Source organism: Endozoicomonas sp. ALD068, assembly GCF_049310145.1.
In the GTDB taxonomy this organism is placed as follows: Bacteria; Pseudomonadota; Gammaproteobacteria; order Pseudomonadales; family Endozoicomonadaceae; genus Endozoicomonas_A.
On sequence record NZ_JBLYNU010000004.1, the window covers coordinates 403,700 to 519,042 of the forward strand.

General features: G+C 48.0%; 30 protein-coding genes and 2 pseudogenes (2 of these 32 running past the window's edge). 8 read left to right on the forward strand and 24 right to left on the reverse strand.

Going from position 1 to position 115,343, the window contains the following annotated elements:
- The 18 genes from ACO6V5_RS01585 to ACO6V5_RS01670 all read right to left on the reverse strand — a co-directional run.
- A protein-coding gene (locus ACO6V5_RS01585) for a hypothetical protein (protein WP_422441932.1) crosses the window boundary here: on the reverse strand, window positions 1-3,013 show its 5' portion. It extends 3,197 nt beyond the left edge of the window; the window shows 3,013 of its 6,210 coding nt (coding positions 1-3,013); its start codon is at window positions 3,011-3,013; its stop codon lies off the left edge, out of view.
- Window positions 3,014-3,222: 209 nt separating this feature from the next.
- Window positions 3,223-9,450, reverse strand: coding sequence for a hypothetical protein (locus ACO6V5_RS01590; protein ID WP_422441931.1), 6,228 nt, complete (start codon window positions 9,448-9,450; stop codon window positions 3,223-3,225).
- A 209-nt stretch (window positions 9,451-9,659) separates the two neighbouring features.
- A complete protein-coding gene (locus ACO6V5_RS01595; RefSeq protein WP_422441929.1) occupies window positions 9,660-15,041 on the reverse strand; it encodes a hypothetical protein in 5,382 nt (1,793 codons plus the stop codon).
- On the reverse strand, window positions 15,038-20,632 hold the full coding sequence (locus ACO6V5_RS01600; protein WP_422412633.1) for a hypothetical protein: 5,595 nt from the start codon (window positions 20,630-20,632) through the stop codon (window positions 15,038-15,040). The genes ACO6V5_RS01595 and ACO6V5_RS01600 overlap by 4 nt, the downstream gene beginning before the upstream one ends.
- A 523-nt stretch (window positions 20,633-21,155) precedes the next feature.
- Window positions 21,156-22,139 (reverse strand): transposase, encoded by a 984-nt coding sequence (locus tag ACO6V5_RS01605; RefSeq protein WP_422134666.1) that lies wholly within the window; start codon window positions 22,137-22,139, stop codon window positions 21,156-21,158.
- Window positions 22,140-22,269: 130 nt separating this feature from the next.
- Window positions 22,270-27,471: a hypothetical protein gene (locus ACO6V5_RS01610; protein ID WP_422412631.1), complete on the reverse strand. Its 5,202-nt coding sequence runs from the start codon at window positions 27,469-27,471 to the stop codon at window positions 22,270-22,272.
- 214 nt (window positions 27,472-27,685) lie between these two features.
- A complete protein-coding gene (locus tag ACO6V5_RS01615; protein ID WP_422441927.1) occupies window positions 27,686-31,339 on the reverse strand; it encodes a hypothetical protein in 3,654 nt (1,217 codons plus the stop codon).
- Between the two features lie 86 nt (window positions 31,340-31,425).
- The gene (locus ACO6V5_RS01620; protein WP_422413265.1) at window positions 31,426-36,636 is read right to left on the reverse strand and encodes a hypothetical protein; all 5,211 of its coding nucleotides are present in this window, start codon (window positions 36,634-36,636) and stop codon (window positions 31,426-31,428) included.
- A 143-nt stretch (window positions 36,637-36,779) separates the two neighbouring features.
- Window positions 36,780-41,768, reverse strand: coding sequence for a hypothetical protein (locus ACO6V5_RS01625; protein ID WP_422413267.1), 4,989 nt, complete (start codon window positions 41,766-41,768; stop codon window positions 36,780-36,782).
- Window positions 41,769-41,796: 28 nt separating this feature from the next.
- Window positions 41,797-48,786, reverse strand: coding sequence for a hypothetical protein (locus ACO6V5_RS01630; protein WP_422492049.1), 6,990 nt, complete (start codon window positions 48,784-48,786; stop codon window positions 41,797-41,799).
- 234 nt (window positions 48,787-49,020) lie between these two features.
- Window positions 49,021-53,715: a hypothetical protein gene (locus tag ACO6V5_RS01635; protein ID WP_422412574.1), complete on the reverse strand. Its 4,695-nt coding sequence runs from the start codon at window positions 53,713-53,715 to the stop codon at window positions 49,021-49,023.
- 117 nt (window positions 53,716-53,832) lie between these two features.
- Window positions 53,833-60,159, reverse strand: coding sequence for a hypothetical protein (locus ACO6V5_RS01640; protein ID WP_422412576.1), 6,327 nt, complete (start codon window positions 60,157-60,159; stop codon window positions 53,833-53,835).
- A 191-nt stretch (window positions 60,160-60,350) separates the two neighbouring features.
- Entirely contained in the window at window positions 60,351-65,030 is a 4,680-nt protein-coding gene (locus ACO6V5_RS01645) for a hypothetical protein (protein WP_422441925.1), read from the reverse strand.
- A 633-nt stretch (window positions 65,031-65,663) separates the two neighbouring features.
- Window positions 65,664-76,142: a hypothetical protein gene (locus ACO6V5_RS01650; RefSeq protein WP_422413171.1), complete on the reverse strand. Its 10,479-nt coding sequence runs from the start codon at window positions 76,140-76,142 to the stop codon at window positions 65,664-65,666.
- A gap of 270 nt (window positions 76,143-76,412) precedes the next feature.
- The gene (locus ACO6V5_RS01655) at window positions 76,413-76,592 is read right to left on the reverse strand and encodes a hypothetical protein (RefSeq protein ID WP_422134656.1); all 180 of its coding nucleotides are present in this window, start codon (window positions 76,590-76,592) and stop codon (window positions 76,413-76,415) included.
- Window positions 76,589-81,370 carry a hypothetical protein gene (locus ACO6V5_RS01660; RefSeq protein WP_422441923.1) on the reverse strand — a complete coding sequence of 1,594 codons (4,782 nt, stop codon included), beginning with the start codon at window positions 81,368-81,370 and terminating at the stop codon, window positions 76,589-76,591. Before ACO6V5_RS01660 ends, ACO6V5_RS01655 begins: the two co-directional genes overlap by 4 nt.
- A 254-nt stretch (window positions 81,371-81,624) precedes the next feature.
- A complete protein-coding gene (locus tag ACO6V5_RS01665) occupies window positions 81,625-81,846 on the reverse strand; it encodes a hypothetical protein (protein WP_422441921.1) in 222 nt (73 codons plus the stop codon).
- Window positions 81,843-87,779 (reverse strand): hypothetical protein, encoded by a 5,937-nt coding sequence (locus tag ACO6V5_RS01670; protein WP_422413292.1) that lies wholly within the window; start codon window positions 87,777-87,779, stop codon window positions 81,843-81,845. Before ACO6V5_RS01670 ends, ACO6V5_RS01665 begins: the two co-directional genes overlap by 4 nt.
- Before the next feature lie 474 nt (window positions 87,780-88,253).
- On the opposite strand from ACO6V5_RS01670, the gene ACO6V5_RS01675 reads away from it, so the two are divergent.
- The 5 genes from ACO6V5_RS01675 (at window position 88,254) to ACO6V5_RS01695 (ending at window position 92,092) form a co-directional block, all read left to right on the forward strand.
- Window positions 88,254-88,379 carry a hypothetical protein gene (locus tag ACO6V5_RS01675; protein WP_422134652.1) on the forward strand — a complete coding sequence of 42 codons (126 nt, stop codon included), beginning with the start codon at window positions 88,254-88,256 and terminating at the stop codon, window positions 88,377-88,379.
- Window positions 88,376-89,560 carry an AAA family ATPase gene (locus ACO6V5_RS01680; RefSeq protein ID WP_422134651.1) on the forward strand — a complete coding sequence of 395 codons (1,185 nt, stop codon included), beginning with the start codon at window positions 88,376-88,378 and terminating at the stop codon, window positions 89,558-89,560. Before ACO6V5_RS01675 ends, ACO6V5_RS01680 begins: the two co-directional genes overlap by 4 nt.
- A complete protein-coding gene (locus tag ACO6V5_RS01685) occupies window positions 89,560-90,126 on the forward strand; it encodes a DUF4276 family protein (RefSeq protein WP_422138570.1) in 567 nt (188 codons plus the stop codon). Before ACO6V5_RS01680 ends, ACO6V5_RS01685 begins: the two co-directional genes overlap by 1 nt.
- A gap of 549 nt (window positions 90,127-90,675) precedes the next feature.
- Window positions 90,676-91,200 (forward strand): type IV toxin-antitoxin system AbiEi family antitoxin, encoded by a 525-nt coding sequence (gene abiEi / locus ACO6V5_RS01690; protein ID WP_422134649.1) that lies wholly within the window; start codon window positions 90,676-90,678, stop codon window positions 91,198-91,200.
- A 1-nt stretch (window position 91,201) separates the two neighbouring features.
- Window positions 91,202-92,092: a nucleotidyl transferase AbiEii/AbiGii toxin family protein gene (locus tag ACO6V5_RS01695; protein WP_422413905.1), complete on the forward strand. Its 891-nt coding sequence runs from the start codon at window positions 91,202-91,204 to the stop codon at window positions 92,090-92,092.
- A 130-nt stretch (window positions 92,093-92,222) separates the two neighbouring features.
- On the opposite strand, the pseudogene ACO6V5_RS01700 reads toward ACO6V5_RS01695, so the two are convergent.
- Window positions 92,223-92,486 (reverse strand): annotated as a pseudogene (locus ACO6V5_RS01700) (IS1634 family transposase); the annotation flags it as partial.
- A gap of 163 nt (window positions 92,487-92,649) precedes the next feature.
- Here ACO6V5_RS01700 and ACO6V5_RS01705 point away from each other — a divergent pair.
- The 3 genes and pseudogenes from ACO6V5_RS01705 to ACO6V5_RS01715 form a co-directional block, all read left to right on the forward strand.
- Entirely contained in the window at window positions 92,650-93,657 is a 1,008-nt protein-coding gene (locus tag ACO6V5_RS01705; protein ID WP_422134647.1) for an AAA family ATPase, read from the forward strand.
- A gap of 2 nt (window positions 93,658-93,659) precedes the next feature.
- A complete protein-coding gene (locus tag ACO6V5_RS01710) occupies window positions 93,660-94,166 on the forward strand; it encodes a hypothetical protein (RefSeq protein WP_422134646.1) in 507 nt (168 codons plus the stop codon).
- Between the two features lie 685 nt (window positions 94,167-94,851).
- Window positions 94,852-95,010 (forward strand): annotated as a pseudogene (locus tag ACO6V5_RS01715) (transposase family protein); the annotation flags it as partial.
- A gap of 10 nt (window positions 95,011-95,020) precedes the next feature.
- Here the strand turns inward: ACO6V5_RS01715 and ACO6V5_RS01720 are convergent.
- The 5 genes from ACO6V5_RS01720 to ACO6V5_RS01740 all read right to left on the reverse strand — a co-directional run.
- Window positions 95,021-96,331, reverse strand: coding sequence for a hypothetical protein (locus ACO6V5_RS01720; protein WP_422492050.1), 1,311 nt, complete (start codon window positions 96,329-96,331; stop codon window positions 95,021-95,023).
- A 36-nt stretch (window positions 96,332-96,367) separates the two neighbouring features.
- A complete protein-coding gene (locus ACO6V5_RS01725; RefSeq protein ID WP_422411844.1) occupies window positions 96,368-102,037 on the reverse strand; it encodes a hypothetical protein in 5,670 nt (1,889 codons plus the stop codon).
- A 97-nt stretch (window positions 102,038-102,134) separates the two neighbouring features.
- A complete protein-coding gene (locus ACO6V5_RS01730) occupies window positions 102,135-107,963 on the reverse strand; it encodes a hypothetical protein (protein WP_422411846.1) in 5,829 nt (1,942 codons plus the stop codon).
- The gene (locus ACO6V5_RS01735) at window positions 107,960-112,855 is read right to left on the reverse strand and encodes a hypothetical protein (protein ID WP_422411848.1); all 4,896 of its coding nucleotides are present in this window, start codon (window positions 112,853-112,855) and stop codon (window positions 107,960-107,962) included. Before ACO6V5_RS01735 ends, ACO6V5_RS01730 begins: the two co-directional genes overlap by 4 nt.
- Before the next feature lie 272 nt (window positions 112,856-113,127).
- Window positions 113,128-115,343, reverse strand: the 3' portion of a protein-coding gene (locus ACO6V5_RS01740) for a hypothetical protein (protein WP_422411850.1). 2,182 nt of this gene lie beyond the right edge of the window; 2,216 of the gene's 4,398 nt are visible here — the last part of the coding sequence; the start codon falls outside the window, past its right edge; it ends in the stop codon at window positions 113,128-113,130.

Below are 115,343 nucleotides of genomic sequence, written 5' to 3' on the forward strand. Positions count from 1 at the left end.
CTCTGGACCTTAGGGCTTGCACCTGTTTTTTTCGGCTGACATCTTTTTTTAATTCTACTTTCAGATCATCGGCCAGTTTAGCAATTAAAGCCTTGTCCCTTTTCCTGAGAGCAGCGCTTTCATAAGCGGAGATGCCCAGAATGCGCTCTAAAGCCATGAGCATCTCACTCTGCCGTCCTTTGGCTAGCTGATCTGCATCTTCGACATAAAAGGTAAGATGGGCATCAAGCAGGAGCTTCTCATGTTTACCTTTCCTTTTTTTGTAATCAGCAGGTTTGGTATCGTCTCCCCAGAGGGCATAATACTGCTGCTCGGTTATTTTTTTGATGACATTATTGTCATGAAGTTTTTTACGAACCCTGTCAAGTCGTTCCAGTTTGTTATCACCTTCACTGACCTGGATCCCGAGTATTTCTTCTGCGGTTTTCAGTGTATCCAGCGCCCCTTCCTCTGCCCGCTGCATAGCCTCGTTAAAGTATGTCTGAATTTTCTCAGAAATGGCGTTCCGACGATCATACACATCGCCCTCGCTATCGATGTCGACCATCTTCAGGGTTTTTTCCACAGCAGTGAGTTTCTGAAGTAGTTCAGGGCTGGGTTTGAGGCGGTCTGGCGTTCTGATCTCTTTCAGTTTTTTTTCCAGGCGTGCAAGATTGTGGACCACCCTGAATACCGCTTTTTCCAGGACGTCCTGATTCTTTTCTACGCTGTTTTTACTCAGTTTAATACCAAGAATTTCTGCCAGAGCATTTTGTTTGGCCTCGGTGTAAGAATTATCTTGGCCATGCAGTGTCTCAATTCTATGAAGCAGGACATCTTGTTGAATATCCATTGTCTTGATTTTCTGAAGCATGAGTTGTTTGTGAGCATTCATTTCCTCGATTTTTTGAAGCAGGTGTTCTTGCTGAGCGTCTACATCTGCATTGCTATCAAAATCCTGAATGTTTAAATGTGCGGCAATGGTTGCATAGCGGGCTTTGATTGCGGCTGCTTTTCCAGCTTCTATAATGGTTCTCGGAAGAAGGTGTCGCTGGACCAGAGCTTCTTGCTGTTCAAGGAACTGCAGAATGGCCTGCTGACGGGTTTCCGGGGTATCTTTGTCGTCAGAGATCAGGCCGAGATTACTTTCAAGGTTTGTCAGTCTCTGCAGAGCCTCATCGTCGGTCAGGTCTGTCTTATGTTGTATATGCTGCCGAACAGACTGAAAGCGGGCAACAAGATCGTTTTTATTGTTCGGGGTCATACCGAACTGATCTTCAACGGCTGTCAGTATTGTGATTATAATTTCATAGTCAGGCTGTTCTACTGCAGCAAAGGTTGTGACCAACTCCTGGGTGATTTCATGAATTTTATTTCTGAGAAGTCTGGCTTGTTCTTCTGGTGTCTGGGTATTATCCCAATTATAAATACCAAGTTCTGCTGCCGTTTCACGAAATATTTTTTCGTTTAGCTTGCCCAGTTTGGCATATTCTATCCGCAGCTCCTCCAGGTTGTTGTGTAACTCAAACAGCTGTCTCGCCATGTCGGTCATGACTCTGAAAGTAAACTCTTCGTCTTTGTCAGGATCGATCTGTGCTTCTTTGATATAGCCGACAACGGGTAACACTTTGCGAATATGCTGAAAAAAGTGCGGGTTCATCAGAAGATTTTTAAGTACGGGTTTGAAGCCAAAGTGTCCTAAGAGTTGCCTGTACATCCGGGTTGGCGTGATGACTAATGAAGCGACTTTGATGTGTTCTGGTGTGAACTCAAATTCATCTGATCCATATGCCTCATCTGGAGAAGCCAGCGCCAATGCCTGCAGGAGGGATTCGTAATATACAAGCGAACGCACCGCCAGTTTATCCTCGTTTGAAAGCACCGTCAGTTGATCTTTGTCAACGTCGGCATCGTGCCGTGCAACTAACTCCTCCAGCACCGCCATCTGCCTGCTTCGAATCACGAACCGGTAGTTTTTGAGCTTGCGTTTGTTAGGCTCTGCTTTTACTGCAGGGACGGGACTATTACCGTCGGCTTCTATCCAGAATTTATAGAGGTTTTCTACGAAAGCGACATCATCCGGATTCTGCATCAGACCATGAAAAACAATATTCTCCCCCGGAGCTTCTGCTATTTCCAACTTTGGATAACCCGCAGGCACATGATAAACCCGTTTGGCATCCTCAGCGTCTACTATGTAGCCGACAGGTTTGTTGTGTGCCAGTAGTTCGTTCAGAGCCTCCTGTTGTAAATCCTCTTCCAGGACATGAACCTGAATATAGGCAGAGGCGGCAGCTGCCAGGAGAGCCTCATCATTGACAAAGAGTGATTGACCCAGACGGTGCAGTTCAGGGGGTTGATCGCCCGCAGCGATAAGGCGCATGAAGGTACGCCCATTCACTTCAACTTTTTCAACTTCAATGGTGGCAAGGCCAACATAGTGATCATTTGAGCCGAGGTTTCCTGCTCTTTCTGCAGCGGCTCTCAAAACTTTAGCCAGTTGCAGGTGGTTGGCGATTTTCGTTAACGGTTGTAATGATGAACTCCAAACTAATTGATCACGAGCAACCTCCACGGAATCCTGATCGGTCATTCCGCCTCTGACTTCAATGACCAGTTCCTTTTCTTCAAGGTTGTGGGTGAACCTGAAGACTCCCTCATCGCCTACTTTGAGAACTTTGATATATTTCTGAGCAACGTCATTTTCGCCTGTTTCAAACTGATCAACACTGGAAACACCATCACCAATACCATAAAGAATTTCTGTAAAACTCATAGTAGTAGAGATAAAGCCCTGACCTTCTGAAGGCTCATAAGGGTACGTGGTGGTAAAAGATTTGGGTATTGGCTGCTGGTCATCACCTAAAGTTGGCTGAACCATGACCTCACTACGAAGTTTCACAACATTTCCGCTGCCCAAAATATAGGCTTTCGTCTGCAGTTTGCGAGCAGCCAGTGCCTCTGTATTAATGATGGAAGAGCTGATCGCAATGGCCACTGCAAGGCTTAATGCATTGTGGCGGGTATTTGTCATTCTGCTACCTCAGAGCTGAGTACTTTTGTTATCTTGAAAAGTGATTGCCATACCTGGAGAGGAAGCACATTACAGCGGTTCATGACCGTCAATCGCTCATGGTTGTTCCGGCAAGCTGTTGAGTGAATTTAGTTCAAAGTGAGGAATCCGCCAGAAGCGAATTCAGTTCGCAGTGGTAAAGCTCAATGCCCGTATAATTGAGTGGTTTTTCAGGGAAGGAATGCATTCATGGCTGTAGAGGCTTCCTCAGGCGCTTCAGTCCCTGACTCGAATAAAGCACCCAGAGTGCAGGAGTAAGGAATACTTTCTGCGTGGGAAAACGACCATTTGGGCACATTCTCCCTGAAGTATTTTTCCCAGCTATTCTCGAACATCTTCATGGTGCGATCACGGCGGTCACGGAACTGCAGATAATTTTCATGTCGAGTCCAGCCATGCATCCTGTTGCCTGCTTTAACACGGTTTGTATAGGCTTCATCAGTTTCATTGAAGCGTTGAGGCGAGGCAATAGCGGTACGTTTCACAAATTCATCTTGCGTTTCCCCCATGCCTTTCCAGCGATTTATCTTGTCAAGACTGCGGCCCAGGGGTCCACCCAGCCACTGAGTGAGCATCTTGTTGTCGTTCATAAAGAAGTCGAAAGTGAGACTCGATGCCAGAGCGAATCCGAAGGTTTGAGCATAAGTGAATCCAGATATAAGGCCATGGGCGTATGCTCCGACAGTGGCTACCGGACCCAGCACCAGACCGGCTGTGACCGAGGCCAGAGTTTTTACTTTTTGCGGTGTCGCTCTGTGCAGCAAGGGTACCTGAACCCCTTGCCCGGAACCCATGGATTTCACTATTTCGGGCGTCAGACGTGAAATGCTGCGATAGCTGTGCGGGTTGGCGTTGTGCTGTCTGGCAAATAGCATAGCGCCGGTTTGCAGCAGAATGACTGATGACGCGGCCTTGCCCAACGGCATGACCATCCCGCCTACCTCAGAGACTTGTTCAATTCCACTGTGGTAGGCATATTGCCCGGTTCGGTCAAGATCAACACCATAGCGTTCCAGCCAGTGCTGGAAGGGTATGAGCATCCGGTGCAGGTAATCACCCCTGTTGGTCAGATCCAGAAGGTAGAGGAATGCCATGTTTGACAGCGACAGATCGTTAGCCTGCCAGACGGTATGGGTCGCCAGCAGGGGTTTGTAACTGGTGTAGTACCAGGTGACAGCCTGTACCAGAAAAGCTGAAGGTTTGACCCAGTAATCATTGAGCTGCCACTCAACTGCTGCGACATGAGCCTGCATCAATGTGTTATGGATTGCCTTGATCAGGTCTGATTCAGACAGGCCAGCAACATTGGCATAAGGTGTCAGGGTATCCTGAAGATTGCACAGGAAGGCTGCCGTCCTGCGGCCATTTTCAAAGGCAATATCGTCAAGCACGTAGTTGGCGATAATCGCAGCTGCGTACTCTTTCATGCCGATAACAGACTCTTTCATACCCGCCGGGTGAGAGGCCGCCACGGTCACAGGATTAAAGGCAGTCTGCATGAATTCGTCAGCTCCCTTATCAGACAGTATCCCGACAACAACCTTGAAGCGAGGCACGTCGACACCCTGTTTGTAGCCAAGGAAGTGTTCAAATTCGGCCACTGTCTGATAACCATCAACACCTCTGACGGCCTTTATATAGTTCTCAAGTTCAACTTTACTGATCAAGCCTTCCCGCAGCAGAGTGATGATCTTGTTAGCACTGGCAGAATGGGCAGCGAAGTATTCCGAGAAGCTTTTCAAGTCTTCCGGTTCATGCCCAACGGAGTCTACGGCTGTTTTGCCAATGTCGCGAATTTCGTCTTGGAATTGCTGAGACCCTATTTCCATCTCATACATGGCGTTGAGCACCATAATCTCGATTTCTTCCAGCACGTCTTCGGGCCGATTTTCCGGGGAGGCGACGGGGGATTTCGGAAAGCTGGTCTTCAGGCTTTTAAAAACTTCCACAATCCGACTGGCCTGTTTAAACGTCAGTTTGTCTCCGGCCATTGCCTGCACGCGAATGGGGGCAAATTCATCGTCAAAATTGAAAACCGAAAGAAATGGTATTGTCTTATCGCTCTGCATTGCTGCTTCGTTCAGGCCAATTGCGGCTTGCAGAGCTTGTTTTTTGAGAGGGTGCCGCTGCATGAAGTCGTTCATATCGGTCAGCAGTTTTGCCTGTTTCTCTGAGTACTGGATGAGACTGCGGTCATTCCTGGCGGCTTCTTCGGCAACCTTCAGGACTTTTTCCATTCTCACAACGTCTGCTTTCCTGGCTTCAAGTTCAGCTTCCAGACGCATCTGACGGGACGGTTCCTCAATCAGTTGCTGGATCTTGCCGCCAGTACCATCATCACCGCCCAGTTCTAACTGTTTGTTTCTCAGGGCATTAATCCGTTGTTCATTGGTGTCAGAAGTGTCAGGTTCAAGACCCACGGCTGCTTCGGTGGCTTCAAGAAACGCGTCATGATCCGCCAGGTCCTGTTTTGCACTTAATGCAGCTTGATATTTATGATGCAGGGCTGAATCCAGCCGATCCAGATCGATTTTATCTGAGCTTGATGGGTGTCCATTGATGTATTCATAGTCGAACATTTGCTGTTCTTTGCGAACCAGATTTTCTCGTGCAGCAACTTCTTCAGCCATTGCATTGGCTAAATCCATACTTTTCCTGTCGTGCTCATGCAGAAACTCCGTGACCTGAGCGTACATTTTTCTGGTTAAAGGCAGTTCACCCCGTACTCCATCGATTTCATCGGCTGCGGCATGAAACGGAGTGTATGTATAGCCATTAACATGAAAAACGTAGTCAGCTTCTTGCAGCGAAGTGGGGTCGAAATGTATCCGGACGTACTGATTTGTTTTGGCTTTCAGTTTCTCAACGATTTTATCTCGTACGTCTACACTGTACCCCAGCAGGAAATTTATGATCTCCTCTGCTCGCTCTTTATTGGTTTGTTCGTCACCTGCAGACAGGCCCAGCTCGGTCTGAAGTTGTTTCATTCCCTGATTGAGAGCGATATTACCCCGGTTATGTTGGAGAAAAATATCCATGTTGCGGTCAGCCATTTCCAGCTCATTTTCAGCTTCTCTTACTGCTCGCCTGGCTCTGGCTACCTCACGATCAAGTAAGTATCGGGGTTTTGGCCCCAGCCGGGCCATATGCCTGTCAAGCTCATTCTCAATGACTGCGATGCGCTCAGTAAAGGTAGGCCGAAACACTTTGTAAATTTCTTTGGTCATTTTACAGAGTGTTTCTTCAATGAGATTGATCTGATCATTCACACAGGCATTATTTTTATAGTCTTCAATGTTGAGTTGATGAGCAATTTCATTGTTAATGTTTCTTGATAAACCTTCATCTTCATAGCGGTGGAATACTTTTAACCTTAATTCCGAAATTCTGGACTTTATGGTTTGCACCTGTTTTTGTCGGCCGACATCTTTTTTTAATTCTACTTTCAGATCATCGGCCAGTTTAGCAATTAAAGCCTTGTCCCTTTTCCTGGCAGCAGCGTTTTCATTCGGGTCGATGCCCAGATCGTACTCTAAATCTTGAAGCATCACCTTCTGTCGTCCTTTGGCTAGCTGATCTGCATATTCGACATAAAGGGCAATATGGGAATAAAGCAGGAGCTTCTCATGTTTACCTTTCCTTTTTTTGTAATCAGCAGGTTTGGTATCTTCTCTCCAGAGGGCATAATACTGCTGCTCGGTTATTTTTTTGATGACATCATTGTCATCAAGTTTTTTACGAACCCTGTCAAGTCGTTCCAGTTTGTTATCACCTTCACTGACCTGAATCCCGAGTATTTCTTCTGTGGTTTTCAGCGTATCCAGCGCCTCTTCCTCTGCCCGCTGCTCAGCCTCGTTAAAGTATGTCTGAATTTTCTCAGAAATGGCGTTCCGACGATCATACACATCGCCCTCGCTATCGATGTCGACCATCTTCAGGGTTTTTTCCACAGCAGTGAGTTTCTGAAGTAGTTCAGGGCCGGGTTTGAGGCGTTCTGGCGTTCTGATCTCTTTCAGTTCTTTTTCCAGGCGTGCAAGATTGTGGACCACCCTGAATACCGCTTTTTCCAGGACGCCCTGATTCTTTTCTACGTTGTCTTTACTCAGTTTAATACCAAGAATTTCTGCCAGAGCATTTTGTTTGGCCTCGGTGTAAGAATTATCTTGGCCATGCAGTGTCTCAATTCTATGAAGCAGGACATCTTGTTGAATATCCATTGTCTTGATTTTCTGAAGCATGAGTTGTTTGTGAGCATTCATTTCCTCGATTTTTTGAAGCAGGTGTTCTTGCTGAGCGTCAACATCTGCATTGCTATCAAAATCCTGAATGTTTAAATGTGCGGCAATGGTTGCATAGCGGGCTTTGATTGCGGCTGCTTTTCCAGCTTCTATAATGGTTCTCGGAAGAAGATATCGCCGGACCAAAGCTTCCTGCTGTTCAAGGAGCTGCAGAATGGCCTGCTGACGGGTTTCCGGGGTATCTCTGTCGTTAGAGGTCAGGCCGAGATTACTTTCAAGGTTTGTCAGTCTCTGCGGAGCCTCATCGTCGGTCGGGTCTGTCTTATGTTGTATATGCTGCCGAACAGACTGAAAGCGGGCAACAAGATCGTTTTTATTGTTCGGGGTCATACCGAACTGATCTTCAACGGCTGTCAGTATTGTAATTATAATTTCATAGTCAGGCTGTTCTACTGCAGCAAAGGTTGTGACCAACTCCTGGGTGGTTTCATGAATTTTATTTCTGAGAAGTCTGGCTTGTTCTTCTGGTGTCTGGGTATTATCCCAATTATAAATACCAAGTTCTGCTGCCGTTTCACGAAATATTTTTTCGTTTAGCTTGCCCAGTTTGGCATATTCTATCCGCAGCTCCTCCAGGTTGTTGTGTAACTCAAACAACTGTCTCGCCATGTCGGTCATGACTCTGAAAGTAAACTCTTCGTCTTTGTCAGGATCGATCTGTGCTTCTTTGATATAGCCGACAACGGGTAACACTTTGCGAATATGCTGAAAAAAGTGCGGGTTCATCAGAAGATTTTTAAGTACGGGTTTGAAGCCAAAGTGTCCTAAGAGTTGCCTGTACATCCGGGTTGGCGTGATGACTAATGAAGCGACTTTGATGTGTTCTGGTGTGAACTCAAATTCATCTGATCCATATGCCTCATCTGGAGAAGCCAGCGCCAATGCCTGCAGGAGGGATTCGTAATATACAAGCGAACGCACCGCCAGTTTATCTTCGTTTGAAAGTGTCGTTAGTTGATCTTTGTCAATGACTGCATCGTGCCGTGCAACTAACTCCTCCAGCACCGCCATCTGCCTGCTTCGAATGACGAACGGGTAGTTTTTGAGCTTGCGTTTGATAAGCTCTGCTTTTACTGCAGGGGCGGGATTATTACCCTCAGCTTCTATCCAGAATTTATAGAGGTTTTCTACGAAAGCGACATCGTCCGGATTCTGCATCAGACCATGAAAAACAATATTCTCCCCCGGAGCTTCTGCTATTTCCAACTTTGGATAACCCGCAGGCACATGATAAACCCGTTTGGCATCCTCAGCGTCTACTATGTAGCCAACAGGTTTGTTGTGTGCCAGTAGTTCGTTCAGAGCCTCCTGTTGTAAATTCTCTTCCAGTACATGAACCTGGATATAGGCAGAGGCGGCAGCTGCCAGGAGAGCCTCATCATTGACAAAGAGTGATTGACCCAGACGGTGCAGTTCAGGGGGCTGATCGCCCGCAGCGATAAGGCGCATGAAGGTACGCCCATTCACTTCAACTTTTTCAACTTCAATGGTGGCAAGGCCAACATAGTGATCATTTGAGCCGAGGTTTCCTGCTCTTTCTGCAGCGGCTTTCAAAACTTTAGCCAGTTGCAGGTGGTTGGCGATTTTCGTTAACGGTTGTAATGATGAACTCCAAACTAATTGATCACGAGCAACCTCCACGGAATCCTGATCGGTCATTCCGCCTCTGACTTCAATGACCAGTTCCTTTTCTTCAAGGTTGTGGGTGAACCTGAAGACTCCCTCATCGCCTACTTTGAGAACTTTGATATATTTCTGAGCAACATCATTTTCGCCTGTTTCAAACTGATCAACACTGGAAACACCATCACCAATACCATAAAGAATTTCTGTAAAACTCATAGTAGTAGAGACAAAGCCCTGACCTTCTGAAGGCTCATAAGGGTACGTGGTGGTAAAAGATTTGGGTATTGGCTGCTGGTCATCACCTAAAGTTGGCTGAACCATGACCTCACTACGAAGTTTCACAACATTTCCGCTGCCCAAAATATAGGCTTTCGTCTGCAGTTTGCGAGCAGCCAGTGCCTCTGTATTAATGATGGAAGAGCTGATCGCAATGGCCACTGCAAGGCTTAATGCATTGTGGCGGGTATTTGTCATTCTGCTACCTCAGAGCTGAGTACTTTTGTTATCTTGAAAAGTGATTGCCATACCTGGAGAGGAAGCACATTACAGCGGTTCATGACCGTCAATCGCTCATGGTTGTTCCGGCAAGCTGTTGAGTGAATTTAGTTCAAAGTGAGGAATCCGCCAGAAGCGAATTCAGTTCGCAGTGGTAAAGCTCAATGCCCGTATAATTGAGTGGTTTTTCAGGGAAGGAATGCATTCATGGCTGTAGAGGCTTCCTCAGGCGCTTCAGTCCCTGACTCGAATAAAGCACCCAGAGTGCAGGAGTAAGGAATACTTTCTGCGTGGGAAAACGACCATTTGGGCACATTCTCCCTGAAGTATTTTTCCCAGCTATTCTCGAACATCTTCATGGTGCGATCACGGCGGTCACGGAACTGCAGATAATTTTCATGTCGAGTCCAGCCATGCATCCTGTTGCCTGCTTTAACACGGTTTGTATAGGCTTCATCAGTTTCATTGAAGCGTTGAGGCGAGGCAATAGCGGTACGTTTCACAAATTCATCTTGCGTTTCCCCCATGCCTTTCCAGCGATTTATCTTGTCAAGACTGCGGCCCAGGGGTCCACCCAGCCACTGAGTGAGCATCTTGTTGTCGTTCATAAAGAAGTCGAAAGTGAGACTCGATGCCAGAGCGAATCCGAAGGTTTGAGCATAAGTGAATCCAGATATAAGGCCATGGGCGTATGCTCCGACAGTGGCTACCGGACCCAGCACCAGACCGGCTGTGACCGAGGCCAGAGTTTTTACTTTTTGCGGTGTCGCTCTGTGCAGCAAGGGTACCTGAACCCCTTGCCCGGAACCCATGGATTTCACTATTTCGGGCGTCAGACGTGAAATGCTGCGATAGCTGTGCGGGTTGGCGTTGTGCTGTCTGGCAAATAGCATAGCGCCGGTTTGCAGCAGAATGACTGATGACGCGGCCTTGCCCAACGGCATGACCATCCCGCCTACCTCAGAGACTTGTTCAATTCCACTGTGGTAGGCATATTGCCCGGTTCGGTCAAGATCAACACCATAGCGTTCCAGCCAGTGCTGGAAGGGTATGAGCATCCGGTGCAGGTAATCACCCCTGTTGGTCAGATCCAGAAGGTAGAGGAATGCCATGTTTGACAGCGACAGATCGTTAGCCTGCCAGACGGTATGGGTCGCCAGCAGGGGTTTGTAACTGGTGTAGTACCAGGTGACAGCCTGTACCAGAAAAGCTGAAGGTTTGACCCAGTAATCATTGAGCTGCCACTCAACTGCTGCGACATGAGCCTGCATCAATGTGTTATGGATTGCCTTGATCAGGTCTGATTCAGACAGGCCAGCAACATTGGCATAAGGTGTCAGGGTATCCTGAAGATTGCACAGGAAGGCTGCCGTCCTGCGGCCATTTTCAAAGGCAATATCGTCAAGAACGTAGTTGGCGATGACCGCAGCTGCGTACTCTTTCATGCCGATAACAGACTCTTTCATACCCGCCGGGTGAGAGGCCGCCACGGTCACAGGATTAAAGGCAGTCTGCATGAATTCGTCAGCTCCCTTATCAGACAGTATCCCGACAACAACCTTGAAGCGAGGCACGTCGACACCGTGTTTGTAGCCAAGGAAGTGTTCAAATTCGGCCACTGTCTGATAACCATCGACACCTCTGACGGCCTTTATATAGTTGTCAAGTTCAACCTTGCTGATTGAGCCTTCCTGCAGCAGAGTAGTGATCTTGTTAGCACAGGCAGAATGGGTAGCGAAGTATTCCGAGAAGCTTTTCAGCTCCTCTGGTGAGTACTGGAAGGGACCACCGTCATTTTCGTCGGCTTCCTCTGCAGCTCTCAGGGCTTCCCTTAATATCTCTAATTCCGCTTTTTTGCCCTCTGCTGCTCTTTTCAGATTCTGCTGTTTCCGTGTCAGTTGCAGAATCTTGCCGCCAAAACCATCATCCCCACCCAGTTCCAGCTGTTTGTTTCTCAGGGCATCAATACGGGCGTCATGGGTAGCAGTGGAGTCTGGCTTAAGACCCAGATTATTTTCAATGACTTTAAGACTTGCTTCATGATCCTCCAGAGTTTCCAGTGCTTTTGATATTTTTACTATTTTGTCCATTATTTCTTTATTGTGCTCAAGTTTGGTTTTAGTTTTCGGATCTATGTCTTTGGAGTTGTCAATCGCCTGATTTTCAGTATCCAGAGGCGCTTGTGATTGCTTTTCTTCATCCTTGGCACTGGCCAACTCCATTTCTCTAAAATCGTGCTCATGCAGGAACTGTGTAACCTGAGTGTACTTTCTCCTGGTTTCTGGCAGTTCGCCCTCTGCGTGATTGACTTTATCCTTACCATGAGACGCTTGACAGTCTCTAATGGCATTAATGTAATTAGATCCTTCTAAATAATTATCATGGTCAAACTCAAAAGGGATTTTCAGGGCTCTAATGTTAGTGTTCAGCTGATGAATGAGGCCAACCCGTTTTTCTGCATAGTATTCGCTTTCCTGAAGAAAGCGTTCGATGTCGTTTAATAGGTCTTCAGGGGTTTGATTATCATTCTGAGTCAGGCCAAACCTGGCATGAATGCGTTTCAGTGATTTATGGAGAGCCGTAATGTATTTATCTCTGTCGGTGGGGACGTCAGTAGAATCTGTGAATACCACCTGTTTACGATCAACAGCATCCAGTTTGCGATGAAGTTCCTCCAGCTCAGTTTCAGCTTCTTCTATGCTTACTTTCGCTCTGGCCAGCTCTCGATCAAGAACGTATCGGGGCTTAGGTCCCAGGCGAGCCATTTGCCTGTCAAGCTCATTCTCAATGGCTGCAACGTGCTCATTAACATCGGGCTGACCCGCATTGAAAACTTCTTCATCCAGCCGCGCGAGTGTCGCTGTAATCAGACGGTTCTGGTCTTTGAGAGGAGCATCTTCTTTATAATTTTCAATGTTGAGTTGAAGAGCTATTTCATTGTTTCTGTCTCTTTTGACACTTTCATGGTTATAGAGTTCGTCTACTTCATCCGTTAATAACCAAATTTTGGTACTTAGAGCATCCTTTTTTTCATCCAGGCTGGCATCTTTTCTAAATTTTACTTTCAGGACATCGGCCAGTGTAGCAATGAAATGCTGGCCTCTTTCTTCAGCCGCAGAGTTTTCGCTAATGTCGATGTTCAGCTTTTCCTCTACAACTTTAAGCAGCACTATCTGTTGTTTTGTGATTAACTCATCAGCGTCTTCGACAAGAAAGTTAAGACGCCCTTGCAGCCTCGCAAGTTTTAATTTCCCTGTTTCGTACGTCGGTGCGATGTTTTTTTTCCGGACCCTGTAATCTATATCAGCCAGCATTTTTTCGGTGACATCATCGCTCTCAAGTTTGCTACGAACCCTGTTAAGTCTTTCTGCATTGCCATCATCTTCATTGACTTTGATCCCGACGATTTCTTCTATGATTTTCAGTATACGCTGCGCCTCTTCCTCTGCATTCTGTCTGACATCAGTGATGTATGTCTGAATTTCCTCAGAAATGGCGTGACGACGGTCATAGACATCGTCTTTTCTATCGAGGTCATCCATCTTCAGGGCTTTTTCCACAGCCGTCAGTTTCTCTACTACTTCAGGCATGGCTTTGGTATGGTCTGGTGTTCTGATGTCTTCCAGTTCTTCTTTCGAATCTGTAAGAATATGAACTCTGTTGTGTATTGGCTGTATCAGTGCCGACAGGTGCTGTTGAATGGACTGAAAGCGGGCACCCAGGTCGTTTTCATTATCGGGAGTAATACCGAGTTGGCCTTCAATAGCGGCCAGATTTGTTTTTACAGTGTCTTTGTCATTAAGTCTCTCTCTGATGCGTATGGCTTGCTCTTCGGGTGACTGGGTATCATCCCAGTGATCAATACCAAGGGCTTCTGCCAGCTCAATGTTGCGAATTTTTATGGCTTTTTCTCTGGCATTACGAACTTCCTGTTTTAGTGCCGGAATTTCCGCGACTTCCTGCTGAAGTTTCTGTAACTGGTTTTGCAGTCCTTCCTGCAATGAAAGAGACCGCGCAAGGTCATGCTCAGCTTTAACTTCAATTTTTTGCCTGAGTTTAAGTGCCAGGATTTTTTCCCTCTGAATCAGCTGTCTGGCCATGTCGGCACTGACTTTGGCCGCAAACGGATCGTCCTGGTAAGCCACATCGGCCCGTAATTCGGCGGCAACGGGGCTCAGAATACTCTGAACAAAATCCTGGTTCGTCAGAAGATCTCCAAGCACGGATTTGAAGCTGAAGTATTTTGCGAATTGCATCTGCAGCCAGGTTGGCGTGATGGCTAACGAAGCGACTCTGATGTGTTCTGTTGTGAGCTCAAATTCAGCAGCTGGAGATGCCAGAGTTGGAGTAGCACTGACCAATGCCTGCTGGAGAAATTCGTAGCATGCAAGTGTATTCAATGCCCGTTTATCTTCGTTTGTAAGCGTCGTTGGCTCTTCAGCGCCGTGCCGCGCAACAATCTCCTCCAGCACTGCCATCTGCCTGCTTCGAATCACGTACAGGTAGGTTTCGACCTTACCTTTTTTAACTTTTGTTGCCGCTGACGGGATGGTGTAGTCAGCCTCCGCTTCTTTCCAGAGGTTATAGATGTTTTCTACAAAAGTGAGATCATGCGGATTCGGCTTCTGACCATGGAAGACGATAACCTCCCCCGGAGCTTCTGCTACTTCCAGTTTTGGGTAACCCGAGGGCACAGGACAAAGCTGTTTGTCACCCTCGACGTGGACAACATATCCGACGGGTTTGTTGTGCGCTAACAGTTCATTAAGAGCTTTCTGTTGTAAACCTATTTTCAGAACGTGAACCTGGATGTAGGCAGAGGCGGCGGCTGCCAGAAGAACATCATCATTGACAAAGAGTGATTGACCCAGACGTTGCAGCTCAGGAGGCTGATCGCCCGCAGCGATAAGACGCATGAAGGTACGCCCATTCACTGCAACTTTTTCTACTTCAATGGTGGCAAGTTCGACATAGTGATCACTTGCGCCAAGGTCTCCTGCTTTGTCATCAGCTGCTCCCAGCACAGCATGCAGCAGTTGGGGGTGGGCGATTTTCGTTAATGGTTCTAATAATTTAATGCCAACTAATCGACGACGGACAGCCCAGACTGAATCCTCGTCGGTCATTCTGCCTCTGACTTCAATGACCAGTTTCTCTTCTCCAAGGTTATGAGTGAACCTGAAGATTCCTTTATTATCCACCTTCAGAATTTTGGTGTATTTCTGAGCAACGTCGTTCTCGCCTGTTTCAAACTGATCAACAGTGGAAACGCCACCATAGATATTATAAAGAATGTCTGTAAAGCTTACAGAGTGAATACTGTAGCTCGTTCTGTCATGATTCTGATCAATGTAGAGGGTGTTAATGGATTTGGGTATTGACTGCTGGTCATCCCCTACAGCTGGCATAACAGTGACTTCACTCTGGGTAAACTCCGCATGTCTATAGCTCAGAAAATGGACAGATTTCGTCTGCAGCCTGCGACCGGCCAGTGCCGGTGTAGCTATCATGGAAGCACTGACGGCAACGGCCACTGCAAGGCTTAATACACCAGGGCGGAGATATGTCATTTTACTGCCTCGAAGAAGGCACCCAGAGTGTGGGAGTAAGGAATACTTTCTGCGTGGGAAAACGACCATTTGGGCACATTTTCCCTGAAGTATTTCTCCCAGCCATTCTCAAATAGTTTCATGGTGTGATCGCGGCGTTCACGGAATTGCAGGTAATTTTCGTGTCGAGTCCAGCCATGTATCATGTCATTTGCTTCAACACGGTCTGTATAGGCTGCATCGGTTTCACCGAAGCGTTGAGGCGAAGCAGTATCGGTGCGCATCACATATTCATCGTCCGTTTCACCTGCGCCTCGCCAGCGATTTATCCTGTCAAGAGTGCGGCCCAGAGGTCCACCCAGCCATTGAGTGAGCATCTTGTTGTCGTTCATAAAGAAGTCGAAAGTGAGACCCGATGCCAGAGCAAATCCGAACGTTTGAGCACAGGTAAATCCGGCTATGAGACCGTGGGCGTATGCTCCGACGGTGGAAACTGGGCCCAGCACCAGACCAGCTGTGGCGGAGGCCAGGGTTTTCACTGTTTGTGGTGTTACCCTGTGCAGCAGGGGTATCTGAATCCCTTGTCCGGAACCCATTGATTTCACTATTTCGGGCAGCAGACGGAAAATGCTGCGATACATTTGCGGGTTGGCGTTGTACTGTCTGGCAAACAACATGGAGCCGGTTCTCAACAGAATCACTGCAGAAGCGGCCTTGCCCAATGGCATGGCCAGTCCGCCCAGTTCAGAAACTTTTTCAATTCCTTTGTGTTGGGCATATTGTGCGGTTCGGTCAAGATCAACACCATAGCGTTCCAGCCAGTGCTGAAAAGGTATGAGCATCCGGTGCAGGTAATCACCCCTGTTGGTCAGATCCAGAAGATAGAGGAATGCCATGTTCGACAGGGACAGATCGGCAGCCTGCCAGACGGTATGGGTCGCCAGCAGGGGTTTGTAACTGGTGTAGTACCAGGTGACAGCCTGTACCAGAAAAGCTGATGGTTTGACCCAGTAATCCTTGAGCTGCCACTCAACCGCTGCGGCATGAGCCAGCATCAATGTGTTATGGATTGCCTTGATCAGGTCTGATTCAGACAGGCCAGCAACATTGGTATAAGCTGTCAGGGTATCCTGAACATTGCTCAGGAAGGCTGCTGTCCTGCGGCCATTGTCAAAGGCAATATCGTCAAGAACATAGTTGGCGATGACCGCAGCTGCATACTCTTTCATGCCGACAACAGACTCTTTCATACCCGCCGGGTGAGTGGCCGTCACGGTCACAGGATTAAAGGCAGTCTGCATGAATTCATCAGCTCCCTCATCAGACAGTGTCCTGACAACGACTTTGAAGCGAGGCACATCGACGCCCTGTTTGTAGCCAAGCAAGTGTTCAAATTCGGCCACTGTCTGATAACCATCAACACCTCTGACGGCCTTTATATAGTTCTCAAGTTCAAGCTTGCTGATCAAGCCTTCCCGCAGCAGAGTAACGATCTTGTTAGCACTGGCAGAATGGGCAGCAAAGTATTCCGGGAAGCTTTCCAGATCTTCAGGTTCATGCTCGACGAAGTGAATGTCTGTTTTGCCCATGGCGCGAATTTCGTCCTTGAATTGTTGAGACCCTATTTCCATCTGAGACATGGCCTTGAGCACCAGAATATCAACTTCATCCAGCGCATCCCTGGGCTGGCCGTACAGGGGCTGGACAGTGTATTTCGGAAAGCTGGTCTTCAGGCTCTTAAAAACTTCCACAATCCGACTGGCCTGTTTAAATGTCAGTGTGTCTCCAGCCAATGCCTTTACGCGAATGGATGCGAATTCATCGTCAAAATTGAAAACCGGAAGAAATGGCATTGCTTTATCGCTCTCCATTGTTGCCAGGTGCAGGCCAATTGCGGCTTGCAGAGCTTGTTTTTTGAGAGGGTGCTGCTGCATGAAGTCGTTCATATCGGTCAGCAGTTTTGCATGTCTCTCTGTGTACTGGATGGGACTGCGGTCATTCTTGACGGCTTCTTCGGCAACCTTCAGGACATTTTTCATTCTCACAACGTCTGCTTTACTGGCTTCAAGTTCAGCTTCCAGACGTATATAAAGGGACGGTTCCTCAATCAGTTGCTGGATCTTGCCGCCAGTACCATCGTCACCACCCAGTTCTACCTGTTTGTTTCTCAGGGCATTAATCCGTTGTTCATTAGTGTCAGAAGCGTCTGGTTTAAGACCCACAGCTGCTTCAGTGGCTTCAAGAAGCGCGTCATGATCCGCCAGGTCCTGTTTTGCAATCAATGCAGCTTGATATTTATGAGTCAGGGCTGAATTCAGCCGATCCCGATCGATTTTATCGGAGCTTGATGGGTTCCTATTGATGTTTTCATAGTCGAACATCTGCTGTTCTTTGCGAACCAGATTTTCTCGTGCAGCAACTTCTTCAGCCATTGCGTTGGCTAAATCGATACTTTTCCTGTCGTGCTCACGCAGGAATTCCGTGACTTGAGTGTACTTTTTTCTGGTTAAAGGCAGTTCATTCCACAATCTTTCCATTTCACCGGTTGTTTCCCGACCCGGAGTATATGAATAACCATTAAAAGTAAGAACGTAATCATCAGCTTCTTCCAGCGAAGCGGGGTCGCCTTTTATCCAGACGCGCAGATTGGTTTTGGCTTTCAGCTCCTCAATGATTTTATCTCGTATGTCTACTCTGTATCCCAGCAGGTAATATATGATGTCCTCTGCCCGCTCTTCGTTGGTTTGCTCGTCACCTGCAGGCAGACCCAGCTGGGTCTGATACTGTTTCATTGCCTGATTGATAGCAATGTCTTCCGGGGTACGTTGGAGCAAAACATCCATATTGTAGTTTGCTTTTTCCAGCTCATTTTCAGCTTCTTTTACTGCTCGCCTGGCTCTGGCTACTTCGTGATCAAGAACGTATCGGGGTTTTGGTCCCAGCAGAGCCATTTGCCTGTCAAGCTCATTCTCAATGACTGCGATATGTTCATTAATGGTAGGCTCAACGACGTTGAAAACGTCTCTAATCATTTTTGAGAATGTTTTATCAACGAGACTGATCCGGTCATTCTGACAGGCATTGTTTTTATCTCCTGAGACAGGTTCATCTTTACAGCGCCTGATTGCGTCAAACTTTAATTCTGAAAGGCTTTTTAACATAGCAATCATATGTTCACGCATACTGGCATCTTTCTTTAATTCTACTTCCAGGCCGTCGGCCATTTTAGCAATGAAAGCCATGCCTCTTTCTTTAGCAGGAGCGTTTTCGTTCTTGTCGATGCCCAGCCTGTTCTCTACAGCTTCAAGCATCCTTATCTGTCGTCTTGTGGCTAGCTCATCCGTTTCAACATAAGAGGTAATACGCACGCAAAGCTGGAGCTTCTCAAGTTTACCTTTCCTTCTTTCGTAATCAGGTTTGGGATCTTCTCTCCAGAGGGCTTGAAATTGATACTCCGTCATTTTTTCGATGACATCATCCTCCAGAAGCTTATCACGAACCCTTTCAAGTCGTTCCAGGTTGTTATCACCTTCACTGACTTGGATCTCGAGTATTTCTTCTGCAGTTTTCAGCACATCCAGCGCCTCTTCTTCTGTCCGCCGTTTGGCCTCCTTGAGGTATGTCTGAATTTTCTCAGAAATGGCGTTCCGGCGATCATAGACATCCCCCTCGCTATTGAGGTCGACCATGTTCAGTGCTTTTTCTACAGCAGTCAGTTTCCGAAGTACTTCAGGGCGGTGGCTTGGCGTTCCAGCTTCTGTTGCAGCAAGCCTTGTGGCAACTGATTGGTGGATTTCATGAATTTTTCTGCTGATAATTCTGGACTGTTCTTCGGGGGGTTGAGTGACATCCCAGTCATCAATGCCAAGCTCTTCTGCCAGTTGCGCGTTGTGAGCTTTTGCGGCATCATTGCGCACATGTTTTTTTAGCAGTTGAATTTGATCGTCTTCCCATCGAAGTGTCTTTATCTGGTTTTCCTGCTCTTCTACTCTGGCACGAAGCTGTTCAAGCTTATCCTCATAGTAATGTATTAGTTCTGTTAATTCGTCTTGATCGCTGAGTTCGGCCTCTTTTACCCTCAGCTTTTCCAGCTCGTTTTCCATTTCAATCAGCTGCATGGCAAATTTGCGCTTGACTTTGGAAGCAAAGCCTTCCTGTTCGCTGGAAGGATCGTCAAAATAATCGTCAGAAAATACGGTGGTATCGGATTTAATTATTTGATGAATATTCTGAATGAAATACCGGTTATTCAGAAGGTTTCCAAGTACGGGTTTGAAGCTGAAGCGTTTGACAAGTTCGACATGCATCCAGGTCGGCGTGATGAACGACGAAACAAATCTGACCTGTGGTATTGTTAATTTAAATTCATCGGCTCGATCTGAACTGGCACAGGTCAATGCCTGCTGGAGATATTCATAGTATGCAAGTGTCACCACGTTGCCAAAGTATAAAAAAGACGTACCTGTTGTACTGACAATGCCCTTCTCGTGCTCTGCAGCTAACTCCTCGAGCACTGCCATCTGCCTGCTTCTAATGTTGTACTGGTAGCTTTTGAGCCGGTCTTTTTTAATCTGTATCGTTTCTCGAGGGCGAGGACTGTTGCGGAACTCTTCCATCCAGACGTCATAGATAGCTTCCATAAAAGCGATATCCGTCGGATTCTGCTTCTGACCACGGAAAACAATAATCTCCCCCGGAGTCTCAGTCACTTCCAGTTTTGGAAAGCCTGCAGGCACAGGGAGAGCCTGCGTGTTATCCTCAGCGTAGATAACATAGCCAACGGGTTTCTGGCAGGACAAGAGTTTATTCAGAGTTTCCTGTTGTAAATCTTCTCTCAGAACATGAACCTGGGCATAGGCAGAGGTGGCTGCTGCTAAAAGCACCTCATCATTGACAAAGAGCGATTGACCCAGACGTTGCAGTTCTGGTGGCTCATCGCCTGCAGCGATCAGTCGCATAAAGGTGCGCCCTTTCACTTCAACCTGGTCTACTTCAATAGTGGCAAGGGCAACATAGTTATCAATTTCGCCAAGACTTCCTGCTCTTTCATTCGCACCTTTCAGCACGCCGACCAGATGTTCAGGGTCGGCGACTTTCGTAAACGGTTCCAGTGGTTGGATATCACTTGATTGAGCACGAACAGCCGAAATTGAATTCTGATCGGTCATTCCTTTTCTAACTTCAATGACCAGTTTCTTTTCCGCAAGATTATGGGTGAATTTGAAGATCCCCTCATCACCGACCTTGAGGACTTTGGTGTATTTCTGAGCAACGTCATTATCGTCCGTTACAAACAGATCAACACTGGAAACGCCACCTTCGATGCCGGAAAGAACGTCTGTGAAGCCTTCAGAAGGAGCCTCGTAGCCTGCTACGGCTTCAGTCTGATCTGGGTAGGTGGTTGTAAAAGATTTGGGTATGGGTTGCTGGTCATGACCTAAAGTTGGCTGAACTATGACCTCACTCTGGATAAACTCCACAGATTCATTGTCCAGAATGTCAAAAGATTTTGTCTGCAGTCTGCGATCGGCCAGTGCCTGTGTACTGATGATGGAAGAGCTGATTGCAATGGCCACTGCAAGGCTTAATGCAGTGGGGTGAATAGTTGTCATTCTGCGATCTCACTGCTTTTGTTATCGTGAAAAGTGATTGTTGCACCAGACGAGGAAGCAACTTTCAAAATCACCCATGGTTGTTAATTGCTCATGGTTGATACGGTAAGCCGAAGTGTTCACCTGTTTCATGGTGAATTGCTGAGGTTGCTGGTGGAAAGCTTGATTGAGAGGTGTTTCTCTTATCATCACCGTGTACTTACAGTTCATCATCCTTTTGCAATTTATTGAAGGCTTCAAGAGTGTAGAAGTAAGGAATGTTTTCTGCAGAAAAAAAATAAGACACCCATGGAAGAAAAAAATAAGACACCCATAAAAATTAATAAAAAAATAAGACACTCAAAAACCGTATTCCCAAAAAGTATCAGAAAATCTATCCTCAAGTAGCGTATCAACGAGCCACAAAGAGAGCCATTAAACGCACAGAGTCTTTCAAGCCATAACTCAGGCAGTACAAATCCATTCCGACATAAGTCGAAGAGAGATAAAGAGAGGGTCTTTGACGTCTTAACTGACTTCTACGCTAACCTGTCAGGTACAAACGACTGCAGGCGTTTAAACCTCGAAGCCACTTCTGTCCGGCTTCAAGTGCATAAGCCTTCATCGCCTTCAGACGGCCAACTGCCCGATAAAAACGATTATTCCATTGCATGGTTTTCAGCCACTCATCCGGATCAATTTCCAATCTTTCAAGAATAGGAGGGGTACACGACGGAATGGAACCTTTCTTGTCTGTCCTGACAACGCGGCCACTCCAGTCAACCAGTTCCAGATAGTCGTGAAGAAGGTAGGGAAGGGCAACGTCCTTATTCTGGCCCTGCAAACAAAAAGGTTTCAGGGTCAGCGGCTGATTTTTAGTCTCAGAATGTGTAAATTGATCCACTCGTTCCTGAATCGACGTGTAGTCTGATGCTTCCGGTGTTTCTACCTTACCAGCCCGAATCGGATTCAAGTCAACGTAGGTCATGCAGGTCAGTAAAGCTGCCTCGTCCAGCAATGCCTGGCTTTTAAAGCGACCTTCCCAGAAGCGTCCTTTACACTGGTCTTCTTTATTGGCCTCACGAGCAAGGTATTCATTCAGGCAGCGCATAAACCAGCTGATATCCATTAAACGACGCCGGTATTCCTCAGCATATTCATCAATACGGGCCAACTCAGCGCTGCCCAGTTTGTCAGCGGCCAGATACCTTTGCACCAGAAGCGGACCTCTGAACAAGGTTGTCCAACGATGAAGCACTTCATTCCGTGACCAGCCTCTGGCAGATGACTGATTGATGTGCAAAACCACATGATAATGGTTTGACATGACTGCGTAAGCGCAGACTTCGATAGCAAAGACTGAAACCAGTTCCCGGAGTTTATCCACCACCCACTGGCGGCGATGCTCGTAGTTCTTGCCAGTCAGGTGGTTCTCTCCACAGAGGTAAGCCTGACGAACACATCTTGCCATGCAGTGGTAATAGGGCGTTGAGCTGGGGTCAATCAGTGTATTGCGGGCCTGAGCCATGGACTCACCTGTTTGGGTAAAAAATCAGTGATGGGTGAAAAAGTAGACCAGATGGGTGGTAAAGCAAATTTATGGGTGTCTTTTTTTTTCTTTTTCCTTTTCTAAAGGGGTCATTCACTGGTTTCTGATATCAAAGTTCGTCATAGGTATTCTTGCCTTCCAGATCGGACTTCTTAACCTCAAGACCAGCCAGCGCTGCTTTCTCGGCTGTGGGGATGGTGGTTGATTTGGTTTGAGGGTTATTTATCTGATCATCACTCTTTTGCCAATCATTGAAGTTTCCCAGAGTGTAGGAGTAAGGAATACTTTCTGCGTGGGAGAATGACCATTTAGGCACATTGTCCCTGAAGTATTTCTCCCAGCCATTCTCAAACAACTTCATGGTACGATCACGGCGGTCACGGAATTGCAGATAATTTTCGTGTCGCGTCCAGCCATACATTTTTTTGCCTGCTTTAACACGCTTTGCATAGGCTTCATCGGTTTCATTAAAGCGTTGAGGCGAAGCAATAGCCGTACGTTTCACATATTTATCCCGGTTTTCCCCCAGGCCGAGCCAGCGATTAATCCTGTCAAGGCTTCGACCCAGAGGTCCACCCAGCCATTGCGTGAGCATCTTGTTGTCGTTCATAAAAAAGTCGAAGGTGAGACTCGACGCCAGAGCAAATCCAAAGGTTTGAGCATAAGTGAATCCAGATATAAGGCCATGAGCGTATGCTCCGACAGTGGCTACCGGACCCAGCACCAGACCGGCTGTGGCCGAGGCCAGGGTTTTTACTTTTTGTGGTGTCGTCCGGTGCAGCAGTGGTACCTGAAGCCCTTGTCCGGAACCCATGGACTTCACTATTTCGGGTGCCAGACGAAAAATACTGTGGTACATATGCGGGTTGGCGTTGTACTGCCTGGCAAACAACATGGAGCCGGTTCTCAGTAAAATGACTGAGGAAGCGGCTCTACCCATTGGCATGGCCAGTCCGCTCACTTCAGTGACTTGTTCAATTCCACTGCGGTCGGCATATTCGTCAGTTCGGTCAAGATCAACACCGAAGCGTTCCAACCAGTGCTGGAAAGGTGTGAGCATCCGGTGCAGGTAATCACCCCTGTTGGTCAGATCCAGAAGATAGAGGAATGACATGTTCAAGAAGGATAGCTCGGTAGCCTGCCAGGTGGTGTGGGTCGCCAGCAAGGGGGCGTAACTGGAGAAGTACCAGGTGACAGCCTGTACCAGAAAGGCTGATGGTTTGAGCCAGTACTCATTCAGCTGGTGCTCAACCGCTGCGGCATGAGCCTGCATCAAGGTGCTATTGATAGCCTTGATCAGGTCTGACTCAGACAGGCCGGCAGCATTGGCATAAGGCGTCAGGGTATCCTGAACATTGGTCAGAAAGGCTGCCGTCCTGCGGCCATTTTCAAAGGCAATATCGTCAAGAATATAGTTGGCGATGATCGCGGCAGAGTACTCTTTCATACCGGCAACCGACTCTTTCATTCCTGCCGGTTCAGTAGCAGTAACGGCCACAGGAGTAAAGGCACTCTGTATGAACTCATCAACTCCTGCATCGGACAGCATCTGGACAACGGCTTTGAAGCGGAGCACATTGATGCCATGTTTGTTGCCCAGGAAGTGTTCAAATTCAGCCGCTGTCAGATAACCACCGACATCTTTGGCAGCTTTCATGTAGTTTTCAAGCTCAATCTTGCTGATCAGTCCTTCACGCAGCAGAGCTATAATTTTGTTACCACTGGCAGAATGAGTAGCGAAGTATTCCGAGAAGTCTGTCAGGTCTCCTGATTCATGTTCGACGAAGTGAATGGCTGTTTCGCCCATGCCGTTAATGACCTCGTCGTATTGTTGAGCCCCACTTCCTATCTCACTCCTGACCCTGTGCGCCAGACTCTCGACTTGTTCCATGATATCTGGCTCAGAGGGGGAGAGCGGGAAGCTTCTTTTCAGGCTTTTGAAAACTCCCACAATCCGACTGGCCTGATTAAACGTCAGGTCTTTTCCGACCAGCGCCTGCAAGCGAATGGGGGCAAACTCATCGTCAAAATCGAAAGTGGTAAGAAAGGGTATGACCTTACCACTGTTTACCGCAGAGGCTGCCAGACCTGTTGCGGCTTCCAGAGCTTGTTTCTTGAGAGAGTGCTGCTTTATGAAGTCGTGCATCTCGGCCAGAACTTTTACCTGTCCCGGGGTATACCGGAAGGGACCGCCGTCATTTTTGACGGCTTTGCCTGCCGCTCTCAGCACTTCCTTCATTCTCTCAATATCTGCTTCTCTGGCTTCAATCTCACTTTCCAGACGGTCCTGTTCCTGAATCAGTTGCTGAATCCTGCCGCCATTGCCATCATTCCCACCCAGTTCCAGTTTTTTGTTTCTCAGGGCATTAACCCGGTCATCATAGTTAGCAGTAGAATCTGGTTTAACGCCCACAGTTTCTTCAATGGCTTTAAGACTCGCTTTATGATCCTCCAGAGCTTTTTGTGCTTCTGACTTCAGCGTTTTTTTCTGTTCCAGGACTAAATCCAGCTCAGCTCTCTCGTCCTCAAGTGAGGTTTTAGTTTGTGGATCAATGTCTTTGGAATGGTTAATGTCCTGATTTTTTCTATTCAGAGCCTCTTGTGCTTGTTTTTCTCGAAATTGTGCATGAGCCAATTCCATTTCTCTAAATTCGTGCTCATGCAGGTATTTCGTAACCTGAGTGTACTTTCTTCTGGTTTCAGGCAGTTCGCCTATTGCGAAATCGACTTCATCCCGACCATAAGCGGCTACATAGTTTCTGACAGCATTCATGTAATCCTCTTCTGACATGTTATCAGGGTCACTCTCAAAAGGGGGTCTGAGATCTTTGATGGCAGCACCCAGTTTCTTAAAGGTTTCAACTCGTCTATCTGTCTCGTCCCTGTTTCTTTTCAGAAAACGTTTAATGCCGTCTATCAGGTCTTCAGGGGTTTGATTATCATCCTGAGTCAGACCCAACCCGGTCTGAATTTGTTTCATTGCCTGATTGAGAGCAGTGGTATCTCTGACCGTGTCAGGGCGGACGTCAGTAGAATGTGCAAATAGCACTTGTTTACCATGAACAGCATCCAGTTTGCGATGAAGTTCCTCCAGCGCACTTTCAGCTTCTTCTATGTCGCCTTTGACTACCTCTGAATCAGGAACGTATCCTGGTTGAGATCCCGGACGAGCCATTTGCCTGACAAGCCTGGTTCGAACCCTCTCAAGCCTTGCTGTCATGTCATCTCCTTCATTGACTTTGATCTTGAGTAGTTTTTCTACGGATTCCAGTACATTCAGTGCCTGACGGTCTTGTAATTTACTGTCTTCATTCAGTTCAGGATCAGGAACCTCAGCCAGAGCATCTTGTCTGAGTTTGACGAAAGTTGCTTCTTTAGTGGCTTGAGTATTCAGTGTCGTCTTTTCAGGTTCTTCCTGAGGCTGTCCTGCTGAGGCAGCCGCTCTGTGCATACCATTAATTTTCTCCAGGAGGCGTCTGGCATGCTCATCCAGTGACCGGGTATCACTCCAGTCATCCTTGCCAAGTGCTACTGCCAGTTCAGCGTTGTAAAGACTTCTGGCAAAAAGAACTTCCTGTTCCAGCTCAGGAATTCGCCCGATTTTCTGAATAATTGTATTTTGCAGGCTTTGCTGATCTTCCAGCTGCACAAGAAGCTTTGCAACTTTACCCTTAATGATCTGAAGGAGTTGTTGCACTTCCAGTTTTATCTCATCGCCGGTATCGGCTATTTCCGGTGCCCGCTGCAACCTGTATTCAAGCTGCAAGAGTTCGACTGCCTCTTTCTGAAGAAGCTCTTGCAGGTCGCTGTCCCGTTCAGCCAGCTGTCTGGCCAGGTTTTTCCTGAATTTGACATAAAACTGTTTGTCGTCGTGTAAGTCGTCGGTCTCTAATTTAACGACAGTGGATATATGATTAAGAATATTCTCAACAGCATGCTGGCTAGTCAGAAGGTCTCTGAGTACAGGGTTGAAGCTGAAGCGTTTTAAGAGTTGGGCCTGCATCCAGATTGGCGTGATGAGTGACGAAGCAGCTCTGATGTGGTCTGCTGTGAACGCAAACCGAAATGTTTCATCTTGGTCAGCAATGCTCAGCGCCTGCTGCAGAGATTCATATTTTGCCAGTGCAAGCGCCGTCTCTTTATCTTCGTGTGCAAGCGTCGTTTGATCTTCGTTCACTCCAGTATTGTGCCGCGCAACAAACTCCTCCAGCAGCGCCAGCTGCCTGCTTCGAATGAACCGCAGGTACCTTTTGACATTAGATTTTAAAACAAGAACTGATACTGGATTAGCGGAGTTGTGAGCCTCAGCTTCTTTGAGGTTAAGAAGGTTTTCTACAAAAGCGACATCGGCTGGATTCGGATTATGGCCACGGAAAATAATGATATCCTCAGCAGTCTGAGTCACTTCAAGTTTTGGATAACCCGAAGGCACAGGATAAACCAGCGTGTCATCATCGGCGTGTACAACATAGCCAACGGGTTTGTTGTGTTCCAACAGTTCATTGAGAGCCCTCTGTTGTATATCTCCTCCCAGGACGTGAACCTGAATATAGGCAGAAGTGGCAGCCGTCAGCAGAGCCCCATCATTAACAAAGAGCGATTGGCCCAGGCGCTTTAGCCCGGGAGGCTGAGCACCCCCTGAGATAAGGCGCATGAATGTACGCCCATTCACTGCAACCTGTTTTACTTTAATGGTGGCAAGGGCGACATAGTGATCGCCTGAACCCAGGCTTCCTGCCCTGTCATCGGCACACAACAGCATTGAATACAGTTCTTCGGTGCTGGCTAGTTTCGTTGACGGTTCTAATGGTTGGCCGCCAGATAATCCAGCACGAACAGAGTTAACTGAATCCTCATCGGTCATTCCTGCCCTGACTTCAATCAACAGTTCCTCTGCGTCAAGGCTATGGGTAAACCTGAAGACTCCCTCATCGCCCAACTTCAGGACTTTGGTGTATTTCTGAGCAACGTCATTCTCGCCTGTCTCAAACTGATCGACAATGGAAACGCCTCTATCGAAATAAAAACAAAGGCCGACAAATGAGCTTTTTGAAGGACAAATATGGCCCTCCCTGAACTCAACCTGAGGAGTGTAGGTGGTTGTAAAGGATTTGGGTATTGGCTGCTGGTCAAGACCTAAAGTTGGCCGAACCTCCACCTCACTCTGGATAAACTCCGCATGTTCATTGTCTTGAATGTCGACAGGTTTTATCTGCAGCCTGCGACCGGCCAGTGCCTCTGTGGCAATGATGGAAGAGCTGATTGCAAAGGCCACAGCAAGGCTCAATACTTTGGGGCGAGCATTTGTCATTCTACTACCTCAGAGCTGAGTACTTTTTATTACCGCGAAAAGTGATGACCACACCAGGCGAGGAAGCAACTTGTGATCGCTCATGGCTGACATTCGCTCATGGCTGTCATTTGCTTGTGTGTTTGCTTGTGTGAGTAGCTTCAGGCTCTTTCAGCAGAGAAACCTCTGTGGACTGGAGGAGGAAACGCTCACACCTGCAGCCATCACCTGTATTTCATCGTTCAGTGGTGTAACTGGTTGCTGGTTGCATGACGCATTCAGCGGGGTTCTGTCTCTTATCATGAACAGAAGCTTTCTTGTTATTGCCATGTCGCCATTCGAAGAAAGCTCCCAAAGTGTAGGAGTAAGGAAAGCTTTCTGCATGGGAGAATGACCATTCAGGTATATTTTCCCTGAAGTATTTCTCCCAGCCATTCTCAAACAGTTTCATGGTGCGATCACGGCGTTCGCGGAACTGTAGATAATTTTCGTGTCGAGTCCAGCCATACATGCTGTTGCTGGCTTTAGCCCGGTTTGTATAGGCTTCATCGGTTTCATTGAGGCGTTGAGGCGAGGCAATAGCGTTACGTTGCTCATATTCATCCTGCGTTTCCCCCAAGCCTATCCAGCGATTCATCTTGTCAAGAGTGCGGCCCAGAGGACCACCCAGCCATTGAGTGAGCAGCTTGTTGTCGTTCATAAAGAAGTCGAACGCGAGACTCGACGCCAGAGCGAATCCGAAGGTTTGAGCATAGGTGAGCCCTGATACAAGACTATAGACGCATGCTCCGACAGTGGCTACCGGACCCAGCACCAGACCGGTGGTTGCAGAGGCCAGGCTTTTCACTTTTTGTGGCGTCACCCTCTGCAGCAGTGGTACCTGAACCCCTTGTCCGGAGCTCATGGATTTCACCATTTCAGGCAGCAGACGGAAAATGTTGCGATACATTTGGGGGTTGGCGTTGTGCTGTCTGGCAAATAACATGGAGCCGGTTCTCAGCAGAATGACTGAGGAAGCGGCCTTGCCCAATGGCATGGCCAGCCCGCCTGCTTCAGAGATTTGTTCAATTCCACTGTGATAGACATATTGGCCGGTTCGGTCAGGATCAACACCGAAGCCTTTCAACCAGTGCTGGAAAGGTATGAGCACCCGGTGCAGGTAATCACCCCTGTTGGTCAGGTCCAGAAGATAGAGGAATGACATGTTCGAGAGGGATAGCCCGGCAGCCTGCCAGGTGGCGCGGGTCGCCAGCAGGGGTTTGTAGCTGGAGAAGTACCAGGTGACAGCCTGTACCAGAGAGGCTGAAGGTTTGATCCAGTAGTTATTTAGCCCCTGCTCAACCGCAGTGGCATGAGCCTGCATCAAGGTGTCATGAATAGCCTTGATCAGGTCTGATTCAGACAGGTCGGCAGCATTGGCGTAAGGCGTCAGGGTATCCTGAACATTGGTCAGAAAGGCTGCCGTCCTGCGGCCATTTTCAAAGGCAATATCGTCAAGAATATAGTTGGCGATGACTGCGGCTGCGAACTCTTTCATGCCGTCAACAGATTCTTTCATACCTGCCGGGTCACTGACAGTTGAGATCACAGGAGTAAAGGCACTCTGTATGAATTCATCGACCCCCTCATCGGACAGTATCTGTACAACGGCTTTGAAACGAGGCAGGTTAATGCCGTGTTTGTTGCCAAGGAAGTGTTCAAATTCATCCACTGTCTGATAACCATCAACACCTCTGACAGCCTTCATGTAGTTCTCAAGTTCTATCTTGCTGATCAGACCTTCACGCAGCAAAGCAATGATCTTGCTACCACTGACAGAGTGGGTAGCGAAGTATTTCGAGAAGTCTTTCAGGTCCTCTGGTTCATGCTCGACGAAGTGAATGGCTCTTTTAGCCATGCCATGAACTTCCACAATACGACTGGCCTCATTAAACGTCAGATCATCCCCGACCAGCGCCTGCAAGTGAATCGGTGCAAATTCATCGTTAAAATCGAAAGTCGTGAGGCAGGGTATTGTTTTAGCACTGTTGATTGCTGATTCTGCCAAACCCAGCGCAGCATTGAGAGCCTGTTGCCTGAGAGGGTGCTGCTGTGTGAAGGAGTCCATATCGGCCAGAACTTTTTCTGCTTTTGTGCTGGTGCTCTGTTGCTGAATGGTCCCTTGAGCTTCCGATTCACCTGTTTCATCGGGAGCCAGTCCGGGTCGATCTTCGGTGATACTCAGTCTCTGAAGCTGTAGATAGTCATCCTCAGCCTGTTGCCTGAGTTGAAGTGCTCTGAGTTTTTTCTTTTCACCGGGAGTGGCTTTCTTGAATATGAGCCCTAACTGGTATGTAACCCGGGTGAGTTTACTTTTTGTTGTTGACAGCTGCTTTTCCAGCTTGCTTTCCCTCTCAATCAGCTGCCTGATCATGTCGGCCGTGACTTTGGTAGCAAACTGTTTGTTGTCGTGCAAAATATCGGTTTCTGAATCGACGGCAACGGGTTTAATGTTCAGAATATTCTGAAGAAAGTACTGGTTAGTCAGAAGGTCTCTGAATACCGGTTTGAAACTGAACTCTTTTGCCAGTTGAATCTGTATCCAGGTTGGCGTGATGGCTGACGAAGCGACTCTGATGTGTTCCGGTGTGAGTTCAAATTCAGCTGCTCCATATGTTCCATCTGGAATAGCACTGGTCAGTGCCTGGTGGAGATATTCATAATTTGCAAGCGCACGCAGTGCCTGCATATCTTCGTTTATAAGCGTCGCTGGTTGATCTTCGTTAACACCCGCATGGTGCCGCGCAGCAAGCCCCTCCAGCAATGTCATCTGCCTGCTTCGAATGACGGACTGGTAGGCACTGACATCATATTGTTTAACCCATGTTGCAACTGCCTGGGCGGGGTTATTACCCTCAGCTTTTTCCCAGAGGTTATACAGGCTTTCTACAAAAGCAATATCATCGGGACCATGCATCTGACCATGGAAAACAATTACCTCTCCCGGAGTTTCTGAGACCTCCAGCTTCGGATAACCTGCAGGCACAGGATAAGCTTGTGTGTGATCTTCGACGTGTACAACATATCCGACGGGTTTACTATGTGCCAGAAGTTCATTAAGAGCTTGCTGTTGTAAATCCTCTCCCAGGATATAAACCTGGATATAGGCAGAGGCCGCTGCTGCCAGTAGAACATCATCATTGACAAAGAGTGATTGTCCCAGACGTTGCAGTTCAGGGGGCTGATCGCCCGCAGCAAGAAGTTGCATAAAGGTGCGCCCATTCACTGCAACTTTTTCTACTTCAATGGTGGCAAGGGGAACATAATGATCACTTCTACCGAGGTTTCCTGCCATAAGCTCGACAAGGTTCAGCAAGGTGGCCATTCTTGAAGGGCTGGCGATTTTCGTTAGCGGTTCCAGTGCGCCATCTGATTGACTGCGAATCACCTCAACTGAACCCCTATCAGTGATTCCGCCTCTGACTTCAATGACCAGTTCCTTTTCTGCAAGGTCATGTGTGAACCTGAAGACTCCCTCATCACCCACTTTCAGGGTTTTGGTGTATTTGCGGGCAACGCCGTTTTCGCCTGTTTCAAACACATCAACAATGGAAATGCCACTGTCAAAGGAAAGACTGTCTGTAAAGCTTATAGAACTAGAGAGAAAGACCCTCTCACCGGTCTGATGAGGGTAATTGTAGGTGGTCGTAAAGGATTTGGGCATTGGCTGCCGGTCTTCCCCTAAAGTTGGCCTGACCATGACCTCAATCCGGGTAAACTCCAGATGTTCCTGAAAATAGACAGACTTTATTTGCAGCCTGCGACCAGCCATTGCCTGTGTATTGATGACGGAAGAGCTGATTGCAATGGCCACTGCAAGTCTTAACGCGTTGAGGCGGGCGCTCGTCATTTTACTACCTCAGAACTGATTAGAAAGCTTGATTAAGGGGCATTTCTCTTACCATGACCGCCAACTTTCTGATCATCGACCTTTTGCTATTTGTAGAAGACTCCAAGGGTGTAGAAGTATGGAATACTTTGTGCGTGGGAGAATGACCATTTGGGTATATTCTCTCTGAAGTATGTCTCCCAGCCATTCTCAAACAGTTTCACGGTGCGATCACGTCGTTCGCGGAACTGCAGATAATTTTCGTGTCGAGTCCAGCCGTGCATCCTGTTGCTGGCTTTAACACGGTTTGTATAGGCTTCGTCAGTTTCATTGAAGCGTTGAGGCGAGGCAATAGCGGTACGTTGCACATATTCATCTTGCGTTTCACCCAAGCCTATCCAGCGATTCATTTTGTCAAGACTTCGGCCCAGGGGGCCACCCAGCCATTGAGTGAGCAGCTTGTTGTCGTTCATAAAGAAGTCGAAAGTGAGACTTGATGCCAGAGCGAATCCGAAGGTTTGGGCATAGGTGAATCCGGATATAAGTCCATGAGCGTATGCTCCGACAGTGGCTACCGGACCCAGCACCAGAGCGGCCGTGGTCGAGGCCAGAGTTTTCACTTTTTGTGGTGTCACCCTGTGCAGAAGCGGCACCTGTACCCCTTGTCGGGAACCCATGGATTTCACTATTTCAGGTACCAGACGGGAAATGCTGCGATACATCTGCGGATTGGCGTTGTACTGTCTGGCAAACAATATGGAACCGGTTTTTAACAGAATGACTGAAGCAGCGGCCTTGCCCAATGGCATGGCCAGACCGCCCACTTCAGAGACCTGTTCAATTCCATTGTGGAAGGCGTATTGGCCGGTTCGGTCAGGATCAACACCATAACGTTCCAACCAGTGCTGGAAAGGTGTGAGCATTCTGTGCAGGTAATCACCCCGGTTGGTCAGATCCAGCAGATAGAGGAATGACATGTTTATGGCAGACTGCTCGGCAGCCTGCCGGGCGGTATGGGTTATCAGTAGCGGTTTGTAGCTGGCGTAGTACCAGGTGACAGCCTGCACCAGAAAGGCTGAAGGCTTGATCCAGTAGTTAGTTAGCTCCTGCTCAACCGCTGTGGCATGAGCCTGCATCAAGGTATCATGGATAGCCTGGATCAGTTCTGATTCAGACAGCCCGGCAGCATTGGCATAAGGTGTCAGGGTCTCCTGAACATTGGCCAGAAACGCTGCTGTTCTGCGACCATTTTCAAAGGCAATATCATCCAGAACGTAGTTGGCGATGACCGCAGCGGCGTACTCTTTCATGCCGTCAACGGACTCTTTCATGCCCGCCGGGCCAGTTGCGGTCACGGTTACATGAGCAGTCTCCAGCTCACTTTCAGCTTCTTCCAATACTCGTCTGGCTGTGGCTGCCTCACGATCAAGAACGTATCGGGGCTTAGGTCCCAGGAGAGCCAAATGCCTGTCAAGCTCGTTCTCAATGATCTGGAGGCGCATATTAACGTCTGGCTGAACCCTGTTGATAACTTCTTCGTCCAGCTGTAGGAGTTTTGCTTTAATTAGACTATTTTGGTCGTTTATACTGGCGTCATCGTTATAGTCTTCAATATTGAGTTGGCGGGCCATTTCATTGTTCCGGGCTCTCCTGACTGCTTCATTTTCATAGACTTGGTTGACTTCATCCCGAAATGCCTGAATTCTGGCTATCAGGGCCTCCTTCTGGTCAGACAGACTGGCATCCCTGTCAAGGTTCATCACCAGGTCACGGGCCAGTTTGGCTGTGAAAACCTTGACTTTTCTTACAGCGGTAACGAAATCAAGAGGGGGGATGTTCAGCTGCCGCTCTATGGCTGCAAGCCAACGTTTCTGCAGTTCTCTGAACAGCTTAATATGGTACGGATCTGCGACTTTATAAGTAAAACTCGCATCAAGCTTTTTGAGTCTGAGGCCTCTCTCGTCGATAGCTTTGCAGTCTTCTTTCCAGAAAGTCTGGTCTATCCGATCCAGTAGCTGTTCTCTGACAAAATCGCTGTCAAATATATTAATAACCCTGGCAAGTCTTAGTGCTCTGTCATCCCGTTCAATGAGGTTGACCTTAAGTAATTCTTCTACTTGTCTCAGTGGATCAGTCCGTTGTTCTCTGGTTCGCTGATCAGGGTCATGGACTCCGACTTTATAGTGAAGATGCGCGAGAAGCTTCTCGAGTTTAAGAGCCCTCCCGTCCAGAGCTGTGTTTTCATCTGCCCAGAGGGTGTTATCCATCTTATCCAGCGTCTGATCTGTAAGATCATCGCCGTAAAGCATTCTCCGAATCCTGTTAAATCTTGTTGTTTCGTCATCCTTTTCATTGACTTTGATGTTGAGTATTTCTTCTGAGGTTTTCAGGATCTCCAGCGCCTTTTCCTCTGACTGTTGTATGGCTTTTCTGACAAGCCTCTGCATGTTTTCAGAAATGGCCTGGCGACGAAGATACACGTCATTGTTGTCATCAGGGGCTCTTATCTGAAGGGCTTTTTCCAGGTTACTCAATGTCTCAAGGACTTCAGGCATCACTTTGGAGTGGCCTGTCCTGATGTAATCCAGCTGTGTGTCCAAAAATTTAAGCTTGAAAAGTTTGTTAAGGACTGCTGTCTCCGCAGCGGCGCGGTCTAATAGTAAGGTGTTGTCATTCTGATCAGCACCGAGAACCTCAGCCAGAGCAGCTGTTCTGCCAGCGGTGTAAAGAAGCTCCTCAGTGAGTTGCTTGCTCGTAGTATAGAGTTGTTGACGCAGGGATTGTGCTTCAGCCTTCATTGCCTTCAGTTTTTCAACCAGATGTACTTGTTGAACGTCAATATCTGCATTGCTATCAAAATCATCAATGTCAAAATGTGCGGCAATGGTAGTATAGCCGGCCTTCATTGCAGCAGCTTTGTCAGCCTCTGTGCGGGCCTGAGCATTCAGCTGCTCAAAGAGTCGCTCAATGGTCTGTTGACGGGCTTCCAGGTCTGCTTCGTCGACCGGGACCAAACCATAGCGACTTTCAATGTCAGCCAGTTCCTGTGAGAGTTCGCCATTGGGTAGCATTGTCCTGTCCAGATTCAAAACAGGCTGAGACTCGTCGGCATCCTTGCTATCAAAATCATCAATGTCACAATGCACGGCAATGGTTTTATAGCTGGCCTTCATTGCAGCAGCTTTGTCAGCCTCTGTGCGGGTCTGAGCATTCAGCTGCTCAATGTGTTGTTCAATGGCCTGTTGACGGGCTTCCAGGTCTGCTAAGTCGACCGGGACCAAACCAAGCTGGCTTTCAACGGAAGCCAGTTTCTGCGAGAGATCCTCACCGGTTTGTATTGAGATGCACAGACTTAGAGCAGGCTGGGAATTGGTTGCGGCCGATGTTGCGGCAACCGATGTTGTGGCAACCGGCGTTGCGCTGGCCTGTGTTGGGGTAATTGATGACGCAGTAACCGATTGCCTGGTTTCATCAATTTTCTGACTGGTAAGCCTGGCGCGTTTTTCTGGCGGCGGAGTAGCATCCCGGTCATCAATACTGAGCCCTGCTGCCAGTTGAGCGCTGTGAGTTTTTCTGGCGTCTGCCCTGTCATCACTGACCTGTTTTTCCAGCTCCGGGATTCGTTTGTTATCCTGCTGAGGTTCATCAGCCATGTTTTTCATCACCATGAGCACTTGACGAAGCTCTTGAAGCTCACCCTGAAGTTTCTGTTTGAGTCGTTCTATGGTCAGTTTTGCCTCATCACTGGCAATGGCCATTGCCGTTATGCTGCGATCTAATGTCTTGACTGCCCCGGCGAGTTCGGCCTCTCTTGACTGCAGTTTTTTTATCGTGCTTACCATCTCAAGCATCTGTCCGTTAATGTCTTCCGGGACTGTAGGGGGATAGTCTCTGTCATAAAGATCAGCAAAGTTCTTCGTCACTGTGTTGGCAAGGGATATAAAGTTCTGAATACTCTGAACAAAGTTATGATTAATCAGAAGATTTTGAAGTGCAGGTTTGAAGCTGAAGTTTTTTATGAGTTGAAACTGCATCCAGATTGGTTTGATGATCGATGTCGCGATTCTTATCCGTCTTGATGTTAACTCAAATTCATCGGCTCTATCCGAAGTGGCACTGGTTAATGCCTGCTGTAAAGATTCGTAGTAGCTAAGCGTTGACAATGTATCTTCATTAAATTTGGCATCTTGCTGTACCGCCAGTTCAGCAGCAAGCTCTTCCAGCAGCGCTATTTGCCTGCTCCTGATGATGTGCTGGTAGCTTCTGATTTTATCTTTTTTAACTTTAACCGTTGCCTTGTATTGTCTAAATCGATAGTGTTCCCAGCGGAAAATTTGACTATCCAGAAAAGCAATATCGGCTGGATTCGGCTTCTGGCCACGGAAAACAATAATCTCCCCCGAAGCCTGATCCACTTCCAGTAACGGATAACGAGCAGGTGCAGGATATGCTTGTTTGCCGTCCTCGACGAGTACAACATAGCCGACGGGTTTTTGGTTCGACAACAGTCTTTTGAGCGCTTTATGTTGTAGCTTTGCCCCCCGAACATGGACTTGGATGTAGGCAGAGGTGGCTACTGCTAAAAGAGCCTCATCATTAACAAAGAGCGACTGTCCAAGACGCTGCAGTTCAGGGGGCTGATCACCCGCAACAACATGACGCATAAAGGTGCGCCCGTTCACTTCAACTTTTTTTACTGGAATGATGGCAAGGGCAACGTATTGATCTCTTGCGCCAAGGTTTCCCGCTCTTCCATGCGCACCTTTCAGCACTCCCGCCAGCTGAGTGGGACTGGCGAGTTTCGTTAATGGTTCTAATAATTCGATGTCATCTGATTGAGCACGGGCAGCCTCAATTGAATTCCGGTCGGTCATTCCTTTTCTGACTTCAATGACCAGTTTCTTTTCTGCAAGGTTATGGGTGAACTTGAAGACTCCCTCATCACCCACCTTGAGGACTTTGGTGTATTTCTGAGCAACGTCATTCTCGTCGGTTTCAAACTGATCAACACTGGAAACGCCGCCTTCAATGCCAGAAAGAACGTCTGTGAAGCCTTCGGAAGGAACGTCGTAGCTCGCTCTGACCTGAGCCTGATCAGGGTAGGTGGTTGTATAGGATTTGGGTATTGGCTGCTGATCAGCACCTAAAGTTGGCTGAACTATGACCTCACTCTGGGTAAATTCCACCTGTCCATTGCCCGTAATATCGACAGATTTTATCTGCAACCTTGAAACAGCCAGCGCCTGTGTACTGACAATGGAAGAACTGATTGCAACGGCCACGGCAAAGCTTAATGCATGGGGGCGAGCATTCGTCATTCTGTTACCTCAGAGCAGAGTAATTTGATTACCGTAAAAAATTTCTCATCCCTGAGGGCGCAAAAAATTGTTTCTGTCGCTCATGGCTGATTTATGCTGGATTCTTTTTGACGCCTGAATGGGTCGTCAAAAGGGTCTGATATTCAGAGTTCGTCGCGGGTAGCCTTTTTGTCACCCCATTCGTAGAAGGTACTCAGAGTGTAGGAATAAGGAATACTTTTTGCGTGGGAGAACGACCATTTAGGTACATTTTCCCTGAAGTATTGCTCCCAGCCATTCTCAAACAGTCTCATGGTGCGATCCCGGCGTTCACGGAATTGCAGATAATTTTCATGTCGTGTCCAGCCATACATTGTGCTGTTGGCTTTAACACGGTAGGCGTACTCTTCATCGGTTTCACTGAAATATTGAGGCGCGGCAATAGCTGTGTGTTTCACATATTCATCGTCCGATTCACCCATGCCTCGCCAGCGGTTAAATTTATCAAGACTTCGGCCCAGGGGGCCACCCAGCCACTGAGTGAGCATCTTGTTGTCGTTCATAAAGAAGTCGTAAGTGAGACTCGACGCCAGAGCGAATCCGAAGGCTTGCGCATAAGTGAATCCGGATATAAGTCCATGGGCGTATGCTCCGACAGTGGCTACCGGACCCAGCACCAGAGCGGCTGTGGTCGAGGCCAGCGCTTTCACTTTTTGTGGTGTCACCCTGTGCAGAAGTGGCACTTGAACCCCTTGTCCGGAACCCATGGATTTCACTATTTCAGGCACCAGACGGGAAATGCTGCGATACCTGTGGGGATTAGCGTTGTACTGTCTGGCAAACAACACGGAGCCGGTTTTTAGCAGAATGACTGAAGCAGCGGCCTTGCCCAATGGCATGGCCAGACCGCCCACTTCAGAGACTTGTTCAATTCCGTTGTGGTAGGCGTATTGGCCGGTTCGCTCAAGATCAACACCATAATGTTCCAACCAGTGTTGGAAAGGTGTAAGCATTCTGTGGAGGTAATCACCCCTGTTGGTCAGATCCAGAAGATAGAGGAACGCCATGTTTGACAGGGACAGTCTGGCAGCATTCCAGGCGTTAGTGTTCATCAGCAGTGGTTTGTAGCTGGAGTAGTACCAGGTAACAGCCTGAACCAGAAAGGCTGAAGGTTTGACCCAGTAGTTATTTAGCTCCTGCTCAACCGCTGCAGCGTGAGCCTGCTTCAATGTGTCATGGATAGTCTGGATCAGTTCTGGCTCAGACAGGCCGACAGCATTGGCATAAGGTGTCAGGGTCTCCTGAGCATTGGCCAGAAATGCTGCCGTTCTGCGGCCATTTTCAAAGGCAATATCATCCAGAACGTAGTTGGCGATGACAGCTGCGGCATACTCTTTCATGCCGACAACAGACTCTTTCATGCCCGCCGGGCCAGTTGCGGTCACGGTCACAGGAGTAATGGCAATCCCCATGAATTGCTCAGCATCCTCATCGGACAGCATCTGGATAACCTTGCTGAACCCGGGCACCTTGATACCCTGTTTATAACCAAGGAAGTGTTCAAACTCAGCCACTGTCTGATAACCATCAACACCTCTGACGGCCTTTATGTAGTTTTCAAGTTCAACCTTGCTGATCAGACCTTCACGCAGCAGAGCTGTTATCTTTATCGCTGCAGACGCTGACAGAATCATTGCGGCTTCCAGAGCCTGTTTCTTGAGAGCGTGCAGGTGGACGAAGTCGTGCATATCGGTCAGTACTTCTAAATGCCCCGGTGTGTCCTGGAAGGGACCGCCATTATTTTCGAGGGCTTTTCCGGCGGCCTTCAGGGTATCCTGCATTCTCTCAAGGTCTGCCTTCCTGACTTCAATCTCAGCTTCCCGACGGACCTGTTCCTGAATTGGTTGCTGGATCTTGTCGCCACTGGCATCATCACCGCCCTCTAGTACCAGAGCATTCAGTTTTTGATGAGCAGTCTCCAGTTCATTTTCAGCTTCTTCCCAAGGCTGTTCTGTTGCGGTAGCTGGTGTTGCAGCAACCGGTGTTGCGGTAACCGGTGTTGGGGCAATTAAGGTTGCGACAACCGATGTTGCGGCAATCGGTGTTGGGGCAACCGATGTTGGGGCAACCGATGTTGGGGCAATCGGTGTTGCGGTAACCGATGTTGGGGCAATCAATGTTGCGGTAGCTGATGTGGCTGCAGCAGGTTGCTTGATTTCATTAATTTTCTGGCTGATGATTTTGGCTTGTTCTTCGGGGGTTTGGGTACCATCCCAGTTATCAATACCAAGCTTTGCTGCAATTTGACTGTTGTAATCCTGTATAGCTGCAGCTGTTGCTTCACGAGCTTTTTTTCTCAGCACTGGAATTCGGTCGACTTCTTCCTCGAGAAAGCGTAACCAGGTGCTCCGTTTTACGATCTTTTGCTGATTCTCAACATTTTGTTGATGGATCTCCAGTGACAGCTGCTTGATGCGCTGCTGAAGCCCCAGGTTGCGGGCCTCAAGGTCATCTTCGTTTTCTGGAACCAGATCGAGCTTACCTTCATAGAAGGCCAGTCTTTCCCGGATTTCCCCATCAGTTAGTTCTTCGTTATCTTGCAGCCGCTGTTGCTTTGACGGGCGAATGAACCGAAGGGCAGTCAGATCCTCTTTATTGTCCCAGACAAAACGCCTCTTGCTTCCAATGGCTGACGTTTTTGCTTGCACAGCTTCTCTATCAGGCTGTTCTGTTACGGCAGCCAATTGCCTGATTTCAAGAGTTTTTTGTCTAATGATGCTGGCTTGTTCTTCAGGTGGCAGTTTATCATCCCAGTGATCAATACCGAGATCTATTGCCATTTGAGCGTTGCGAACTTTTAAGGCACTTGCTCTGGCATCACGAGCTTGTTGTTTCAGCTTTGGAATTTGTTCGATTTCCTGCAGAAGTTTCTGTAACCATTTTTTCGGTTCTTCATGCTTTTGTGGATTCTGAATATGTGTTTGAAAAATCTCAATGGCCTGATGCATAAGGTGCAGTTGAATGGCCCGGCGACGGTCTGTAGGGCTACATCGGTTATTCGTCACCAGGCCGAGCTGACCTTCAAAGGCAGTCAGTTTTTCCAAAGCTTGAGCGTTGGGCAGTTTAGCATTTTGTCGTAGCTGTCTTTGAATGGAATGAAGGGTAGCCAGATTTTTTTTATTGACCGAAGCAATAATGCACTTGCCGCCAATGGTCGCCGGATTTGCTTTTAACGCTCCTTCATGAGACTGCCCTGCTGAGGCGTATACTCTTAAGATTTCATCAGTTCTCTCAATAATGCGTCTGGATTGTTCTTCTATTGAAAGGCTATCATCCCAGCCATTAATACCAAGCCGTGCTGCCATTGTGGCGTACTGAGCTATCAAGGCATGGGTTTTGGCACTACTGGTTTTTTTTTCCAGCGCTGGAATTCGACTGACTTGCAGCTGAAGTTTTTGTATCAGTGCGTTCTGTCGTTCCAGCTCTTGCTGAAACTGTGTAAGTTTACCTACAGTTTGCTGCCTGAGTTTAAGCACTCTTACTGTTTCCTTTTCACTGTTACTGTTTTTCTCCGTTGTAAGCTTTAACTGGTTTCCGGGCTGGATGAGTTCGCTTTCTTTTGTCAGCTGCTCTTTTTGCCTGGTGTTCATCTCAATCAGCTGTTCGGGCGTGTCGCTCGTGACTTTGGCAGCAAACTCTTCCCTGTCCTCGTTAGTATCGGCCTGCGCCAGGATGATATCACTGCCATCCGGTATCACTTCCCGCATACTCTCGATAAAGAATTGATCCGTCAGAAGGTTTCTGATTGCAGGTTTGAAGCTAAAGTGTTTTTCCAGTTGATCATGCATCCAGGTTGATGTAACAACCGAGGAAGCCACTTCGATCTGTCCTGTTGTGAGTTCAAATTCATCTGCTCCATCTTTAGTTGCAATGGTTAATGCCTGATGGAGATATTCATAATGTGACAGCGCCCTCAGTTCGCCTTCGCAAGCAAGTATCATTTTTCCATCTTCGTCAGGTTCGACATTGCGCTCTGCCGCTAAATCCTCCAGCAGTGCCATCTGCCTGCTTCGAATGGTGTACTGGTAGCTTTTGACCTTATCTTTTTTAATCTTTGCTGATGTTTTAGAGAGGGTGTTGTAGCCAGGTTCCTGCACCCACATGTCATAGAGACCTTCCACAAAAGCGACATCGGCCGAATTCTGTTTTTGACCGCGAAAAACAATAACCTCTCCGGGAGCCTCAGTCACTTTCAGCATTGGATAATCCTCAGGCAGAGGATATGGCTGTGTGTCATCCTCAGCGAGTACAACATAGCCGACAGGTTTATGGTACGACAGCAGTTTTTTGAGCGCTTTCTGTTGTATATCTTTTCCCAGAACATGGACCTGGATGTAGGCAGAAGTGGCTGCTGCTAAAAGAGCCTCATCATTAACAAAGAGCGACTGCCCCAGGTGCTCCAGTTCAGGGGGCTGATCGCCCGCAACAATATGACGCATAAAGGTGCGCCCGTTCACTTCAACTTTTCTAACTGGAATGGTGGTCAGGGCGACATAGTGATCGCTTGTGCCAAGGTTTCCCGCTCTTCCATGGGCACCTTTCAGCACTCCCGCCAGCTGTGTGGGATTGGCGATTTCCGTTGATGGTTCTAATGATTCGATGTCACCTGATTGAGCACGAATGGCCGCAATTGAATGCTGGTCGGTCATACCTTTTCTGACTTCAATGACCAGTTTCTCTTCTGCAAGGTTGTGGGTGAACCTGAAGACTCCCTCATCACCCACCTTGAGGACTTTGGTGTATTTCTGAGCAACGTCATTGTCGTCTGTTTCAAACTGATCAACACTGGAAACCCCCCCTTCGATGCCAGAAAGAACGTCTGTGAAGCCTTCGGAAGGAACCTCGTAGCCCGCTCTGGCTTGAGCCTGATCAGGGTAGGTGGTTGTATAGGATTTGGGTATTGGCTGCTGATCATCACCTAAAGTTGGCTGAACTATGACCACACTCTGGGTAAACTCCACCTGTCCATTGTCCGAAATATCGACAGATTTTATCTGCAACCTTGAATCAGCCAGTGCCTGTGTACTTATGATGGAAGAGCTAACTGCAACGGCCACAGCAAAGCTTAATGCATGGGGGCGAGTATTCGTCATTCTGTTACCTCAGAGCAGAGTAATTTGATTACCGTGAAAAATTTCTCATCTTTTTGTCACCCCATTCGTAGAAGGTACCCAGAGTGTAGGAATAAGGAATACTTTTTGCGTGGGAGAACGACCATTTAGGCACATTTTCCCTGAAGTATTTCTCCCAGCCATTCTCAAACAGTTTGATGGTGCGATCCCGGCGTTCACGGAACTGCAGATAATTTTCATGTCGTGTCCAGCCATACATTGTGTTGTTGGCTTTAACACGGTAGGCATACTCGTCATCGGTTTCACTGAAATATTGAGGCGCGGCAATAGCTGTGCGTTTTACATAGTCATCGTCCGATTCACCCATGCCTCGCCAGCGGTTAAATTTGTCAAGACTTCGTCCCAGGGGGCCACCGAGCCACTGAGTGAGCATCTTGTTGTCGTTCATAAAGAAGTCGAAAGTGAGACTCGACGCCAGAGCGAATCCGAAGGTTTGGGCATAGGTGAATCCGGATATAAGTCCATGGGCGTATGCTCCGACAGTGGCTACCGGACCCAGCACCAGAGCGGCCGTGGTCGAGGCCAGAGTTTTCACTTTTTGTGGTGTCACCCTGTGCAGAAGCGGCACCTGTACCCCTTGTCGGGAACCCATGGATTTCACTATTTCAGGTACCAGACGGGAAATGCTGCGATACATCTGCGGATTGGCGTTGTACTGTCTGGCAAACAATATGGAACCGGTTTTTAACAGAATGACTGAAGCAGCGGCCTTGCCTAATGGCATGGCCAGACCGCCCACTTCAGAGACCTGTTCAATTACATTGTGGTAGTCGTATTGGCCGGTTCGGTCAGGATCAACACCATAACGTTCCAACCAGTGCTGGAAAGGTGTGAGCATTCTGTGCAGGTAATCACCCCGGTTGGTCAGATCCAGCAGATAGAGGAATGACATGTTTATGACAGACTGCTCGGCAGCTTGCCGGGCGGTATGGGTTATCAGTAGCGGTTTGTAGCTGGCGTAGTACCAGGTGACAGCCTGCACCAGAAAGGCTGAAGGCTTGATCCAGTAGTTAGTTAGCTCCTGCTCAACCGCTGCGGCATGAGCCTGCATCAAGGTATCATGGATAGCCTGGATCAATTCTGATTCAGACAGCCCGGCAGCATTGGCATAAGGTGTCAGGGTCTCCTGAACATTGGCCAGAAACGCTGCTGTTCTGCGACCATTTTCAAAGGCAATATCATCCAGAACGTAGTTGGCGATGACCGCAGCGGCGTACTCTTTCATGCCGTCAACGGACTCTTTCATGCCCGCCGGGCCAGTTGCAGTCAAGGTCACAGGAGTAATGGCAATCTTCATGAATTGCTCGGCACCCTCATCGGACAGCATCTGGATAACCTTCCTGAACTCCAGCACCTTGACACCCTGTTTATCACCAAGGAAGTGTTCAAACTCAGCCACTGTCTGATAACCATTAACACCTCTGACGGCCTTAATGTAATTTTCAAGTTCAATCTTGCTGATCAGACCTTCTCGCAGCAGTGCTATTATCCTGTTACCAGTTGCAGAACGGGTAGCGAAGTATTCCAGGAAGCTTTTCAGGTCCTCTTCTTCGTACTTGACGAAGTGAATGGCCATTTTGCCCATACCATTAATGATTTCGTCGTATTGTTGAGGCCCTTTGCCCAACTCATTTCTGATCCTCTGCACCAGAATCCCGACTTCTTCCAGGACGTTCTGAGGCTGATTATCTACCGGCTCGACAGAGGAGAGTGGGAAGCTCCTTTTCAGGTTCCTGAAGACGGTTGCAATCCGGCTGGCCTGATGAAACGTCAGATCTTTTCCGACCTTTGCCTGCAAGCGAATGGGGGCAAATTCATCGTCAAAATCGAAAGTAGAAAGCTCAGGTATCACCTTACCGCTTTTGGCTGCAGATGCTGCCAGACCCATTGCGGCTTCCAGAGCCTGTTTCTTGAGCGCGTGCTGGTGGATGAAGTCGTACATATCGGTCAGAACTTCTACCTGTCCCGGCGTGTACTGGAAGGGACCGCCATCATTTTCGACGGCTTTCTCGGCAAGCTTCAGAGCAGCCTTCATTCTCTCAATGTCTGCTGTCCTGACTTCAATATCAGCTTGCAGACGGGCTTGTTCCTGAGTCAGTTGCCGGATCTTTCTGTCACTGGCATCATCCCCGTCCGGTTGTGCCATAGCATCCAGTTTTAGATGAGCAGCCTTCAGCTCACTTTCAGCTTTTTTCAAAACGGTTCTGGCTGTGGCTGCTTTACGATCCAGGACGTACCGGGGTTTAGGTCCCAGGCGAGCCATATGCCTGTCAAGCTCGTTCTCAATGATCAGGATACGCGCACTAACGTCTGGCTGAACCCTGTCAATAACTTCTTCGTCCAGCAGTTGGAGTTTTGCTTTAATTTGTCTATTTTGGTCGTCTATACTGGCGTCATCGTCATAGTCTTTAATGTTGAGTTGGCGCGCCATTTCATTGTTCCGTGCTCTTCTGGCTGTTCCATCGTCATAGACTTGGTTGACTTCATCCCGAAATGCCTGAATTCTGGCTATCAGAGCATCCCTCTGTTCAGAAAGGCTGGCGTCGTTATCAATGTTTATCATTAGATCACTGGCCAGTTTCGCCGTGAAAGCATTGACTTTTTTTATACCAACAACGTATTCAAGAGGGTGGATATGCAGCTGGTCCTCTATTGCTGCAATCAAGCGTAGCAGCCGTACTATGACCTGCTTATCATGGTACGGATCTTCGACTTTATAAGTTAGACTTGCATCAAGCTTCCTGAGTCTGAGACCCCTCTCGTCGAGAACTTCGCTATCTTCTTTCCAGAGGCTCTGGTCTATCCGACCCAAGTTGTATTCTCCGACGCAGTCAAGTATTTTAAGAACCCTGTCAAGTCTTGTTGCTTTGTCATTCTGTTTATTGAAGTTGATTCCGAATTCTTCTTCTACCTGTGCCAGGGGATCGGTCTGTTGTTCTCTGGCGCACTGATCCGGGTTAGGGCCTCCTACTTTATAGTGAAGATACGCAAGAATTTTCGTGACTTTAAGATCCCTTCCGTCCGGAGCTGCGTCTTCATCTGCCCAAAGGGTGTTATGTATCTTATCCAGCCTCTGATCTGTGAGATAATCGCCGTCAAACATTCTTCGAACCCTGATAAGTCTTGTTGTTTTGTCGTCCCCTTTATTGACTTTGATGTTGAGTATTTCTTCGATGGCTTTCAGTATTGCCAGAGCCTTTTCCTCTGACCGTTGTTTGGCTTTGCTGATGAATCCCTGTATTTCTTCAGAAATGACCTGGCGACGAAGATACACGTCATCCTTTTCATCAGGGGCTCTCATCTGAAGGGTTTTTTCCACGTCACTTAATGTCTCACGGACTTCAGGCATAACTTCAGAGTTGCCTGTTCTGATGTAATCCACATAGGTGTCCAGAAATTTAAGCTTGTTAAGTTTGGTATATACTGCTGATTCTACGGCGTCGCGGTTTGATAGTATGGTGTTGTCGTTTGGATCAATACCAAGAACCCCAGCTAGAGCAACTTTTCTGGTAATGGTGTAAAAATCCTCCATCTCGAGTTGGGTGCTCATGGTATTGAGTTGTTGACGCAGACGTTGCGCTTCAGCATTCATTGTCTCCAGTTTTTGAACCAGGCATTCTTGTTGAACGTCAATATCTGCATTGCTATCAAAATCCTTAATGTCACAATGTACGGCAATAGTTGCATAGAAGGCTTTAATTTCAGCTTCTTTTTCAGCATCTGTCGTGATGCTCTGTTGCTGCAGATATTGTTGATCGGTCTGAGTTTGCTGCTCCTTATGGTGTTGCTGAATGGCCCGGCAACAGGCTTGCGGGTCCTTTTCGTTCTCCGGGACCAGACCGGGCTGACGTTCAATGCTCGCCAGCTCTGCTTTTACAGCTTCTTCCTGAGTCTGTTCTGTTGCGGCAACCGATGTTGCGGCAACCGATGTTGCGGCAACCAATGTTGTGGCAACGGGTGTTGAGATAACTGGTTTTGGGACAATCGATGTTGAGGCAATCGGTGTTGCAGTAACCGATGTTGGGATAATCAAAGTTGCAGTAGCTGATGTGGCTGCAGCGGCTTCCTTGATTTCATTAATTTTCTGGTTGATGAGTCTGGTTTGTGCTTCGAGGGTTTGGGTACCATCCCAGTTATCAATACCAAGCTTTGCTGCAATTTGAGTGTTGTAATCCTGTATGGCTGCAGCTGTTACTTCACGAGTTTTTTTTCTCAGTATTGGAATTCGGTCGACTTCCTCCTGAAGAAAGTGTAACCAGGTGCTCCGTTTTGCCAGCTTTTGCTGATTCTCAATATTTTGTTGATGGATCTCAATTGACAGTTGCATGATGCGCTGCTGAAGTCCCAGGTTACGAGCTTCAAGGTCGTCTTCGTTTTCCGGAACCAGATCAAGCTTACCCTCATAGAAAGCCAGTCTTTCCCGGATTTCCCCATCAGTTGGTTCTTCGTTTTGTTGCAGTCGCTGTTGCTTTGGCGGGCGAATGAACTGAAGGCTGGCAAGATCGTCTTCATTGGTCGACGCTTTTGCTTTTACAGCTCCTTTATCAGGTTGTGCTGTTGCGGCAGCCAATTGCTTGATTTCAAGAATTTTTTTTCTAATGATCCTGGCTTGTTCTGCCAGTGGTTGGGTAACATCCCAGTAATCAATACCAAGCTCCATTGCTATTTGAGCGTTGCGAACTTTCAGGTCACCTGCGCTGGCATCATGGGCCTCTTGTTTCAACTCTGTAATTTGTTCGATTTCCTGCAGAAGTTTCTGTAACCATTTTTTCGGTTCCTGGTGCTCTTGTTGATTCTGAATATGTGTTTGAAAAATCTTAATGGCCTGATGCTTGAGGTGTTGCAGAATGGTACGGCGACGCTCTAAAGGGTCATGTTGGCTATTCGTAATCCCGAGTTGACCTTCAAAGGTAGTCAGTTTTTCCGAATCGAGTAAGTCGGGTCGTCTAAAGGCTTGTTGCAGCTGCTGCTCAATGGACAGAAGGATAGCCAGATTTTTTTTACTGACCGGAGCGATACCTTGCTTGCCGCCAATGGCCGCCGGTTTGGCTTTTAACGCTTCTTCATCAGGCTGTTCTGTTGCGGCGTATACTCTGAAGATTTCACTAACTCTTTCACTGATGCGCCTGGATTGCACTTCCAGTGGAAGGGTATCAATCCAGTCATCAATACCAAGCCTTGATGCTGTTACAGAGAAATGAGCCAGTAACGCATACGCTCTGATGTTACTAAGTTTTTTTTCCAGTGTTGGAATTCGATTGACTTGCCTCTGAAGTGTTTGTATCTGGTTTTTCTGTTGTCCCAGCTCCTGATGAAACTGTATAAGTTTATCTTCAATTTGTTGCCTGAGTTGAAGTGCTCTTAGTTGTTCCTTTGCACTGGTACTGGTTTTCTCGGTTGTCAGCTTTAACTGGTTTCTAAGCAGGGTGAGCTCTCTTTCTTTTGCCAGCAGCTCTTCTTGCCTGACTTTTATCTCAATCAGCTTACTGGGCTTGTCGCTCAAGATATTGGAAGCGAACTCTTCCCCGTCCCCGGGATCATCGGCCTGCACCCGGATGATATCACTATCATCTGCTATCACTTCGTGAATATTCTGAATAAAGAACTGATTAGTCAGGAGATTTCTAAATGCCGGCTTGAAGCTGAAGTATTTTTTGAGTTGATTCTGCATCCAGGTCGATGTGACGACCGACGAAGCGATTTCGATCTGTCCTATTGTGAGTTCAAATTCATCGGCTCCATCTGAATTTGCACTGGCTAATGCCTGATGGAGATATTCATATTGTGACAGCGGCGTCATCAGATCATGGTCGTATGCAAGCGTCATTTCTCCATCTTCTTCAAGTCCGGCATTGTGCACTGCTGCTAACCCCTCCAGCAATGCCATCTGCCTGCTTCTAATGATGTATTGATAGCTTTTGACCTTATCTTTTTTGATCTGTGTTTTTGCTTGAGAGGGGGGGCAGTAGCCAGATTCTTGCGCCCACATGTCATTGAGACCTTGCACAAAAGCGAGATCGGTTGGATTCTGTTTTTGACTGCGGAAAACTATAATCTCCCCGGGAGCCTCAGTCACTTCCAGTTTTGGATAACCCACAGGCACAGGATAAGGCTGTGTGTCATCTTCGACGTGAACAACATAGCCGACAGGTTTATGGTACGACAACAGTTCGTTGAGAGCTTGCTGTTGTATCTCTTCCCCCAGAACATGAACCTGGGTATAGGCAGAGGTGGCCGCTGCCAAAAGCACCTCTTCATCGACAAAAAGCGATTGACCCAGACGCTGCAGCTCAGGAGGCCGGTCACCTGCGGCGATAAGGCGCATGAAGGTGCGCCCCCCCACCTTAACCTTGTCTACTTCAAGGGTGGCAAGGGCAACATAGTTATCAACTTCGCCAAGGTTTCCTGCTCTTTCATGTACACCTTTGAGCACTCCGACCAGATGTTCGGGGCTGGCAACTTTCGTAAACGGTTCTAATGTTTGCGTGTTGCCTGATTGAACGCGAACAGCCTTAATTGAATCCTGATGGGTCATTCTGTCTCTGACTTCGATAAGCAGTTTCCTTTCTGCAAGGTTATGGGTGAACCTGAAAACCCCCTCATTACCGACCTTCAGAACTTTGGTGTACTTCTGAGCAACGTTATTCTCGTCTGTTTCAAACTGATCAACAATGGAAACGCCACCCTCGATGCCGGAAAGGACGTCGGTGAAACCTTCAGAAGGGATGTCATAACCCGCTCTGACTTCAGTCTGATCAGGGTAAGTGGTAGTAAAGCATTTGGGTATTGGCTGCTGGTCGTCGTCTAAAGTTGGCTGAACTATGACCTCACTCTGGATGAACTCTACATGTCCATTGCCATGAATATCGACAGATTTTGTCTGCAGCCTGCGATCCGCCAGTGCCTGTGTGCCAATCATGGAAGAGCTGATTGCAATGGCCACTGAAAGTGTTAAGGCATTGGGGCGAATATTTGTCATTCTACTACCTCAGTGCTGAGTACTTTGACTATCGTGAAAAGTGATTACCGCACCTCGCGAGTAAGCGACTCCTGATAACTGATGGCTGTCAATCGCTCATGGCTGTTCGCTCATGGCCGTTTCTGTAAGCCGTTGAGAGAATTTAGTTCACACTGGCAGATCCGCTAAGCTGTTGAGCGAATTTAATTCTCAGTGGCAAAGTTCAATGTCCGGAACTCGTTCCCACGCTGTGACTCACTTCTTAACCTCAAGACCAACCGGTGCTGCTTTTACGGTTGCCCAGGGTTGCCCAGGCGCTGCAGTCCCGGACCCGAAGAAAGCACCCAGAGTGCAAGAGTAAGGAATACTTTCTGCATGGGAGAACGACCATTTAGGTACATTTTCCCTGAAGTATTTCTCCCAGCTATTCTCAAACAGTTTGAGGGTGCGATCCCGGCGTTCACGGAACTGCAGATAATTTTCATGTCGTGTCCAGCCATACATCGTGTTGTTGGCTTTAACACGGTAGGCATACTCTTTATCGGTTTCACTGAAGCATTGAGGTGTGGCAATCGCCGTGCGTTTCACATAGTCATCGTCAGACTCAGCCACGCCTCGCCAGCGGTTAATCCTGTCAAGACTTCGGCCCAGAGGGCCACTCAGCCATTGAGTGAGCATCTTGTTGTCGTTCATAAAGAAGTCGAAAGTGAGACTCGACGCCAGAGCGAATCCAAAGGTTTGCGCATAAGCGAATCCGGATATAAGGCCATGGGCGTATGCTCCAACAGTGGCTACCGGACCCAGCACCAGACCAGCAGTGGCGGAGGCCAGCGTTTTTACTGTTTGCGGTGTCACCCTGTGCAGAAGTGGCACCTGAACCCCTTGCCCGGAACCCATGGATTTCACTATTTCAGGCACCAGACGGGAAATGCTGCGATACCTCTGCGGATTGGCATTGTATTGTCTGGCAAACAACAAAGCGCCGGTTCTCAGCAGAATGACTGAGGACGCTGCCTTACCCAATGGCATGGCCAGCCCACCCACCTCAGAGATTTGTTCAATGCTGCTGTGGAAGGCATATTGGTCGGTTCGGTCAGGATCAACATCATAACGTTCCAACCAGTGCTGGAAAGGTGTAAGCATCCTGTGGAGGTAATCACCCCTGTTGGTCAGATCCAGAAGATAGAGGAACGCCATGTTTGACAGGGATAGCTCGGCAGCCCGCCGGGCGTTAGTGTTCACCAGCAGTGGTTTGTAGCTGGAGTAGTACCAGGTGACAGCCTGTACCAGAAAGGCGGAAGGTTTGACCCAGTAATCATTGAGCTGCTGCTCAACCGCTGCGGCATGAGCCTGCATCAATGTGTCATGAATAGCCTGGATCAGTTCTGATTCGGGCAGGCCGACAGCATTGGCATAAGGTGACAGGGTCTCCTGAGCATTGGCCAGAAATACTGCCGTTCTGCGGCTATTTTCAAAGGCAATATCATCCAGAACGTGGTTGGCGATGACAGCAGCGGCATACTCTTTCACGCAGTCAACAGACTCTTTCATGCCCGTCGGGTCAGTTGCGGTCACGATCACAGGAGTAATGGCAATCTCAATGAATTGTTCAGCCCCCTCATCGGACAGCATTTGAATAACCTTCCTGAACTCGGGCACCTTGACACCCTGTTTATAACCAGGGAAATGTTCAAACTCAGCCACTGTCTGATAACCATCAACACCTATGATGGCCTTTAGGTACTTTTCCAGTTCAACCTTGCTGATCAGACCTTCTCGCAGCACACCAACAATACCATCATCACCCTCTGGTTTTTGATGAATGGTCTCCGGCTCACTTTCAGCTTCTTCCAATATTTGTCCGGTTGTGGCTACCTCACGAACGTATTGGGGTTTGGGTCCCAGGCAAGCCATATGCCTGTCAAGCTCTTTCTCAATGATCAGGATACGCACATTAACATCTGGCTGAACCCCTTTGATAACTTTGTCGTCCAGTTGTTGGAGTTTTGCTTTAATTTGACTATTTTGGTCGTCTATACTGTCATCATCGTTATAGTCTTTAATGTTCAGTTGACGGGCCACTTCATTGTTCCGTACTCTTCTGGCTGTTTCATCTTCATAGCCTTCGTTGATTTCATCCCGAAATGTCTGAATTCTGGCTATTAAAGCATCCTTCTGGTCAGACAGGCTGGCATCCTCGTCAAAGTTCATCCTTAGATCACTGGCCAGTTTCGCTGTGAAAGCCTTGACTTTTTTTATGACAGCCACGTAATCAAGAGGGTGGATATGCAGCTTGTTCTCTACGGCTGCAATGCAACCTGCCTGTTGTTCTCTGACCTGCTTATCATGGTACGGATCTTCGACTTTATAAGTGAGGCTCGCATCAAGCTTCCTGAGTCTGAGACCTCTCTCGTCAAGCGCTTTGCTGTCTTCTTTCCAGAGTGCCTGGTCTACCTCACCCAGCAGGTATTCTCCGGCGTCAGGGTGGTTAATCATTTTAAGCACCATGGCAAGCCTTGTTGCTCTGTCCTTTCGTTCAATGGAGTCCAGGTTGAGTGCTTCTTCTACTTCTGCCAGCGGATCTGTCTGTTGTTCTCTGGCTCGCTTATCCGGGTCAGGGCCTCCGATTTTATAGTGAAGATAGGCAAGAAACTTCGCGACTTTGAGATCCTTCCCGTTCAGAACTGCGTTTTCATCTGCCCAGAGGGTGTTATCTATCTTATCCAGCCTATGATCTGTGAGATCATCGTTGTCAAACATTCTTCGAACCCTGATAAGTCTTGTTGTTTTGTCATCCCCTTCATTGACTTTGATATCGAGTATTTCTTCTATGGCTTTCAGTATCGCCAGAGCCTTTTCCTCTGCCCGTTGTCTGGCTTTTTCGATGAAATCCTGCAGCTCTTCAGAAATGCTCTGGCGACGAAGGTAGACATCATCGTTTTCATCGGGAACAGTCATCTGAAGGGCTTTTTCCACGTCACTCAGTGTCTTAAGGACTCCCGGTATAACTTCGGAGTGATCTGTTCTGACGTAATCCAGATATGTGTCCAGAAATTTAAGCTTGTTAAGCTTGGTATATACTGCTGACTCTACGGCTTCACGGTCTGATAGTGCGGTGTTGTCGTTTGGATTAATACTAAGTACCTGAGCCAGAGCATGTTTCCTGGTAACGGTGTGTAAATCCTCCACAATGAGTCGGAAGGTCATAGGATTGATTTGTTGACGCAGATCTTGTGCTTCAGCTTTCATTGTCTCCAGTTTTTGAATCAGGCGATCTTGCTGAGCGTCAATATCTGTATCACTATCAAAGTCCTCAATGTTCAAATGTGCGGCAATGGTTGCAAAACGAGCTTTGGTTGCAGCTGTTTTTTCAGCTTCTGTTCTCATGCCCGGTGTGGCATGTCTTGCCCGCAAGTTCTCCAGGTTCCTGGATAATTCAAGCAGCTGTCTGGCCATGTCGGTCATCACTCTGGAAGTAAACTCTTCGTCTTTTTCGGGATCGATCTGCGCTTGTTTGATATCGCCGGTAGCGGGTATCACTTTCCGAATATGCTGAAGAAAGTGCCGGTTCATCAGGAGATTTTTAACTACGGGTTTGAAGCCAAAGTGTTTTTCGAGTTGCTCATACATCCGGTTTAGCGTGATGACTGATGAAACGGCTGTGATGTCTTCCAGTGTTAACTCAAATGGACGACGACGTGTTCGATATGGTTTATCTGGAGCAGCCAGCGCCAATACCTGCTGGAGGGATTCGTAATTTGCAAGGGAACGCACCGCCAGTTTATCTTCGTTAGAAAGTATCATCGGTTGATCTTTGTTAACGCCGATATCGTGTCGGGCAACAATCTCCTCCAGCAGTGCCATCTGCCTGCTTCGGATGACGAACTCGTAGCTTTTGATCTTAATTCTGAGAAGCTCTGTTATGACTATGCGATTATTAACCTCAGCTTCTACCCAGAGTTTGATGAGTTTTTCTACAAAAGCGACGTCATCCGGACGCTGCATCTGACCATGGAAAATAATATCCTCCCCCGGAGCTTCTGTTATTTCCAACTTTGGATAACCCTTAGGCACAGGATAAACCTGTGTGTCATCCTCGACGTGTACAACATAGCCGACGGGTTTGTTGTGTAGCAAAAGTTCGTTAAGCGCCTGCTGTTGTAAGTCCTCTTTCATGAGATGAACCTGTATGTAGGCAGAGGCAGCCGCCGCCAGGAGGGCTTCATCATTGACAAAGAGTGATTGACCCAGGCGTCGCAGTTCTGGGGGCTGATCGCCCGAAGCGATAAGACGCATGAAGGTACGCTCATTCACTGCAACTTTTTCAACTTCAATGGTGGCAAGGGCAACGAAGTGATCACTTGAGCCGAGGTTTCCTGCTCTTGCAACGGCAGCTTTCAAAACATCAGACAGTTGCGCGGGGCTGGCGATTTTCGTTAACGGTTCTAATGATGTAGAAAATAATTTACCACGAGCAACCGCAACTGAATCCTGATCGGTCATTCCGCCTCTGACTTCAATGACCAGTTCCTTTTCTTCAAGGTTGTGGATGAACCTGAAGATTCCTTCATCACCTACCTTAAGAACTTTGGTATATTTCTGAGCAATGCCGCCCTCGTCTGTTTCAAACTGATCAACACTGGAAACGCCGTCACCAATACCATAAAGAATTGCTGAAAAGCTTATAGTGGGAGAGATACGAGGGTGACATTTTGAAGGTGGAGGCTCATAAGGGTAGCTGGTGGTAACAGATTTGGGTATTGGCTGCCGGTCATCACCTAAAGTTGGCTGAACCATGACCTCACTTCGAGGAAACTGAAAATCTCCAGTGTTCAGAATATAGGCGTATGTCTGAAGTTTGCGAACGGCCAGTGCCTCTGTACTCATGATGGAAAAGCTGGTTGCCAGGGCCACTGCAAAGCTTAATGTATTGGGGCAGGTATTTTTCATCCTACTACCTCGAAGCTGATTACTTTGATTCCTGTGAAAAGTGAACAACCCGCTCCCACGCAAGGACCCACAGGGCCTGAAAGCACGGGAACCAGAGTTTTCTAGTGGTTTCTAATATCAAAGTTCGTCGCGGGTATTTTTATTTTTATCAAGATCGAATTTCTTGACCTCAAGACCAACCGGTGCTGCTTTTACGGTTGTGGACTCAAATAAGGCACCCAGAGTGTAGGAGTAAGGAATACTTTCTGCATGGGAGAACGACCATTTAGGCACATTTTCCCTGAAGTATTTCTCCCAGCTATTCTCAAACAGCTTGAGGGTACGATCCCGGCGTTCACGGAATTGCAGATAATTTTCATGTCGCGTCCAGCCGTACATCATGTTGTTGACTTTAACGCGGTAGGCGAACTCTTCATCGGTTTCACTGAAGTATTGAGGCGTGGCAATAGCCGTGCGTTTCACATATTCATCGTCAGACTCACCCGCGCCTCGCCAGCGGTTAAATTTGTCAAGACTTCGGCCCAGGGGACCACCCAGCCATTGAGTGAGCATCTTGTTGTCGTTCATAAAGAAGTCGAAAGTGAGACTCGACGCCAAAGCGAATCCAAAAGTTTGCGCATAAGTGAATCCGGATATAAGGCCATGAGCGTATGCTCCAACAGTGGCTACCGGACCCAGTACCAGAGCGGCTGTGGTCGAGGCCAGTGTTTTTACTTTTTGTGGTGTCACCCTGTTCAGAAGTGGTACCTGAACTCCTTGCCCGGAACCCATGGATTTCACTATTTCAGGCACCAGACGGGAAATGCTGCGATACCTCTGCAGATTGGCATTGTATTGTCTGGCAAACAACATGGAGCCGGTTCTCAGCAGAATGACTGAAGAAGCGGCCTTGCCCAATGGCATAGCCAGACCGCCCACTTCAGAGATTTGTTCAATCCCGCTGTGGTAGGCATATTGGCCAGTTCGGTCAAGATCAACACCGTAACGTTCCAACCAGTGCTGGAAAGGTGTGAGCATTCTGTGCAGGTAATCACCCCGGTTGGTCAGATCCAGCAGATAGAGGAACGCCATGTTTGAGAGCGACAGCTCGGCAGCCCGCCGGGCGTTAGTGTTCACCAGCAGTGGTTTGTAGCTGGAGTAGTACCAGGTGACAGCCTGTACCAGAAAGGCAGAAGGTTTGACCCAGTAATCATTGAGCTGCTGCTCAACCGCTGCGGCATGAGCTTGCATCAATGTGTCATGAATAGCCTGGATCAGTTCTGACTCAGACAGGCTGACAGCGTTGGCATAAGGTGTCAGGGTCTCCTGAACATTGGCCAGAAATGCTGCCATTTTGCGGCCATTTTCAAAGGCAATATCATCCAGAACGTAGTTGGCGATGACAGCAGCGGCGTACTCTTTCATGCTGTTAACAGACTCTTTCATGGCTGTCGGGCCAGTTGCGGTCATGGTCACAGGAGTAATGGCAATCCCCATGAATTGCTCAGCACCCTCATCGGACAGCATCTGGATAACCTTCCTGAACTCGGGCACCTTGACACCCTGTTTATAACCAAGGAAATGTTCAAACTCATCCACTGTCTGATAACCATCAACACCTCTGATGGCCTTTAGGTAGTTTTCAAGTTCAACCTTGTTGATCAGACCTTCACGCAGCAGGGCTAGTATCTTGTTACCACTGGCAGAATGGCTGGCGAAGTATTCCGAGAAGCCTTCCAGATCCCCCGTTTCATGCTCGACATAGTGAATGCCTGCCGAGCCTATGCCGTCAATTTCGTCGTTGTATTGTTGTGCCCCTTTATTCATCTCATTCCTGGCCCTGTGTACCAGAGTCTGGACTTCTTCCAGAGGCTGGTGAGAAGATTCCGGGAAGGTCGTCTTCAGGTGCTTGAAGACTTCCACCATTCGACTGGTCTGTTTAAACGTCAGTTTATCTCCGACCAGTGCCTGCAAGTGAATGGGCGCATATTCATCGTCAAAATTGAAAGTCGTAAGACAGGGCATTATCTTACCGCTTTGTGCTGCTGATTCTGCCAGACCCATTGCGGCTTGCAGAGCCTGTCGTTTAAGAGGGTGTTGTTGCATGCATTTGTGGATAGCTTCCAGAACATCGGCCTGTCTCGGCGTGTACTGGAAGGGGCCGTCATCATTTTCGACGGCTTTTTCGGCAGCCTTCAGGGCATCCTTCATTCCCTCAAAGTCTGCTTTTCTGGTTTCAATTTCTGCTTCCAGAAAGGCGTGTTTCTGAATCAGTTGCCGGATCTCGCCGCCAGCGCCATCATCACCGCCCAGTTGTAACTGCTTGTTTCTCAAGGCCTTAACCCATCGTTCACTGGTATCAGCGGACTCCGGCTTAACAGCCACGGTTTTTTCAATGATATCAGGAACTGCTTCATCCGGGATATGTTTCAGGAAAGCAAAGGTTCCGGCAGATGCAAGGTGTTTGATACGAATAGCATTCAGTTCCTGATTAGCCGCTTCCAACTCACTTTCAGCTTCTTGCATTGTTTGTCTGGCTCTGGTCACCTTGAGATCAAGAACATATCGGGGTTCAGGTCCCAGGCGGGCCATTTGCCCGTCAAGCTTATCCTCAATGGCGGCAATACGCTCTTGAACGTTAGGCTCACCGGCACTGAAAGCTTCATCATCCAGCTGTCGGAGTTTTGCATCAATCTGACGGACCTGATCGTCGATAGTGGCATCATCTTTATAGGCTTTAATGTTGAGTTGATGAGCGATTTCATTGTTCCAGGCTCTTCTGGCCGCTTCGTCTTCATAGTCTTGGTACACTTCATCCAATAATGTACTGATTCTGGCTCTCAGGGCATCCCTCCGATCAGGCAGGTTGGCATCGTTTGCAAACTCTACCTGCAGGTCTCTGGCCAGTCTGGCAGTGAAAACCATGCTTCTTGCTTCAGCTGCATTGTTTTCATGAGGGTAGATCTTTAGCCTGTTCTCTATAGCTGCAAGATAATTTGTCTGTATTTCACTGGCTTGCTCATCCACCTCTTCGACTTTATAGGTAAGACGCCTGCGAAGTATATCGAGCCATTCTGGCCCCCCTTTTTTTGGATAAGAAAGGGTAATATCTGTATCAAGGCTCTCGGGTTTGAGATCCTTCATATTTACAAGACTGCTGTCTTCTTGCCAGACAATACTATGTACCTTATTCTGCATGAACTCTGAAAGATCGCCATCAAGCCTTGTTCGAACTCTGGCAAGCCTTGCTGCATTGTCATCACCTTCATTGCTTTTGATCTCGAATACTTGTTCCAGGGCTTCCAGTATTTCCAAGGCCTCTTCCTCCGCCCGCTCTCTGGCTTCTGTGATGAATTCCTGCATGTTTTCAGAAATGTCCTCGCGACGAAGATACACACTATCGTTTTCATCAACGTCGCTCATCTCAAGGGCTTCTTCTACGGCTCTGAGTGTCTCGAGTACTTCAGGTTTGGCTTTGTGGCGGCCCCAGGTTCTGGACTCTTTCACTTCTTCTTTCAGCTCTGCAAGCCTGAAGAGCTTGAGATTGACCGTTGATTCCAGGGTTCTGCGATCTTCTGGTGTATTGTCTTCACTCAGATCAATATCAAGAGCGGCTGCCAGAGCACATTTTCTGGCCCAGGTGTAAGAATTCTCTATATCCTGTTGATCACTCAATGTTTCAACTCTCTGAAACAGCATTTCTTTTTGAGCATCCATTGTCTTGATTTTTTCAAGCAGGCGTTCTTGCTGAACGTCAATATCTGCATTGCGATCAAAATCCTCAATGTTTAAATGTGCGGCAATGGTTGCAAAGCGTGCTTTGGTTGCAGCTATTTTTTCAGCTTTTCTTTTGATGCTCAGTTGCAAAAGATGTTCTTGCCCAACCTGTTCTATCCGTTGCTTGAGGTGTTGTTGAAGGGCATATCGCCGGTAGTCCAGGTGATAATCGTTATCCGGAAGGCCGAGCTGATCTTCAAAGTTAGCCAGTCTCGTGCAGATTAAGTCGTCGATGAGTTCTGTCTTTTGTTGCAGTTCCTGTTGCAGCTGCTGCTGAATGGACTCAATGCGGGCAGCCAGATCGTTTTCATTGTTGGGAGTAATATCGTACTTGCTTTCAATGGATGCCAGTATTTCTTTTAAACCCTCTTGCGGAAGCTGTCCCGATTTGCTGAATTTATGAATTTCTTTTCTGATGATTGTGGCTTGTTCTGCCATTGTTGGCTCGGTCTCAACCCAGTTGTCAATACCGAGCTTATCTGCCAGTTGCTCGTTGTAATTTTCTATGGTTTCTATTACGGGATCACGAAGTTCCTCTCTCAGCACTGGAATTCGATCGACTTTCTGCTTGAGTTCCTGTAGCCAGTTTTTTTGTTTTTCCAGCTTTTGCAGATGCCGAAGATGCTGCTTACGGTGCTGACCTTCAATGTTTGCCAGCCTGTTCCAGGCGGCCTTATCGGTGAGTTTTTCCTGTTGTTGCAGGTGCTGTTGAATGGATTGAAAGCGGGTATCGAGATCGTTTTTATTATCTGGAACAATACCGAGCTGGCCTTCAATAGCGGCCAGATTTGTTCTTACAGTGTCTTCTTCAAGCTGTCCCGTTGCGGCAACTGCACTGAAGATTTTATGAATTCTCTCTCTGATGCGTGAGGCTTGCTCCTCTGATGTCTGGGTATCATCCCATTTGCCAATACCAAGCTCTTCGGCCAGTTCAGCGTTGCGAATTTTTGTGGCTTTTTCTATGGCATCAGTAACTAGTTGTACCAGCGACGGAAATCGTTTGGCTTCCTGCTGCTGTTTCTGTATCGGGTTTTGCTGTTCTTCCAGCGCTTTACGAGTTTTAGCAAGCCCATGCTCAGTCTGTTGCTTGAGTTCAGGTGCTCTGAGCTTTTCCCTTTCACTGTCCCTGTCTTTCTCTGCTGTGAACTCTATGTGTTTTATAGGCCTGATGTAATCGCCATCTTTTTTCTGCAGAGCATCTATTTTGTCGTAGGTGTCAATCATCATCTGCCGGGACATGGCTTTCAGTACTCTGGAAGCAAACTCATCATCTCCGGGAGCGTCGGCCTGAACTTTGTGGATATCTCTGATAACGGGTATCAATTCCTCCATATTCTGAATAAAGCGCTGGTCAGTCAGAAGACTTTTCGTTGCGCCACAGAAACCGAAGTATTTTACCAGTTGATAATGCATCCAGATTGGCGTGAGGACTGACGAAGTGACTTTGAGATGTTCTAATGTGAGTTCAAATTTATCTGCTATATGAGGCGTAGCGCTGACCAGAGCTTGCTGGAGAGCTTCATAGTATGCAAGCGAAGTCAGTTTATCCTTGCTAAATCCGGCATTGCTCCGGGCAGCTAATTCCTCCAGCAGTGCCCACTGCTTGCTTCGAATAACATGCAGGTAGCTTTTGACCTTATATTTTTGAACCTCTGTTGTTGCGTGAGTGAGGCCATCAGGCTCAGTTTCTGTCAGGAGGCTATAGAGGTTTTCTACAAACGCGATATCGGCTGGATTCAGTTTCTGACTATAGAAAACAATAGTATCTTCCTGAGTATGACCAGGTACCAGCTTTGGATAACCCGAAGGGGCAGGATAAACCTTTGTGCAATCTTCTTCGTGCACAACATATCCGACGGGTTTGCTCAGTGCCAACAGTCTATCAAGAGCCTCTTGTTGTAACTCTTCTTTCAGAACATGAACCTGGATATAGGCCGAGGTAGCTGCGGCCAGAAGCGTTTCATCATTGACAAAGAGCGATTGACCCAGTCGCTTCAGTTCAGGGGGCTGATCGCCCGAAGCGATAAGACGCATAAATGTTCGTCCATTCACTTCAACGGGTTCTACTTTTATGGTGGCAAGGGCAACATAATGGTCGCTTGTGCCGAGGTTTCCTGCTCTGTCATCGGCACCTTCCAGCACTGCATACAATTGTTCGGGTCTGGCTATTTTCGTTAAGGGTTCTAATGACTGTATGACAGTTAATTGATCACGAACAGCGTCAATGGTGTCCTGGTCGGTCATTCCGCCTCTGACTTCAATGGTCAGTTTCGTTTCTTCAAGGCTGTGGGTGAACCTGAAGACTTCCTCATCACCCACCTTCAGGACTTTGGTGTATTTCTGAGCAATGTCATTCTCGCCTGTTTCAAACAGATCAACACTGGAGACGCCAGCACTAACGGCAGAAAGAATGTCTGTAAAACCATCAGAGGGAACCGTATAGCCGTCTCTGGCTTGAGTCTGATCAGGGTAAGTAGTGGTAAAGGATTTGGGTATTGGTTGCTGGTCACCCGATAAAGTTGGCTGAACCCTGACCAGACTCTGGGTAAACGACACGAATTCACTGTTTGAAATATCAAGAGATTTTGTCTGCAGCTTGCGCTCGGCTTGCGCCTGTGTACTGATGATGGTAGAGCTGATGGCAATGGTTACTGCAAGGCTTAATGCATTGGGGCCGGCATTTGTCATTCTACTACCTCAGAGTTGGTGCTTTGGTTATCGTGAAAAGCGATTGCCACACCCGGCGAGGAAACAACTTACAAAGGCTCACGGCTGTTCCGGTAAGCTGTTGAGAGAATTTAGTTCACAGTGGCAAATCCGCTAGCTATTGGCCGAATTTAATTCTCGTGACAAAGTTCACTGCCAATAAAATTGAATGTTTACAACTCGTTCCCTTGCTCTGCGTGGGAATGCATACCTCCCCCAACCGGTGCTCCTTTCAAGGTTGCGGAGGGTTGCTCGGGCGCTGCAGCCCCTGACTCAAAGAAGGCGCCCAGGGTGTAGGAATAAGGAATACTTTCTGCATTGGAGAATGACCATTTGGGCACATTTTCCCTGAAGTATTTCTCCCAGCTATTCTCTGACAGTTTCATGGTGCGATCCCGTCGTTCACGGAATTGCAGGTAGTTTTCGTGCCGAGTCCAGCCGTACGCAGTGTCGCCTGTCTTAACACGGTTTGCGTACTCTTCATCGGTTTCACCATAGCGTTGAGGTGTAGCAATGGTGGTACGTTTCACATATTCATCCTGGCTTTCACCGACGCCCCGCCAGCGATTAATCCTGTCAAGGCTACGACCCAGAGGTCCACCCAGCCATTGAGTGAGCATCTTGTTGTCGTTCATAAAGAAGTCGAAAGTGAGACCCGACGCCAAAGCGAAGCCGAAGGTTTGAGTATAGGTGAACCCGGATATAAGGCTTTGGACGTATGTTCCGATGGTGGCTATCGGACCCAGCACCAGACCGGCTGTGGCCGAGGCCAGCGTTTTTACTTTTTCTGGTGTCATACTGTTCAGCAACGGCATCTGAACCCCTTGTCCGGAACCCATGGATTTCACTATTTCCGGCACCAGACGAGAAAGGCTGCGATAGCTTTGAGGGTTAGCATTGTATTGTCGGGCAAACAGCGCAGAGCCGGTTCTTAACAGAATGACTGAAGAAGCGGCTTTGCCCAGTGGCATGGCAAGTCCGCCCACTTCAGAGATTTGTTCAATGCCGCTGTGGTAGGCATATTGGCCGGTTCGGTCAAGATCAACGCCGTAGCTTTCCAGCCAGTGCTGGAAAGGTGTGAGCATTCTGTGCAGGTAAACACCTCTGTTGGTCAGATCCAGCAGATAGAGAAATGACATGTTTACCAGGGACAGTTTGGCAGCCTGCCAGTGGGTATAAGCAACCAGAAGCGGTTTGTAGCTGGAGTAGTACCAGGTGACAGTCTGTACCAGGAAGGCTGAAGGTTTGACCCAATAATGCAACAACTGTCGTACAATCGCTGCGGCATGAACTTGCATCAATGTGTCATGAATAATATTGATCAGGTCTGTTTCAGACATCCCGACAGCATTGGCATAGGGTTTCAGGGTATCCTGAATATTGGTCAGGAAGGCTGCCGTCCTTTGGCCATTGTCAAAGGCGATGTCATCAAGAACGTAGTTGGCGATGACAGCCGTTGCATACTCTTTCATGCCGTCAAGAGACTCTTTTATACCCGCTGGGCCATTCACCGTCACGGTCACAGGAGTAAAGGCACTCTTTATGAACTCCTCAACACCCTCGTCAGACAGCATCTGGACAACGCTCTTGAAGTGAGGCAGCTTGACGCCGTGTCTGTAGCCAAGGAAGTGTTCAAATTCAGCCACTGTCTGATAACCATCGACACCCCGGGCGGCTTTTATGTAGTTCTCAAGTTCAATCTTGCTGATCAGACCTTCTCCGATCATTGCCTGCAGGCGGATCGGTGCAAATTTATCGTCAAAATCCAACGTCGTAAGGTCGGGTATTTCCTTACCGCTCTTTACTGCCAGCTCTGCCAGCTCTGCCAGACCCATTGCGGCCTCAAGGGCTTGTTTCTTCAGAGGGTGCTGCTGTACGATGTGGCTCATAATGTACTGAATGTGCTTCTGTCTTGGCGAGAGCTGGAAGGGACCGCTATCATTCTTGACGGCTTTCTTTGCAGCCCTCGCTTCTTCTACGGCACTGAGTGTCTCAGGTACTTCAGGTTTGGCTTTTTGCTGGCCCCGGATGTAAGAATTCTCTATATCCTGTTGATCATTTAATGCCTCAACTCTCTGAAACAGGATTTTTTGTTGAGCCTCCATGGTCTGGATTTTTTCAAGCAGGCGTTCCTGCTGAACGTCAATATCTTCATCGCTATCAAAATCCTGAATGTTTAAATGTGTGGCAATGGTTGCAAAGCGTGCTTTGGTTGCAGCTATTTTTTCAGCTTCTGTTCTGATGTCCAGTTGCCGATGATATTCTTGCCCGACCTCGGCTATCTGCTGCTTCAGGTGCTGTTGAAGAGTGTATTGACGGTATTCCAGGTCATTTACGTTATCCGGAAACAGGCCGAATTGACCTTCAATGTCAGCCAGGTCGTAGTGGATTCTATTGTCGATCAGATCTGTCTCTGCTTGCAGTTGATATCGCAGTTCCTGCTGAATAGTCTCAAAGCGGCCAGCCAGATCATTTTCATTTTTTGGAGTAATACCATGCTCGCTTTCAATGGACGCCAGTATTTTTTTTACAGCCTCTTTCTGAGGCTGTTCCGATTTGCTGATTTTACGAATTTTTTTGCTGACGAGTCTGGCCTGCTCTTCAGGTAACTCGAACACATCCAATTCAATACCAAGCTCATCTGCCAGTTGAAAGTTGTAATCTTCCATGGTTATTAATAGGGGGTCACGGACTTTTTCTCTCAGCGTTGGCATATGATCAACTTTCTGCTTAAATTCCTGCAACCGGTTTTTTTGTTTTTCCAGCTTTTGTATATGCTGAAGATGTTGCTGACCTTCAAAGTTAGTCAGTCTGTTCCAGACTTCTTTATGAGTTAATTTTTCTTGTTGTTGCAGGTGTTGTTGCAGGTGCTGTTGAATGGATTGAAAGCGGGCATCCAGATCGTTTTCATTATCTGGAACAATACCGAGTTGGCCTTCAATAGCGGCCAGATTTGTTCTTACGGTGTCTTTTTCAGGCTGTCCTGTTGCGGCAGCTGCTGTGAAGATTTTATTAATTCTCTCTCTGATGCGTGAGGCTTGCTCTTTTGCTGGCTGGGTATCATCCCAGTTATCAATACCAAGCTCTTCAGCCAATTCAGTGTTGTAAATTTTTGCGACTTTTTCTCTGGCATCACGAACTTGTTGTTGCAGCGCTGGAATTCGTTCGACCTCCTGCTGCATTTTTAGTGACTGGTTTTGCAGTTCTTCCAGCACTTTACGAGTCTGTGCATGCTCATCTTCAGCTTGTTGCTTGAGTTTAAGTGCTCTGAGTTTTTCCCTTTCAAAGCCAGTGTCTATCTCAGCTATGCACTTTAAATGGTTTAGAATATGAGTGAATTCGCCCTCTTTTTCCCGCAGCTCATCTATGTTTTTATAGGTCACACTCAGAAGCCTGGACATGTCTTCCATGACTTTGGAAGCAAACTTCTCGTCGTCACCAGTATCGGCCTGTGCTTTGTCGATATCGCTGAAAATGGGTATCACTTTCTCCATATTCTTAATAAATCGCTGGTCAGTCAGAAGATTTTTAAATGTGCGTTTGAAGCCGAAGTATTTTACCAATTGATAATGCATCCAGGTTGACGTGACGACCGACGAAGTCACTTTGAAGTGTCCTGATGTGAATTCAAATTCATAGGCGCTTTTTGGTGTAGCACTGCTTAACGCTTGCTGGAGAGATTCATAGTATGCAAGCGAAATCAGTTTATCTTTGCTGAATTCAGCATCGTGCTGTGCAGCTAACTCCTCCAGCAGTGTCATCTGCCTGCTTCGAATAATATGCCGGTAGCTTTTGACATTATATTTTTTAACCTTCGTTGATACTGTCTCAGCAGGGTCTTTAGTCCCAGCTTCTTTCAGGAGTTTGTAGAGGTTTTCTACAAAAGCGACATCGGCTGGATTCTGCGTCAGACCATGAAAAACAATAATGTCTTCCCGCGCTTGCACTGCTTCCAGCTTTGGATAACCCGCAGGCAGAGGATAAAGCTCTGGGTTGTCCTCGACGTGTACAACATATCCGACGGGTTTGCTGTGTGCCATCAGATTATTAAGAGACTCCTGTTGTAATTCCTCTTTCAGAACATGAACCTGGATATAGGCAGAAGTGGCTGCAACAAGGAGAGCTTCATCATTGACAAAGAGTGATTGACCCAGACGCTTCAGTTCAGGTGGCTGATCACCCCCTGAGATAAGAATCATGAATGTACGCCCATTCACTTCAACTTGTTCTACTTTGATGGTGGCAAGGGCAACATAGTGATCGCTTGTGCCCAGGTTTTCTGCTCTGTCATTGGCAGCTTCCAGCACTATATAAAGATGTTCGGGTCTGGCTAATTTCGTTGACGGTTCTAATGATGAGATGCAAGCCAATTGATCACTTACAGTGTCAACGATATCCTGATCGGTCATTCCGCCCCTGACTTCAATGACCAGTTCCTTTTCTTCAAGGCTATGGGTGAACTTGAAGACTGCTTCATCACCCACTTTCAGTACTTTGGTGTATTTTTGAGCAACGTTATTCTCGCCTGTTTCAAACAGATCAACAATGGAGACAAGAGTGCTGACGCCGGAAAAAACGTCTGTAAAGTCATCTGAAGGAACCCTGAAACCCTCTCTGACTGGAGTCTGGTCAGGGTAGATGGTGGTAAAAGATTTGGGTATTGGCTGCTGGTCATTCCCTAAAGTTGGCTGAACCTTGACCAGGCTCTGGGTAAACACCCTATATCCATTGTTCGAAATATCGACAGATTTTGTCTGCAGACTGCGCCCGGCCTGTGCGTCTGTAACAATGATGGAAGAGCTGATGGCAACGGCCGCTGCAAGTCGTAATGCATTGGGGCAAGTATTGATCATACTACTACCTCAGAGCTGACCAGCTTGATTACCGTGAAAAGCGATTCCACACCCGACGAGAAAGCAACTTCTAATCGCTCATAGCTGTCAGTTGCTGATAGCTGTTTCGATAAGCCGTTGAAAGAATCTTTTTCACAGTGGCAAAGTCTGTAAGTTGTTGAGTGAATGTGGGTCCCAGCGTGGGAACCCATACCTTATCTCACGCTGTAGAGTCCGGTTTTCAGGGGAGTTATGCCTTCCCACGCAAGACCCACAGGGCCTAAAAGCGTGGGAACGCGTTGCTAGCAGCCTGTCGGACTTAAGACTGTCCTACTGCGGTTGCGATAAATTGGTCTAAAAATTCCTGCTCCCTCGTCAAATAGCTCGCTATTCTCCTCGGAATCAGAAATTTTTATCCTCAATTTCTCGCAATCCTCGCTACGGACGCTTAAGTCCGACAGGCTGCTAGGAGCTTGTCCGAGAATAGACTGCCCTACTGCGGCGGCAGCAAATTGGTCTGAAAATCCGCTTTTGTTCGTCAAATAGCTCGCTATTCTCCTCACAAAACCGAATTTTCATCCTCAATTTTCTGCCGTCCTCGATACGGGCGCTATTCTCGGTCAAGCTCCTAGAGTTTTGTACTGGTTTCTGATATCAAAGTTCGTCGCGGGTATTTTTATCTTTATCAAACTCGTGATCAGCCAGTGCTGCTTTCATAGCTGTGGAGGCGGCCTCAGGCGCCGCAGTCCCTGACTCAAATAAGGCACCCAGAGTGTAGGAGTAAGGAATACTTTCTGCGTGGGAGAATGACCATTTGGGCACATTTTCCCTGAAGTATTTCTCCCAGCTATTATCGAGCATCTTCATGGTGCGATCCCGGCGTTCACGGAACTGCAGATAGTTCTCGTGTCGAGTCCAGCCATACATAGTGTTATTTGCTTTAACGCGGTTTGCGTACTCTTCATCGGTTTCACTATAGCGTTGAGGTGTGGCAATGGCGGTACGTTTCACATATTCATCCTGGGTTTCACCGCCGCCGCGCCAGCGATTAATCCTGTCAAGGCTTCGACCCAGAGGTCCACCCAGCCATTGAGTGAGCATCTTGTTGTCGTTCATAAAGAAGTCGAAAGTGACACCGGACGCCAGAGCGAAGCCGAAGGTTTGAGCATAGGTGAAACCGGATAGAAGTCCGTGGGCGTATGCTCCGACAGTGGCCACCGGACCCAGCACCAGACCGGCTGTGGCAGAGGCCAGTGTTTTTACTTTTTGTGGTGTCACCCTGTTCAGCAGCGGTACCTGAACCCCTTGTCCGGAACCCATGGATTTCACTATTTCCGGCACCAGACGGGAAAGGCTGCGATAGCTGTGGGGGTTGGCATTGTACTGTCTGGTGAACAGCGCAGAGCCGGTTTTCAACAGAATGACTGAGGAAGCGGCTTTGCCCAGTGGCATGGCCAGTCCGCCCACTTCAGAGATTTGTTCAATGCCGCTGTGATAGGCATATTGGCCGGTTCGGTCAAGATCAACACCGTAGCGTTCCAGCCAGTGCTGGAAAGGTGTGAGCATTCTGTGCAGGTAATCACCTCTGTTGGTCAGATCCAGAAGATAGAGGAATGACATGTTTGCAAGGGACAGTTTGGCAGCCTGCCAGTCGCTATGAGTTGCCAGAATAGGTTTGTAGCTGGAGTAGTACCAGGTGACAGCCTGTACCAGGAAGGCTGAAGGTTTGACCCAGTAATTATTGAGCTTCTGCTCAACCGCTGCGGCGTGAGCCTGCATCAATGTGTTATGGACAATCTTGATCAGTTCTGATTCAGACATCCCGACAGCATTGGCATAGGGGGTCAGGGTATCCTGAATATTGGTCAGGAAGGCTGCCGTCCTGCGGCCATTGTCAAAGGCAATATCATCAAGAACGTAGTTGGCGATGACAGCCGCTGCGTACTCTGTCATGCCGGCAACAGACTCTTTCATGCCTGCCGGGCCAGTTGCAGTCAGGGTCACAGGAGTAAAGGCACTCTGTATGAGTTCTTCAACACCCTGGTCGGACAGCATCTGGACAGCGGCTTTGAAGTCAGACACCCTGATGCCGTGTTTGTGGCCAAGGAAGTGTTCAAATTCATCCACTGTCTGATAGCCATCAACACCTTTGACAGCTTTCATGTAATTCTCAAGCTCAATCTTGCTGATCAGACCTTCACGCAGCAGAGCTATGATCTTGTTACCGCTGGCAGAACGGGTAGCGAAGTATTCCGAGAAGCTTTTCAGGTCCTTTGGTCCTTGCTCAACGTGGTGAATGCCTGCTAAGCCCATGCCTCGAATTTCGACGTCGTATTGTCGGGCCCCGGCTTCTAAGTGCATCCTGGCCCTGTCCGTCAGAATCTCGATTTCTTTCAGCACATTCCGGGGTTGATCTTCTACAGACCCGGATGGGGATTCCGGGAAGGTGGCCTTCAGGTCATTGAAAATTTCCACAATCCGACCGGCCTGTTCAAACGTCAGTTTGTCTCCGATCATTGCCTGCAGGTGAATGGCTGCAAATTCATCGTCAAAATCGAAACTCGTAAAGAATGGTGTTGCCTTGCCACACTCTATCGCTGCTTCTGTCAGGCCAACTGCGGCTTCCAGAGCTCGTTTTTTGAGAGGGTGCTGCTTCGTGAATTTGTGGATGGCGTTCAGAACTTTTTCCTGATCCGGGGAGTACTGGAAGGGACCGCCATCACTTATGACGGCTTTTTCTGCAGTATTCAGGGCTTCCTTCAGTTTCACAATGTCTGCTTTTTGGGTTTCAATTTCGCCTTCCAGGCGGGCCTGTTCCTGAATCTCTGCCAGTGATCCGAGGTCATCTTTTATCCGGGTGTTCAGATTTTTTGCGGCAGCTTCGTCGTCTTCATCCGGAACAGGGTGAACGTCATTGCCCATCATAACGGCCAATTTTTTGCGTGGAAGATCATTCAGCTTACGATGAAGCCATTCCAGCTTGGTTTCAGCTGCCAGTATTGCTCGCCTGGCCATGGCAACATCACGATCAAGAACGTAGCGGGGTTTAGGTCCCAGGCGAGCCATTTGCCTGTCAAGCGCATCATCGATAGCTGCGATACGCTCATTAACGTCAAGCTGGACCGCTTTGAAAAATTCTGCCTCCAGCTGCTCAAGTTTTGCCTCAATCAGACTATTTTGTTCGTCTATACCGGCATCATCTCCATAGTCCTTAATATCAAGTTGCTCAGCAATTTTATTGTTTTTGATCCTTCTGACACCTTCATCGTCATAGATTTCGTTTACTTCTTTCCTTAATTTCTGAATTCTGCTTCTCAGTGCGTACTGTTTAGACAGTTTTGAATCGTCGTCATAAAACTCTATCTGCAGATCACTGGCCAGTTTGGCCAGGAAAGTTTTGCCTCTTGCTTTTGCAGCAGGGTTTTTATCAGGATCGATATTGAGCTCTTTCTCCAGAGCAACAAGGTACTCTGCCTGTTTTTCTATGGCTCGCTTATCCGATTCTTTGACTATAAAGATAAGACGATCACGAATACATAAGAGTCTGAGATCCATTCTCACCTGCTCCAGATCTTCCTGCGACCTGTCAATTTCCGGCCAGAGGTTCATGTCCATCTGATCCAGCTGATAATTGGAGATATCACCATCATCAAGCCTTGTAAGAATGCTCTTCAGTCTTGCTGCCTTGTGATCATCTTCATCGGCTTTGATGTTGAGTAAGTTTTCCAGATAACTCAGTGTCATCAGGGCCTTATTCTCTGAGTGCTTTCTGGCTTCTCTGATGAATGCCCTCATGTCTACAGAAATGTCCATGCGACGCAAATACACATCTTGCTCCTTAGTGAGGCGTTCATCCTTCAGTACTTTTTCTGCGGCACGAAGTGTTTGCAGTACTTCAGACATGGCTTTTGGATGGCCTGGTGTTCTGATGTCTTCCAGTTCTTGTTCCAGCTCTGCAAGCTGGGAGAGCTTGTCACGAACTATTAACTCCAGGGCAGCACGATCTTCAGGAACCCGATCTAAACCAATAACCGCCGCCAGGGCATCTTTTCTGGCCAGGGTGTAAGAATGCTCTATATCCTGTTGATTGGCCATTGTATAAAGTTGTTGACGCAGATCTTGCTCGCGGGCATTTATTTCCTCAAATTTTTGAATCAGGAGTTCTTGTTGAACGTCAATATTTGCATTGCTATCAAAACCCTGGATGTTTGAATGTTCAGCAATGGTCGCAAAGCGGGCTTTTATTTCAGCTTCTTTTTCAGCCCTTGTCCCGGTGCTCTGTTGCTGAAGAAGTTGCTGAAGATCTTGCTGAAGATGTTGCTTTTGTTGAGTGATCCGGGCTAACCGCTGCTTAATGTCTCGTTTAACGGATTTATGAAGGACTTCCGGTTCATTGTCTGAAGTAAAATCGTACCAGCTTGCAATGGCAGGCAGTTTTTTCTTTAATTTTTCTTCCTGATAGTGTGCTGTTGAGGCAATGGAAGCTGTTGCAAACGGCGTTGCGCTGACGGGTGTTGAGGCAATGGAAGCTGTTGCAAGCGGCATTGCGCTAACGGGTGTTGAGACAATAGAAGCCGTTGCAACTGGCATTGCGCTAACGGGTGTTGGGGCAATCGAAGCCGTCGCAACCGGCGTTGCGCTAACCGGTCTTGAGGCAATGGATTTTACGGTAACCGATTGCCTGGTTTCATGAATTTTCTGGCCTTTTATCCGGGTGTTCAGATTTTTTGTGGCCGCTTCGTCGTCTCCATCCGGAGCAGGGTGAACGTCATTGCCAATCGTAACGGCCAATTTTTTGCGTGGAAGATCATTCAGCTTACGATGAAGCCCTGCCAGCTTATTTTCAGCTACCAGTATTGTTCGCCTGGCCATGGCCAGATCACGATCAAGAACGTCTCTGGGTTCAGGTCCCAGGCGAGCCATTTGCCCGTCAAGCTCATCATCAATGGCTGCGATACGAACATTAACCTCAAGCTGACGCGCTTTGAAAATTTCTGCATCCAGCTGTTTAAGTTTTGCTTCAATTAGACTATTTTGTTCGTCTATACCGGCATCATCTCCATAGTCCTCTTCTCTGGTATAAGGGAATTGTTGTTTCATCTTTGAAAGAAGCAGATCTTGTTGAAGATTTAGTTTCTTGAGTTCTTGAAGCAGATGTTTTTGTTGATCGCCAATATCTGCATTGCTATCAAAATTCTCAATGTTTAAATGTGCGGCAATGGTTGCATAGCGGGCTTTGATTTCAGCTTCTATTTCAGTCTCTGTGCCTGTACTCTGTTGCTGAAGAAGCTGCTGTTGTTGAGCGATTTGGGCATTCTGCTCCCCAAGGTGTTGCCTAATGGTCTGACAGCGAACTTCCGGGTCTCTTTCGATACCAGGGGTCAGGCCGAGCTGACCTTCAATCCAGGCCAGCTTATTCTCGACTTCGCTAAAATCGGCTAATTCTGCATGTTTTTGCTGCAGGTACTGTTGCACAAACTGACAGCGGGCAAGCAGATCATTTTCGTCGTCTGGAGTAATATTGTGCCTGCTTTCAATGGCCGCCAGAGTTTCTTTGAAAGCTTCTTGCGGAGTTTGTGCGGTTGCGGCATTCGTTGTGGTCACCGATAATGTTGCAGTCACCAATGATGTTGCGATGACCGGTGTCGGGGCGATCTTTGTTGGCGCAATCGTTGTCGGGGTCATTGATGATGCGGTAATCTGAGCTACGGTCGCCGGTTGCTTGAGATCACGAATTTTCTGTCTAATGAGGCTGTCTTGTTGTTCCAGTGGCTGGGTATCATCCCAGTCATCAATTTCGAGCGCTGCTGCCAACTGAATGTTGTAATTTTTTCTGTTTTCCTCCATTGACTCAGGGGCTTCTTTTTTCGGTATTGAAATTCGATTAACTTCATCCTGAAGAAACTTTAGCCAGTTTCTCCGTTTTGCCAGTTCTTCCTGGTTCTCAACATGTTGCAGATAAGCCCTGCGTGACTCCTTCTGAATGCCCTGATGCAGGCTCAGGAGGCGGACTTCAGGGTCATCTTCGTTTTCCGGAACCAGGCCGAGTTTATTTTCAAAGAAAGTCAGTCTTTCCAGAATTTCCGGATAGGGTAGTTCTTCGTTTTGTTCCAGGCGCTGTCGCCGTGGAGTGAAATGAAGGGCAGCCGGATCTTCTTCATCGACCGAAGTAATACCGCGCTTTTGGCTAATGGTCGGCGGTTTTGCTTTTACAGCTTCTTCATCAGACTGTCCTGTTGTGGCAACCGATGGTTTTATTTCATTAATTTTTTCTCTAATGAGCCTGGCTTGTTCTTCGGATGACTGGCTATCATCCCAGTCATCCATACCAAGCTCTGCTGCCAGTTGCGCGTTGCGAACTTTTGTGGCATCGGCTCTGGCAGTGAGTATTTGTTGTTCCAGCTCTGAGATTCGTTTGTCTTCCTGTTGGTGTTGATTCTGAAAAGGTTGTTGAGCAGTCTCTGTTAGCTGCTGCTTCAGGTGTTGCTGAATGGCCTGGTGACGAGCTTTAAGGTCATCATTGTTTTCCGGAACCAGACCGAGATGACTTTCAAAGGCAGTCAGTTTTTCCCGAACTTCCTCATCGGCCAGTTCGGTGTTTCCTTGCAGCCGCTTTTGAATGAGCAGAAGGGTGGCCGGATTGTTTTTATTGACCGAAGCAATCCCACGCCTGCCACTAATGGCCGCTGGTTCTCCCGTTACGGCTTCTTCATCAGGCTGACCTGTTGCGGCCATTGATCTGTATATGTCATTAATTTTTTCTTCTATGAGTCTGTGTTGTTCTTCGAGTGGCAGGAGTTCATTCCAGTCATCAATACCAAGCCTTGCTGCTGTATGAGCGTAGTTAGCCTGCCTGGCAATTCTCCTGACAGTAAGAATTTGCTTTTGCAGCTCTGGAACCATATCGGCTTTCTGCACAAGCTTCTCTAACTGGTTTTCCTCTTCTATCTGCATGGCCGACGGTTCCGCCTCTAAAGTTTCTTCATCAGACTGAGCTGTTGTGACAACCGATGGTTTTATTTCATTAATTTTTTCTCTAATGAGCCTGGCTTGTTCTTCGGGTGACTGGGTATCATCCCAGTCATCCATACCAAGCTCTGCGGCCAGTTGAGCGTTGCGAACTTTTGTGGCAGCTGCTCTGGCAGTGAGTACTTGTCGTTTCAGCTCTGAAATTCGTTTGTCTTCCTGTTGCTGTTGATTCTGAAAAGGTTGTTGAACGATCTCGGTTATCTGCTGCTTGAGGTGCTGTTGAATGGTCCGGTGACGGGCTTTGAGGTCATCATTGTTTTCAGGAACCAGGCCGAGATGATCTTCGAAGATAGTCAGTTTTTCCCGAACTTCCTCATCGGTCAGTTTGGTGTTTCCTTGCAGCCGCTTTTGAATGAGCAGAAGGGTGGCCGGATTGTTTTTATTGACCGAAGCAATCCCACGCCTGCCACTAATGGCCGCTGGTTCTCCCGTTAAGGCTTCTTCATCAGGCTGACCTGTTGCGGCCATTGATCTGTATATATCATTAATTTCTTCTTCTATGAGTCTTTGTTGTTCTTCGAGTGGCAGGGTATCGTCCCAGTCATGAATACCAAGCCTTGCTGCTGTATGAGCGTAGTTAGTGTTCCTGGCAATTCTCCTGACAGTAAGAAGTTGCTTTTGCAGCTCTGGGACCGTATCGGCTTTATGCACAAGTTTCTCTACTCCAGTCTTCAGAAGCTTCTCCAACCGGTTTTTCCGTTTTCTCAGCTCTCTTTGACTGACATCAAATGCCTCTTGTTCAAGGTGTTTCAGAATGTTCTGGTGACGGGCTTGCAGGTCATCTTCTTTGTTCGGGACCAGTCCGAGCTGGTCTTCCAGGTCAGACAGTTTTTCCTGAAAGTCCTCGTCGGGTTGTTCCGGATTTTGTTGCCGCTGCTCGTGGGTGATCAGAAGGGGTTGTTGAACAATCTCGGGTGCCTGCTGCTTGAGGTGTTGCTGAATGGCCCGATGACGGGCTTCAAGGTCATCATTGTTTTCCGGAACCAGGCCGAGATGACTTTCAAAGATAGTCAGTTTTTCCTGCACTTCCTCATCGGATAGTTTGGTGTTTTGTTGCAGCTCCTTTTGAATGAACAGAAGGATCCCCGGATTGTTTTTATTGACCGAAGCAATAACACGCCTGCCACCAATGGCCGCCGGTTCTGCTGTTACAGTTTCTTCATCAGGATGGCCTGTTGCGGCCATTGATCTGTATATGTCATTAATTTTTTCTTCTATGAGTCTGCGTTGTTCTTCGAGTGGCCGGGCTTCATCCCAGTCATCAATACCAAGCTTTGCTGCTCTCTGGGCGCAGCGAATTTTTCTGGCATATCTCTTGACAGTAAGAAGTTCCTTTTCCAGCTCTGGAACCCTACCGGCTTTCTGCACAAGTTTCTCTAACTGGTTTTCCTCTCCTATCTGCAGAAGCTTCTCCAACCGGTTTTTCCGTTCTCTCAGCTCTCTTTGACTGACATCAAATGCCTCTTGTTCAAGGTGCTTCAGAATGTTCTGGTGACGGGCTTGCAGGTCATCTTCTTTGTTCGGGACCAGTCCGAGCTGGTCTTCCAGGTCAGACAGTTTTTCCCGAATTTCCTCGTCGGGTTGTTCCGGATTTTGTTGCAGCTGCTCGCGGGTGATCAGAAGGGTTGCCAGCTGGTCTTCATCGACCAGAATAATGCGACCTTTTTTGCCAGTGCCCGCCGGTTTTGCTTTTACAGTTTCTTCATCAGGCTCTTCTGTTGCGGCAACCGATGGTTTGATTGCCTGAATTTTTTTTCTGATGAGTCTGGCTTGTTCTTCCAGTGGCAGGGTATCGTCCCAGTCATCAATACCAAGCTCTGCTGCCGTTTGAGCGTTGCGGTCTTTTGTGGCATCTGTTCTGGCATCATGAACCTTTTGTTCCAGCTCTGGAATTCGTTTGGCTTCCTGCTGAAGTTTCTGTAACTGGTTTTTCTGTTCTTCCTGCCCCTGCTGTTGATCCTGAAAAAATTGTCGAGCGGACTCAAGCGCCATCTGCCTGAGGGTTTCGAGAATGCTACGGAAGCGGGCTATCAGGTCTTCTTCGTTATCCCGTGTCAGACCGAGCTCATCTTCTGCCATAGCCAGTGTCTGTTGGGCCCCCTCAAAGGTTAGTTCTGACTTTTGTAGCAACTGCTCGTAAATGCCTCTAAAGCGGGCATTAAGATCGTCTTTATCGACCGGAGTAATATGGAAAATGGTTTCAATGGCTGCCATTTCCATACGTATAGCCTGTTTATAAAAATGAGCTTTTCCTGTTGCCGCCACCATTTGGTTGATTTCATTAATTTTCTGTATGATTATTCTGGCTTGTTCTTCGGTTGGCTGGGTATTATCCCAGTTATCAATACCAAGCTCCTTTGCCAGTTGACTGTTGTATACTTTTGAGGCGTCTGCCCTGGCATCAAGAACTTGTTTTTCCAATGCCGGAATTCGTTCGACTTCCTGCTGCGGTTTCTGTGACCGGTTTCGCAGTTCTTCCAGCGCTTTACGAGTCTGCGCAAGCTCTTCTTCAGCCTTCTGCGCAAGCTCATGTTTGAGTTCAAGGGCTCTGAGTTTTTCCTTTGCATTGTCCTCCAGGTGTTTTAGAAGCCTGTTGTACTCGCCTTCTTTTGTCCGCAGCGCCTCTATTTTGTTATAGGTATTAATCATCTGCGCTGACATGCCTTTCACGACTCTGGCAGCAAACTCTTCATCTCCATCGGCCTGCACTTTTTGGACAACTCTGATAAAGGGTATCAATTCTTCCATATTCTGAATAAAGCGCTGGTCAGTCAGAAGAGTTTTCATTGCGCTACGGAAACCGAAGTGTCTTACCAGTTGATAATGTATCCAGGTTGGCGTGAGGACTGATGAAGTGACTTTGAGATGTTCTAATGTGAGTTCAAATTCATCCGTTCTATAAGGCCTGGCGCTGTATAATGCCTGCTGGAGAGATTCATAGTATGCAAGCGAAGTCAGTTTATCCTTGCTGAATTCAGCATTGCCCTGGGCAGCCAACTCCTCCAGCAGTGCCCACTGCCTGCTTCGAATAACATGCTGGTAGCTTTTGACCTTATATGTTTTAACCTTTGTTGTTGCGTGAGTGAGGCCATCAGGCTCAGCTTCTGCCAGAAGGTCATATAGGTTTTCTACAAAAGCGATATCGGCTGGATTCAGTTTCTGACTATAGAAAACAATAGTATCTTCCTGAGTATGACTGGGTACCAGCTTTGGATAACCCGAAGGCGCAGGGTAAACCCTTGTGGAATCTTCTCTTTGCATAACATATCCGACGGGTTTGCTCAGTGCCAGCAGTCTATCAAGAGCCTCCTGTTGCAACTCCTCTTTCAGGACATGAACCTGGATGTAGGCCGAGGTGGCTGCGGCCAGAAGCGCTTCATCATTGACAAAGAGCGATTGAGTAAGGCGGGTCAGTTCAGGGGGTTGATCGCCCGAAGCGATGAGACGCATAAACGTTCGCCCATTCACTTCAATGGGTTCTACTTTAATGGTGGCGAGGGCAACATAGTAGTCGCTTGTGCCGAGGTCTCCTGCTCTGTCATCAGCACCTTCCAGGACCGCATGCAGTTGTTCGGGTCTGGCTATTTTCGTTGAGGGTTCTAATGACGGTATGACCGTTAATTGATCACGAACAGCGTCAATGGTCTCCTGGTCGGTCATTCCGCCTCTGACTTCAATTATCAGCTCCCTTTCTCCAAGGCTATGGGTGAACCTGAAGACTTCCTCATCACCCACCTTCAGGACTTTGGTGTATTTCTGAGCAACGTCATTCTCGCCCGTTTCAAACAGATCAACACTGGTGACGTCAGCACTAACGGCAGAAAGAATGTCTGTAAAACCCTCAGAGGGAACCGCACAGCCTTCTCTGGCTTGGGTCTGATCAGGGTAAGTAGTGGTAAAGGATTTGGGTATTGGTTGCTGGTCACCCGCTAAAGTTGGCTGAACACTGACCAGACTCTGTGTAAACGACAGATGTTCGTCGTTAGAGATATCAAGAGATTTTGTCTGCAGCTTGCGCTCGGTTATTGCCTGTGTACTGATGATGGAAGAGCTGAGGGCAATGGCTACTGCAAGGCTTAATGCATTGGGGCGGGCATTTGTCATTCTACTACCTCAGAGTTGGTACTTTGATTACAGTGAAAAGTGTTTGCCACACCTGGCGAGGAAACAGCTTACAAAGGCTCATGGCTGTCAATCGCTCATGGCTGTCAATCGTTCATGGCTGTTACGGTAAGCTGTTGAGAGAATTTAGTTCACAGTGGAAAATCTGCTAGCTGTTAAGCGAATTTAATTCACGTGGCAAAGTTCAATGCCAGTGAAATTACAACTCTTTCCTACGCTCTGAGGGTGTCGCAAAACTTCAACAGCTCGTTCTCACGCTCTGAAGTCGTCATTCCCGCGAAGGCGGGAATCCAGCGCCAACGGTGGATCTCTGCCTTCTCGGGGATGACAAGGCCAGGGGGACACCGGGCAGTATGGTTCTGGTGGAGAGTCAGTGTGGATTCCCGCCTTCGCGGGAATGACGAGAATGAAGCCGGCAATGACGGGAGTCAACGCGTTCCCATGCCGGAGAGAGTTTTGCGACAGCCTCGCTCTGCGTGGGAATGCATACCTCCCGCAAGCGGTGCTGCTTTCACGGCTGCGGGGGTTTGCTCAGGCTCTGCAGTCCCTGACCCAAAGAAGGCACCCAGGGTGTAAGAGTAAGGAATGCTTTCTGCATGGGAGAACGACCATTTAGGCACATTTTCCCTGAAGTATTTCTCCCAGCTATTCTCGAACAGTTTCATGGTTCGATCACGGCGTTCACGGAACTGCAGGTAGTTTTCGTGTCGAGTCCAGCCATACACAGTGTCGTCTGTCTTAACGCGGCTCGCGTACTCTTCATCGGTTTCACTATAGCGTTGAGGTGTAGCAATGGCCGTACGTTTCACATATTCATCCTGGGTTTCACCGACGCCGCGCCAGCGATTAATCCTGTCAAGGCTACGACCCAGAGGTCCACCCAGCCATTGAGTGAGCATCTTGTTGTCGTTCATAAAGAAGTCGAAAGTGAGACCGGACGCCAGAGTGAATCCAAAGGTTTGAGCATAGGTGAACCCAGATATAAGACCCTGGGCGTATGCTCCGACAGTGGCTACCGGACCCAGCACCAGACCGGCTGTGGCAGAGGCCAGCGTTTTTACTTTTTGTGGTGTCACCCTGTTCGGCAGCGGTACCTGAACCCCTTGCGCGGAACCCATGGATTTCACTATTTCCGGCACCAGACGGGAAATGCTGCGATACCTGTGTGGGTTGGCATTGTACTGTCTGGCAAACAGCGCAGAGCCGGTTTTTAACAGAATGACTGATGAAGCGGCTTTGCCCAGTGGCATGGCCAGTCCGCCCACTTCAGAGATTTGTTCAATGCCGCTGTGATAGGCATATTGGCCGGTTCGGTCAAGGTCAACGCCGTAGCGTTCCAGCCAGTGCTGGAAAGGTGTGAGCATTCTGTGCAGATAATCACCCCTGTTGGTCAGGTCCAGCAGATAGAGGAACGACATGTTTGAGAGGGATAGCTCGGCAGCCCGCCGAGCGTTAGTGCTCACCAGCAGTGGTTTGTAGCTGGAGTAATACCAGGTGATAGCCTGTACCAGGAAGGCTGAAGGTTTGATCCAGTAATCCGACAGCTGCCGCTCAACCGCTGCGGCATGAGCCTGCATCAATGTGTCATGGACAATCTTGATCAGGTCTGATTCAGACATCCCGACAGCATTGGCATAAGGTGTCAGGGTCTCCTGAGCATTGGCCAGAAACGCTGCCGTCCTGCGGCCATTTTCAAAGGCAATATCATCAAGAACGTAGTTGGCGATGACTGCAGCTGCGTACTCTGTCATGCCGACAACCGACTCTTTCATACCTGCCGGGCCAGTTGCAGTAGCAGCTACAGGAGTGAAGGCACTCTGCATGAATTCCTCAGCACCCTGATCCGACAGCATCTGGACAACTTTCCTGAACTCAGTCATATGGATGCCGTGTTTGTAGCCAAGGAAGTGTTCAAATTCATCCACTGTCTGATGACCATCAACACCTCTGACAGCTTCCATGTAGTTCTCAAGTTCAATTTTGCTGATCAGACCTTCGCGCAGCAGAGCTATTATCCTGTTACCGCTGGCAGAATGGGCCTCGAAGTATTCCGAGAAGTCTTTCAGGTCCTTTGGTTCATGCCCGACGAAGTGAATGGCTCTTCTGCCCATGCTGTGAATTTCGTCGTCGTATTGTTTAGCCCCGGTTTTCATCTCATTCCTGGCTCTGTCTGCCAGAGCCTGGACTTGTTCAATGACATTCTGAGGCTGATCTTCCAGAGGCTCGGCAGGGAAGCTCGTTTTCAGATTTTTGAAGACTTCCACAATCTGACCGGCCCGATCAAATGTCAGATCGTCCCTCACCAGCGCCTGCAAGCCAAGCGGTGCAAATTCATCGTCAAAATCGAAAGTCACAAGGCTAGGTATTGTCTTACCGGTGTTGATTGTTGACTCTACCTGACCCAGTGCAGCATCCAGAACCTGTTGCTTTTTAGCCACGGCAGGAGGTCGATCTTCCAGCGGCACGACAGGGGTGAGCGGAAAAATCCTCTTCAGGCTCTTGAAGACTTCTACAATCCGACTGGCCTGATTGAACGTCACTTCATCTCCGACCAGTGCCTGCAAGCGAATCGGTGCAAATTCATCGTCAAAATCGAAAGTCGTAAGGTCTGGTATTACCTTACCGCTGTTTAATGCTGATTCTGCCAGACCCAGTGCGGCATCCAGAGCCTGTTGTTTGAGAGAGTGCTGCTGTGAGAAGGTGCCCATATCAGCCAGAACCCTGGCCTGTCTCGGCGAGAACTGGAATGGACCGACGTTATTTTCGATGGCTTCCTCTGCTGTCCTCAGGATTTCATCCATTCTTTCCAGCCAACTTTCACTTTTTTGTATTGCTTGTCTGGCTCTGGCTAGCTCACGTTCAAGAACATATCGGGGTTTGGGTCCCAGCCGGGCCATTTGCCTGTCAAGTTCATTCTCAATGCCGGCGATACGATCATTAACCTCAGGTTGATCCTCATTGATCATTTCTTTGTCCAGCTGTCGGAGTTTTGTTGCAATCACACTGTTCTGGTTTTCGATAGGGGCATCTGCTTTATAATCCTCAATGTTGAGTTGATGAGCTATTTCATTGTTCCAGGCTCTTCTGGCAGCTTCATCGTCGTAGAGTGCGTCTGATTTTTCGATTAATTCCTGAATTTTGGTTCTCAGGGTGTTTTTCTGATCATACAGGTCGTCATCCATGTCAAATGCTACACGCAGATCTTTTGCCAGTTTGACAGTGAAGCTCTTGCCTCCTTTTTTAGCAGCAGAGTTTTCGCTAATGTCGATGTTCAGCCTGTCCTCTAAAGTTTTTAGTATCGCTTTTTGTTGTCTTATGGCTCGCTCATCCAAGTCTTTCAGTGCCTCTTCCCCTGCCTGTTGACTGACTTTTGTGATGTATCTCTGAATTTCCCCGGAAATGGCTTCCCGACGGTAATACAAATCGTCCTCTCTACCGAGGATATCCATCGCCAGGGCTTTTTCTACGGCAGTCAGTTTTCCAATGACTTCAGGCAAGGCCTCCGGGTGAACGGGTGTTCTGATGTCTTCCTGCCCGGCACGAACAGGTGTAAGCTCTGATTCAGCCAGCCGATAGAGTCGTTCTGTTCTCAGTTTTTCCTCTTCATTGATAGAGGCTTCCTCCGTTATGAGCTCTAATTGCTTTCTGACCCGGATGAGTTCGCCTTTTGTTGCCAGATTTTCTGCCAGTGAGCTTTCCCATTCAATCAGCTGTTGGGCCATATCGCTCAGGACTTTGGAAAGAAACGGGTCGTCGTTGCGAAGGGCATTGCTGTCGACAGCGGGTACATGATTCAGAATACTCTTAACATAATGCTGTTCAGTCAGACTATCTCTGAGTACGGGTTTGAAGCTGAAGTATTTTGCCAGTTGAATCTGCTGCCAGGTTGGCGTGATGACTAACGAAGTGAGCCTGATGTGTTCCAGTGTGAGTTCAAATTGATTCGTTCGAGCCGCTGCAGCTGGAGTGGCACTGACCAATGCCTGCTGAAGAAATTCATAGTATCCAAATGCATGCATCGCCTCCCTGTCTTCGTTTGTCATCGTCGGCGGTTGGTCTTTGTTAAATCCACCCGTGCCGTGCCGTGCAATAACCTCCTCCAGCAGAGCCATCTGCTTGCTTCGTATGACGTACAGGTAGCTTCTGACTTTTTGTCTGAAAACCTTTATTACTGCTGCCGCTTCCGGGGTGGGGGTATTAAGCTCAGCTTCTTTCCAGAGGTTATAGAGGCTTTCTACAAAAGCAATATCATCGGGACTCTGCATCTGACCATGGAAAACAATGACCTCTCCCGGAGTTTCAGCGACTTCCAGCTTCGGATAACCTGCAGGCACAGGATAAATCTGTGAGTCATCCTCGACGTGGACAATATATCCGACGGGTTTGCTATGTGCCAGGAGTTCATTAAGAGCCTGCTGTTGTAAATCCTCTTTCAGGATATAAACCTGGATATAGGCAGAGGCCGCTGCTGCCAGGAGAACATCATCATTGACAAAGACTGACTGACCCAGACGTTGCAGGTCAGGGGGCTGGTCGCCCGCAGCGATAAGACGCATAAAGGTTCGCCCATCCACTGCAACTTTTTCTACTTTAATGGTGGCAAGGGGAACATAGTGATCACTTGCGCCGAACTGTCCTCGCAGGGAATAAACAATGCTCAGCAACCGACCCATTTCTGTGGAGCTGGCGATTTTCGTCAGCGGCTCTAATGACAGGCCGCCAGATGACAGGCTATGAACACCCACAAGTATATCCTGATCGGTCATTCTGTCTTTGACTTCAATGACCAGTTCGTTTTCTGCAAGGTTGTGGGTAAACCTGAAGATGCCATCGTCACCCATTTTCAGGACTTTGGTGTATTTCTGAGCAACGTCATTCTCGTCTGTTGCAAACACATCAACAACAGAAACGTCCTCAAGAGCGTCAGCAAGAGCTTCCGTAAAGCCCACAGAATTAAAGTGATGGCCAAACCTGTCACGTGGCTGAGCAGGGTAGGTGGTGGTGATGGATTTGGGTATTGGTTGCTGGTCATCCCCTAAAGTTGGCTGAACCCTGACCTCACTCAGGGTCATCTCCACATGTCCATTGCCCGGTATATTGGCAGCTTTTATCTGCAACTTGCGATCGGCCAGTGCCTGTGAACTAATGATGGAAGAACTGATTGCAACGGCCACTGCAAGACTTAATGCATTGGGGCGGGTATTTGTCATTCTACTACCTTATAGCTGAGTATTTTTATTACTGTGGCAAGTGATTTACACTGCAAGCGGGGGGACGGCTGTTAATCGCTCATGGCTGTTAATCGCTCATGGCTGTTCCGGTAAGCTGTTGAGAGAATTTAGTTCACAGTGGCAAATCCGCTAGCTGTTAAGCGAATTTAATTCACGTGGCAAAGTTCAATGCCAGTGAAATTACAACTCTTTCCTACGCTCTGAGGGTGTCGCAAAACTTCAACAGCTCGTTCTCACGCTCTGAAGTCGTCATTCCCGCGAAGGCGGGAATCCAGCGCCAACGGTGGATATCTGCCTTCTCGGGGATGACAAGGCCAGGGGGACACCGGGCAGTATGGTTCTGGTGGAGAGTCAGTGTGGATTCCCGCCTTCGCGGGAATGACGAGAGTGAAGCCGGGAATGACGAGAGTGAAGCCGGGAATGACGAGAATGAAGCCGGCAATGACGGGAGTCAACGCGTTCCCACGCCGGAGAGAGTTTTGCGACACCCACGCTCTGCGTGGGAATGCATACCTCCCCCAACCGGTGCTGCTTTCACGGTTGCGGAAGGTTGCTCAGGCTCTGCAGTCCCCGACTCAAAGAAGGCACCCAGAGTGTAGGAATAAGGAATACTTTCTGCATGGGAGAAAGACCATTTAGGCACATTTTCCCTGAAGTATTTCTCCCAGCTTTTCTCAGACAGTTTCATGGTGCGATCACGGCGTTCACGGAACTGCAGGTAATTTTCGTGCCGCGTCCAGCCGGGCACCGTGTTGTTTGCTTTAACACGTTTTGCATACTCTTCATCGGTTTCATTGAAGCCTTGAGGCAAAGCAATAGCCTTGGGTTTTGCGCACTTATTTTGCGTTTTTATCGCGCATCTCCAGCGCTTCACGTTGTCAAGACTACGACCCACAGGTCCACCCAGCCACTGAGTGAGCATCTTGTTGTCGTTCATAAAGAAGTCGAAAGTGAGACTCGACGCCAGGGCCAATCCGAAGGTTTGAGCATAGGTGAATCCGGATATAAGGCCGTGGGCGTAAGCTCCCACAGTAGCTACCGGGCCCAGCACCAGAGCGGCTGCGGCAGAGGCCAGCGTTTTTACTTTTTCGGGTGTTACCCTGTTTAGCAGCGGTACCTGAACCCCTTGTCCGGAACCCATGGATTTCACTATTTCGGGCACCAGACGGGAAAGGCTGCGATAGCTGTGTGGGTTGGCATTGTATTGTCTGGCAAACAGCATAGAGCCGGTCTGCAGCAGAATGACTGAAGAAGCGGCCTTGCCCAGGGGCATGGCCAGTCCGCCCACTTCAGAGATTTCTTCAATGCTGGTGTGGGAGGCATATTGCAGTCTTCGGTCAAGGTCAACGCCGTAATGTTCGAGCCAGTGCTGGAAAGGTGTGAGCATCCGGTGCAGGTAATCACCCCGGTGGGTCAGATCCAGAAGATAGAGGTACCACATGTTTGTCAGGGACAGCCTGGCAGCCTCCAGAGCGGTTCGGGTCACCAATAGAGGTTTGTAGCTGGAGAAGTACCAGGTGACAGCCTGTACCAGAGAGGCTGAAGGTTTGACCCAGTAATCAGTCAGCTGGTGCTCAAGGGCTGCAGCATGTGCCTGCATCAATGTATCATTGAGAGCCATGATCAGGTCTGATTCAGACAGGCCTGCGGCATTGGCATAAGGTGTCAGGGTATTCTGAATATTGGTCAGAAAGGCTGCCGTCCTGTGGCCATTGTCAAAGGCAATATCGTCAAGAACGTAGTTGGCGATAACAGCAGCTGCGTACTCTTTCATACCGGCAACCGACTCTTTCATACCTGCCGGGCCCGTTGCAGTGACGGTGACAGGAGTAAAGGCAATCTGCATGAATTCCTCAGCACCCTTGTCGGACAGCATCAGGATAACGGCATTCAAATGAGGCACATTGACGCCGTGTTTATAGCCAAGGAAGTGCTCAAATTCTTCCACTGTCTGATAACCATCGACACCTCTGACGGCCTTCATGTGGTTCTCAAGTTCAATCTTGCTGATCAGACCTTCACGTACCAGAGCTGTGATCCTGTTACTACTGGCATGGCGGTTAGCGAAGTATTCCGGGAAGCCTTCCTGGTCCTTTGCTTCATGCTCAACGAAGTGAATGGCTGTTTTGCCCATGCCGCTAATGACTTGGTCGTATTCTTGAGCCCCGTTTTGCAGCTCATCCCGGGCATCGTTCACCAGCCACTGAATTTTTGTCAGGACTATCGGAGGCTGAAATTCTAAAGGCTCAGGGTGAGCCGGAAAGTTATGGAGGGCCGGAAAGGTCTTTTTCAGGCTCCTGAAGACTTTCACAATCCGACTGGCCTGACCAACTGCCAGACCGTCTCCGACCAGTCCCTGCAGGTGAAAAGGCGCAAGTTCATCGTCAAAATTGAACGTCGTGAATTGGAGTTTTGGCTTACCGCTTTTCACTGCTAATTCTGTCAGACCTATGGCGGCTTCGAGCGCTTGTCTCTTGAGAGTGTGCTGCTGCATGAAGTCTTGTATACGGGTCAGAACGTTTACCTGTCTGGGCGTAAACTGAAAGGAACCACCATCATTTTCCACGGCTTGCTCTGCAACCTTCAGTTCTTCCTTCATTCTTGCAATGTCTGCTTCCCTGGTTTTAATGTCACCTTCCAGGCGGGCCTGTTCCTGAGTCAGTTGTTGGATTTTGCCGCCGGTACCATCATGCCCGCCCAGTTCTACCTGCTGGTTTCTCAGGGCATTAACCCGTTGTTCACAGCTGTCAGTAAAGTCAGGTTTAAGACCCATGGCTTCTTCAATAGCGTCAAGAGCTGCCTTATGATAATCCGTCAGAACCTCTTGTGCTTTTGAAACGGCATCACTTTTTTGCTTCAGGGCTAAATCCAGGCGAGCTATTTCGTTCTCTTGTAAGGTTTTAGCCTTCTCATCAATATTTTCAGAATGGATCATCTCCTGTTTTTTAAGATCCAGGTGTTCTTGTGCATTCCTCTCTTCATGCCGTGCATAGGTCACTTCCATACTTTTTTTGTGGTGCTCATGCAGGAATTCCGTAATTTGAGCGTACTTTTTCCTGATGAGAGGCAGTTCCCCCAAGGTTTCATCGAATTGATCAGTTTCGTCCCCGCCAGAAGTCTGTGCATAGGCTCTAATGGTAATAGCGCTATCAGCCTCATCCCGTAAATCAAATATAACTGGTTTGCGAGCCAGACCTTTCAGTTTGCGATGAACCTCTGTAAGCTCACTTTCAGCTTTGTGTAGTACCCGTCTGGCGACGGCTAGCTCACGATCAAGGACGAATCGGGGTTTAGTTCCCAGGTGGGCCATTTGCTTGTCAAGCTCATTTTCAATAACTGTGATACGCTCATTAACGTCAGGTTGGCCCGCATTGAGAACTTCTTTGTCCAGCTGTCGGAGTTTTGTTTCAATCACACTGTTCTGGTTTTCGATAGAGGCATCTTCTTGATAATCCTCAATGTTAAGTTGATGAGCTATTTCATTGTTCCAGGCTCTTCTGGCAGCTTCATCGTCGTAGAGAGCGTCTGATTTTTCGATTAATTCCTGAATTTTGGTTCTCAGGATATCTTTCTGATCAGACAGGTCGTCATCCATGTCAAATGCTACATCCAGAACTTTTGCCAGTTTGACAGTGAAAGTCTTGCCTCTTTCTTTAACAGCAGAGCTTTTGCTCATGTCGATGTTCAGCTTGTCCTCTATGGCGGCAAGCAAACTTGTCTGTTTTTCTATGGTTTGCTTATCCAGGGACGAATCTTCGACTCTATATTCAAGAATTGCCCGAAGCTTGCTGAGATTGAGATCCCTCTCGTTCAGAGCTGTGCTGTCATCTTTCCAGAGGGTCTGACTTATCTGATCCAGCATAGCTTCTGAGACATCGTCGTCGTAAAGCAGGCTGCAAACCCGGGCAATTCTTGCTGCTTTGTCATTCTCTTCATTGAGTTTGATGTTGAGTATTTTTTCTACGGCTGGCAGCAGATCGGTCCCTTGTTCTCCGGCTGGCATATCCGGGTCAGGGTCTTCCAGTTTATAGTGCAGGTGAGCAAGAAGCCTGTTACGTTTGATATCTTTAGCGTCTGGATGAATTTTTCTTTCATGCATCCAGAGGATCATATCTATCCCATCCAGTATCTCATTCAGTACCTCATTTGAGAGATCAACCTTGTCAAGTATTATAAAAATTCTGGCGAGCCTTTTTTCTATGCCATCTTCTTTACTGACTTTCATATTGGGGGTTTCTTCCAAGGCTGTCAGTATGTCCAGGCTCTCTTGCTCTGTCAGCGGCGTGTCTTCTCTGATTCCTGTTGTTTTATCATTCTTGTCATTGACCTGGAGGTTGAGCTTTTCTTCTGCGACTTGCAGTATGTCCAGGGCCTTTTCTTCTGCCAGTTGTCTGTAGTCTCTGATGTACATCTGTAGGTTGTTTGAAATGTACTGGCGACGAAGATACATATCGTCACCTTGAGTAAGGCCCATCATCTCAAGGGCTTTTTCCACAGCTCTCAGTGTCTCAAGTACTTTCGGAACCGCTACAGAATCTTCCTCAGTCTGTCCTGCTGGTGGCTGGGTTTCGTCCCGGTTTTCAATATCAGGCTCTGTTGCCGGTTCGGCGTTGCGGGCCTTTATGACTTCTGCTCTGACATTAGCAACTTCTTGTTCCAGCTCCGGGATTCGTGCAACTTCCTCCCGAAGTTTCCGTATTTGTTTTTGTTGTTCTTCCATTGCATTAACAAGCTGATCAAGCTCCTTATCAGCCAGCTGCTTGAATTGAAGTGCTATGCGCTTTTGCCTTTCACTGGTAATGGCTTTCTCCGATGTGAGCTTTAACTGATTTCTAACCCGGGTGAGTTCGCTTTCATTTTGCAGCAGCTCTTGCAGCTTGTTTTCCCTCTCAATCAGTTGTCTGGCTATGTCGCTCAAGACTCTGGAAGCAAAAAGTTCTCCGTCGTGAGAAACATTGGTCTCTAATACATAGGCAGCGGGTAAAAGGTTCAGAAAATTTTGAACAAAATGCTGGTTAGTCAGAAGATCTCTAAGTGCGGGTTTGAAGCTGAAGTGTTTTGCGAGTTGATTATGCATCCAGGCTGGCGTAATGAGAGACGCAGCGACTCTGAAGTGTTCTATTGAAAAATTAAATTCATCTGCCTGATCTGCAGTAGCACTGGCCAATGCCTGCTGGAGAGTTTCATAGAATGCAAGCACAAGCGTCGCCACCTGATCTTCCAATGCAAACCTCATCGGTTGAGCTTTGTTTACTGTAATATGGTGCCGCGCAACTAACTTTTCCAGCAGTTCCATCTGCCTGCTTCGAATAACGTACTGGTAGTTTTTGAACTTGTCTTTTTTAATCTGTGTTGATAATTCAGGAACGGGGGTATTAGCATCAGCTTTATCCACGATGTCAAAGAGTCCTTCCACAAAAGCGATATCGGTTGGATTCTGCTTCTGGCCATGGAAAACAATAATCTCTCCCGAAGCCTCAGTCACTTGCAGTTTTGGATAACCTGCAGGTACAGGATAAGTCTGCGTGTCATCCCCAGTGTGTACTATATAGCCGACGGGTTTATGATATGAAAACAGCTTATTCAGTGCTTCCTGTTGCAGATCTTCACCCAGAACATGAACCTGGACATAGGCAGAGATAGCTGCTGCTAAAAGCACTTCATCATTGACAAAGAGCGATTGACCCAGACGTTGCAGTTCAGGAGGCTGATCGCCTGCAGCAATAAGACGCATGAAGGTGCGGCCGTTCACCTCAACTTCTCCTGCTTCAAGGGTGGCAAGGACAGCATAGTCATCAGCTTCGCCCAGGTTTCCTGCTCTTTCATTCGCCCCTTTCAGAACTGACGCCAGATGTTCGGGGCTGGCAACTTTCGTTAACGGTTCTAATATCCGGTCGTCGTCTAACCGAGCGCGCACAGCTGCAATGGTATCCTGATGGGTCATTTTGTCTCTGACCTCAATGACCAGTCGCTGCTCTGCAAGGTTGTGAGTGAACTTGAAGATCCCTTCATTACCGACCTTGAGGACTTTGGTGTATTTCCGGGCAACGTCATTCTTGTCTGTTTCAAACAGATCAACAGTGGAAACACCTCCGTCGATGCCCGAAAGAACGTCTGTGAATCCTTCGGAGGGAACGTCATAGCCAGCTCTGGCCTGGGTCTGATCGGGGTAGGTGGTTGTGCAGGACTTGGGTATTGGCTGCAGGTCATCACCCAAGGTTGGCTGAACCATGACCTCACTATGGGTAAACTCCGCATGTCCAGTGCCGGTAATATCGACAGATTTTGTCTGCAGCCTTCGCTCGGCCAATGCTTGTGAAGCAATAATAGAAGAACTGATTGCAACGGTTACGGCAAGGCTTAATACATTGGGGCGAGTATTTGTCATTCTATTACCTCAGGGCAGAGTACTTCCACTACCGTATATAGTGATTGCCAAACCGGGCGAGGAAGCGACTTCTAATTAATCATGGCTGTTAATCGCTTGTTTGAGCAGCTTCAGGCTCTTTTACCAGAGAAACCTCTGTGGTCTCAGAAGGAAACGTTAAGCCTGGAACCATCACCGGTGTTTCATGGGGCACTGGTTCATTATTGCTGGTCATTACTTGTCGTGTAATTAATTCACCGGGGATTTCGCACTTGCCTCACTTCTGATCAGTTTCAGGCTGAGCGCCTGAGGCGGTCGTTAGAAAGCCTGATTGAGAGATACCTCTGTTATCATGAACAGAAGCTTTCTTATTATCGCCATGTTGCCACTTGTAGAAGGCTCCAAGAGTGTAGGAGTAAAGAATTCTTTCTGCATGGGAAAATGACCGTTCATGCCTATTTGTGAACTTAACTCGTTCCTGCGCTCTGCGTGGGAATGCATACCTCCCCTGAAAAACTGACTCTACCCGACACCACCCCAACCAAGGCAAACCCGCCAGAAAGTGATACTCTGGAAGGACAACGATCACAACAACAGCCACTGACGGAAGCCGCCGGATGAAGCTTGAGTCCCTGACAATCAAAAACTACAAGGTTTTTCAGCATGTGGAGCTGAAAAACCTGCCCGGCATGTGCGTGTTTGTCGGCGCCAATGGCAGCGGTAAAACCACCCTGTTTGATGTGTTTGGCTTTCTCAGGGATGCCCTGCACGGTAATGTCCGCACCGCCCTACAGAAAAGGGGCGGGTTTCGGGAAGTCGCCACCCGTGGTGGTATTGATCAGCCTATCGAGTTTACCCTGCAGTTCCGCTTGCCCATTGGCGGCGTTGATCGACTGGTGACTTATCTGTTGGAAATTCGACAGGACAGAGGTCGGCCTATTGTTGCCCGGGAGATACTCCGTTATAAGCGGGGCAGTCAGGGTTCACCGTTTCATTTCCTGGATTTCCGGGGAGGTCGCGGTTACGCCATTCTCAATGAAGAAGACTTTAATAAAGCCGATTCAGAGCTGGAACGGGAAGAGCAGACGCTGGATAGTCCGGATATTCTGGCCGTAAAAGGACTCGGGCAATTTCAGCGATTCCGGGCGGCCAATGCCTTTCGCCAGCTTATTGAAAACTGGCATGTCTCCGATTTTCATATCAGTGATGCCCGCCAGGCACGGGACGCTGGCTATGCAGAGCATTTATCGCCCCGAGGGGAAAATGCCGCGCTGGTGGCCCAGTACCTCTATGAGCAACACCCGGATATTTTCCAGCATGTACTGGATAAAATGAAACAGCGGGTGCCGGGAGTTGAAGATGTTCAGGCAGTAGAAACTGACGATGGGCGCATCGTCCTGAAATTTCAGGATGGCAGCTTTAAAGACCCGTTTGTGGCTCGTTATGTCTCCGATGGCACCATCAAGATGTTCGCTTATTTGCTGTTGCTGAACGACCCGTCGCCCCATCCATTGCTCTGTGTCGAGGAGCCGGAAAACCAGCTCTACCCTAGCCTGTTGGTGGAGCTGGCGGAAGAGTTTTGCAGTTATGCCGAACAGGGTGGCCAGGTAATGGTGTCTACCCATTCGCCGAACATGTTGAACAGCATCCAGCTGGACGAGATTTTCTGGTTGAAGAAGAGCAAAGGTGTCACCACCATTGAGCGTGCTGCGGATAATACGCTGATCAAAAGTCTGGTCGAAGGCGGGGATTTACCCGGTGCGCTCTGGAAACAAGGGCTGTTTGACGGAGTAAACCCCTGATGACGCAGTTGGTCTTTTTGCTGGAAGAGCCCTCTGCTCAAGTGTTGCTGAATACATTGTTACCCCGACTGTTACCACCGGAAGTGTCTTTTCGATGTATTCCCCATGAGGGCAAGCAGGATCTGGAAAAGTCCATACCCATCAAGCTGCGCCATTGGAACATCCCCAATAGCTGGTTTGTGGTGGTACGGGATAAAGATCAGGACGACTGTGAACGTCTGAAAGCACGGTTGCAAAAGTTATGCGAAGAAAACCATCGACCGGAGACACTGGTTCGCATTGCGATTCATGAATTGGAAAGCTGGTTTCTTGGGGATCTTGCTGCTGTTGGAACAGCGTTTAATAAGCCCCGACTGGCCGAAAAGCAGAATAGTCGTAAATTCCGCAACCCTGATGTTTTGGTCAATGCTCAGGAAGAGTTGAAAAAACTGATTACCGGTTATCAGAAAGTCTCTGGTGCCCGAGCCATTGCGCCCCACCTTAACCTTGCTAATAATCGGTCGGTCAGTTTTCAGCAGTTTGTCACCGGCGTTCACACGTATCTTGAACGCATCAATACAATGTAAATTGTTGTTTAACCGCCTCTCAACTCGTTCCCACGCTCTGAGGCCGTCGCAAAAGTGCTGCGCTTCGCTGATACTGCGTAAAAAGGTGACTCAAAATGCTCATTTACTCCCCGTAAACTGCGTTTTTTGCCACTTTTTGCCCTGTCTCAGTTTTGTCGTTACTTTTGCAACACCCTTGCAGAGCGTAGGAACGAGTTGTTGGAGTTTTGCTGCGAACACACCTTGCCATACAGTGTCAGTAAAGCGTGGAGCCATGACCTATCAGGCAGCTTCGAGCCTGGGTCATAACTACTCGTGTTTGAAAAACTCAGGGACAGGAAGAAAGATCGTAGTTGAACTCGTCGATTAGTCGAATTTTATGGATGTCCTTATTTTTTTCCTTTTGGATGTCCTTATTTTTTGGATGTCCTTATTTTTTGTGGATGTCCTTATTTTTTCCTTTATTTTTCTTATTTTTATTTACTTTATGGATGTCCTTATTTTTACTTTGACAAAATCAAATGTAGGTCTACAATAAATTACATTATAGGTAACAATGTGTAGACCTTTATGACCAAGAAAGATAGACTGGTTGCCGCACTATCAGAGTCAACCAAAGCGGGAGGTGGTATCAACACAGCGGCAGAGTTAGCCTATATGGTTGGCGAGAGACTCACTCCCGCGTTCACCAAGTTTCTCACTGTTTGTGCAAAAAAAGGCTTGATACGCAGGGTCGCCAAAGGCGTGTTTGAGAGCACGTTGACGCCTCCAGACCCAACGACTGCGATCTATAAGATAGCGAAAAAACTTCGCGCCAATGTCATAAGCTACATAAGCCTTGAGAGTCAACTTAGTCATACTGGGGACATCTCTCAAATACCCATGGGAAGGCTGACGATTGTGACGAAAGGCCGCAGCGGCACCTTCTCAACACCCTATGGCGTCATTGAATTCACTCACTCAAAAAAAACTATCAGAAATATTGCACCAAACCTGTATTTTGATGAATCTGTTGGCATGTACAGAGCACAATCCTCGCAAGCCATCAAAGACCTAAAGAACTGCAAAAGAAATACCCATATGCTGGAGAGCTAATGTGCTAAAGGAACAACTAAAAAGAATCGTGGAAGCAAATCCGGAATATGCAGCCATCACGCCAGTGATCGAGAAGGAAATTCTTCATCACGACATTGTGCACGTGCTGGTTAAGCAAGGGGCTATGCAGTCACTCACCTTCATAGGGGGCACATCACTCAGGATGTGCCATAACAGCTCCCGTTTGTCGGAAGATCTGGACTTTAATGGAGGGCTTGACTTCAAGCCCTCCGACTTTGACGGGCTGGAAACCGAAATCCAACAATTCATCCAGAACAAGTACGAGACCAACGTTTGGGTCAACAAGCCTGACCAAGATGAGCAGGGCGACACGTCGTCGTGGAAAATCAGCATAGAGAAGGAGGCCAACCGGCCTGATCTGCCAAGGCAGAAAATGCACATAGACATCTGCGCCATTCCCTCGTTTGACGCGAAAAAAAGACCCCTGATCAATCACTACAATATTGTGACGCCCACCGAAGGCCTGCTGGTACCGGTCCAGTCTCTCGAAGAGACGTTGGCGGACAAGTTTATTGCTCTGGCCTATCGGGCCAGACACATAAAACCTCGTGATGTCTGGGATATCGTTTGGATAAAACAAAAAGGAATTGATGTCTCTGCAGAGCTAGTCAATAAAAAACTGGAAGCAAGAGAAAAAAACAGGAAAGACTTCATGGAAATGCTCAGCAACCAAGTAACCAAAATATTAAAAGACGATGAGGTACGCATTAATTTCAATACTGAGATAAGTCGCTTTGTTCCTGAAAGCATAAAGCAGAGAACACTCGACAATCCGGAGTATTGGGATTACATCCAGAACGAGATCAAGTCCATGGCTAAGCTTCTTCTTGATGGCGACGAGCCCCGTAACAAGTTTGACATGAGCCTTTGATATTACTGCTCATTAAAATACTCAATTCTTAATTCTGACAGTCATACCGGCCTTTTGAACATTGCTGGTTCTGTACTTCAACATCAGAAGTGAAACAGGACATCCATATAACCGCCTTTCACCACCCCTATCAGGAATACATGGACTCGTAAAAAATGCCCAAAATTTGAACGATCGTCCACTGCCTTTCCTTCAAGCCAATCACATGTTCCTCCTGATTATTGACCGTTAATACACTAAGCCCCTGGAAACAGAAAAATACCCATCTTGCTGTTGGGTTCTGGCAGGGCTTTTTTTTCTGGTCTGGAAATACACGACTTTGCTTTTTCAGTTCCTGCCTGATTCTGTGCTGGATAGCAGCATAGAGCATCAGGCACAGAGTCATCACCATTAACCCATACCTCCCCTGAAAAACTGACACCACCCGACACCACCCCAACCAAGGCAAACCCACCAGAAAGTGATATGCTCAATGCAGGAAGCGTTCCTGTAGAGGTGGTAGTCTACCTCAGTCTCAGGAGCCATTGCCTCTGCCGCCGCAAAAAGTGGATAACAAAATGATACAGGCGTTTGAGTTTAATAACCTCGGGCCGCTGGAAAAGGGCACCGCAGAAAACCTTGGTCAGATCAACCTGATTATCGGGCCTAACAGCTCTGGCAAAACCTGGCTGATGAAGGCGCTCTACGCCGCCGTGCGCACTCTGGAAGAAACCGGACGGGGCGATGATCGCCGCTCAGCATCCGAGGTATTGAGTGAAAAGCTCTACTGGACGTTTCAACCGGATAAACTTGGGGATATTGTCACCAAAGGGAAAAGCAAAAAACTTTCAGCCTCCGTAACCCTGAAAGACCTGCCGCCGATTACTTTCGGTTTTGGCCCGGACACAACCAAGCAAGTCGATGTAGAAATTTCAGAGCGTCGCAGTGCCAATTCAATTTTTTTGCCTCCCAAGGAAGTGCTGTCGCTGGATAAAATTATTTTCCAGTTGGCCTATCAGGATCGGGTGTTCGGCTTTGATAGCACCTACTCTGATCTGGTTGTCGCCTTGCAGAAACAGATGCCCGCCGACAAATCCAATTCAGCCCTCTCTCAAACCAGCCAGCAGCTTGAGTCAATGTTTGATGGCGATCGTATCGAGTATGATCGCCAGCGCAGTGAATGGTTTTACAAGCATAAAAAAGCTCGCTACTCCATCAATGCCACGGCTGAAGGCGTGAAGAAGATTGGTATTCTGGATACTTTAATCCGCAACGGATTCCTCACAGAAAATTCCATAATCTTTATCGACGAACCTGAGTCAGCATTGCACCCGACAGCCATTACCAAGCTGTTTAATATTATTGATGCCCTTGCCAGACTGGGCGTACAGTTTTTCATCGCCAGCCACTCCTATTTTGTGGTGAAAAAGCTTTACATCATGGCGCAGCGGGAAGAGATGGACATCCCGGTCATGATTTGCAACGATGGGCAGTGGCAGCAAACCTCTCTGAATGAGGGTATGCCGGATAACGAAATCATCAACGAATCCATCCGACTGTTTGAGCAGGAAATAGGGGTAGCCTGATCTTGGAGTTTACAGAATCCGGTTTGTCGTTCCATTTTGAGGATGACCGTTGTTACCGTATTGAGAACGCTCAGGGAGCCATTGGCGTTGGTGAAGGGATAAAAAAGGCCGAGTTTCTTTACATCGACGCTGGTAATAACTTATGGGTGTTGGAAGCAAAGACAACTATCGCCAATGAACGTAAAAGCAAAGAGGCGTTTGATGCTCAGTTGCAAGCAATTTATGAAAAACTCTATAACTCTTTGCAACTCTCTGTTTTGGGGCTGGCCGGACGTTATCAGCCGATCAATAAGGAACTGCCTGCAGAATTTAAAAGCTCTGATTGGTCGGGTTTGACCATTCAGCTTGTACTGGTTATTCCGGGCGTGCCACCGATGTTTTTACCCGGCCTTACTGATAAGCTTAGAAAGAAGTTTTCACCCTGGTTTTTAAAAGTCTGGAATATTAAGGAAGCCAATATTCAAGTTTTAAATCGGGATATCGCTCAAAGAAAAGCCCTCTGCCAATAATATTTCTTTCCATTTTTTCGGGGTGACTTGCCCCGTTCTTCTACGAACTTTCTTATGATGACCGGAGGTCAACTAGAACACCTCTGTTTAGCAGAATCGTCGTAAACCCTCGCCCAATCGAGGGTGTCGCAAAAGCCAAAATTCAAATCCAGTGTAGCGCGCCGCGAGGTTTGAGATTAGCTACGCTTTAATCTGAACACCTTAACAACCACCGTTCCCTTGATTTCTTTTACTTTTAATAAGTCTCAAATCACCCCGCTTGCACATTCATTCGTCTTTAGATATTGCCTTCACCTTAAACCCTTTAAAGAGCTATTAAACGGTGATTATTTATTGAAGTTTCGATACTTAATCGGGTAGCTAATCCAGACCGGGTGAGTTGATGTTCGGCTCGGGTGACGATCCAGTCTCCATTAGTATTGACCTTGATGCCGCTTAACGTTAATCGGGTCTCGGCGGTTATGTCGGTTCGCCCTGCCAATGAAAGGCTGCCGGTACCCTGGCCTCTTTTTAGTGACTTCAGTTTGGCCCTGGCGGCCTCTTTTGCTGCCTCGGGATCAGGGTGGAGTCCTTTGAGTGTGAATATCGGCTTGGCTTCCTGCTGGAAATGGCTATAAGGACATCCACCTATAGAGTAAAGTATACATCCATTGACTTATACAAAAAAGATTTGGATGTTCTTGAAATGAATGCATTTGATTTAATGAATAGGCTATCTGTCATTTACGACGCACGTCGGCAATAGAAAGTAGATCATAAACTTGCTGATATTCTGCTCTTAACCATCTGTGCGGTCATTGCAGGTTGTGAAGAAAATGAAGACTACGGCAATGAAAGACTGCAATTGTCCTACATCAAATCCTAAGATGATGAAAGAACACCCGGTTCCGCATCATTGCATCTTTTAACACCTTATCCCAACTGACTACTTCAGTGTAAAGATTAAGACTATCATGCCAACGGAAGTACCCCTTTCGATCTGGAAGAGGCTTGAAATCTTTTTCTTCTTCCAACCAGGTCTTCACCTTTTTGTTTAAGTCACAGATAACATAGCCATAGAACGGGGTATTGGTGTTAATCTTTATCTCCCTGCCCTGAGGTGTGGTGAACTCGCCATCACGTAGCTTGCGAACATAGCGAATAATTTGCTGCACAGGATCCTCCTTAGAAGATGGGTTGGCAAAATCATCTCGCTGTGGTCTCTTGAACTCGAATATAGTTACAGGATTGCTGGCTTCATTCTCACCTCGAAAAACCATTCGGTGATCAAATGCCAGAATATCTGGCCTGCCTGACTTTCCTTCCAAAGGGGTATCAGAGGAGAGGCATTCGGTAAAATTGAGGCGTTCATCAATTAACCAAAGGTTATGATCTTCAAAAGGTGTTTGGTCACTGTCGCCTTTTCTGGGGAAAATAATGTCATGCACTACACCCTCAGAAGAGTACTTACCATCATCACCGGTTTGCAGGCTTTTTTCAAAAATGTCAATAACACTGCGACGCATGGAAATATAATGAGCCAGGTCATTTTTGCTGGTATCAGAGACCATTTGTACAATTTCTGAGGTCTTGTGCTTCAGATCTTCAGTTTTTTCACTTTCCAGGAGGTGTTTTACGGCTCCACGCGTCTTAACTTCTAATCGATATTTTTCGCTTTGAAGTTTTCCCTCGATTTGCTCATCGGTGGCATTGTATGCCAGGTCCGTAACATCAATCTTGCCCATCAAGCTTCGATGCCAGGGTGCTTGTTCTTCTACATAGTTTTTGATCCGCTGGGTTTTTTTCTCTCTCCGAGCCTGGACATCATTGCTCACTGCGCTAATCGCCAGTTCAGCGGCAGACACTTCAATCTCTGACTGGGCAATCCCAAAGTCTAAGTCACTGCCTTTCTTTTCCTTCTGAAAATCAAAACCACCACGCTCCAGGGAAACGTGTTGGTCAAGATACTCACCAGAAACATAGACTTTGATAATAAAGTTTCTGTCTGTTTTTTCCTTACCCACCGCTTTTTGATAGAACTCATCAATAAATTCTGGAATATAGTTGTGTAAAGAGTTCACTGTAACTTCGCGACGATGTGCAACCAGACTGACTTTACTGGTTTTTTCCCTTGGAGAGTAAAGGGACCCACAGGGCCTGAAAGCATGGGAACCAGAGTTTCGCAACACCCTCCATCAGGAAGGCACTTCAGCTGAGTAATCTCACTTCTGATCAGTTTCAGACTGAGCGCCTGAGGCGGTAGTCAGAAAGCTTGGTTGAGAGATACCTCTGTTATCATGAACAGGAACTTTCTGATCATAGCCCTGTCGCCACTTGTAGAAGGCTCCCAGAGTGTAGGAGTAAGGAATGCTTTCTGCATGGGAAAATGACCATTCAGGCACATTTTCCCTGAAGTATTTCTCCCAGCTATTCTCGAATAGCTTCATGGTGCGATCCCGGCGTTCACGGAACTGCAGGTAATTTTCGTGTTGGGTCCAGCCATGCGAACTGTTGCTTGCTTTAACACGGTTTGCATAGTCTTCATCGGTTTCAGTGAAGCGTTGAGGCGATTCAACAGCGGTACGTTTCCCATATTCATCGCCTGTTTCCCCCATGCCTATCCAGCGATTGATTTTGTCCAGACTGCGACCCAAAGGTCCACCTAGCCATTGAGTGAGCATCTTGTTGTCGTTCATAAAGAAGTCGAAAGTGAGACTCGACGCCAGCGCGAATGCGAATGTTTGGGTATAGGTAAACCCTGATAAAAGGCTATGGACGTATGTGCCGGTGGTGGCTACCGGACCCAGCACCAGACCGGCTGCGGCGGAGGCCAGCGTTTTCACTGTTTGTGGTGTCACCCTGTGCAGCAGAGGTACCTGAATCCCTTGTCGGGAACCCATGGATTTCACTATTTCCGGCACCAGACGGAAAATGCTGCGATACATTTGAGGGTTGGCGTTGTGCTGTCTGGCAAACAACATAGAGCCGGTTCTCAGCAGAATGACTGCAGAAGCGGCCTTGCCCAGTGGCATGGCCAGTCCGCCCAATTCAGAGATTTGTTCAATTCTGCTGTGGTAGGCATATTGGCTGGTTCGGTCAAGATCAGCACCGTAGCCTTGCAACCAGTGCTGGAAAGGTGTGAGCATTCTGTGCAAATAATCGCCCCTGTTGGTCAGGTCCAGAAGATAAAGAAACGACATGTTTGACAGGGACAGCCCGGCAGCCTGCCAGGCGCTACGATCTACCAGAAGAGGTTTGTAGCTGGAGTAGTACCAGGTGACAGCCTGTACCAGAAAGGCTGAAGGTTTAACCCAGTACTCCTTTAGCTGCTGCTCAACCGCTGCGGCATGGGCCTGCATCAATGTGTCATGGATAGCCTTGATCAGTTCTGATTCAGATATTCCAACAGCATTGGCATAAGGTGTCAGGGTCTCCTGAACGTTGGCCAGCAATGCTGCTGTTCTACGGCCATTGTCAAAGGCAATATCGTCAAGCACATAGTTGGCGATAACAGCAGCTGCGTACTCTTTCATGCCGGCAACCGACTCTTTCATACCTGCCGGGCCATTGGCAGTCAGGGTCTCAGGAGTCAAGACAGCCTGCATGAATTCCTCAGCACCCTTGTCGGATAGCATCTGTACAACCTTCCTGAACTCAGGCACCCTGATGCCGTGTTTATAATCAAGGAAGTGCTCAAATTCATCCACTGTCTGATAACCGTCGACCCCTCTGACGGCTTTCATGTAGTTCTCAAGTTCAACCTTACTGATCAGACCTTCACGCAGCAGAGCTATGATCTTGTTGCCACTGGCAGAATGGGCAGCGAAATATTCCGAGAAGCCTTTCTGGTCCTTTGGTTCATGCTCGACGAAGTGAAGGGCTGTTTTACCCATGCTGTAAATTTCGTCGTCGTATTCTTGTGCTCCGGTTTTTATCTCGTTTCTGGCTCTGTGCACCAGAATCTGAACTTCTTCCAGGGCCGTCAGAGAACTCGTTTTCAGGCGCTTGAAGAGTTCCACAAGTCGACTGGCCTGGGCAAACGTCAGTTCGTCACCCACCAGTGCCTGCATGCGAATCGGTGCAAATTCGTTGTCAAAATCGAAACTTGTAAGACTGGGTATTGTGTTACCGCTTTTTACTGCTGATTCTGCCAGAGCAAATGCGGCTTCCAGAGCTTGTTTATTGAGAGCGTGCTGCTGCGCGAATGTCTGGATAGCGTCCCGAACTTCTGCCTGTTTCGGCGTGCACTGGAAGGGACCAGGATTATTTTCGACGGCTTTCCCGGCATTACTCAGGACTTCCTTCATTTTCTCAATGTCTGATTCCCTGGTTCTAATCTCACCTTCCAGACAGGCCTGTTCCCGTACCGTCAGCTTACGTTCAGCTTCTTCTAATACTCGTTTCGCGATGGCCAGCTCACGCTCGAGAACGTATCGGGGTTTAGGTCCCAGGCGCGCTATTTGCCTGTCAAGCTCATTCTCAATGAATGAGATACGCTCATTAACATCAGGCCGACCCCCTCTGAAAGCAGCTTCATTAAGCTGTAAGAGTTTTTCTGTAATCAGACTGTTCTGTTCCTCAACAGAGGCATGAACTTTAAAGTCTTCGATGTTGAGTTGATGAGCCATTTCATTGTTTCTGAGTCTTTTGACACTTTCATCTTCATAGTTTTCGTTTACCTTATCCATCAGTACAAAAGTTTTGATACATAGATCACGCCTGCGCTGAAACAGGCTGAGATCCTTTTCAAATTCTACCCCCAGATCATTGGCCAGCTTAGTGGTTAAAGCCATGCCTTTTTCCATAGCAGTAAAGCTTTTATAAGGGTCGATTTTTAGCTCTTCTTCTATAGTCATTAGATAAAATGCCTGTTTTACTTCGGCTCGCTTATCCGACTCTTCGACTTTAAAGGTAAGACGCTCACGAATATTGTCGAGTCTGACCCTGGCCACCATCTTCTCCGAAGCTGTGCTGCCATCTTCCCAAAGGACTTTATCCATCTGATCCAGCATGTATTCCGAAATCGCATCGCCAGCAAGTTTTATACGAACCAGGTCTAATCTTGCAGTTTTGTCATCACCTTCATTGATTTTGATGTTGAATAATTCTTCGAAGGTTTCCAGTATCTTCAGGGCCTCTTCCTCCGACCTTTGTCTGGCTTCTTTGATGTGGGTCTGCATAACATCAGAAATCGCCCGGCGTCGGAGATAGGCATCGTCCTCTACAGAGAAGAGATCCATCTTCAGGGCTCTTTCCACGGTTTTGAGTTTCTCAAGTACTTCAGGCATGGCTTTGGGGGGGGCGGGGTTTCTGATGTCATCCAGTTCTTTTTTCAGCTCTACAAGCTCGAAGAGCTTGGCATTGACTGTTGATTCCAGAAGGTCACGGCTTTCTGGTGTGTTGTCTGGACTCAGCTCTTTACCAAGTACCGCTGCCAGAGCATCTTTTCTGGCCCTGGTGTAAGAATTCTCCAAATATTGTTGATTGCTCAATTTCTGAGTTTTCTCAGCCAAAGACTCATGATTCTCGTACATGATGTCTTCGTAACTCTCCATTGTCTTAAGTTTTTGAAGCAGAAATTGTTCTTGGACAGCCATTGTCTTAATTCTTTGGAGCAAGCTTTTTTGCTGAAAGTCAATATCTGCATCGACATCAAAATCCTCAACATTTAAATGTACGGCAAAGGTTTTATATTGGCTTTTTATTGCAGCCACTGTGCTGGTGGCCAGAAGATGCCGTTGCAACCGATCAAGAATGGCCTGGCGACGTGCTACCAGATCAGCTTCGTTATCTGGTGCCAGATTGAGCTGATTTTCAATGCGCGCCAGTTTCAGGTAGGCTGCGCCATCAGATGGGTCTGGCATTTGTTGCATATGCTGTTGAATGGTCTGATAGCGGGTATCCGGATCGTTTTCATCCACCGGGGTAATACCGAACTGGCCTTCAATGACGGCCAGTTCTGCAGTCAGAGTTTCCTGACTGGATCTTCCTGCTGCCATCCATTGTTTGATTTCATGAATTTTCTTTCTGATGAGCCTGGCTTGTTCTTCTGGTGGCTGGGCATCATCCCAGTTATCAATACCAAGCTCTGCGGCCATTTGAGTGTTAACTGCGTTTGTGGCTTCTGACCTGATATTACGAACTTGTTTTTCCAGCTCCGGGATTCGTTGAACTTGCTGCAGAATTTTCAGTTCCTGATTTTCCAGATCTTCCAGCTCGATTTGAACCCTTGCAAGCTCCTCCTCAACTTCCCGATAGCGCCGCTGTGCTCTCAGTTTTTCCTTCTGACTGACATTCGCTCTCTGGGTTGTGCGCCGTAAGTTGTTATGAAGTTGGACGAGTTCCTCTTCTTCTGCCTGTAGCTCCTCCAGTTTTTCAAGCAGCTGTCTGGTCATATCTCTTATGACTTTGGCAGCAAACTTTTTGTCGTTTCCACGAGAACCGGTCTGCACCTGGTTGATATCGTTGATAACGGGTACAGAATTCTGAATATTCCTAGCAAAATGTGGGTTAATCAGAAGGTTTCTGAGTACAGGTTTGAAACCGAAGTGTTTTACCAGTTGAGTATGCACCCAGGGTGAGGTGATGACCGACGAAGCGACTCTTATGTGTTCCAGTGTGAATTCAAATTCACTGGCAAAAATCGTATGATCGGGAGTCGCACTGGCTAATGCCTGCTGGAGATATTCGTAGTAAACAAGCGCATGCATTGCCGGTTTGTCTTCGTTTGTGAGCGTCGTCGGCAGCTCAGCACCGTGTCGCGCAACAAACTCCTCCAGTATTGCCATCTGCATGCTTCGAATGGCGTACCGGTAGCTTTTGGCCTTATATTTTTTAACCTGTGTTACCAATGCGGCGGCGTGGGTATGACCCTCAACTTCATTCCATAGCTCATAGAGGTTTTCTACATAAACGATTTCATGGGGGTCCAGCTTCTGTCCATGGAAAACAATCATCTTCCCCGGAACTTCTGCGACTTCCAGCTTTGGATAACCCGCAGGCACAGGATAAACCTGCTTGTCATCCACGACATGTACAACGTAGCCGACGGGTTTGCTGTGTGCTAACAGTTTATTAAGAGCCTGCTGTTGTAACTCCTCTCCCAGGACATGAACCTGGATATAGGCAGAGGTGGCAGCTGCCAGGAGAACATCGTCATTAACAAAGAGTGATTGACCCAGGCGCCGCAGTTCAGGGGGCTGATCTTTCGAAGCGATATGACGCATGAAGGTGCGCCCGTTCACTGCAACTTTTTCTACTTCAATGGTGGCAAGGGCAACATAGTGATCGCTGGTGCCGAGATTTCCTGTTCTGTCATAGACAGTATTCAGCAAATCATTGAGTCGAAAGGGGTTGGCGATTTTCGTTAAGGGCTCTAAAGATTGGGCGCCGTGAAGTGGCCAGGGAAATCCAGTACGAACCGCCTCAACGGAATCCTGATCGGTCATTCCGGCCCTGACTTCAATGACCAGCTCCTTTTCTTCAAGGTTATGGGTGAACCTGAAGACTCCCTCATCACCTACCTTCAGTACTTTGGTGTATTTCTGAGCCACGTCATTCTCGTCTGTTTCAAACAGATCAACAATGGACATGACGCCATCAACAAAAGAAAGAACTTGTGTAAAGCTTACAGCAGGAAGGACCTGGTTCTCCTTGTCTGCAGCCAGGGCAATGTAGGTGGTTGTACAGGATTTGGGTATTGGCTGCTGGTCAGGGTCTAAAGTTGGCCGAACCATGGCTTCACTATGGGTAAACTCCATATGTCCATTGACCAGAATATTGATAGATTTTGTCCGCAGCTTCCGATCGGCCAGTGTCTGTGTGGCAATGATCGAAGAGCTGATTACAATAGCTACTGCAAGGCTTAATGCCCTGGGGCGAGCATTCGTCATTCCAATACCTCAGAGGTCTGTGGGCTCAGAAGGAGAGGCTTGATTGCGGGGCATTTGTTTTTTCATGAACAGGCGCTTTCTCATTATCGCCCTTTTATCATTGGTAAAAGGCTCCAGGAGTGTAAGAGTATGGAATGCTTTCTGCGTGGGAAAACGACCATTTAGGTACATTTTCCTTAAAGTATTTCTCCCAGCCATTCTCAGACATCTTCATGGTGCGATCACGGCGTTCACGAAACTGCAGGTAATTTTCATGTAGAGTCCAGCCATACATCATGTTGCCTGCTTTAACACGGTTGGCATAGGCCTCATCGGTTTCATTGAAGCGTTGAGGCGTGGCAATAACCGTACGTTTCACATATTCATCCTGCGTTTCACCGATGCCTCGCCAGCGATTAATCCTGTCAAGAGTGCGGCCCATAGGACCACCCAGCCATTGAGTGAGCATCTTGTTGTCGTTCATAAAGAAGTCGAAAGTGAGACTCGACGCCAGGGCGAATCCGAAGGTTTGAGCATAGGTAAAACCGGATAAAAAACCATGGGCGTATGTTCCGAAGGTGGCTACCGGTCCCAGCACAAGACCGACCGTGGCAGAAGCCAGAGTTTTTACTTTTTGTGGTGTCACCTTATGCAGCACAGGTACCTGAACCCCTTTCCCGGAACCCATGGAATTGACTAGTTCGGGCACCAGACGGGAAATGCTGCGATACATCTGCGGGTTGGCGTTGTACTGTCGGGCAAACAACATGGAGCCGGTTTTCAGCAAAATGACGGAGGAAGCGGCTTTACCCAATGGCATGGCCAGCCCACCCACTTCAGAGATTGTTTCAATTTCGCTGTGATAGGCATATTGCCCGGTTCGGTCGAGATCAACACCGTAGTCTTCCAGCCAGTGCTGAAAAGGTATGAGCATTCTGTGCGCGTAATCCCCCCTGTTGGTCAGATCCAGAAGATAGAGGAACGCCATGTTTGACAGGGACAGCGCGGAAGCCTGCCCGGCGGTACGAGTCGCCAGTAGTGGTTTGTAGCTGGAGAAGTACCAGGTGACAGCCTGTACCAGAAAGGCCGAAGGTTTGACCCAGTAATCATTGAGCTGCTGTACGACCGCTGTGGCATGAGCCTGCATCAATGTGTCATGGACAGCTTTGATCAGTTCTGATTCAGAGAGTCCGGCAGCATTGGCGTAAGGTGTCAGGGTATCCTGAACATTGGCCAGAAACGCTGCCGTCCTGCGGCCATTGTCAAAGGCAATATCGTCAAGAACATAGTTGGCGATGACAGCAACTGCGTACTCTTTCATGTCGGCAACAGAAGCTTTTATACCCGCCGCGCCAGCCACCGTCACAGGGTTAAAGGCACTTTCCAGGAATTCATCAATCCCCCTGTCGGACAGCATCCGGATGACCTTCCTGAACTTAGGCACCTTGACGCCGTGTTGGTAACCAAGGAAATGTTCAAATTCGTCCACTGTCTGATAACCGTCGGCGCCTTTGACGGCCTTTATGTAGTTCTCAAGTTCAATCTTGCTGATCACGCCTTCACGCAGCAGAGTTATGATCTTGTTACCGCTGGCAGAATGGGTAGCGAAGTATTCCGAGAAATCTTTCGGTTTCCCTGGTGCATCTTTGACTAAGTGAATGGCTGTTTTGGCCATGTCGTTAATTTCGTTGTTGTATTGTTGAGACCCGGTTTTCATTTCTTTTCTGGCCCTGTTTGCCAGAGTCTGGACTTCTTCCAGAACATTCAAAGGCCAATCTGCAACAGGTTCGGAAGGGCATTCCGGGAAGTTTGTTTTCAAACTCGTGAAGAATTCCACAATTCGACTGGCCTGACCGAACGTCAGATCATCTCCAGCCAACGCCTGCAAGCGAATTGGCGCAAATTCATCGTCAAAATTGAGCTTTTTAAGGAGGTGTATTTTCTCAGGGTTTTTTGCTGCTAATTCTGCCAGACCCAATGCGGCTTGCAGAGCTTGTTTCTTGAGAGGGTGCTGTTCCATGAAGGTGTGCATATCGGTCAGAACTTTTAACTGCCCCGGCGTGTACTGGCAGTGACTACCCTCATTTTCGAGAGCTTTCTCTTTAGCCCCCAGGGCTTCCTCTGCAGCCACCAGGGCTTCCTTTAACCTCTCAATATCTGCTTGCCTGGTTTCAATCTCCTCTTCCAGGCGGGCCTGTTCCTGAGCCAGTTGTTGGATATAGCCGCCAGTACCATCATCACCGCCCAGCTCTGCCTGCCTGTTTCTCAGGGCATTAACCCGGTATTCATTGGTGTCAGTGGTGTCTGGTTTAAGACCGATGAGTCTTTCCATCGAGCCAAGACAGGCTTCATGAAGATCCGTCAGGTCCTCTTCTGCTTTTGCTACAGCCTTACTTTTCTGCTCCAGGGCTTTATTCAGCTGAACTATTTCTTTCTTGTATACGGTTTCAGTCTTCTCATCGGTGTTTTCAAAACGCTTGATTTCCTCTTTCTTAAGTTCCAGATTCTCTCGTGCATTTCTCTCTTCAAGCAGTGCACTGGTCACCTGCCTGTTTTTCTTGTCGTGACGACGCAGGAATTGCCTGACTTGAATGTACTTTGCCTTGGCCAGAGGCAGTTCACCCAATGGTTCAGCAACTTTATCATCTTGGTCTTGATCATTATTATCTGGATTGCTCCGAAAGATAAAAAAGTAATCATCATCTTCCCGAAAACTTTCGACATCTCCTTTCATCTCGAGGTTCGTATTTGTTTTGGCTCCCAGTTGCTCAAGGATTTCATTCCGTGTCGCTTTACTGTACCTCCCCAGGAAATGCATGATGTCCTCAATTCGCCCAGCAGGTCTTTGTTCATCACCTGCAGCCAGGCCAAGGCCGGTCTGCAATTGTTTCATTGCCTTAGTTAAAAGCGTGTCGTCTTCATCGGAGATATGTTGGACGTCAGCACGGTTCCCCGCAAATAACACATTTTTGCCACGAATTTCATTCAGTTTGCGATGAACATCATTCAGCTCGCTTTCAGCTTCTTTTAATGCTCGACTGGCCATGGCCAGATCACGATCAAAGACGAATCGAGGCTTAGGTCCCAGGCGCGCCATTTGCCTGTCAAGCTCTTCATTAATGGCTGCGATACGCTCATGAACGTCGGGCTGATCTACTTTTAAAACGATTTCATGCAGATATTGGAGAGTTTCTTTAATGAGATTGGACTGAACATCCACAGCGGCATCGTCTTTATAGTTCCCAATGCCAAGGCGATGGGCAATCTCGTTATTTCTGGTTCTTATAATACCTTCGTTATCGTAGAGTTCGTCTAGCTGATAAATCAGTGCCTGAATTTTGGCTGCCATAACTTCCTTCTGTTCATTCAGGCTGGCATCTTTTTCAAATTCTATTTCTAGAGCATCGGCCAGTGTAGCAATGAAAGTCTGGCTTGCTTTTTTAGCAGCAACGTTTTTACTTGTGTCGATACCCAGCTCGTCTTCTAGAGTTTCAAGCATCCTTGTCTGTTGATGTAAGGCTCGATGACCGGCGCCTTCGATATAAAAGACAAGACGCTTACCAAGCCTCCGAATTTTATCTTTCCAGTATTCGTTCTCAGGTATGAAGTCTTCTTGCCTGAAGGCATGCTCTATATGATCCAGTTTTTTTTCGGTGATGTCATCGCTGACAAGTTTTGTAAGAATTCTGTGAAGTCGTTTTTCGTTGTGATCGCCTTCATTGACCTCGATCCCGAGGATTCCTTCGGCGTTTTTCAGTAACTCCAGTGCCTCTTCCTCTGTCCGCTGTCTGGCTTTTGTGATGAATGTCTGAATTTCTTCAGAAATGGCCTGACGACGACTGTACTCATCGTCTTCTCTATCGAGGACATCCATGTCCAGGGCTGCTTCCAGAGCACTCAGTTTATGAAGTACTTCAGGCTTTAATTCGGGGGGATTTTCCACACCTGCAAGTCTGTCGACCCCGCGCCTAGTGTCTTCTGACAGTACCTGACGGTCTTCTAACGTGTTGCGTTCACTCAGTGCAAGACTAAGAACCTCCCTCACGGAATCTTTCCTTAATTTGACGAAAGCTTCGTCCTCAGTGACTTGAGCATTCAGGGTCTGAATGCTCTGAATCAGGCGCTCTTGTTGAGCGTCAATATCTGCATTGCTATCAAAATCCTGAATGTTTAAATGTTCGGCAAGAGCTGCAAAGCGGGCTCTGATTTCAGCTGATTTTTCAGTCTCTGTGCTGGTGCTTTGTCGCCTCTCTGTCACCAGTGCCAGTTTCTCCGGGTCGGACAGGTCTGTCTGTTGTTGCCGATACTGTTGAATGGAGTGAGCGTTGGCAACCGCTCTGTGCATGTCGTTAATTTTCTCCAGGAGACGAATGGCTTGCTCATCCGGTGACCAGGTATCATCCCAGTCATCTATGCCAAGCAGTATTGCCATTTCAGAGTTGTAAACACTTCTGGCATCACGGACTAGTTGTTCCGGCTGGTCGTTGACCTCAGTCAGCTGTCTGGCCATGTTGTTGGAGGAACTGACGACAGTGGGTATATAACAAAGAATCTTCTGAACAGAATGCTGATCAGTCAGAAGATCTCTGAGTACAGGTTTGAAGCTGAAGTATTTTAAGAGTTGGTCCTGCATCCAGGTTGGCGTGATCACTGACGAAGCAGCTTTGATGTGTTCCAGTGTGAACTCAAATTTATGTGTTTGATCCGGAGTCGCACTGCTCAATGCCTGCTGCAGAGATTCATAGTTGGCAAGCGCAAGCGCCGTCAATTTATCTTCCTGTGCAAGCGTCATTTGATCTTTGTTAACTCCGGCTTCGTGCCGTACAACAAACTCTTCCAGTACTGCCAACTGCCTGCTTCGAATGACGTATCGGTAGCTATTGACCTTATGTTCTTGAATCTCTGTTGTTACTTTATGAACGGGGTCATTACCCTCAGCTTCTTTCAGGAGGTTATTGAAGGTTTCTACAAAAGCGATATCGGTCGCGCTCTGTTTCTGACCATGGAAAACAATAACCTCTCCGGGGGCCTCGGTCACTTCGAGTTTTGGATAACCGGCAGGCACAGAGTAAGTCTGCATGTTATCCTCGACGTGTACTATATATCCGACGGGTTTATGGTATGACAGCAGCTTGTTGAGAGCTTCCTGTTGTAACTCTCCTGCCAGTACATGAACCTGTATATAGGCAGAGGTGGCCGCCGCCAGGAGAACCTCATCATTGACAAAGAGCGATTGTCCCAGACGCTCCGGTTCTGGAGGCCGTTCACCCCCCGAGATAAGCCGCATGAAGGTACGCCCACTGACATCAACCTTGTCTACTTCAATAGTGGCAAGGGCAACATAGTGATCACTCGAGCCGAGGTTTCCTGCCCTCTCATCAACGCTTTCCAGCACTGCTAACATCTGTGTGGGTCTGGCGATTTTCGTTAAAGGTTCCAGGGATTTCATGTCAGCCCATTGAGAAAGAACCATCTCAACAGAGTCCTGATCGGTCATTCCGCCTCTGACTTCAATGACCAGTTTCTTTTCTTCAAGGTTATGGCTGAACCTGAAGACTCCCTCATCTCCCACCTTGAGGACTTTGGTGTATTTCTGAGCAACGTCATTCTCGCCGGTTTCAAACAGATCAACACTGGAAACATGACAATCGAAATCAGAAAGAATGTCTGTAAAGCCTCCGGCAGGGCTGACATAGCCCACTCTGAGTCCAGAGAAATCAGGATCAGGGTAGGTAGTTGTAAAGGATTTAGGTATTGGCTGCTGGTTATCATCTAAAGTTGGCCGAACTATGACCTCACTTTGGGTAAACTCCACATGTCGGTCGCCCTGAATATCAACAGATTTTGTCTGCAACCTGCGGTCGGCCAGTGCCTGTGTAGCAATGATGGAAGAATTGATTGCAATCGCCATTGCGAGGCTTAATGCACTGGGGTAAGCATTTGTCATTCTACTACCTCTAACAAAGCATCCAAAGTGTAGGAGTAAGGAATACTTTCTGCATGGGAGAATGACCATTTCGGCACATTTTCCCTGAAGTATTTCTCCCAGCCATTGTCAAACGGCTTCATGGTGCGATCCCGGCGTTCTCGGAACTGCAAATAGTTTTCGTGTCGAGTCCAGCCATGCATCGTGTTGTTTGCTTTAACACGGTTTGCATATTCTTCATCGGTTTCATTGAAGCGTTGAGGCGTGGCAATAGCCGAACGTTTCACATATTCATCGTCGGTTTCGCCGATGCCTCGCCAGCGATTTATCCTGTCAATACTCCGGCCCAGAGGTCCGCCCAGCCATTGAGTGAGCATCTTGTTGTCGTTCATAAAGAAGTCGAAAGTAAGACTCGATGCCAGTGCGAATCCGAATGTTTGAGCATAGGTAAACCCGGATACAAGGCCGTGAACGTATGCTCCGATAGTGGCTACTGGACCGAGCACCAGACCGGCTGTAGCAGAGGCCAGTTGTTTTACTTTTTGCGGTGTCAGCCTGTGCACCAGTGGCACCTGAACCCCTTGCCCGGAACCCATGGATTTCACTGTTTCGGGTACCAGGCGGGAAATGCTGCGATATCTGTAAGGATTGGCGTTGCGCTGTCTGGCAAAGAGCATGGAGCCGGTTCTTAGCAGAATGACTGAGGAAGCGGCTTTAGCCAATGGCATGGCCAGTCCGCCCACTTCAGAGACTTGTTCAACTGCACTGTGGCAGGCATATTGAACGGTTCGGTCAAGATCAACACCATAGCGTTCCAGCCAATGCTGGAAAGGTGTCAATATCCTGTGCGTATAATCGCCCCTGTTGGTCAGATCCAGAAGATAGAGGAACGACATATTCAAGAGGTGCAGTTCGGCAGCCTGCCGGGCACTGTAGGTCACCAGCAGGGGTTTGTAGTTGGAAAAGTACCAGGTCACAGCCTGTATCAGGAAGGCTGAAGGTTTGACCCAGTAATCCTTTAGCTGCTGCTCAACCGCTGCGGCATGAGCCTGCATCAAGTTGTCATGGATAGTCTGGATCAGTTCTGATTCAGATATTCCGGCAGCATTGGCATAAGGTGTCAGGGTATCCTGAACATGAGTCAGGAAAGCTGCCGTCCTGCGGCCATTGTCAAAGGCAATATCGTCAAGAACATAGTTGGCGATGACTGCAGCAGCGTACTCTTTCATGCCGGTAACAGACTCTTTCAGAGCCGTCGGGTCAGCCCCGGTCACAGGAGTAATGGCACTCTCTATGAATTTCTCAACGTCTTTGTCAGACAGCATCCGTAAGGCGGCCTTGAAGTGAGTCAACTGGACGCCGTGTTTGTAGCCAAGGAAGTGTTCAAATTCATCCACTGTCTTATAATTATCGACTCTCCTGATGGCCTTTATGTAGTTCTCAAGTTCAATCTTGCTGATCAGGCCTTCATGCAGCAGAGCCATGATCTTTTTACCGCTGGCAGAATGTCTGGCGAAGTATTCCGTGAAGCTATTCAGGTCACCTGATTTATGATCAACGTAGTGAATGGCGGTTTTGCCCATGTTGTGAATTTCTTCGTCGTATTGTTCAGGCCCTTTCTGTATCTCATTCCTGGCCCTTTGCACCAGCGACCGGATTTTTTCCAGAACATTCTGTGACTGATCCTCCATAAGCTCGGGAGAAGGTTCCGGGAAGCTGGTTTTAAAGCTCCTGAAAACGGCCACAATCCGGCTGGCCTGGGCAAACGTCAGTTCATCGCCGACCAGTCCCTGCAAGCGAACCGGTGCCAATTCATTGTCAAAATCGAAACTCGTAAGGCAGGGTATTGCCTTACCGCTTTTTGCTGCTGATTGTGCCAGACCCATTGCGGCTTCCAGAGCCTGTTTCCTGAGAGAGTGCTGCTGCACGAAGGCGTGCATATCGGCCCGAACTTTTTCCTGTCTTGGCGTGAACTGGAAGGGGCCGCCGTCATTTTCGATGGCTTCCACTGCAGACTTCAGGACTTCTTTCATTCTCTCAACGTCTGCTTTTCTGGCTTCAACTTCAGCTTCCAGGCGGGTCTTTTCCTGAGTCAGTTGCTGGCTCATCTTGCTGCCAGTACCACCATTACCGCCCGCTTGTGTCTGTCTTTTTCCCGGGGCCTTAACCGGTTGTTCACTGCTATCAGTAGTGTCCAGTTCAAGATCCACGGCTTCTTCAATGGTGCTAAGAGTGGGTTGTTGCGAGATACGTCGGAGGTAGGCACGGGTCCCGGTAAATACAAGTTGTTTGATGCGCATAACATCCAGTTTTTGATGAGCAGTTTTCAGCTCATTTTCAGCTTCTTCCAATAAGCGCCTGGCTGTGGCTAACTCACGATCAAGAGCGTATCGGGGTTTAGATCCCAGGCGAGCCATTTGCTTGTCAAGCTCGTCCTCTATAGCCGCAATGCGCTCATTAACATCAAGCTTGCCCGCCCCGAGAACTTCTTTACGCAGCTGTGTGAGTTTTTCTTTAATAAGACTGATCTGGTCGTCAATAGTGGCATGATCCTGATAGTCTTCAATGTTGAGTTGATGGGCTATTTCATTGTTTCTGTCTCTTTTGATACTTTCATTTTCATAGACATCTGAGACTTCATCAGTGAGTGCCCAAACTTTGGCTAATAGAATATGCTTCTTGTCAGAGAGGTTGATATCCTTTTCAAACTCCACCTGCAGATCATTGGCCAGTCTGGCAGTCAGAGTTTTGCCTTTTTCTATAGCGGCATCGCTTTTATAAGGGTAGATCTCCAGCTCATCTTCTACAGACGAAAGATAATAGGTCTGTTGTTCTTTGGCTCGTTGTTCCCATTCTTCGACTTTAAAAGTAAGACGCCCATGAATCGAGTTGAGTCTGACATCCCTTCCTTCCAGATCTTCCGGGGCTGTGCTGAAATCCTCCCAGAGGATTTTGTCCATCTTATCCAGGTCGTCAGCTGAGACATCTCCGCTATCAAGCCTTTTATAAACCCTCTCAAGTCTTGCTGCTTGGTCATCACCTTCATTGATTTCGATGTTGAACATTTTTTCTATGCTTGCCAGTATGTTCAGGGCCTTTTCCTCTGAACGCTCTCTGGCTTCTCTGATGTATTTCTGTATGTCTTCAGAAATGATCTGTTGATGGAGATACTCATCGTCTTCACAACTGAGGCGGTCGTCCTCAAGGGCTCTTACCACGGCTTTCAGTTTATTGAGTACTTCAGGCCTGGCTTTGCGGTGGCCTGGGGTTTGGGTTATTGTTTCTTCCGGCTTTTCAAGCTCATTCCCGTCTTCCCAACAGGGACTTCGTGCTTTCTGTTTTTCCTTATCACCGGCGTCGGCTCTTTCCGTTTCGTGCTGCAACTGACTTTTAAGCTGGGAGAGCCTGGCCTCTGAGATCTGTAGCTGTTCTCGCCTGCTGTCCAGTTTAATATGCTCTTTGGCCATGTCACTCAGGACTTTGGCAGCAAACTGTTCGTCTTCGTAAAAAAAATCGGCCATTAAATGGGAGTAGACAGGTATGGTATTGAGAATATTCTGAACAAAATGCTGGTTAGTCAGAAGATTTCTAAGTGCGGGTTTGAAACTGAAGTGCTCTGAGAGTTGAATCTTCAACCAGGTTGGCGTCATGACTGACGAAGCAATTCTGAAGTGTTCCAGTGCGAACTGAAATCCCTCTGCCTGATCTGAAGTAGCACTGGTCAATGCCTGCTGGAGAGATTCGTAGTAGGCCAGCGTAATCAGTTGACTTTCGTCAAGGTCGGCAGCAGCCAACTGAGCAGCAATCTTTTCCAGCACTGCTATCTGCCTGCTTCGAATGACGTACTGATAGCTTTTGACTTTATGTTTATTAACCCGGGCTGTTGCAGGAGCCGGGTGATTAGCCCCAGTTTGTGCCTGGGGTTTATAGAGGTTTTCTACAAAAGCGACATCATCCGGACTCTGCATCTGACCATGAAAAACAATCACTTCCCCCGGAGCTTCTGTCACTTCCAACTTTGGATAACCGGCAGGCACAGGATAAACCTGTGTGTCATCCTCGACGTGTACAACATATCCGACGGGTTTGCTGTGTGCCAGCAGTTCATTAAGCGCCTCCTGTTGTAAATCCTCCTGCAGGACATGAACCTGAATATAGGCAGAGGTAGCTGCTGCCAGGAGAACATCATCATTGACAAAGAGTGATTGACCCAGACGTTGCAGTTCAGGAGGCTTATTACCTGCGACGAGAGGACGCATGAAGGTACGCCTGTTCACTTCAACTTCTTCTACTTCGATGGTGGCAAGGGGTACGTAGTGATCACTCGCGCCGAGCTTTCCTGCCCTGATACTGGCTGCTTCGAGCACATTAGCCAGTCTTCCGGGCCCGGCAATTTTCGTCAGCGGTTCTAATGGTTCGATGCCAGGAAAACGATCACGCACAGTCTCAAGGGTGTCCTGATCGGTCATTCCGCCTCTGACTTCAATGACCAGTTCTTTTTCGTTAAGGCTATGGGTGAACTTGAAGACTTCCTCATCACCTACCTTCAGGACTTTGGTGTATTTCTGAGCAACATCATTCTCGCCTGTTGCAAACAGGTCGACGCTGGAAACGTCAGCACTGATGGCAGAAAGAATGTTTGTAAAGCCATCAGAAGGAACGATATAGCCCTCTCTGGCTGGCGTCAGATCCGGGTAGGTGGTGGTAAAGGATTTGGGTATTGGCTGCCGGTCTTCAGCTAAAGTTGGCTGAACCCTGACCTCACTCCGGGTAAACTCCACTTGTCCATCTTTCACAATATCGATAGATTTTGTCAGCAGCCTGCGCTCGGCCATTGCCTGTGTAACGATAATGGAAGAGCTGACTGCAAGGGCCACAGCAAGACTGAATGCATTACGGCGGGCATCTGTCATTCTATTACCTCAGAGCTGAGTACCGTGAAAAGCGATTTTCACACCGGGAGAGGTAGCGATTTTTAATCGCTCAAGGCTGTCAATCGCTCAAGGCTGTCAATCCTTCATGGTTGTGGCGGTAAGCTGTTGAGTGAATTTAGTTCACAGTGGCAAATACGTTAAGCTGGTGAGTGAATTTAGCCGATAGCCCATTCTGAAAGAAACCAGTATGTAGTCCCTGATACTGGTTCCATTTGGATAGTTATGAAGGGGGCATCCACTGGTTTCTGATATCAAAGTTCGTCGCGGGTATTCTTGTCATGATCGAACTTCTCAACCTTGTGATCAGTCAGCGCTGCTTTTGGCTCGAAGAAGGCACCCAGCGTGTAAGAGTAAGGAATACTTTCTGAGTGGGAGAATGACCATTTAGGCACATTTTCCCTGAAGTATTTCTCCCAGCCATCGGCAAACAGCTTCATGGTACGATCCCGGCGTTCACGGAACTGCAGGTAATTTTCGTAACGCGTCCAGCCATGCATTCTGTTGCTCGCTTTAACACGATTCGTATAGGCGGCATCGGTTTCATTGAAGTGCTGAGGCGAGGCAATAGCGGTACGTTGCACATATTCATCCTGCGTTTCACCCAGGCCTGTCCAGCGATTCATCTTGTCAAGACTACGACCCAGAGGCCCACCCAGCCATTGACTAAGCATCTTGTTGTCGTTCATAAAAAAGTCGAAAGTCAGACTCGACGCCAGCGTGAGTCCGAAGGTTTGGGCGAAGGTAAACCCGGATACAAGGCCGTGGACGTATGCACCGACAGTGGCTACCGGACCCAGCACCAGACCGGCGGTGGCAGAAGCCAGAGTTTTTACTTTTTGTGGTGTCGCTCTGTGTAGCAGCGGAATCTGAACTCCCTGTCCTGAGCCCATGGATTTCACTATTTCAGGCACCAGACGGGAAATACTGCGATACCTATGAGGATTGGCATTGTGCTGTCGGGCAAATAACATGGAGCCGGTTTTCAGCAGAATGACTGAGGCTGCGGCTTTACCCAATGGCATGGCCAGTCCGCCCACTTCAGAGATTTTTTCAATCCTGCCGTGGCAGGCATATTGTCCGGTTCGGTCAAGATCTACACCGTATCGTTCCAACCAGTGCTGGAAAGGTGTGAGCATTCTGTGCAGATAATCACCCCTGTTGGTCAGGTCCAGCAGATAGAGGAATGACATGTTTGCAAGGGACTGCGTGGTAGCCTGCGAGGCGGGATGAGTCACCAGTAGTGGTTTGTAGCTGGAGTAGTACCAGGTCACTGCCTGCAGCAGGAAGGCTGAAGGCTTGAGCCAGTAATCATTGAGCTGCTGCTCAACTGCGGCAGCATGAGCCTGCATCAATGTGCCATGGATAGTCTGGATCAGTTCTGATTCAGATATTCCGGCCGCATTGGCGTGAGGTGTCAGGGTATCCTGAAGATGGGTCAGGAAAGCTGCTGTCCTGCGGCCATTGTCAAAGGCAATATCGTCAAGAATGTAGTTGGCAATGACCGCAGCTGCGTACTCCTTCGTGCCGGTAACAGACTCTTTCATACCTGCCGGAGCGGTTGCGGTCACAGGAGTGAGGGCAGTCTGTATGAATTCCTCGATACCTTTTTCTGACAGCATCTGGATAACGGATTTGAACTCAGCCACCCCCATGTCGTGTTTATGGCCAAGGAAGTGCTCAAATTCCTGCTCAATCTCGTAACCGCCGACATCTCTGGCGGCCTTCATGTAGTTTTCAAGTTCAACCTTGCTGATCAGTCCTTCATGGAGCAAAGTGATGATCTTGTTGCCACTGGCAGAACGGGCAGAGAAGTATTCCATGAAGCTTTTCAGATCTTCTGGCTCATGTTCAACGTAATGAATGGCTGCTGAGTTCATGTCCAGAATTTCATCGTCGTATAGCTGTGTGTCTTTTCTGGCATGGCTGAAAGAATCTGTCTGAGCATCAAAATCCTGCATGCCTGAGTGTGCGGCAACCGGTGTTGGGGTAACCGGTGTTGCGACAACCGGTGTTGGGGCAATCGATGTTGGGGCAATCGATGCCGGGGTAACAGGTTGACTGATTTCATGAATGTTCTGGTGGCTGAGTCTGGCTTGTTTTTCTGGTGGCTGGGTACCATCCCGGTTATTAATACCAAGCTTTGCCGCCATTTGATTGATGTAATCTTGACTGATTTCTTCTACAGCGACACTAATTACTCTTTTCATAGGTGGGATTCGATCGGTTTGCTCCTGAAGACTCTTTAACCAGTTTCTCCGTTCTGTCATTTCTTTTGCCATCTGAAGGCCCTGTAACCTGATGTGTTGATGAATGGCCTGGCAACGGATTTCCGGGGCCTTTTCGATATCCGGAACCAGACCGAGCTGAACTTCAATGTGAGCCAGCTTCTTATGGATTATCCGATCGGTTAGTTCTTTCTTTTGTTGCAGGTATTGTTTAAAGGACTGAAGGATACGCAGGTCACCTT

Bases quoted from the DNA above. Each gene is read 5' to 3' on its own strand.
- ACO6V5_RS01725 (WP_422411844.1), bottom strand. From the start codon at position 102,037: ATGACGAATGCTCGCCCCAGGGCATTAAGCCTTGCAGTAGCTATTGTA.
- ACO6V5_RS01630 (WP_422492049.1), bottom strand. From the start codon at position 48,786: ATGACAAATATTCGCCCCAATGCCTTAACACTTTCAGTGGCCATTGCA.
- ACO6V5_RS01735 (WP_422411848.1), bottom strand. From the start codon at position 112,855: ATGACAGATGCCCGCCGTAATGCATTCAGTCTTGCTGTGGCCCTTGCA.
- ACO6V5_RS01660 (WP_422441923.1), bottom strand. From the start codon at position 81,370: ATGACAAATACCCGCCCCAATGCATTAAGTCTTGCAGTGGCCGTTGCA.
- ACO6V5_RS01625 (WP_422413267.1), bottom strand. From the start codon at position 41,768: ATGACGAATACTCGCCCCCATGCATTAAGCTTTGCTGTGGCCGTTGCA.
- ACO6V5_RS01620 (WP_422413265.1), bottom strand. From the start codon at position 36,636: ATGACGAATGCTCGCCCCCATGCATTAAGCTTTGCCGTGGCCGTTGCA.
- ACO6V5_RS01650 (WP_422413171.1), bottom strand. From the start codon at position 76,142: ATGACAAATGCCCGCCCCAATGCATTAAGCCTTGCAGTAGCCATTGCC.
- ACO6V5_RS01605 (WP_422134666.1), bottom strand. From the start codon at position 22,139: ATGGCTCAGGCCCGCAATACACTGATTGACCCCAGCTCAACGCCCTAT.
- ACO6V5_RS01635 (WP_422412574.1), bottom strand. From the start codon at position 53,715: ATGAAAAATACCTGCCCCAATACATTAAGCTTTGCAGTGGCCCTGGCA.
- ACO6V5_RS01685 (WP_422138570.1), top strand. From the start codon at position 89,560: ATGACGCAGTTGGTCTTTTTGCTGGAAGAGCCCTCTGCTCAAGTGTTG.
- ACO6V5_RS01595 (WP_422441929.1), bottom strand. From the start codon at position 15,041: ATGACATATCTCCGCCCTGGTGTATTAAGCCTTGCAGTGGCCGTTGCC.
- ACO6V5_RS01610 (WP_422412631.1), bottom strand. From the start codon at position 27,471: ATGACAAATGCTCGCCCCAAAGTATTGAGCCTTGCTGTGGCCTTTGCA.
- ACO6V5_RS01680 (WP_422134651.1), top strand. From the start codon at position 88,376: ATGAAGCTTGAGTCCCTGACAATCAAAAACTACAAGGTTTTTCAGCAT.
- ACO6V5_RS01675 (WP_422134652.1), top strand. From the start codon at position 88,254: ATGCATACCTCCCCTGAAAAACTGACTCTACCCGACACCACCCCAACC.
- ACO6V5_RS01590 (WP_422441931.1), bottom strand. From the start codon at position 9,450: ATGACAAATACCCGCCACAATGCATTAAGCCTTGCAGTGGCCATTGCG.
- ACO6V5_RS01705 (WP_422134647.1), top strand. From the start codon at position 92,650: ATGATACAGGCGTTTGAGTTTAATAACCTCGGGCCGCTGGAAAAGGGC.
- ACO6V5_RS01730 (WP_422411846.1), bottom strand. From the start codon at position 107,963: ATGACAAATGCTTACCCCAGTGCATTAAGCCTCGCAATGGCGATTGCA.
- ACO6V5_RS01615 (WP_422441927.1), bottom strand. From the start codon at position 31,339: ATGACGAGCGCCCGCCTCAACGCGTTAAGACTTGCAGTGGCCATTGCA.
- abiEi (WP_422134649.1), top strand. From the start codon at position 90,676: ATGACCAAGAAAGATAGACTGGTTGCCGCACTATCAGAGTCAACCAAA.
- ACO6V5_RS01645 (WP_422441925.1), bottom strand. From the start codon at position 65,030: ATGATCAATACTTGCCCCAATGCATTACGACTTGCAGCGGCCGTTGCC.
- ACO6V5_RS01600 (WP_422412633.1), bottom strand. From the start codon at position 20,632: ATGACAACTATTCACCCCACTGCATTAAGCCTTGCAGTGGCCATTGCA.
- ACO6V5_RS01670 (WP_422413292.1), bottom strand. From the start codon at position 87,779: ATGACAAATACTCGCCCCAATGTATTAAGCCTTGCCGTAACCGTTGCA.
- ACO6V5_RS01640 (WP_422412576.1), bottom strand. From the start codon at position 60,159: ATGACAAATGCCGGCCCCAATGCATTAAGCCTTGCAGTAACCATTGCC.